Annotated in this window: 93 protein-coding genes and 1 tRNA gene; 48 read left to right on the top strand and 46 right to left on the bottom strand. The window is 74.4% G+C overall.

The genetic code is table 11. The features are described from left to right. Positions 1-216: 216 nt before the first annotated feature. The 3 genes from ACIGW2_RS32775 to ACIGW2_RS32765 form a co-directional block, all read right to left on the bottom strand. A complete protein-coding gene (locus ACIGW2_RS32775; RefSeq protein ID WP_399847690.1) occupies positions 217-390 on the bottom strand; it encodes a CsbD family protein in 174 nt (57 codons plus the stop codon). 95 nt (positions 391-485) lie between these two features. Next, on the bottom strand, positions 486-2216 hold the full coding sequence (locus ACIGW2_RS32770) for a thiamine pyrophosphate-dependent enzyme (protein ID WP_399847687.1): 1731 nt from the start codon (positions 2214-2216) through the stop codon (positions 486-488). Positions 2217-2360: 144 nt separating this feature from the next. After that, entirely contained in the window at positions 2361-3953 is a 1593-nt protein-coding gene (locus ACIGW2_RS32765) for an FMN-binding glutamate synthase family protein (protein ID WP_391652444.1), read from the bottom strand. 117 nt (positions 3954-4070) lie between these two features. On the opposite strand from ACIGW2_RS32765, the gene ACIGW2_RS32760 reads away from it, so the two are divergent. Then, positions 4071-4442, top strand: a complete 372-nt coding sequence (locus ACIGW2_RS32760) for a hypothetical protein (RefSeq protein ID WP_399847685.1) — start codon at positions 4071-4073, stop codon at positions 4440-4442. Between the two features lie 101 nt (positions 4443-4543). Beyond that, on the top strand, positions 4544-4705 hold the full coding sequence (locus ACIGW2_RS32755) for a DUF5670 family protein (RefSeq protein WP_356072822.1): 162 nt from the start codon (positions 4544-4546) through the stop codon (positions 4703-4705). 198 nt (positions 4706-4903) lie between these two features. Here the strand turns inward: ACIGW2_RS32755 and ACIGW2_RS32750 are convergent, their stop codons facing one another. Continuing rightward, a complete protein-coding gene (locus ACIGW2_RS32750) occupies positions 4904-5131 on the bottom strand; it encodes a DUF5133 domain-containing protein (RefSeq protein ID WP_356072819.1) in 228 nt (75 codons plus the stop codon). Between the two features lie 282 nt (positions 5132-5413). On the opposite strand from ACIGW2_RS32750, the gene ACIGW2_RS32745 reads away from it, so the two are divergent. From ACIGW2_RS32745 to ACIGW2_RS32725, 5 genes are all read left to right on the top strand, one after another. Then, positions 5414-9442, top strand: coding sequence for a HAMP domain-containing protein (locus ACIGW2_RS32745; RefSeq protein ID WP_399847681.1), 4029 nt, complete (start codon positions 5414-5416; stop codon positions 9440-9442). Beyond that, positions 9439-9561 carry a hypothetical protein gene (locus tag ACIGW2_RS32740; protein ID WP_391652440.1) on the top strand — a complete coding sequence of 41 codons (123 nt, stop codon included), beginning with the start codon at positions 9439-9441 and terminating at the stop codon, positions 9559-9561. Before ACIGW2_RS32745 ends, ACIGW2_RS32740 begins: the two co-directional genes overlap by 4 nt. After that, positions 9558-12365 (top strand): SpoIIE family protein phosphatase, encoded by a 2808-nt coding sequence (locus ACIGW2_RS32735; RefSeq protein WP_399847678.1) that lies wholly within the window; start codon positions 9558-9560, stop codon positions 12363-12365. Before ACIGW2_RS32740 ends, ACIGW2_RS32735 begins: the two co-directional genes overlap by 4 nt. A gap of 52 nt (positions 12366-12417) precedes the next feature. After that, on the top strand, positions 12418-12786 hold the full coding sequence (locus ACIGW2_RS32730; RefSeq protein ID WP_391652439.1) for an STAS domain-containing protein: 369 nt from the start codon (positions 12418-12420) through the stop codon (positions 12784-12786). Between the two features lie 65 nt (positions 12787-12851). Continuing rightward, positions 12852-14027 carry a PP2C family protein-serine/threonine phosphatase gene (locus ACIGW2_RS32725; protein ID WP_391652438.1) on the top strand — a complete coding sequence of 392 codons (1176 nt, stop codon included), beginning with the start codon at positions 12852-12854 and terminating at the stop codon, positions 14025-14027. 119 nt (positions 14028-14146) lie between these two features. On the opposite strand, the gene ACIGW2_RS32720 is transcribed toward ACIGW2_RS32725, so the two are convergent. Beyond that, entirely contained in the window at positions 14147-14659 is a 513-nt protein-coding gene (locus ACIGW2_RS32720; protein WP_391652437.1) for a MarR family winged helix-turn-helix transcriptional regulator, read from the bottom strand. 107 nt (positions 14660-14766) lie between these two features. Between ACIGW2_RS32720 and ACIGW2_RS32715 the strand changes: the two genes are divergently transcribed. Together ACIGW2_RS32715 and ACIGW2_RS32710 are read left to right on the top strand one after the other, a co-directional pair. Continuing rightward, positions 14767-15978: a PP2C family protein-serine/threonine phosphatase gene (locus tag ACIGW2_RS32715; protein WP_399847674.1), complete on the top strand. Its 1212-nt coding sequence runs from the start codon at positions 14767-14769 to the stop codon at positions 15976-15978. A gap of 111 nt (positions 15979-16089) precedes the next feature. Further along, positions 16090-16575, top strand: coding sequence for an ATP-binding protein (locus ACIGW2_RS32710; protein ID WP_391652435.1), 486 nt, complete (start codon positions 16090-16092; stop codon positions 16573-16575). 73 nt (positions 16576-16648) lie between these two features. Here the strand turns inward: ACIGW2_RS32710 and ACIGW2_RS32705 are convergent, their stop codons facing one another. After that, complete coding sequence (locus ACIGW2_RS32705) at positions 16649-16903, bottom strand: WhiB family transcriptional regulator (RefSeq protein WP_391652434.1); 255 nt, start codon at positions 16901-16903, stop codon at positions 16649-16651. Positions 16904-17213: 310 nt separating this feature from the next. Here ACIGW2_RS32705 and ACIGW2_RS32700 point away from each other — a divergent pair, with 310 nt between their 5' ends. Beyond that, positions 17214-17639, top strand: coding sequence for an SsgA family sporulation/cell division regulator (locus tag ACIGW2_RS32700; protein ID WP_356072793.1), 426 nt, complete (start codon positions 17214-17216; stop codon positions 17637-17639). A gap of 47 nt (positions 17640-17686) precedes the next feature. On the opposite strand, the gene ACIGW2_RS32695 is transcribed toward ACIGW2_RS32700, so the two are convergent. Continuing rightward, a complete protein-coding gene (locus tag ACIGW2_RS32695; RefSeq protein ID WP_391652433.1) occupies positions 17687-18109 on the bottom strand; it encodes an ATP-binding protein in 423 nt (140 codons plus the stop codon). Between the two features lie 184 nt (positions 18110-18293). On the opposite strand from ACIGW2_RS32695, the gene ACIGW2_RS32690 reads away from it, so the two are divergent. Beyond that, a complete protein-coding gene (locus ACIGW2_RS32690) occupies positions 18294-19136 on the top strand; it encodes an RNA polymerase sigma factor SigF (RefSeq protein ID WP_391652481.1) in 843 nt (280 codons plus the stop codon). Positions 19137-19320: 184 nt separating this feature from the next. Here ACIGW2_RS32690 and ACIGW2_RS32685 read toward each other — a convergent pair whose 3' ends face one another. Further along, positions 19321-20175: a hypothetical protein gene (locus ACIGW2_RS32685; RefSeq protein WP_399847673.1), complete on the bottom strand. Its 855-nt coding sequence runs from the start codon at positions 20173-20175 to the stop codon at positions 19321-19323. A 249-nt stretch (positions 20176-20424) separates the two neighbouring features. Between ACIGW2_RS32685 and ACIGW2_RS32680 the strand changes: the two genes are divergently transcribed. Next, a complete protein-coding gene (locus ACIGW2_RS32680) occupies positions 20425-21807 on the top strand; it encodes an FAD-binding oxidoreductase (protein WP_391652431.1) in 1383 nt (460 codons plus the stop codon). A 37-nt stretch (positions 21808-21844) separates the two neighbouring features. After that, on the top strand, positions 21845-22657 hold the full coding sequence (locus ACIGW2_RS32675) for a DUF2182 domain-containing protein (protein ID WP_399847672.1): 813 nt from the start codon (positions 21845-21847) through the stop codon (positions 22655-22657). A gap of 73 nt (positions 22658-22730) precedes the next feature. Here ACIGW2_RS32675 and ACIGW2_RS32670 read toward each other — a convergent pair whose 3' ends face one another. From ACIGW2_RS32670 to ACIGW2_RS32655, 4 genes are all read right to left on the bottom strand, one after another. Then, positions 22731-24476 carry a SulP family inorganic anion transporter gene (locus ACIGW2_RS32670; protein WP_391652429.1) on the bottom strand — a complete coding sequence of 582 codons (1746 nt, stop codon included), beginning with the start codon at positions 24474-24476 and terminating at the stop codon, positions 22731-22733. Between the two features lie 196 nt (positions 24477-24672). Then, entirely contained in the window at positions 24673-25860 is a 1188-nt protein-coding gene (locus ACIGW2_RS32665; RefSeq protein WP_399847670.1) for a PP2C family protein-serine/threonine phosphatase, read from the bottom strand. 105 nt (positions 25861-25965) lie between these two features. Then, on the bottom strand, positions 25966-29019 hold the full coding sequence (locus tag ACIGW2_RS32660; RefSeq protein ID WP_399847668.1) for an ABC transporter substrate-binding protein: 3054 nt from the start codon (positions 29017-29019) through the stop codon (positions 25966-25968). An 86-nt stretch (positions 29020-29105) separates the two neighbouring features. Further along, positions 29106-29777: a class I SAM-dependent methyltransferase gene (locus ACIGW2_RS32655; RefSeq protein WP_399847666.1), complete on the bottom strand. Its 672-nt coding sequence runs from the start codon at positions 29775-29777 to the stop codon at positions 29106-29108. 563 nt (positions 29778-30340) lie between these two features. On the opposite strand from ACIGW2_RS32655, the gene ACIGW2_RS32650 reads away from it, so the two are divergent. The 10 genes from ACIGW2_RS32650 to ACIGW2_RS32605 all read left to right on the top strand — a co-directional run bounded on the left by ACIGW2_RS32650 (position 30341) and on the right by ACIGW2_RS32605 (position 39852). Then, positions 30341-31756, top strand: a complete 1416-nt coding sequence (locus tag ACIGW2_RS32650) for a family 2B encapsulin nanocompartment shell protein (protein ID WP_391652425.1) — start codon at positions 30341-30343, stop codon at positions 31754-31756. 110 nt (positions 31757-31866) lie between these two features. Further along, complete coding sequence (locus tag ACIGW2_RS32645) at positions 31867-33174, top strand: family 2 encapsulin nanocompartment cargo protein terpene cyclase (protein ID WP_399847663.1); 1308 nt, start codon at positions 31867-31869, stop codon at positions 33172-33174. A gap of 21 nt (positions 33175-33195) precedes the next feature. Further along, positions 33196-34086, top strand: coding sequence for a geranyl diphosphate 2-C-methyltransferase (locus ACIGW2_RS32640; protein WP_361577182.1), 891 nt, complete (start codon positions 33196-33198; stop codon positions 34084-34086). A 453-nt stretch (positions 34087-34539) separates the two neighbouring features. After that, positions 34540-36243, top strand: coding sequence for an RNase A-like domain-containing protein (locus ACIGW2_RS32635; protein WP_391652423.1), 1704 nt, complete (start codon positions 34540-34542; stop codon positions 36241-36243). 10 nt (positions 36244-36253) lie between these two features. Continuing rightward, entirely contained in the window at positions 36254-36913 is a 660-nt protein-coding gene (locus ACIGW2_RS32630) for a hypothetical protein (protein ID WP_391652422.1), read from the top strand. 38 nt (positions 36914-36951) lie between these two features. After that, positions 36952-37365 (top strand): WXG100 family type VII secretion target, encoded by a 414-nt coding sequence (locus tag ACIGW2_RS32625; protein WP_391652421.1) that lies wholly within the window; start codon positions 36952-36954, stop codon positions 37363-37365. Positions 37366-37390: 25 nt separating this feature from the next. Continuing rightward, complete coding sequence (locus ACIGW2_RS32620) at positions 37391-37693, top strand: WXG100 family type VII secretion target (RefSeq protein WP_356065570.1); 303 nt, start codon at positions 37391-37393, stop codon at positions 37691-37693. Between the two features lie 73 nt (positions 37694-37766). Continuing rightward, positions 37767-38147 (top strand): RNase A-like domain-containing protein, encoded by a 381-nt coding sequence (locus tag ACIGW2_RS32615; RefSeq protein ID WP_391652480.1) that lies wholly within the window; start codon positions 37767-37769, stop codon positions 38145-38147. Positions 38148-38155: 8 nt separating this feature from the next. Then, complete coding sequence (locus ACIGW2_RS32610; RefSeq protein ID WP_391652420.1) at positions 38156-38794, top strand: contact-dependent growth inhibition system immunity protein; 639 nt, start codon at positions 38156-38158, stop codon at positions 38792-38794. 80 nt (positions 38795-38874) lie between these two features. After that, positions 38875-39852, top strand: a complete 978-nt coding sequence (locus tag ACIGW2_RS32605; protein WP_391652419.1) for a Ku protein — start codon at positions 38875-38877, stop codon at positions 39850-39852. A gap of 457 nt (positions 39853-40309) precedes the next feature. Here the strand turns inward: ACIGW2_RS32605 and ACIGW2_RS32600 are convergent, their stop codons facing one another. The 4 genes from ACIGW2_RS32600 to ACIGW2_RS32585 form a co-directional block, all read right to left on the bottom strand. Further along, positions 40310-40861, bottom strand: a complete 552-nt coding sequence (locus ACIGW2_RS32600) for a hypothetical protein (RefSeq protein ID WP_399847658.1) — start codon at positions 40859-40861, stop codon at positions 40310-40312. A 5-nt stretch (positions 40862-40866) separates the two neighbouring features. Continuing rightward, on the bottom strand, positions 40867-41766 hold the full coding sequence (gene ligD / locus ACIGW2_RS32595) for a non-homologous end-joining DNA ligase (RefSeq protein ID WP_391652417.1): 900 nt from the start codon (positions 41764-41766) through the stop codon (positions 40867-40869). Next, positions 41763-42377 (bottom strand): DNA polymerase ligase N-terminal domain-containing protein, encoded by a 615-nt coding sequence (locus ACIGW2_RS32590; protein WP_391652416.1) that lies wholly within the window; start codon positions 42375-42377, stop codon positions 41763-41765. The genes ligD and ACIGW2_RS32590 overlap by 4 nt, the downstream gene beginning before the upstream one ends. A gap of 107 nt (positions 42378-42484) precedes the next feature. Then, complete coding sequence (locus ACIGW2_RS32585) at positions 42485-45016, bottom strand: ATP-dependent Clp protease ATP-binding subunit (protein ID WP_391652415.1); 2532 nt, start codon at positions 45014-45016, stop codon at positions 42485-42487. A gap of 337 nt (positions 45017-45353) precedes the next feature. On the opposite strand from ACIGW2_RS32585, the gene ACIGW2_RS32580 reads away from it, so the two are divergent. From ACIGW2_RS32580 to ACIGW2_RS32570, 3 genes are read left to right on the top strand one after another with little or no spacing between them, the layout of a single operon-like run. Continuing rightward, entirely contained in the window at positions 45354-46421 is a 1068-nt protein-coding gene (locus ACIGW2_RS32580) for a Dyp-type peroxidase (protein WP_391652414.1), read from the top strand. A gap of 5 nt (positions 46422-46426) precedes the next feature. Beyond that, positions 46427-47251, top strand: a complete 825-nt coding sequence (locus ACIGW2_RS32575; protein ID WP_391652413.1) for a family 1 encapsulin nanocompartment shell protein — start codon at positions 46427-46429, stop codon at positions 47249-47251. 9 nt (positions 47252-47260) lie between these two features. Continuing rightward, complete coding sequence (locus ACIGW2_RS32570) at positions 47261-47893, top strand: DUF1345 domain-containing protein (RefSeq protein ID WP_399847654.1); 633 nt, start codon at positions 47261-47263, stop codon at positions 47891-47893. A gap of 35 nt (positions 47894-47928) precedes the next feature. Here ACIGW2_RS32570 and ACIGW2_RS32565 read toward each other — a convergent pair whose 3' ends face one another. Continuing rightward, entirely contained in the window at positions 47929-48393 is a 465-nt protein-coding gene (locus ACIGW2_RS32565; protein WP_391652411.1) for a GreA/GreB family elongation factor, read from the bottom strand. A gap of 156 nt (positions 48394-48549) precedes the next feature. Continuing rightward, positions 48550-49149 (bottom strand): carboxymuconolactone decarboxylase family protein, encoded by a 600-nt coding sequence (locus ACIGW2_RS32560; RefSeq protein ID WP_391652410.1) that lies wholly within the window; start codon positions 49147-49149, stop codon positions 48550-48552. 142 nt (positions 49150-49291) lie between these two features. Between ACIGW2_RS32560 and ACIGW2_RS32555 the strand changes: the two genes are divergently transcribed. Beyond that, on the top strand, positions 49292-49978 hold the full coding sequence (locus ACIGW2_RS32555) for an HAD family hydrolase (RefSeq protein ID WP_391652479.1): 687 nt from the start codon (positions 49292-49294) through the stop codon (positions 49976-49978). A gap of 72 nt (positions 49979-50050) precedes the next feature. Here ACIGW2_RS32555 and ACIGW2_RS32550 read toward each other — a convergent pair whose 3' ends face one another. The 3 genes from ACIGW2_RS32550 to ACIGW2_RS32540 form a co-directional block, all read right to left on the bottom strand. Then, complete coding sequence (locus ACIGW2_RS32550; protein WP_391652409.1) at positions 50051-51154, bottom strand: trypsin-like serine peptidase; 1104 nt, start codon at positions 51152-51154, stop codon at positions 50051-50053. Between the two features lie 17 nt (positions 51155-51171). Further along, a complete protein-coding gene (locus tag ACIGW2_RS32545; RefSeq protein WP_399847651.1) occupies positions 51172-56541 on the bottom strand; it encodes a trypsin-like peptidase domain-containing protein in 5370 nt (1789 codons plus the stop codon). A 114-nt stretch (positions 56542-56655) separates the two neighbouring features. Next, entirely contained in the window at positions 56656-57516 is an 861-nt protein-coding gene (locus ACIGW2_RS32540; protein WP_399847650.1) for a DNA/RNA non-specific endonuclease, read from the bottom strand. Positions 57517-57622: 106 nt separating this feature from the next. Here ACIGW2_RS32540 and ACIGW2_RS32535 point away from each other — a divergent pair, with 106 nt between their 5' ends. Further along, positions 57623-58432 (top strand): caspase family protein, encoded by an 810-nt coding sequence (locus ACIGW2_RS32535; protein WP_391652406.1) that lies wholly within the window; start codon positions 57623-57625, stop codon positions 58430-58432. Positions 58433-58480: 48 nt separating this feature from the next. Here ACIGW2_RS32535 and ACIGW2_RS32530 read toward each other — a convergent pair whose 3' ends face one another. The 7 genes from ACIGW2_RS32530 to ACIGW2_RS32500 all read right to left on the bottom strand — a co-directional run bounded on the left by ACIGW2_RS32530 (position 58481) and on the right by ACIGW2_RS32500 (position 69082). Beyond that, complete coding sequence (locus ACIGW2_RS32530) at positions 58481-61528, bottom strand: AAA family ATPase (protein WP_399847648.1); 3048 nt, start codon at positions 61526-61528, stop codon at positions 58481-58483. A gap of 241 nt (positions 61529-61769) precedes the next feature. After that, positions 61770-63470 (bottom strand): S8 family serine peptidase, encoded by a 1701-nt coding sequence (locus ACIGW2_RS32525; protein ID WP_391652478.1) that lies wholly within the window; start codon positions 63468-63470, stop codon positions 61770-61772. 582 nt (positions 63471-64052) lie between these two features. After that, positions 64053-64901 carry a GNAT family N-acetyltransferase gene (locus ACIGW2_RS32520; RefSeq protein ID WP_399847646.1) on the bottom strand — a complete coding sequence of 283 codons (849 nt, stop codon included), beginning with the start codon at positions 64899-64901 and terminating at the stop codon, positions 64053-64055. Positions 64902-65039: 138 nt separating this feature from the next. Further along, positions 65040-65933: a hypothetical protein gene (locus ACIGW2_RS32515; protein WP_391652403.1), complete on the bottom strand. Its 894-nt coding sequence runs from the start codon at positions 65931-65933 to the stop codon at positions 65040-65042. Next, entirely contained in the window at positions 65930-66973 is a 1044-nt protein-coding gene (locus tag ACIGW2_RS32510) for an SPFH domain-containing protein (RefSeq protein WP_391652402.1), read from the bottom strand. Before ACIGW2_RS32510 ends, ACIGW2_RS32515 begins: the two co-directional genes overlap by 4 nt. Positions 66974-67067: 94 nt before the next feature. Further along, entirely contained in the window at positions 67068-68195 is a 1128-nt protein-coding gene (locus tag ACIGW2_RS32505) for a hypothetical protein (RefSeq protein WP_391652401.1), read from the bottom strand. Then, positions 68192-69082, bottom strand: coding sequence for a phosphatase PAP2 family protein (locus ACIGW2_RS32500; RefSeq protein WP_391652400.1), 891 nt, complete (start codon positions 69080-69082; stop codon positions 68192-68194). The genes ACIGW2_RS32505 and ACIGW2_RS32500 overlap by 4 nt, the downstream gene beginning before the upstream one ends. A gap of 168 nt (positions 69083-69250) precedes the next feature. Between ACIGW2_RS32500 and ACIGW2_RS32495 the strand changes: the two genes are divergently transcribed. Together ACIGW2_RS32495 and ACIGW2_RS32490 are read left to right on the top strand one after the other, a co-directional pair. Then, on the top strand, positions 69251-69898 hold the full coding sequence (locus tag ACIGW2_RS32495) for a TetR/AcrR family transcriptional regulator C-terminal ligand-binding domain-containing protein (protein WP_391652399.1): 648 nt from the start codon (positions 69251-69253) through the stop codon (positions 69896-69898). 29 nt (positions 69899-69927) lie between these two features. Further along, on the top strand, positions 69928-70314 hold the full coding sequence (locus tag ACIGW2_RS32490) for a DUF488 domain-containing protein (RefSeq protein WP_391652398.1): 387 nt from the start codon (positions 69928-69930) through the stop codon (positions 70312-70314). Here ACIGW2_RS32490 and ACIGW2_RS32485 read toward each other — a convergent pair. Next, a complete protein-coding gene (locus tag ACIGW2_RS32485; protein ID WP_391652397.1) occupies positions 70289-70822 on the bottom strand; it encodes a DUF309 domain-containing protein in 534 nt (177 codons plus the stop codon). The two genes, ACIGW2_RS32490 and ACIGW2_RS32485, sit on opposite strands and share 26 nt — an antisense overlap. 117 nt (positions 70823-70939) lie before the next feature. On the opposite strand from ACIGW2_RS32485, the gene ACIGW2_RS32480 reads away from it, so the two are divergent. Then, positions 70940-71013 (top strand) — tRNA-Pro (locus ACIGW2_RS32480). 213 nt (positions 71014-71226) lie between these two features. Here ACIGW2_RS32480 and ACIGW2_RS32475 read toward each other — a convergent pair. Continuing rightward, entirely contained in the window at positions 71227-71634 is a 408-nt protein-coding gene (locus tag ACIGW2_RS32475; RefSeq protein ID WP_391652396.1) for a DUF4267 domain-containing protein, read from the bottom strand. A gap of 98 nt (positions 71635-71732) precedes the next feature. On the opposite strand from ACIGW2_RS32475, the gene ACIGW2_RS32470 reads away from it, so the two are divergent. Continuing rightward, complete coding sequence (locus tag ACIGW2_RS32470) at positions 71733-72683, top strand: helix-turn-helix domain-containing protein (protein ID WP_391652395.1); 951 nt, start codon at positions 71733-71735, stop codon at positions 72681-72683. A gap of 21 nt (positions 72684-72704) precedes the next feature. Here the strand turns inward: ACIGW2_RS32470 and ACIGW2_RS32465 are convergent, their stop codons facing one another. Further along, on the bottom strand, positions 72705-73676 hold the full coding sequence (locus ACIGW2_RS32465; protein ID WP_391652394.1) for a glycoside hydrolase family 16 protein: 972 nt from the start codon (positions 73674-73676) through the stop codon (positions 72705-72707). Between the two features lie 350 nt (positions 73677-74026). Here ACIGW2_RS32465 and ACIGW2_RS32460 point away from each other — a divergent pair, with 350 nt between their 5' ends. The 3 genes from ACIGW2_RS32460 to ACIGW2_RS32450 are packed head-to-tail and all read left to right on the top strand — an operon-like array spanning position 74027 to position 77752. Beyond that, positions 74027-74263 (top strand): hypothetical protein, encoded by a 237-nt coding sequence (locus ACIGW2_RS32460; RefSeq protein WP_391652393.1) that lies wholly within the window; start codon positions 74027-74029, stop codon positions 74261-74263. A gap of 40 nt (positions 74264-74303) precedes the next feature. Next, complete coding sequence (locus tag ACIGW2_RS32455) at positions 74304-76454, top strand: bifunctional polysaccharide deacetylase/glycosyltransferase family 2 protein (RefSeq protein WP_399847640.1); 2151 nt, start codon at positions 74304-74306, stop codon at positions 76452-76454. Positions 76455-76456: 2 nt separating this feature from the next. Beyond that, entirely contained in the window at positions 76457-77752 is a 1296-nt protein-coding gene (locus ACIGW2_RS32450) for an acyltransferase (RefSeq protein WP_399847638.1), read from the top strand. Positions 77753-77810: 58 nt separating this feature from the next. On the opposite strand, the gene ACIGW2_RS32445 is transcribed toward ACIGW2_RS32450, so the two are convergent. Next, on the bottom strand, positions 77811-79244 hold the full coding sequence (locus ACIGW2_RS32445) for a flotillin family protein (RefSeq protein ID WP_391652390.1): 1434 nt from the start codon (positions 79242-79244) through the stop codon (positions 77811-77813). Positions 79245-79320: 76 nt separating this feature from the next. After that, positions 79321-79827, bottom strand: coding sequence for a hypothetical protein (locus ACIGW2_RS32440; RefSeq protein ID WP_391652389.1), 507 nt, complete (start codon positions 79825-79827; stop codon positions 79321-79323). Positions 79828-80123: 296 nt separating this feature from the next. On the opposite strand from ACIGW2_RS32440, the gene ACIGW2_RS32435 reads away from it, so the two are divergent. The 3 genes from ACIGW2_RS32435 (at position 80124) to ACIGW2_RS32425 (ending at position 82406) form a co-directional block, all read left to right on the top strand. Beyond that, on the top strand, positions 80124-80576 hold the full coding sequence (locus ACIGW2_RS32435; RefSeq protein WP_391652388.1) for a DUF6325 family protein: 453 nt from the start codon (positions 80124-80126) through the stop codon (positions 80574-80576). Between the two features lie 64 nt (positions 80577-80640). Next, positions 80641-80946 carry an SHOCT domain-containing protein gene (locus ACIGW2_RS32430; RefSeq protein ID WP_391652387.1) on the top strand — a complete coding sequence of 102 codons (306 nt, stop codon included), beginning with the start codon at positions 80641-80643 and terminating at the stop codon, positions 80944-80946. 224 nt (positions 80947-81170) lie between these two features. Next, positions 81171-82406, top strand: coding sequence for a PQQ-binding-like beta-propeller repeat protein (locus ACIGW2_RS32425; RefSeq protein WP_391652386.1), 1236 nt, complete (start codon positions 81171-81173; stop codon positions 82404-82406). Positions 82407-82416: 10 nt separating this feature from the next. Here the strand turns inward: ACIGW2_RS32425 and ACIGW2_RS32420 are convergent, their stop codons facing one another. The 6 genes from ACIGW2_RS32420 to ACIGW2_RS32395 all read right to left on the bottom strand — a co-directional run bounded on the left by ACIGW2_RS32420 (position 82417) and on the right by ACIGW2_RS32395 (position 90070). Beyond that, on the bottom strand, positions 82417-82929 hold the full coding sequence (locus ACIGW2_RS32420) for a GNAT family N-acetyltransferase (protein ID WP_399847634.1): 513 nt from the start codon (positions 82927-82929) through the stop codon (positions 82417-82419). Between the two features lie 80 nt (positions 82930-83009). Continuing rightward, positions 83010-85208 (bottom strand): discoidin domain-containing protein, encoded by a 2199-nt coding sequence (locus ACIGW2_RS32415; RefSeq protein WP_399847632.1) that lies wholly within the window; start codon positions 85206-85208, stop codon positions 83010-83012. Between the two features lie 207 nt (positions 85209-85415). After that, positions 85416-86837 carry a GH1 family beta-glucosidase gene (locus ACIGW2_RS32410; RefSeq protein ID WP_399847630.1) on the bottom strand — a complete coding sequence of 474 codons (1422 nt, stop codon included), beginning with the start codon at positions 86835-86837 and terminating at the stop codon, positions 85416-85418. Positions 86838-86863: 26 nt separating this feature from the next. Next, complete coding sequence (locus ACIGW2_RS32405; RefSeq protein ID WP_399847692.1) at positions 86864-87703, bottom strand: carbohydrate ABC transporter permease; 840 nt, start codon at positions 87701-87703, stop codon at positions 86864-86866. Positions 87704-87743: 40 nt separating this feature from the next. Further along, entirely contained in the window at positions 87744-88736 is a 993-nt protein-coding gene (locus ACIGW2_RS32400) for a carbohydrate ABC transporter permease (protein ID WP_399847628.1), read from the bottom strand. A gap of 14 nt (positions 88737-88750) precedes the next feature. After that, complete coding sequence (locus ACIGW2_RS32395; RefSeq protein ID WP_391652381.1) at positions 88751-90070, bottom strand: ABC transporter substrate-binding protein; 1320 nt, start codon at positions 90068-90070, stop codon at positions 88751-88753. Positions 90071-90255: 185 nt separating this feature from the next. Here ACIGW2_RS32395 and ACIGW2_RS32390 point away from each other — a divergent pair, with 185 nt between their 5' ends. Beyond that, a complete protein-coding gene (locus ACIGW2_RS32390) occupies positions 90256-91563 on the top strand; it encodes an ROK family protein (protein WP_399847626.1) in 1308 nt (435 codons plus the stop codon). Between the two features lie 34 nt (positions 91564-91597). Here ACIGW2_RS32390 and ACIGW2_RS32385 read toward each other — a convergent pair whose 3' ends face one another. Then, the gene (locus ACIGW2_RS32385; RefSeq protein WP_399847624.1) at positions 91598-92794 is read right to left on the bottom strand and encodes an alginate lyase family protein; all 1197 of its coding nucleotides are present in this window, start codon (positions 92792-92794) and stop codon (positions 91598-91600) included. A 303-nt stretch (positions 92795-93097) separates the two neighbouring features. Here ACIGW2_RS32385 and ACIGW2_RS32380 point away from each other — a divergent pair, with 303 nt between their 5' ends. From ACIGW2_RS32380 to pntB, 4 genes are all read left to right on the top strand, one after another. Continuing rightward, on the top strand, positions 93098-93829 hold the full coding sequence (locus ACIGW2_RS32380; RefSeq protein ID WP_399847622.1) for a response regulator transcription factor: 732 nt from the start codon (positions 93098-93100) through the stop codon (positions 93827-93829). Further along, positions 93826-94938 carry a sensor histidine kinase gene (locus tag ACIGW2_RS32375; protein WP_399847620.1) on the top strand — a complete coding sequence of 371 codons (1113 nt, stop codon included), beginning with the start codon at positions 93826-93828 and terminating at the stop codon, positions 94936-94938. Before ACIGW2_RS32380 ends, ACIGW2_RS32375 begins: the two co-directional genes overlap by 4 nt. 212 nt (positions 94939-95150) lie before the next feature. Next, the gene (locus ACIGW2_RS32370) at positions 95151-96683 is read left to right on the top strand and encodes a Re/Si-specific NAD(P)(+) transhydrogenase subunit alpha (protein WP_399847619.1); all 1533 of its coding nucleotides are present in this window, start codon (positions 95151-95153) and stop codon (positions 96681-96683) included. A 5-nt stretch (positions 96684-96688) separates the two neighbouring features. Next, positions 96689-98107, top strand: a complete 1419-nt coding sequence (gene pntB / locus ACIGW2_RS32365; RefSeq protein WP_399847618.1) for a Re/Si-specific NAD(P)(+) transhydrogenase subunit beta — start codon at positions 96689-96691, stop codon at positions 98105-98107. Between the two features lie 48 nt (positions 98108-98155). Here pntB and ACIGW2_RS32360 read toward each other — a convergent pair whose 3' ends face one another. Further along, a complete protein-coding gene (locus ACIGW2_RS32360) occupies positions 98156-99604 on the bottom strand; it encodes a purine-cytosine permease family protein (protein ID WP_399847615.1) in 1449 nt (482 codons plus the stop codon). A 205-nt stretch (positions 99605-99809) separates the two neighbouring features. Between ACIGW2_RS32360 and ACIGW2_RS32355 the strand changes: the two genes are divergently transcribed. Then, on the top strand, positions 99810-100256 hold the full coding sequence (locus ACIGW2_RS32355) for a CU044_2847 family protein (RefSeq protein WP_399847614.1): 447 nt from the start codon (positions 99810-99812) through the stop codon (positions 100254-100256). Here the strand turns inward: ACIGW2_RS32355 and ACIGW2_RS32350 are convergent. Beyond that, complete coding sequence (locus ACIGW2_RS32350) at positions 100217-101824, bottom strand: chloride channel protein (protein WP_391652373.1); 1608 nt, start codon at positions 101822-101824, stop codon at positions 100217-100219. The two genes, ACIGW2_RS32355 and ACIGW2_RS32350, sit on opposite strands and share 40 nt — an antisense overlap. Positions 101825-102017: 193 nt before the next feature. Between ACIGW2_RS32350 and fxsA the strand changes: the two genes are divergently transcribed. From fxsA to ACIGW2_RS32335, 3 genes are read left to right on the top strand one after another with little or no spacing between them, the layout of a single operon-like run. Then, on the top strand, positions 102018-102347 hold the full coding sequence (gene fxsA, locus ACIGW2_RS32345; protein ID WP_391652372.1) for an FxSxx-COOH cyclophane-containing RiPP peptide: 330 nt from the start codon (positions 102018-102020) through the stop codon (positions 102345-102347). Between the two features lie 2 nt (positions 102348-102349). Next, a complete protein-coding gene (locus tag ACIGW2_RS32340) occupies positions 102350-103549 on the top strand; it encodes an FxsB family cyclophane-forming radical SAM/SPASM peptide maturase (RefSeq protein ID WP_399847612.1) in 1200 nt (399 codons plus the stop codon). Further along, positions 103546-104838, top strand: coding sequence for an aKG-HExxH-type peptide beta-hydroxylase (locus tag ACIGW2_RS32335; RefSeq protein WP_399847611.1), 1293 nt, complete (start codon positions 103546-103548; stop codon positions 104836-104838). Before ACIGW2_RS32340 ends, ACIGW2_RS32335 begins: the two co-directional genes overlap by 4 nt. A gap of 25 nt (positions 104839-104863) precedes the next feature. Here ACIGW2_RS32335 and fxsT read toward each other — a convergent pair whose 3' ends face one another. Genes fxsT through ACIGW2_RS32315 form a run of 4 tightly spaced genes read right to left on the bottom strand, consistent with a single transcriptional unit; the run spans position 104864 to position 113221 of the window. Further along, a complete protein-coding gene (gene fxsT, locus ACIGW2_RS32330; RefSeq protein ID WP_399847609.1) occupies positions 104864-109444 on the bottom strand; it encodes an FxSxx-COOH system tetratricopeptide repeat protein in 4581 nt (1526 codons plus the stop codon). Continuing rightward, the gene (locus tag ACIGW2_RS32325; protein WP_399847606.1) at positions 109441-110625 is read right to left on the bottom strand and encodes an AAA family ATPase; all 1185 of its coding nucleotides are present in this window, start codon (positions 110623-110625) and stop codon (positions 109441-109443) included. The genes fxsT and ACIGW2_RS32325 overlap by 4 nt, the downstream gene beginning before the upstream one ends. Next, a complete protein-coding gene (locus tag ACIGW2_RS32320; RefSeq protein WP_391652367.1) occupies positions 110622-112154 on the bottom strand; it encodes a hypothetical protein in 1533 nt (510 codons plus the stop codon). Before ACIGW2_RS32320 ends, ACIGW2_RS32325 begins: the two co-directional genes overlap by 4 nt. Further along, positions 112151-113221, bottom strand: a complete 1071-nt coding sequence (locus tag ACIGW2_RS32315) for a trypsin-like peptidase domain-containing protein (RefSeq protein ID WP_399847603.1) — start codon at positions 113219-113221, stop codon at positions 112151-112153. Before ACIGW2_RS32315 ends, ACIGW2_RS32320 begins: the two co-directional genes overlap by 4 nt. Positions 113222-113648: 427 nt before the next feature. On the opposite strand from ACIGW2_RS32315, the gene ACIGW2_RS32310 reads away from it, so the two are divergent. After that, the coding region (locus ACIGW2_RS32310) for a Re/Si-specific NAD(P)(+) transhydrogenase subunit alpha (RefSeq protein WP_399847599.1) at positions 113649-115168 on the top strand (1520 nt) is incomplete at its 3' end.

The raw sequence follows: 115168 nt of genomic DNA, 5'->3' as shown, positions 1-115168 counted from the left end.
GGGGTGGGTCCGGGGCACCCCGGGGTTTTCACCCCTTCGCGGGGGGGGGGGGGGCCCGCCCCGGGGGCCCGGCGGGGGGGGGGGGCCGGGGGGGGGGGGGGCGGGCGGCGGGGGGGGGGGTGGGGGCGGGGGGGGGGGGGGGGCGCCGGGGGGGGGGGGGCCGGGGGGGGGGGGCCCGCCCCTCTCCATGCCGGACGACATCCGTCCTCCGGCGGGTCAGTGCTTGAAGGTGTCCTTCACCTTCTCCTTGGCGCTGCGGGCGTCGCCCTTGGCCTGCTCGGCCCGGCCTTCGGCCTGCAGGCGCTCGTTGCCGGTCGCCCGCCCGGCCGCCTCCTTGGCCTTGCCCTTCGCCCGCTCGCCCATGGACTTCATCTTCTGCTCACCGGACACCAGGAATCACTCCTTCTCCGTGCGATACGTCTGACGACAGGACGCCTCACCGGAATCCGGGAGAGCAAACCCCTGAATATCCGGCGCATCGTCGCTCAACGGGCACCGGAGGGGAGGATCTCCCTGATCTTGGCGAGGGCGAAGCCCCACCCCTGCGACACCGTCGGCCTGCCCGGCACGGCCACCTCCGCCGGGTTCGTCAGCACGTCGAGGAGGACCGGGCCCGGCCGGGCCAGCGCCTCGCGCACGGCCTCGTCCAGGCCGCCCGGCGCGGTGACGCGGACGCCGGTCAGCCCGAGCGCCTCGGCGACGGCGGCGAAGTCGGGGTTGTCGAGTACCGTCCCGAACTCCCGAAGTCCCGCCTGCTCCTGCTCCAGCTTCACCATGCCGAGGCGGCGGTTGTCGAAGACGACGAGCTTCACCGGCAGCCGTTCGGAGCGGATGGTCATCAGGTCGCCGAGCAGCATGCCGAGGCCGCCGTCGCCGCAGAAGGCCACGACCTGCCGGTCCGGGGCCCACAGCTGCGCCCCGATGGCCTGGGGCATGGCGTTGGCCATGGAGCCGAGGTCGTACGAGCCGATCAGCCGGCGGGTGCCGCGCATGCGCACGAACCGCGAGAGCCACACGGTGGCCATGCCGGTGTCCGAGGTGAAGATCGCGTCGTCGGCGGCGTGACGGTCGACGGCGGCCGCCAGGGCCTCGGGGCGGATGTCCGCCTCCCGGTTGTCCAACGCGGCCCGCACCCGTCCCGGCAGCCGCTCGTCGTGGGCGGGGTCGGCGAGGCCGGCCTGGCCCTTCCGCCACTCCGCGTATCGCTCGCGGGCCTCGTCGAGGTGGGAGCGCGACGGGACGGGCGCGAGCAGCGGCAGCAGGGCCCGCAGCGTCGCGCCCACGTCCCCGGCGAGCCCGACGTCCACCGGGACGCGGCGCCCGAGGCGCTCCTCGCGGGTGTCGATCTGCACGACCCGGCAGTCCTGCGGATACCAGTCCCGGTAGGGGAAGTCCGTCCCGAGCATGAGCAGCGTGTCGCAGCCCTCCATGGCGCGGGCCGCCGCCGGATTGCCGATGAGGCCGGTCTGGCCGACCTCGTACGGGTTGTCGACCTCGAAGCCCTCCTTGCCCTTCAGGGTCAGCACCATCGGCGCCGCGAGCAGCTCGGCCGTGCGCAGCACCTCCTCCCGGGCCTCCCGGGCGCCGCGCCCGACCAGGAGGGTGACCCGCGAGCCCCGGCCGATCGCCGCGGCCGCCTCGGCGAGCGCGGGGTCGTCGGGGCGGGTGACGGCCGGGCGCGGCAGCGCGAACCGCGCCGGCCGGTCCTCCTCGACCTCCCGGTCCCCGATGTCGCCGGGAACGGTCAGCACCGCCACGCCCCGCCCGGTCACGGCCGCCCGCACCGCGGTCTCCAGCAGCCGGGGCATCTGGGCGGGCGAGGTCACGGTGGCCCGGTACACGGCCACGTCCCGGAAGAGCAGGTCGTTGTCGACCTCCTGGAAGTAGTCGCCGCCCACCTCCGACAGCGGCACCTGGCCGCAGATCGCCAGGACCGGCGCGCCGCTCTTGGCCGCGTCGTACAGTCCGTTCAGCAGGTGCACCGAGCCGGGCCCCACCGTGCCCATGCACACGGCCAGTTCTCCCGAGAGCTGGGCGCGCGCCCCGGCGGCGAAGGCCGCCGCCTCCTCGTGGCGGAAACCGGTCCAGTCGATGCCCTCGGTGGTCCGGACGGCGTCGGTGAGCGGGTTGAGCGCGTCGCCGACGACGCCGAACACCTGGCCGACGCCGAGCTCCGCGAGCCCGTCGACGATCACCTGCGCGACGGTACGGGTCATGGGGTCTTCCTTCCTCGTAAGTGTCCTGGTGGGCGTCCTGGCGGCAGTCCTCTGGGGGGCGTGTGGGACTTCTCGTCGGGCTCCCGCGGGGGTTCCCGAGGGGTCCTCGCGGGCCCTCGTCGGGTGCTCGTGGGGCCGACCGTCTCACCGGAGGGTGAACCGGTCCGGATGAGCCGCCTTCCAGTCGCCTGCCCAGGTGTCCGGGACCGATGCGGCCGACAGGAGCTGACCCGGCCCGAGCGGTTCGTACAGCTCGGCGTGGGACCGCACGGCGTCCGGTCCGGTGCGGCGCAGCAGCATCCCGGGCCCCAGGTCCCCGGGACCGTCGGCGCCCACGGCGGCCATGAGGGCGAGGGCGCTGCGCACGGTCGCCTCCTGGAAGCGCCGGACCCGCTCCGCCTTGTCCTCGACGTCGAGGGCGCGGGCCCGCCGGCGGTCCTGGGTGGCGACCCCCACGGGACAGGTGTTGGTGTGGCAGCGCTGGGCCTGGATGCAGCCGAGGGCGAACATCATGGCCCGGGCGGAGTTGGTGTAGTCGGCGCCCTGGATCAGGCGTTTGACGACGTCGCCCCCGGTGGCGATCTTGCCGGAGGCGCCGATCCGGATCCGGTCGCGCAGCCCCGTTCCGACCAGGGCCCGGTGCACCGTGGTCAGGCCCTCGGTGAGGGGCAGGCCGACGGTGTCCGCGAACTCCAGCGGGGCGGCGCCCGTGCCGCCCTCCGCCCCGTCGACGACGATGAAGTCGGGCGTGAGGTCCTCCTCCACCATCGCCTTGCAGACGGCGAGGAAGTCGCGGCGCGTGCCCACGCACAGCTTGAAGCCGACCGGCTTTCCGCCGGAGAGCTCCCGCATCCGGCCGAGGAAGCGGACCAGCTCCCGGGGGGTGCGGTAGACCCGGTGGTACGGCGGGGAGATCACCGTGCGGCCCTCGGGGACGCCGCGGACGGCCGCGATCTCCGGGCCGACCTTGGAGCCGGGCAGCACGCCCCCGATGCCGGGCTTCGCGCCCTGGCTGATCTTCAGCAGCACGCAGGCGACCTGGTCGAGCGCGGCCTTCTCGGCGAACAGGCGCGGGTCGAAGCCGCCGTCCTCGGCCCGGCAGCCGAAGTACCCCGTCCCGATCTCCCAGACGAGGTCGCCGCCAGGGGCGAGGTGGTGCTCCGAGATCCCGCCCTCGCCGGTGTCGTGGGCGAAGCCCCCGCGCCGGGCCCCCTCGTTCAGGGCGCGGACCGCCCGGCCCGACAGCGAGCCGAAGCTCATCGCCGACACGTTGAGCAGGGCCATGTCGTAGGGCCGTGCGCAGTCGGGGCCGCCGATCCGGACCCGGGGCGGTTCGTCCGGCACCGGGCGCGGGGCCATGGAGGGGAGCAGGTATTCGGCGCCCGTCCGGTCCAGCTCCAGCTCGGTCCCGAAGGGGTCCTCGGCGTCGGTCCCCTTGGCCCGCTCGTACACGATGGAACGGGTGTCCCGGTCGAAGGGCGCGCCGTCGACGTTCCCCTCGACGAAGTACTGCTGCACCTCGGGGCGGATCGCCTCCATCGCGAACCGCAGGTGCCCGAGGAGCGGATAGTTGCGCAGGATCGAGTGGCGCCGCTGGAGCACGTCGTGAAGCGCGACCGCGGCGAGCAGCAGGGCGGGGCCCGCCGCGCACCACCACCACGGGGAGACCAGGGCGGCCGCGAGGCCGGTGGCGAGCGCGGCGAGGACGGGGCAGACCACGAGCAGTGACGTCACCATGGACGGCCGTCTGTCCCCTTCCGGCGCGGTCACGCCCCGGCGGGGACGGACGGGCCGGTTCCGGCCCGCCCGGGCCGAGCGAGGTTTAGCGCGGGGGAGTCCGGCGAGACGGGGTCCATGAGTGCTTCGGAGAACAGCGCAAGGAACCGCATCCCCCGGACCGGCCCCAGCGCCGTCCCGGACCACCTCGGCGCCAGGCCGGTGGACGACCCCGACGCGGACCCGGGCGACGGGCCGACCCCGCTCGGGCGGCCGCACGTCCGGCCCGTGCCGTTCGCCGACAAGGCCCGCGCGGCCGCGGACGCGGCCCGCGGCGCCGGGAGCGGGCTGTGGTCCGCCGCCCGCGGGCACCGGACCGCGACGGCCGGTGCCGCGGCCGGGACGGCTGCCGCGCTCGCCCTCGCCTACGGGTGGGGGCGCCGGGCCGGGCGCCGGGCCGCGCGTCGCGACCTCGGCCCGCTGGCCCTGTTCTTCGCGCGCCGCGGCTGAGCGGGCGGCGCGACCGTCCACAGGATGCCGGTGCGTGGGCACACGCCCTCCGGCCGTCCCGCCGTCTTCCCTCACCACCGTTCTCTTGGAGGTCGATCCGCATGGTCCCCCTGCTTCTCGTCCTGCTGCTCATCCTGCTCCTGTTCGGCGCCGGCTTCGCCGTCAAGGCGCTCTGGTGGATCGCCGTCATCCTGCTCGTCGTGTGGCTGCTGGGCTTCGTCGCCCGCCCGAAGGGCGGCACGGGCCGCTGGTACCGCTGGTAGGCGGCCCCCGGCGCGCGCCCGTCGGGCCGCCGGTACCGCTGGTAGGCGGCCCCCGGCGCGCGCCCGCCAGCGGCGCGACCGAACCCGGCACCTCCCCGTCAGGAGGTGCCGGGTTCGGCCGTGTGCGCTCAGGCGGTCAGCCCGGAGCCGTCCTCGAACCGCCCTGAAGCCGTCCTCAGACGGTCCTCAGGGCGGTCCTCAGGCGGTCAGCACCGAGTCGTCCTCGGGCCGGGCACCCGGCAGCCGGTGGCGCGCCGCGATCAGCGCCGCGTCCACGTCACGCGTACCGGTGGAGACGCACAGCGTGTAGGCGAGGTCCTCCATGCGCCGCCGTACCTCTTCGGTGCCGTTCTCGGCCTGGAGCACCCGGAGCGTCTCGTACTGCTCGATGAGATTGCGCAGGACCGCGGGGTGGGCCATCAACACGTACTGCTCCCCTCGTCTTCGGGGCGGGGGACCGCCCGGTTCGACGCCCGTGTACCCCGGTCGCCGCGTCGTACGCCCTCCGGTCGCGGGCCGGGAAGGACGGGTTCCGGCCGGATCACCCGGCACCGGCCTCCTCTTGTCGATCACGGAGGGGTAGTGTCGTCATGATTGCCGTACGGCAACGATCGCGGCAGCCGGAGCCGTCCCGGGGGAGCGGACGTCCGGCGCGCGGCGTGGGCCGCACGGTCCGTGTGCGCAAGCTTGCTGGGAACGAGGATGGGCATGTCTGACACGACGACCAAGGGCTCCTCCGGCCCGGAGCACCCCGGACCGGCCCCGTTGGTCGAACCCGGACTCCGGCAGCTGCTGGACGGGCTCACGGCCGTGCGGGACGGGGACTTCGGGACCCGCCTGCCGGACGACGCCGACGGGCTGATGGGCGAGATCTCCCGGGTGTTCAACGGCATGGTCGATCAGCTCTCCCTGTTCACCTCCGAGGTGACGCGGGTGGCGCGCGAGGTCGGCACCGAGGGGACGCTCGGCGGCCAGGCCCGGGTGCCCGGGGTCTCCGGCACCTGGGCCGACCTGACGGACTCGGTCAACGCGATGGCCGGGAACCTCACCACCCAGGTCCGTGACATCGCCCACGTCGCGACGGCCGTGGCCAAGGGCGACCTCTCCCAGAAGATCGACGTGGACGCCCGCGGCGAGATCCTGGAGCTGAAGAACACCATCAACACGATGGTCGACCAGCTCTCGGCCTTCGCCGACGAGGTCACGCGCATGGCCCGTGACGTGGGCACGGAGGGCATCCTCGGCGGACAGGCCGACGTGAAGGGCGTCTCCGGCACCTGGCGCGACCTGACCGACTCCGTCAACTCGATGGCCGGGAACCTCACCGCCCAGGTGCGGGCGATCGCCCACGTCGCCACAGCCGTCGCCGGCGGCGACCTGTCGAAGAAGGTCGACGTGGACGCCCGGGGCGAGATCCTGGAGCTGAAGACGACCATCAACACGATGGTCGACCAGCTCTCCGCCTTCGCCGACGAGGTGACCCGGGTGGCCCGCGAGGTCGGCACCGAGGGCAACCTCGGCGGCCAGGCCACCGTCCGGGGCGCGTCCGGCACCTGGAAGGACCTGACCGACAACGTCAACGTGATGGCCTCCAACCTCACCGGTCAGGTGCGCTCGATCGCCCAGGTCGCCACCGCCGTGGCCCGCGGCGACCTCTCCCGCCGGATCACCGTGGAGGCCAAGGGCGAGGTCGCCGCCCTCGCCGAGACCATCAACACGATGGTGGACACCCTGTCCGCCTTCGCCGACGAGGTGACCCGGGTGGCCCGCGAGGTCGGCACCGAGGGCCGGCTCGGCGGCCAGGCCAGGGTGCCGAACGTGGCCGGCACCTGGAAGGACCTCACCGACAACGTCAACTCCATGGCGAACAACCTGACCGGACAGGTCCGGAACATCGCTCAGGTCACCACCGCCGTCGCCAACGGCGACCTCTCGAAGAAGATCGACGTCGACGCGCGCGGCGAGATCCTGGAGCTCAAGACCACCATCAACACGATGGTCGACCAGCTGTCCGCCTTCGCCGACGAGGTGACCCGGGTGGCCCGTGAGGTCGGCACCGAGGGCCGGCTCGGCGGACAGGCCGAGGTGGAGGGGGTCTCCGGCACCTGGAAGCGGCTGACCGAGAACGTCAACGAACTGGCGGGCAACCTCACCCGCCAGGTCCGCGCCATCGCCGAGGTCGCGAGCGCCGTCGCCGAGGGCGACCTCACCCGCTCCATCACCGTCGAGGCCTCCGGCGAGGTGGCCGAGCTCAAGGACAACATCAACGCCATGGTCGGCTCGCTGCGCGAGACGACGCGGGCCAACCAGGAGCAGGACTGGCTCAAGTCCAGCCTGGCCCGGATGTCCGCGCTGATGCAGGGCCACCGCGACCTGGCCGTCGTCGCCGAACTCGTCATGGACGAGCTGACCCCGCTCGTGTCCGCCCAGTACGGCGCGTTCTACCTCGCCGAGGAGGGCCCCGACGGCGTCGAGCTCGGCCTCGTCGGCTCCTACGGACGCCCCGCCGGCGACCGGGACCGGGTCCGCTTCCGGCTGGGCGAGTCGCTCGTCGGACAGGCGGCCCGCAGCCGCCGCACCATCGCCGCCGAGAACGTCCCCGCCGACTACGCGACGATCTCCTCGGGTCTCGGCAGCACCACCCGGGGCAGCCTGGTGGTGCTGCCGGTCGTCGTCGAGGAGCAGGTCCTCGGCGTCATCGAGCTGATGTCCTTCAGCCCCTTCACCTCCGTGCACCGGGACTTCCTGGAACAGCTCATGGAGACCGTCGGCGTCAACCTGAGCACCATCGTCGCCAACGCCCGCACCGACGAACTCCTCGACGAGTCCCAGCGCCTGGCCGGCGAACTCCGCTCGCGCACCGAGGAGCTCCAGGTGCGGCAGGAGGAACTCCAGCGCTCCAACGCCGAGCTGGAGGAGAAGGCGGCCCTGCTCGCCGCGCAGAACCGCGACATCGAGGCCAAGAACCTCCAGATCGAACAGGCCCGGCAGGAGCTGGAGGACCGCGCCCAGCAGCTCGCGCTGGCCTCCACGTACAAGTCGGAGTTCCTGGCCAACATGAGCCACGAGCTGCGCACCCCGCTCAACAGCCTGCTGATCCTGGCCCAGCTGCTGGCCCAGAACCCGACCCGCAACCTCACGGCCAAGCAGGTCGAGTACGCCGGCATCATCCACTCGGCCGGATCCGACCTGCTCCAGCTGATCAACGACATCCTCGACCTGTCCAAGGTGGAGGCCGGGAAGATGGACCTCAACCCGGAGCGCGTGCCCCTGCGCAGGCTGCTCGACTACGTCGAGGCCACGTTCCGCCCCCTCACCTCGCAGAAGAGCCTCGCCTTCACGGTCTCCACGGCCGCCGGCGTCCCCGTCGACCTCGTCACCGACGACACGCGGCTCCGGCAGGTGCTGCGCAACCTCCTGTCGAACGCCGTCAAGTTCACCGAGCAGGGCAGCGTCGAGCTGCGCATCGAACCGGCCTCGGACGCCGAACTGCCCCTGTCCGTCCACCGCGGCGGCCCCGTCGTCGCCTTCCGCGTCACCGACAGCGGCATCGGCATCGCCCCCGAGAACCTGGAGGCCATCTTCGGTGCCTTCCAGCAGGCCGACGGGACGACGAACCGCAAGTACGGCGGCACCGGCCTGGGCCTCTCCATCAGCCGAGAGATCGCCCATCTGCTCGGCGGCGCCCTCACCGTCACGAGCGTGCCCGGCGAGGGCAGCACCTTCACCCTCTACCTCCCCGTCACCCGTCCCGACTTCACCGAGCGGCCCGCCCCGGCGGCCCCGCCCGCGGACCCCTCCGCCGCGCTCGCCGTCCCGGCACCGGCCCCGGGCGGCGCGCTCGCCCCGGCCGGCGCCTCGGCCGCCCGGCCGACCCGGCGCCTCCTCGTGATCGAGGAGCGCCCCCGCGGGCTCCTCACCGTCGTGGCCGAGAACGCGGTCTCCCAACTCGCGGCCGACGGCGGCCACACGGAACGGTCGGACATCGAACTGATCGCGGTCGTCGGCCCCCAGGAGGCCGCCTCCGCGCTCGCCACCCGGCCGTGCCACTGCGTCGTGCTCGACGTCGACATGGCGGACGGCGACGCCCTGCGTTTCCTGGAGGCCATGGACGGCGACGAGGCGCTGCGCACCGTCCCCGTCCTCGCCCACAACAACCGCCGGCTCCCCGCCGACGAGGAGGGCGCCCTCCAGGACCTCGCCCGCCGCCGCCCGCTGGAGCTCCTCTCCAGCCTCGACGAGCTGCGCGAGCGGATCGCCCTCCACCTGTCCGCGGAGCAGCCCGGCGACGTCGTGCCCCTGGTGCGCGGCGACCACCGGGCCCCCGCGCCCCGGGCCATCGACACCACCCTGCGCGGCAGGACCGTCCTCGCCGTCGACGACGACGCCCGCAACCTCTACGCCCTCAGCGGCATCCTGGAGCTGCACGGCATCACCGTGCTGCACGCCGAGAACGGGCGGAAGGGAATCGAGACGCTCCTGGCGAACCCGTCCGTCGCCCTCGTCCTGATGGACGTGATGATGCCGGAGATGGACGGCTACACGGCGACCGAGCGGATCCGGGAGAGGCCGCAGTACGCGGACCTGCCCGTGATCGCCGTCACCGCGAAGGCCATGCCGGGAGACCGGGAGAAGAGCCTCGCCTCCGGGGCGAGCGACTACGTCACCAAGCCCGTCGACGCCGACGAACTCATCGCCTGCGTGCGCCGCTGGCTCGGCGGAGAGGAGGCCTCGTGACCGCCTCCGCGCGACCCTTCCCCGCCGCCCGCCGGGCCCCCGCCCGCCGGAACGGCGAACCCCTGCCCCGTCCGTACGGCGCCCCCGGCGTCGCCCCGACCGAGGAGTCGCCGACGTGAGTGGCCCCCGCTTCCCGGGCGCGAACCCGTCCGCGCCCCTTCCCGAGGCAGATCCCGCCGCGTCGGCGCCCCCCGGCGCCGACGTCCCCCGCCCCGTCACCGGCCCGCACGCCGGTGACGGTCGGCACTCCGCCGACGGCTCCGGCGCCGTCGAGCGCGTCCACCTCGCCGACGGGACCGACTCCGCCGTCGGCTCTCGCCCCGCCGACGTCCCCCGTCCCGCCACGGGCCCGCACGCCGGTGACGGTCGGCACTCCGCCGACGGCGGTCCGCTCTCCGCCGTCGGCTCTCGCCCCGCCGATGTGCCCCGTCCCGCCACGGGCCCGCACGCCGGTGACGGTCGGTACTCCGCCGACGGCTCCGGCGCCGTCGAGCGCGTCCACCTCGCCGACGGGACCGACTTCGCCGACGGCTCCCGCCCCGCCGACGCTGCACCGGCCGTCGCGGACGACGCGTCCCCCGACGGCCGGCTCGCCGCCACCGTGGAACGGCTGCGCGGCGAGGTGCGCGCCGCGCACGCGGCGGCCGAGGGCCGCGCCCTGATCGAACTCGCCAAGGGGGTCATCGTCGAGCGCCTGGGCTGCGGCCCCGCCCAGGCGGCCCGCCAGCTCGCGGAGCTCGCCGACCGGGCCGGGCTGTCCCGCCTGGAACTGGCCGCGGACCTCATCAACCAGGCGGCCCGGGACCGGATGGCCGAGGCGGCCGACGAGTTCCTCAGGACGGCCGTCGACGCGCCCGCCGCCACCGGCGCCGCCGCCTCGGTCGCCGTGCGGCTGCGCACGGCGGAGAGCGCGGCACTCAGCGCCGGCGACACCCAGGCCGTCGCCGAGTCGCTGCTCCGCCACGCGCTCGAACCCCTGGGCGCCGTCGCCGTGGCGATCTGGACCACCGGTCCGGACACCTCGCTGAGCCTGCGCGGCCACGCCGGCTTCGGCCTCGACGAGGCGGCCCGCTGGCACTACGTGCCGCCGGGGGTGACCACCGCCGCCCGCCAGGCGCTGATCGGGCGCCGCACCGTCCGGTACGCCTCCCTGGCCGCCGCGGGCATCCCCTCGATCGGCCGCGCCCGCCATCCCGACGGCGGCCGTGTCGTCGTCCCCGCCGGCACCGGCGGCCGCATACACGGCGTGCTGGAGATCTGCTGGGCACACCCGCTCGACCACCTGCCGCAGGCCGTGGAGCGTCAGATCGAGGCCCTCGCCGAGCTCTGCGCCCACACCCTGGAGGGGCTGCCCGAGGCGTCCCCCGGCGGCTTCGCCGTGCCCGGCGGCCCGTCCGTACCCGGCGGGGACGGGGCGGCCGCGCTGGCCGAACTCTCGGACGGGCTCTACGATCCCGCCCTCGTCCTCACCCCCCACCTGGACGAGGCGGGCAAGCTCGTCGACTTCCGCATCCGGCACGCCAACGCGCATTTCCAGGACCCCGCGGGGCGGCCCCGCGGCTCCGTCGACGGGGCCCTGCTCCTGGAGGCGTACCCGGCGACGGCGGGCGGCGACGAGCTCTTCGAACGGATCGAGCGGGTCTACGCCACCGGAGAGCCGTTCCGCGCCCGCCGGGTCCGCCTCACCGCCCTCGTGGACCAGGTGCCGCTCGCCTCGCTCGCCGACATCAGCATCAGCCGGCACGGCGCGAGCGTCCTGCTCATCTGGCGCGTCGAGGACGAGTCGGCGCGCCTCGCGAGCCTCCTCCAGCACGCCCAGCGCCTCGGCCGGGTCGGCGCCTTCGAGGAGGACCTCGTCACCGGCGACATCACCTGGCACGGGCAGCTCTACGAACTCTTCGGCCGCAGGACGACGGAGCCGCCGGTCCCGCTGCGCGACCTCGCCGCCTACGCCCACCCCGACGACTTCCGCACCATCCGCCGCTTCCTCCAGACGGTCCTGGACCAGCGGCGGGTGGGCTCCGCCGCCTTCCGCATGCTCCGCCACGACGGCGTCACCCGGCACATCCGGGTGACCGCGGAACCCGCCCCGGGCACCGACGGCGGTCTCCAGGTCGTCCGGGGCGCCTTCCAGGACATCTCGGCGCAGCACTGGACCGAGGTCGCCCTCACGGCCACCCGTGACCGGTTGGCGGCGACGGAGGAGGCCGCCGAGGAGCGCAACCGGCTCACCCTCCAGCTCCAGCACGCCATCATGCCGCCGGCCATGCCGCCGCTCGACGCCCCGGGACTCGACGTCGCCGTGCGCTACCGCCCCGCCGAGTCCGAGTCCCTGGTGGGCGGCGACTGGTACGACGCGGTCGTGCTGCCGTCCAAGAAGGTGCTCCTGTGCGTCGGGGACGTCGCCGGCCACGGCGTGGAGGCGGCCACCGGGATGGTGGTGCTGCGCAACGCGCTGCGCGGCCTTGCCGTCACGGGCGCGGGCCCGGGGCAGCTGCTGTCCTGGCTCAACAGCGTCGCCCACCACCTCACCGCCCAGGTCACGGCCACCGCCGTGTGCGGCGTCTACGACCCGACGAGCCGCACCCTGCGCTGGGCCAGGGCGGGCCACCTCCCGCCGGTGCTGGTCCGCGGCGAGGAGGCGCGCGACCTTCCCCTCCTGCGCGGGCTGCTGCTGGGGGCCCTCGCGGAGGTCGAGTACGAGGAGGCGGAGTTGACGCTCGAACCCGGGGACACGGTGCTGATGTACACCGACGGACTCGTCGAGCGCCGGGACACGGCCGTCCAGGACTCCGTCGCCCAGCTGCTCACCGTCGCCCGGCAGCCGGCCGACAGCCTGGAACGCCGGCTCGACCAGCTGCTGGCGCGCAGCAAGTCGGACACCGACGACGACACCTGCGTGGTCGGCGTCCAGGTGTCCTGACCCGGTCCGCTCGCCCCCGACCGGCTTCACCCCTCCACGGAAAGCAGGGAACATGACCGAACGAGAACCGAATCTGGACGTCGACGTCGAGGTCCGCGACAACCGCACGGCGGTGCTGACCGTGCGGGGCGAGCTGGACATGGAGACGGCCGGCCGGCTGGACGAGCACCTGGCGGAGCAGTTCCGCCAGGGGCGCCGGAGCCTCGTCCTGGACCTGTCCGCCCTCGGCTTCATGGACTCCTCGGGGCTGAACGTCCTGATCAGGGCGGTCAACAGGGCGCGGGAGTCCGGCGGCGACCTGTACCTTGCCGCGCCGACCCCTGCGGTGCGGCGCATCCTGGAGATCACCGGGGTGACGACGACGATCCCGCCGCAGGACTGCGTGGCGGACGCGCTGGCCGCGGCCGGCGGCGCGAGATAGCAGACGGGCGGCCCGGTCCCGTGCGCGGGACCGGGCCACGGAGAAGGACGAGGAAGAGGGAGACCGTGCACGAGATCGCCGAGATCGAGCAGGCGCTCCGCCGGGCGGCCCCGCACCGGCTCGTGGGGGTCGTCGAGGACGCCCTGAGGGAGCACTTCGGCGCGATGTCGGTGGAACTCCGCCTGGCGGACTACGGGTTGCGGACCCTCCAGCTCGTCGGGCAGTCGGCCGGTGCGGACCCGTCCGTCCCGATCCACGACAGCCCCCAGGGGCGCGCCTTCGGCGCCCAGGAGCCCCACGTCGTGCGCGGGCCCGGGGCGCTCCACGTGCACCTGCCCGTCACCGTTCGCGGGGAGCGGCTGGGCGTGCTGACGGCGGAGCTGCCGCCGGGCACCGCCCTCGGGGCGCTGCTTCCGCTGCTCGCCCAGCTCTGCGAGGCGCTCGGCCACGAGATCCTGGTGGCCGAGCGCGACACGGACCTGTACGTCCTGGCCCGGCGCGCGACGCGGCTGACGCTCGCGGCGGAGATGCAGTGGCAGCTGCTGCCGGGCCGTTCCTGCGCCCGTCCCGAGTTCGCCCTCGCGGCCCATCTGGAGCCCGCCTACGCCATCTTCGGCGACAACTACGACTGGTCGGTCTCGGACGGCCGGCTGACCCTGACGGTCACCAACGGCATGGGGGAGGGGATCGAGGCCGCCCTGCTGACGAACCTCGCGATCAACGCGCTCCGCAACGCCCGCCGGGCCGGCCTCCCGCCGGCGGACCAGGCCGCGCTGGCCGACCAGGCCGTGTACGCCCAGTACCGGGGCGAGGCCTTCGTGTCGGTGCTGCTGCTCTGCTTCGACCTGGCCACCGGCGAAGTGGAGGTGGTGGACGCGGGATCGCCGCGTGTGTGGCGGCAGCGGGGGCAGACGGTGGAGTCCCTCGACTTCGAGGCGCAGCTGCCCCTCGGCATGTTCGAGGACACCGTGTACGTGCCCGAGCGGATGGCGGTGCGACCGGGGGACCGGCTGCTGTTCGGCAGCGACGGCGTGTACGCGGCCGTCTCGCCCGCCGGCGAGCGCTACGGGGACCGGGCGCTGGCCCGCGCCCTGCGGGGCACGCGCCTGCTGCCGCCCACCCAGGTCCCGCAGGCGGTCCTGCGGGAGCTCGCCGTCCACCACGGCGGCAGCCCGCTGGAGGACGACGCGCTTGTCGTGTGCCTCGACTGGAACGGCCCCGCGTCAACAGTTGTCGTGTGACAACTGTATCCTTGGGGCAACAGTCGGCGGCGTGCCCGGAAGAACACCGTCAAGGACGACCAGAGGTGGCAATGAGGACATGTGGTGTGCGCCCGGCCCGAGCCGGTCTCGGGCGGGGATCAGGCCGAGCTGACGTCCTTCAGCGGCGGGCGGGTGCGTGACGAGGCGGCCGCTCCGACCCCTTCCACGGCCTCGTGGAACCCGGTCAGCCCGCGCAGCAGCGCCTTGCGGCTCGTCGGCGTCATGGTGCCGATGACCGCGAGCAGGGCCTCCTCGCGGTGGGCCCTGAGGTCCCGCAGGTACGCCTTGCCGTGCACCGTCAGGTGCAGCTCCAGCTGTCGCCGGCTCACCGGGCTGGGCAGCCGCTGCACGAAACCCAGCGCCTCCAGCCGGTCGCACATGCGGCTCACCGAGGGCGGTGCGGAGCCGAGCAGCTCGCCCAGGGTGCGCAGGCTGATGCCCTCCTCGCGGTCCAGGCTGTACAGCACGCGCAGCTGACTCGCCGAGACGGGTGTCGAGGACACCATGTCCCGGCCGCGCTCCCACAGCACCTCCAGCAACTCGATGAGCTCCCGGGCGGCCTCGGCCGTCCGCTGCGGCTCCTGCGGCGACGGGGCGGGGTTGCTGTTCATGCCTGCCGACACTCCTCGGACGTCCGGGGCCGGGAACAGCGGCCTTGCGACGGACCGGTCATCTCCACATCTCTCCAGAAGGCGGTACGGATCCGGTGGACCGATACGTGACAGTGGAAGGCGCACTGCGCGGGGCGGCACCGCACCTCCTCCTGGACTCCCTCCGCACCAGTCTCGCGCACCTGTACGCCGCGACCTGTGCCGACCTGCTGCTCGTCGACTACGGATTCACGGCCCTGCGCCCCGTGGAGCCCGTCCAGGCACCTGCCGGGATGCCGCACGCGCCCGTGGACGCGGGCCCCGCCGGCCGCGTCTTCCGCACCCAGCAACCATATCTTTTCCGTGATGTCGGGCCCACGGCGACCGTTTACCTGCCCGTCACGGTGCGCGGCGACCGGCTCGGTGTCCTGGTCGTCGTCCTGCCCGCGGACCGGTCCGGTCCCCGGACCACCGCGAGCCTCGCCCGGGTCGCCGAGACCCTCGGACACGCCCTGTGCGTCGCCGACCGGCACACCGACCTCTATCGCCGCACCCGCAGGACGCACGCCCTCAGCGTCGCGGGGGAGATGCAGTGGGACACCCTGCCGGGCCGCGCCTGCGCCGCACCGGCCTTCGACCTGCACGCCTTCTGGGAGCCCGCCTACACCTCCGGGGGGCACCTCCTGGAGTGGAGCGCGACCGAGCGGGACCTGCTGGTCGTCGTCGCCGACGGAGCCGGCCCCGGCACCCCCGCCGCCCTGGCGAGCACCCTCGCCCTGACGGCGATCCGCAACGCCCGGCGGGCCGGTCTCGACCTGGTGACCCAGGCCAGCCTCACCGACCAGGCGCTCTACGGGCAGTACCGCGGCGGGCAGTCGCTCTCCGCCCTGCTGCTGCGGCTCGACCTGACCACCGGCGAGGCCGAGGTGGTGGACGCCGGCTCGCCCACGCTGTGGCGCGTCCGCTCCACGGTGACGGAGCGCATCGAACTGGACCGCCAGCTGCCCCTGGGCATGTTCGAGGACACGGTCTACGCCACCCAGCGCCTCCGCCTGCTCCGCGGCGACCGGCTGGTCTTCGTCGCCCACGGCGGCTCGGAGCCCGCGGCCGGCGACCCGCGCGAGGCGCACGACGGCCCGGTCGCCCGCGTCCTCGGCGGTGACGCCCGGCTGACCGGCGCGGACGTTCCCAGGGCCGTCGTACGGGCGTTGCGCGGGGCGCCCCGTGGCGCGCCGGACGCCGTCCTCGTACTCTGTCTCGACTGGCGCGGCCACGAGGCCGGCCCCCCGGACGAGGGGCGGCGCGGACGGTCCGCGCCGGTCCGGCCCGCACGTCCCTGACGCCCGGACGGGCGACGACCGCCACCGTGTGCGGTGTGGGAACCATGAAGAGGGGAAAGGCGGGTACGAGGAGCCCAGCTGCCGGCCCAGGACGAGGGGAGTACGAGCGCCATGACGGACGCGATCACCGCGGAGCGAGCGGTCCCGGAACCGCTCCTGTCCGCCGGTGCCGTCTACGCCGACGGCTCCCGCGGCGGGGCGATCGCCTCCGCCCGCGCCTTCACCGCCGACTTCCTCGCGGGCGCACCGGCCGTGCTGCCCGGACCGGTCGGCGCGGAGCGCGTCGAGCTCGCGCAGCTGGTGGTCAGCGAACTGGTCACCAACGCGATCCGGCACACGACCGGCCCCTGCCGGCTGCTCCTCGAACTGTGCCGCGATGCCCTGGAGATCTCGGTCTTCGACCAGGAGCCCGCCGCTCCGGTGCCCCGCGGGCACGATCCCCGCCGGATCGGCCAGCACGGCGTCGAGATCGTCGTCGCCGTCTGCGAGAGCGTGACCGTGGAGCCCGCTCCGGAGGGGAAACGGGTCCGCGCCCGCCTCTCCCTCCGGCCGGGGCACGCCGGCCCGGCGGACCGGCGGCACCGTCGGACGCGCTGACGCCCGGCACCGCCCCGCCGGGCCGGACACCGCGGCCCCCGGTGCGCACCGGGAGCCGCGGTTCCGGTGCCGGTCACCGGCGGTCATCCGCGCGGCGGGTCCGGTGTGCCAGTGACCGCCGCTCGCCCTCGGTCAGGCCGCCCCACACACCCGACGGCGGGTGCGGTTGCGCCAGGGCCGCGCGCAGGCAGGGTTCACGTACCGGGCAGCGCCGGCAGACCTTCTTGGCCTCCTCCGCCTGGGCGAGGGCCGGCGCTCCGGTCCCCAGCGGGAAGAAGAGATCGGGGTCGACGTCCTGGCAGGCGGCGGCCGCACGCCAGCGTTCCATGTGAGCCTCCTGGAAGGGGAGTCGGGACGGTGTCCCGTTCGCCTGACCGCTCGCCCGTCCGTGAAACCCGGTCGGCACCGCGTCCGGCGATCCGGCCGGCCGCGCGCAGCACGTCGAAACGCCCCGGCCCGGCCGGCCCGGCGTGGCCTCCCGGATCCTCTTCCGGCGTCTGCTGACGGGCCGTCATGGCCTTCACGAAATCACGACATCTTCGATGCGTCCGTCTCGGCGGCACGAGGTGTAACAGCGGCGGGACGGGTCAAGCGGACACCGCACCCGCTCGCTGACAGCCCCTCAGCCGGAGGTCCCCATGCACCAGCACCCCGTCGCGCCGCTCCCCGCACCGCGCGTCCTCACCCGGCCCATGGCCATGGAACTGCTCACCGCCGAAGCGGCGGTCCGGGTCGACACCACCCTCGGATACGACTCCCGCGACCCCCACGCCCTCAGCGTCGCCTTCCACCTCCTCGGCGAGGAGCCCGTGGTGTGGCGCGTCGACCGGGAGATGGTCCTCACCGGTTCGCTCCAGCCCGTCGGCGACGGCGAGATCCGACTCCGGCCCGCCCCGGACGGAGGACTTCTCCTCCGGCTCGGGCCGGCCGGACAGAGCGCCCTCGTCCGGTGCGAACAGGAGGCGCTCGCCCGCTTCGTACGCGACACCTTCGTCCTGGTGCCGCACGGCACGGAGGAGCGCCACATCGACTGGGGGCCGCTGCTCGCGTCCCTGAGGCGCTGACGCGGTGCGCCGCGACGCCCCGGGCGGGGCCCCGCCCCCGGTCCCGCTCAGTCGGCGCGGCCGGGGGCGGCCGGACGGAAGCAGGCCGTGACGGCCTTGCCCCGCGGACAGGCGCGGGTCCGCACGTCGTCCCCGAGCGCGTCGACCAGAAGCAGCCCCCGGCCGCCCGGCGCTTCGTCGTCCGGGCTGCGCCTCCGGGGAACCACCGGCGAGGCGTCGTGCACGGTGACGTGCAGGCACTCCTCGTCCCAGGTGAGGATCAGCTGCGCGTCGCTGTGGGCGTGCACATGGGCGTTGGTGACCAGTTCGGAGACCGTCAGCACGACGGAGTCCGCCGTGTCGGGGGCGGTGCGGTCCCAGCCGAGCACGGCCAGGTGCTCGCGCGTCCAGTCCCGGGCCGCCCTGACGCTGCTGCCCATCGGCAGCGACCGCGCCCAGCCGACGGCCCTGATCGAGGGATGCCGCTCCATGACTCTCCTTCGGACGACCGGTGTGCGGTTTCCGTCTGCCCGCGGACCGGGGAGGGAACCGGGACGACAAAAAACGGGAGTCGGTGGGTGTGGACGTGTGAAGTCCGGGTAGGCGAGCAGCCCCTGGGGCGTCCGCCCCGGTAGGAGACACGCGTGGAAGGGGAGCGGTGTGACGGTCACTGCGATGTCGGACGCGGCGGTCGAGGCGGGCACGGGGGCGCTGCCGCGGATCCCGGACACCTCGGTGGTCGCGCCCCACGACGCCCGGGCCCTGTCGAAGGTCTTCTTCCGGGAGCTCGCCACGCTGGAGGAGGGGACGCACGAGTACCAGTACGCGCGCAACACCCTCATCGAGATGAACATGAGCCTGGTCCGCTACGCCGCCGGGCGGTTCCGACACCGCGCCGACGAGATGGAGGACATCGTCCAGGTCGGCATGATCGGCCTGATCAAGGCGATCGACCGGTTCGAGCTGTCGCGGGAGGTCGAGTTCACCACCTTCGCCGTCCCCTACATCGTCGGCGAGATCAAGCGGTTCTTCCGGGACACCTCCTGGGCGGTGCACGTGCCCCGCCGGCTCCAGGAGGCGCGGGTGGAACTGGCCAGGGCGACCGAGGAACTCAGCAGCCGCCTCGGCCGGATGCCGACGGTCAAGGAACTGGCCGAGCTGATGAGCCTCAGCGAGGAGGAGGTCACCGAGGCCCGGCTGGCCTCCAACGGCTACACCTCCTCGTCGCTGGACGCCGCGCTCGGCGGCGCCGACGAGGACGGCGACGCCTCCCTGGCGGACTTCATCGGCAGCGAGGACCCCGCCATGGCCCTGGTGGAGGACTTCCACTCGCTGGCCCCGCTGATCGCCGACCTCGACGAGCGAGACCGCCGGATCGTCCACCTGCGGTTCGTCGAGGAACTGACCCAGGCCGAGATCGGTCAGCGGCTCGGCTGCTCGCAGATGCACGTCTCGCGACTGCTCGCCCGCACCGTGAAGCGCCTGCGCGAGGGCCTGCTGGGTACCGGCGCCGGCTGATCCGGGCCGCACCGGCGCCCCTGGCCCGACGGTCGGGCACGCTGAGCGGCGACACCGGCACCGGCGCCCGTCATGGCGGCGGTCGGCCTGCTGGTGGCTCCGTGTTCCGCCTCCGGCTGCGTCGGCTCCTTCGCGCACGCCCCGACCCGGGTCCGCCACTCCCAGGGCGGTCGGGGACCTGAGGTCAGTGGTGCGCGTGGTGCCCCTCGTGCGCCGCCGCGGGGGCGCCGGCCCCGGCGTTGACGGTCCGTACCGTGAACTCGGCGGTCCGGACGCCGCCTTCGTGCCGGAAGTCCAGGAAGAGGCGGTACGTGCCGGCCGAGGGCGCGACCGCCATGAAGGCGATCTCGGGCCCGGCCGCGGTGACGCCGTCGCCGGGGTGGCCCTCCGGGTGGACGTGGAGGTAGCCGAGGTCGCCGACCCGCAGCGCCACGAGGTGGCCGTACGCGGCGAGATAGGGCTCCAGGTCGGTGACGGGTCGTCCGTCCCGGCTGACGGTGAGGGTCAGGGCGCTCGCCTCGCCGGGGACGAGGTCGCCGTCGAGGGTGACGGCGTACGCGCCGAGCCGCGCGGTGCGGTCGGCCGCGGGCAGGGGCCGCGGGGCGTACGCGCCGGTGACAGCGACGTCGATCCCGAGCGTCATCGCCCCGTCGTGGGCGGCCGGGTGGATGTCGGCGAAGAACCTCCAGTCGCCCGGCTCCAGGTCCAGTTCGGTGCTCCAGGTGCCCTTCTCGTCCTTGACCGGGTGCACGTGCTGGAACCCGGACGTGTCGCGCCGGACGGCGATGAAGTGCAGCTCCTTCTCGTGCTCCGGGACGAACGCGGTCACCGGCTGCCCGTCGGGGCCGATCACCCGGAAGCGGACCGGCTGCCGGCCGGCGTCGAGGATCGTCGCGTCGAGTTCGAGGGTGTAGCCGTTCTCCGAGACCGAGAGGCCACCGGGCCGGGCGCCGCCGTGGGCGGCGTGCGCGGCGTGGCCTCCGTGGCTGCCGTGGTGCTGGGTGTGGGCGGCGTGGTCGTGGCCGGTGTGGTTCTGCATGGCGGTCTCCCCTGAAAGCGATGTGGGCCGGTGCGGTGCTCGTCCGCGCCGGGCGACGATCAGAACCATATACCCCCCAGGGGTATCCCGACGAGGCCTGATGGGAGAAATCTCGCCGTTGTGCGGGGCCGGTCGCATACTGGCGGCGTACAGCAGGCGGCCGGGGCCCGCGTCGGCAGAGCCGGGCTGTCGGTGGGTCCGGGACCGCGGGCGACGGTCGTCGACGACGGCTCAGCAGGGACCACCGCCATGACCACCACAGAACCCGCTGCGCGGATACCCGGTTTCCAGGGCCAACTGATCGGGCCCGCCGACGCGGAGTACGAGACCTTCCGCCGCTGCTTCAACCGGGACCACGACCAGCATCCGGCCCTGGTCGCCCGCTGCACGAGCCCCGAGGACGTGTGCGGGGCACTGGAATTCGCGCGGGAGAACGGGCTCGGGGTGTCGGTGCGCGGGGGCGGGCACGCCACCGCCGGGTTCGCCTCCTGCGAGGGCGGGCTCGTCGTCGACACCAGCCCCATGAAGCACGTCGAGATCGACGCCGAGGCCCGCACCGGGCGCTTCGGGGCCGGCCTCACCTGGGGCGAACTCGACGCCGCAACTCAGGAGTTCGGGCTCGCCGTGACAGGCGGGCGGGTCTCCGACACCGGCGTCGCAGGACTCACCCTCGGCAGCGGCTCCGGCTGGCTGGAGCGCATGTACGGGCCCACGGCCTGGAACATGCTGTCCGCCCGGGTGGTGACCGCCGACGGACGGATCCTGCGGGCCGACGCCGAGCAGCACCCCGACCTCTTCTGGGGACTGCGGGGCGGCGGCGGCAACTTCGGCGTCGTGACCGAGTTCGGCTTCCGGCTCCACCCGGTCGGACCGCTCGTGTACGCCGGGATGCTGCTCCACCCGCGCGCGGCCGCCGGACCGCTCACCCGCTTCTACCGCGACTTCCTGGAACAGGCACCCGACGAGGTCACCGGCGCCGTCGCACTGATCACCGCGCCGCCCGAGGAGTTCGTGCCCGAAGCGGCCCGCGGCAAGCCGGCCGTCGGCGTGATCGTCGCGTACATCGGCGACCCGGGGCGCGGCGAGGAGGTCCTGAAACCGCTGGTCGAGTGGGGCGAGCCGCTGGTGCGCCGGGTCCAGCCCATGCCGTACACCGCCGTACAGCGGATGCTGGACGACGGCACCCCGACGGGAGTCAGCGAGTACTTCAAGATCGACTACCTGCCGGAACTGCCGGACGAGGCCCTCGACACGGCGATCGCGCAGGCCGAGTCCGTGACCGCGCCCATGACCCAGATCATCTTCTGCCCGCTGGGCGGGGAGATGGACCGCGTGGACGCCGACGCCATGGCGCTGGCCGTCCCGCCGGCGAAGTGGGTGTACTTCTGCCTCGCCGTCTGGTGGGGCAACGAGGGACGAGCACGGCACATCGACTGGGCGCGCGGCTTCCACGCGGCGATGCGCCCGTGGACGACCGGCACCTCGGTGCCCAACTTCATCGGCACCGACGAGGGCGCCCGGCTGCGCGCCTCGTACGGACCGGAGAAGTACGCCCGTCTGGTGGCCCTCAAGGACCGCTACGACCCCGGGAACGTCTTCGCCCTGAACCAGAACATCCTGCCGAGCGGCTGAGCCGGGTCCGGGCCGGCCCGGACGGGAGGAGAGCGCCATGCGGACGGCCGAACGGCGCACCACGGCGGGACGCCCCCTGCGGTCCGGCGAGCTGCTGCCGGTCCGGCAACTGGCCGTCGCCTGGGCCCTGATCGTCCTCATCGCCGCCCTCGCCTGGGTGCTCACCGTCGGCCAGGCCCGCGACATGGGCGTCGAGCCCGGCACCATGGGTCTCGCGCTGCCGCTGTTCCTGCTGCTGTGGCTCGCGATGATGGCGGCGATGATGCTGCCCTCGGTCGCGCCCGTCGCCCTGACCTGGACCCGGGGCATCGCCCGCGGCTCCCGGGGCGCCACCCGGGCGCTGCGCACGGCCGCGTTCCTCTCCGGCTATCTGCTCGCCTGGACGGCCTTCGGACTGCTCGCGTACGGCGGGCTCGCGCTCACCGGCGGCCTGGTCGAGCGGCACCCGGACGCCGCCCGGTGGATCGCCGCGGCCGCCTTCGCGCTGGCAGGGCTCTACCAGCTCGGGCCGCTCAAGGACATCTGCCTGCGCCACTGCCGCAGCCCGATGGCCCAGCTGATGCGCTACGCCGCCTTCCGCCCCCGGCTGCGCGACCTCCGGGTGGGCCTGCACCACGGCGCGTACTGCGTGGGCTGCTGCTGGGCGCTGATGGTCCTGCTGGTCCCGCTCGGGGTCATGAACATCGCCGCGATGGCGGGCGTGGCGGCGCTGATCTTCCTGGAGAAGCTCTGGTCCCGTGGCCCGCTCCTGGCCAGGGTGGCCGGCGTCGCCTTCCTCGTCCTCGCCGTGCTCGCGCTCTTCCAGGACTGGCTCCTCCCGGGCCTGCACGGCTCGATGGCCCCGATGTGAAGGGCCACGACCGGCTCGGTGACCGGCTCGGCGGGTCCGGTGACGGTGACGATCCGGCGGGTGGCGGGCGTGCTCAGCGGGCCGCCTCCTCGCGGACGCGTCCCGGATCGGGGCCGGGTTCCCCGGTCCGTCCGGGGGCCGGCAGCAGCCCGGCGCCGCGCAGATGGGCGCGGGCGCCCGCGATGGCCTCGGGGGTCGTGGCGTACGTGCGGCCCTCGCGCCGCAGCAGGTCGAGCGCGCCGACCGAGTCGAGGGCCTTGCGCTGCTCGGGCCGCACGCCCGAGGTCAGCACGACGATCCCGCGCCGGTCGAGCCTCTCCACGACGTCCTTGAGGACGAGCGCGCCGGTGGCGTCCACCGTGGTCACCCGGGACATCCGCAGGACAACCACGCGGACGTCGGCGACCTCGGCGAGTTCGAGCAGGAAGCGGTGGGCGGCGGCGAAGAACAACGGGCCGTCGATCCGGTAGGCGACGATGTGCAGGGCGAGCAGGGCGCGCTCCTCCGCGCTGTGTTCCCCGGCCAGGTCGGCGGCGAAGTCGACCTCGGCGAGGCGGGCCTGCCGGGCCACGGCGCGCAGCGCGAGGGCACCCGCGACCACCAGGCCGATGATCACCGCGTACACGAGGTCGAGGGCGAGCGTCGCGGCGGCCGTGAGGATCAGCACCACGGCGTCCGAGCGGGTGGCCCGGGCCATCGCGCGCAGCGAGCCGACCTCGACCATGCGGATCGCTGTGGCGATCAGGACGCCCGCGAGCGCGGCGAGCGGGATCCGCGACACCAGCGGCGCGGCGGCGAGGACGATCAGGGCGAGGACGACGGCGTGGGTGAGGGCCGCGAGCCGTGAGGAGGCCCCGGAGCGCACGTTGACGGCGGTACGGGCGATGGCGGCCGTGGCGGGGACGCCACCGAACAGCGGAGCGGCCAGATTCGCGAGCCCCTGTCCGAACAGCTCCCGGTCCGGGTCGTGCCGCCGGCCCACCGTCATGCCGTCGGCGACCGTCGCGGAGAGCAGCGACTCCAGGGCGGCGAGCGCGGCCACCGCCACGGCGGGCGCGAGCAGCGAGCCGAGCGCGGAGACGTCGAGGAAGTCGAGGGAGGGCGCGGGCAGCCCGGCCGGCAGGTCGCCGATGGGGTCCGCGTCGAGGGGGAGGACCTGGGTCGCGAGGGTCGCGGCGGCGACCGCCACGATCGAGAAGGGCACGGTGGGGTGCCGGCGGGCCCCCAGCAGCATGATCAGCGCCACCCCGCCCGCGAGCCCCACGGAGGTCCAGTCCGGCGCCTTCGCGAACTCACGGGCCGCCTGCCAGGTGACCACCAGGACCCGGTCGCCCTCGGGTCTGGGCACGCCGAGCGCGCTCGGGACCTGCTGGAGGCCGATGACCAGCGCGATGCCGAGGGTGAAGCCCTCGACGACGGGGGCCGGGACGTAGCGCATGGACCGCCCGGCCCGGGCCACCGCGAGGACGATCAGGAGCACGCCCGCCATCAGGCCGACGGTCAGCACGCCACCGGGGCCGTATTCGGCCACGATCGGCACGAGGACCACGGTCATGGCGCCGGTCGGGCCGGACACCTGGAGGTCGGAGCCGCCGAACAGCGCGGCCAGCGCGCCGGCGACCACGGCGGTGGCCAGACCCGCCTCAGCGCCGAGGCCGGAGGAGACGCCGAAGCCGAGGGCCAGCGGCAGGGCGACGACGGCGACGGTGAGGCCCGCGAGCAGGTCGCGCCGCGGGGAGCCGAGCATGGCGGCGTAGTCGGCACGGACGGGCAGCAGGGCGCGGACCCGGCGCAGGGCCCCGCCGAGGGCGGTGCTCATCGGGCGGCGGTCCGGGCTTCACGCCCGCGGACCGGGTGACCGGGCGTCCGGAGGAACTGGGCCTCGGCCCGGTACGGCGGCACCGACACGTCTCGGTCTCTCCTCACGCCCCGCGGGGCGGGGTCCGGGGGTGCCCGCGGCTGTCCGCGGGCTGACCGATCCATGATGTAGCGAATTGCAGAATTTCGCAATTCGCTCACATGGAAGGCCGAGTATCGGCGCGGACCGCCAGGACCGTCGTGTCGTCCGCCAGGCCGCCCGCCGCGTGCGTCGCCGCCGCGGTCCGGACGTGGCGGACGAGGGCGTCCGGCGCGGCGAGGGCGGGGTCGGAGCGGAGGGCCCCGGCGAGGTCCTCGTGCAGCGGGTAGGAGGCGCCGTGGGCGTCCCGGGCCTCGGTCACGCCGTCCGAGCAGAGCAGCAGGGTCTCGCCGGACGCGAGGACGAAGCGGGTGGCGGAGGGAGGCGAGTCGGCCAGGGACAGCAGGCCCAGCGGGAGGGCCGGCTCGCCGGTCAGCGGGCGCACGCCGGCGGCGCTCACCGCGAGCGGCGTGAGGTGCCCGCAGTTGACCAGGTCCACGGCGCGGGCGGCGTCCGCCCCGGTGGGCGGGAAGTGGAGGAGCGCGGCGGTCGCGAAGCGCTCGGTCTCGTCGCCGCCGAGCGCCCGCACGTACTCCTGGTGCCGTCGCAGCCGGCCGTCCATGCGCAGGGCGACCCCGGCCAGCTCCCGCTCGTGGGCGGCGGCCTCCCGGAAGCTGCCGACCAGCGCCGCCGCGCAGGCGACCGCGTCGAGGCCCTTGCCCTGGACGTCGCCGAGGACCAGCCGGGTGCCGTGCGCCGACGGCTGGATGTCGTAGAAGTCCCCGCCGACCCGGGCGGCCACGTCCGCCGTCGTGTACGCGGCGGCGTGCTCCAGGCCGCCCCACCCCTGCGGCAGCGGGCGCAGCACCGTCCGCCAGGTGGTGTCGGCGACCTCGCGCGTGCGCGCGGCCCGGCGCACCGCCCGCAGTCGGGCGCAGCACACGGCCACCGCGCCGAGGCCGCTGACCAGGATCAGGGCGAGGCCGGAGGCGGTGCTGTGCAGGGCGACGAACGCCGCCAGCGTGAGCACCGCGTACGCCGCCGTGACCCGGACGCTGCTGAGGAGCGCCGCGAGGCCGGGGACGAGGGTCAGCCAGGCGAGGCACTGCCCGCCGGTCAGGTGCCCGGCCCCGTGCAGGGCCAGGAGCAGGGCCATCAGGACGCCGGGGAGCAGCAGGGCCGCTATGCGGCGCGGCCGCGCGGACCCGGCGGTCCCGGCCGGGGCGTACGGGCCCGCCGGGTCGTACGGGTCGACCGGCGCGGCGAGCACGGCGGGGAGGCGGTGGCGCTCCCAGGAGAGGTTCACCCTTCAACTTCACCTCGCGGACGGGGCGCGGTCGACCGGTCCGAAGTCCCGAACCCACCCGCCGAAAGGCCCCGCCGGCCTTGGGAAACCTGAAGCCCCCGGGCCCTACGAGCCGCCGCCCACGCCCAGCGCCTGGAGGTCGACCATGCCGTAGGCCTGGCTCACGTAGACGTTCGTCAGGCGCGGGTTGCGGTAGTTCAGCGTCTTCTGGGCGACGATCGGCAGGTAGTAGGCGCCGTCCGTGACCTTGTGGTTGATGTCGCGGTAGATCCCGGCGGCCTTCGTGGGGTCGGTCTCGGCCGCCGCCCGGTCGAAGAGGGCGTCGATCGCCGGGTCGTCGACCTGGGCGTAGTCGGTGTTGCCCGAGGGGATCATCGAGCGGCTGTCGGCGAGCGGCTGGAGGAAGCTCGCGCCGTGCGGGTGGTCGGCGCCCCAGCCGGCCAGGAGCAGGCCGTAGCCCCGGTTCCGGACCGTGGCCGGTGAACCCACGGTCTCGTAGAACTTCGAGAGGTCCAGCTTCTCGACCTCGATCGTGATGCCGACCTGCTTGAGGGAGGCGCGCAGCGCCTCGGCGGTGACGATCTGCTGGGTGTGGTTGTCCCGCACCGCCAGCTTGGTGGCGAAACCCTGCGGGCGGCCGCAGGCGCGCAGCTCCTCGCGGGCCTTCTCGGGCTGCGGCTTGCCCGCCGTCAGGCCGAAGGGGTCGTAGGCGTCCGAGCCGGGGATGGTCGGGGGCAGCAGGCTGCCGAGCGGCGCGCCCGCCGTGGGGCCGCCGCGCGCGGTCTGCAGGGCCTTCGGGTCGGCCGCGTAGAACACGGCCTTGCGGCAGTGCGCGTTGTCGAACGGGGCCACCGCCGACACCAGCGCGAGCAGCGGCACGTAACCGGTGGCGGGAGCGTCCGCCGAGGCCTTGAGGGTCCGGTCGCCGAGCACCCGCGCCGCGGCGGCCTGCGACAGCCCGGACTGCTGGGCGTCGAGGTCGGCCGAGCCGGCCAGGAGCTGGGTGGTGAGCGCCTCGGTGTTCTTCGTGAAGGTCAGCTCGATCCGGTCGGGCAGCGCCTTGCGCACCGGGTCGGTGGACTGCTTCCAGCCGGGATTGCGCACCAGGACCAGCTTCTCCTCCGGGGTGTACGAGGAGAACGCGTACGGCCCCGAGGCCACCGGCCTGGTGCCGTAGCGCGCGCCGGTGTCCTTCGCCCGGGGCACCGGCGAGGTGGCGCCCATGGCCAGCAGGTGCGGGAAGCGCGAGTCGGCCTTGGCGAGCCGGAACACCAGGGTGCGGTCGTCGGGCGTCTCGATCGTCGACAGGCCGTTCTTCCCGGGGCTGGTGTCCTTGGCCGGGCCCGGGTACTTCCGCTGCGGGTCCAGGGCGTCGACGAAGTACGTCGGGCCGCCGGGGAGCACCTCCTGGTCGAAGGTGCGCTCGATCGCGTACTTCACGTCCCCGCTCGCGATCGGGCTGCCGTCCTCGTAGGTCAGCCCGGACCGCAACCGCACGGTGTACGTCTTCCCGTCGGGCGACACCTCCGGCTGCGCCTCGGCGAGGTCCGGGACGAGCGAGGTGCCGGCCCGGCCGGGCTTGGTGTCGTAGGTGAGCAGGGTGCGGGCGTAGAGCCGCTGGAAGTTCCACACCCAGCCGTAGTACGCGCGGCCGGTGTCCCAGGAGTCGGCGTCGTAGGTGGCGCGCAGCCGCAGCGTGCCGCCCTTGGCGGTGGAGGGGTTGACCACGCCGGTGACGGCCGCGTCGAAGCCGGTGGGGCCGGGCTTGTCGATGCCGGTGCCCGAACCGCCGTTCTCGCCGGACGCGTTCTTGTCGCCGCCCTGGTCCTTGCCCTGGCTCATCAGGACGGCGGTGGTCACGCCGGCGCCCGTGACGAGCGCCGCCGCGACGGCGATGGCCACGATCCGGCGGGCGCGCGCCGTCCGGGCGCGCGGCGCCGCCGGGGGCCGGTCGGGCGAGGTCGGGTGCGCCGCGGCGGGCGGCCAGGTCGGGGCCGGCCCGCCCGGCTCAGGGGCCAGCTGCGGTACGGGCGCGGGCGCCGGGGCCTGTGCGGGCATCGGCGGCACGGGGCCGGGCAGCGGGGGCGGCGCCGGGACCGGCGTCGCCGGTACGGACGGCTGCGGGGCGGGACCGGGGGCCGGGGCGGGCGCTTCCGGTTCCGGTGCGGGCTCGGGCCGTTTGGCCAGGGCGTCCCGGGGGTCGGGCGCCGACGGCGGGGGCGTCTTGACGGCCCCGGCCGCGGCCCCCGCAGAGCCCCCGGCTCCGGCCTCGGCGGCTCCGTCCGCCGCCTCGGGCCCAGCCGCCGGGCGGGTGAGCGCCGCGGCCACCGGTGCCGGCAGCCAGTCCGTCTCCCGGGGCAGTCCGCCGCCGAGGGTGTGGGTGCCGGTCTCGCCGAGCAACCGGGCGAACTCCGCGAGGAGTTCGGGCACGGTCGGGCGGCGCTCCGGGTCCTTCTCCAGACAGCGGGCCACGAAGTCGGTGCCCTCCGGCAGCCCGCGCAGGTCCGGATCCTCGTACACCGCACGGAAGTTGACGGAGTGCGGCGAGCCGAGGCCGAAGGGGGACTTGCCGGTGCCGGCGAAGGCGAGCACCGCGCCGAGCGAGAACACGTCGCTCGCCGGGCCGATCCGATGTCCCGTCACCTGCTCCGGCGACATGTAGCCGGGGGTGCCGATGACCATGCCGGTCTGGGTGAGGACACTGGACTCGGTGGCCAGCGAGATGCCGAAGTCGATGACGCGGGGGCCGTCGGTGGCGAGCAGCACGTTCGACGGCTTGAGGTCGCGGTGGATCAGGCCCGTGCCGTGGATGGCCTCCAGGGCCTCGACGAGCCCGGCGCCCAGGTGGTGCAGCGAGCGCCGGGGCCAGGCCCCGTGGGCCTGGACCGCCGCGTCGAGCGCCAGGCCCGGCACGTAGGCGGTGGCGAGCCAGGCGGGGGAGCCCTCGGGGTCGGCGTCGACCACGGCCGCGGTGAAGAAGCCGGTCACCCGCCGGGCCGCCTCGACCTCCCGGGCGAACCGCCGCAGGAAGTCGGGGTCCTCGGAGAGTTCGGCGCGCACGACCTTCACGGCGACCATCCGGCCGCTGGTCGACCGGCCGAGGTACACCCGGCCCATGCCGCCCGCGCCGAGCCGCGCGAGGATCCGGTACCGCCCCACCTGCCGCGGATCTGCCGCGCCGAGCGCTTCCAACGTTCCCCCCGGTCGGTGACCCCACCGGCGGGGGTCGTCCGGGGTCGATTACATCAGACCCCGGCGCCCGAACGGGCGGCCGGGCGCCGGGCGTAGCAGAAGAGGTGCTCCTCCGGCATGGCCGAGGGCGCGTCGGGGCGGAACTCCGAGACCGCCCGGTGCAGCACCTCGAGCCCGCAGTCCTCGCGCAGCAGCCGCACGTACTCCTCGGCGGAGAAGCTGGAGACCCGGGCCCGGCGGCCCATCCAGACGATCTCCACGTCCGCCACGTCCGCCGGGACGGTCGCGCTCACCAGGAGTCCGCCCGGCTTCAGCCAGGACGCCATCCGCCGCAGCGCCCCGGCGGCCCCTGCCCGGTCCATCATCAGCAGCGGGAAGAAGGCGCACACCGCGTCGTAGCCGTCCTCGGGTGCCGTGAACTCCCGCACGTCCGCCTGCTCGAAGCGGGCCCCGGGCACCTGGCGGCGGGCCAGCTCCACCATGCCGGCCGACACGTCGATGCCGGTGACCGCGTGCCCGGCGCGGTCCAGGAGCTCGGCCACCGGGCGTCCGGTGCCGCTGCCGACGTCCAGGACCCGGGCGCCCCGGGGCAGCCGGCCGAGCAGCCAGTCGACGGCGGCCAGCTGCTCCGGCAGGTGCCCGAAGGCCTTCTCGTAGCCGATGCCGAGGTCGTCGAACAGCTCGGCGGCCGTCAGCGCCCGCCCCTCGGAACCCGTTGCGCTCATGTCGCTCCCCTCCCGCGGGCCGGCGGCCCGGTGTCCCGGACCGCCTACCCAGCGGGCGCCCGGCGCATGTCGGCGCACGGGCCCCGCCCCCCGCACGCTCGGCACCCTGACGCGCGGGACCCGGGGCGCGCCGGTCCCCGTTCGGCGGGCGTCCGCCCGTCACCCCGGTCTTCGACCGGTCGCGGGCGTGACCGGCCGCCGTCGTGTGGCCGAAACCGCGAGGCCGCGCCGCCGCGGTCCGCTCGTTCGGCGGAGGCGGCCGCGCGCCCCCGTGGCGCCCCACGTGACTCGCTGGCCTGACGGCTTCTCAATGAGCCGTGGCAGCAGCTGAGTTGCGAAGGGGGCGTGCGGATCACGATGCACGCCCCGGCGCGCTCTCCCCGGCTGGCTCGAATGTCGCCATCACCCGGATAAACCCCGTCCGAAACAAGATCACTGGTTCGAGGTAACGGCGCCGTTCCGGCTGGGCGAGCCCCCTCTCGCGACGGTTACTGTTCCCCGGGATCTGGACGGAATCCCAGAGATTGTGTCGGTTTTTCCTCTTTTCAAGGAGCGCTCGTCCCATGACCGTTGAGACCGGCCCGGAGCTGGAGCTGGAGCCGAACCGGCCGCAGTCCAGCCTCAGCACCGCGGCAGCCCGGAACCTCGCCACCACGACCAAGTCCGCCCCGCAGATGCAGGAGATCACCTCCCGGTGGCTGCTGCGCATGCTCCCCTGGGTGGAGACGAAGGGCGGCGCCTACCGGGTGAACCGCCGGCTGAGCTACAGCGTCGGCGACGGCGTCATCGAGTTCGTGCAGGACGGCGCCACCGTCCGGGTCATCCCCCGGGAGCTCGGCGAACTCGCCCTGCTGCGCGGCTTCGACGACGAGGACGTGCTCCGCGCGCTCGCCGACCGCTGCGTCCAGCGCGACTTCCGCGCCGGCGAGGTGCTCGTCGAGCGCGGCGCCCCCGCCGAGCAGATCCACCTCATCGCGCACGGCCGGATCAGCCAGACCTCGGTCGGCAAGTACGGGGACGAGGTCTCCGTCGCGGTCCTCGCCGACGGCGACCGGTTCGGTGAGAACGCCCTCCTGGACGCCGACGCCAGGTGGGACTACACCGCCACGGCCGAGACCCCCGGCACCCTGCTCACCCTCTCCCGCGCCGACTTCGCCGCCGTGCAGGCCCAGTCCGCCTCGCTGGCGAACCACATCCACGAGTTCAGCACGCTGCCCGCGCAGCGGCAGAACAAGCACGGCGAGGCCGAGATCGCCATGTCCGCCGGCCACGTCGGCGAGGCCGAACTCCCCGGCGCCTTCGTGGACTACGAGCTCAACCCGCGCGAGTACGAGCTGTCCGTCGCCCAGACGGTGCTGCGCGTCCACACCCGGGTCGCCGACCTCTACAACGGCCCGATGAACCAGACCGAGGAACAGCTCCGGCTCACGATCGAGGCGCTCCGCGAGCGCCAGGAGCACGAGCTGATCAACAACCGCGAGTTCGGTCTGCTCCACAACGCCGACTTCAAGCAGCGGATCCAGCCCCACTCCGGCGCGCCCACCCCGGACGACCTCGACGAACTGCTGTGCCGCCGGCGCGGCACCAAGTTCCTCTTCGCCCACCCGAAGACCATCGCGGCGATCGGGCGCGAGTTCAACAGCCGCGGCCTCTACCCGGACCACGTCGACGTCGGCGGCCAGTCCGTCCCGGCCTGGCGCGGGGTCCCGATCCTGCCCTGCAACAAGATCCCGATCAGCAAGGAACAGACCAGCTCGATCATCGCCATGCGTACCGGCGAGGACAACCAGGGCGTCATCGGCCTGCGCCAGACCGGTCTGCCGGAGGAGTACGAGCCCGGCCTGTCGGTGCGCTTCATGGGCATCAACGAGCAGGCGATCATCTCCTACCTGGTCACCACCTACTACTCCGCCGCGATCCTCGTCCCCGACGCGCTCGGCGTGCTCGAGAACGTCCAGATCGCCCGCCGCCGCGACTAGTACGGCGTCATCCGCCCCCGGCGCGCGACGTCCGGCAGCCGCCGGACGCCGCGCGCCCGCCCGGCCGCGTCCGTCCGGGCCGGCCCCCTCATCCCAGCAAGGAGCCACGGATGCCCGACACCGGGCTTTCCCCGCTGCCCGGCCCGCCCACCGCCCCGTTCCGGTCCGTGCCGGCCGCCCCGGCGGAGCCGGCCGCACCCGCACCGGCCGCACCGGTCGAACCGCAGGCCGGCCCCGCGCCCGTACCGCCCGCGTCCGCCCTGGAACGCATCCTGCGCGGCCCGAGCGGCCTCGGCACCGCGGCGCTCTCCCTCGCCCGGCGGCCCGCGCGACCGGCCCCCGAGACCCCGGCCGCACCGCAGGCCCCGGACGAGCCGCCCGCACCGGAGCTGCTCGCGGCGCTCGACGCGGCGCCCGCGCCCGCGACCACGGCCACCCAGGGCAACCCCATCCCCGGCCTGTACTTCCACCCCATCGCCGAGCCCGACCCGGCCCGGGTGGCGGAGGTCAGCCGCCGGATCAAGGAATGGGCGGTGGACGAGGTCCAGGCGTACCCCCCGGAGTGGGAGGACCAGTTCGACGGCTTCTCCGTCGGGCGCTACATGGTCGCCTGCCACCCCGACGCGCCCACGGTCGACCACCTCATGGCGGCCACCCGCCTCATGGTCGCCGAGAACGCGGTCGACGACTGCTACTGCGAGGACCACGGCGGCTCGCCGATCGGCCTCGGCAGCCGGCTGCTCCTGGCGCACACCGCGCTCGACCCGCTGCACACCACCACCGAGTACGAGCCGGCCTGGCAGGCCTCGCTGGAGTCGGACGCGCCGCGGCGCGCGTACCGCTCCGCCATGGCGTACTTCACCCAGCTGGCCACGCCGTCCCAGGCGGACCGCTACCGGCACGACATGGCCCGGCTGCACATGGGCTACCTCGCCGAGGCGGCCTGGGCCGAGACCGACCACGTGCCCGAGGTGTGGGAGTACCTGGCGATGCGCCAGTTCAACAACTTCCGCCCCTGTCCCACCATCACCGACACCGTCGGCGGCTACGAACTGCCCGCGGACCTGCACGCCCAGCCCGCCATGCAGCGGGTCATCGCCCTCGCCGGCAACGCCACCACGATCGTCAACGACCTCTACTCCTACACCAAGGAGCTGGACAGCCCGGGGACCCACCTCAACCTGCCCGTGGTCATCGCCGAACGCGAGGGCGTCTCCGCCAAGGAGGGCTACCTGAAGGCCGTCGAGGTCCACAACGACCTCATGCACGCCTTCGAGGCCGAGGCCGCCGCGCTGGCCGCCTCCTGTCCCGTGCCCACCGTGCTGCGCTTCCTGCGCGGCGTGGCCGTGTGGGTCGACGGCAACCACTACTGGCACCAGACCAACACCTACCGCTACAGCCTGCCCGACTTCTGGTAAGCACCCGACTTCCGGAAAGAAATGGATTCCTCTGTGACCACCGAGCTGACCCACACCGACGCCTCCGCGATCATCCCCGGCCCCGCGAACCCGTACCAGGGCGACATCGCCCGCTACTGGAACGCCGAGGCCCGGCCGGTGAACCTGCGCCTCGGTGACGTGGACGGCCTCTACCACCACCACTACGGCATCGGCGACGTCGACCACGCCTCGCTCGGCACCCCCGAGGACAGCGAGTACGAGAAGAAGCTCATCACCGAGCTGCACCGCCTGGAGTCCGCCCAGGCCGAGCTGCTCCTCGACCACCTCGGCCCGATCACCCCCGCCGACACCCTCGTCGACGCCGGCTGCGGCCGCGGCGGTTCGAGCGTCATGGCCCACCAGCGCTTCGGCTGCAAGGTCGAGGGCGTCACGCTCTCCTCCACCCAGGCCGACTTCGGCAACAAGCGCGCCCGCGAGCTGGGCATCGACAGCCACGTGCGCGCCCAGGTCTGCAACATGCTCGACACCCCGTTCGAGAAGGGCAGCATCGCCGCCTCCTGGAACAACGAGTCCAGCATGTACGTCGACCTCGACGACCTGATGGCCGAGCACGCCCGCTTCCTGAAGGTCGGCGGCCGCTACGTCACCATCACCGGCTGCTGGAACCCCAAGTACGGCCAGCCCTCCAAGTGGGTCTCCCAGATCAACGCCCACTTCGAGTGCAACATCCACTCCCGCCGCGAGTACCTGCGCGCCATGGCCGACAACCGTCTGGTCCCGAACGCGGTCATCGACCTCACCGCCGCGACCCTCCCGTACTGGGAGCTGCGCGCCACGTCCTCGCTGGTCACCGGCATCGAGGAGGCCTTCATCGAGTCGTACAAGGACGGCTCGTTCCAGTACCTCCTGATCGCCGCCGACCGCGTCTGATCCGCCGCCCCACCGGCGGAACCGGGGCCGGGCCCGTCCACTGGACGGGTCCGGCCCCTCGGCATGGGCGGTATTCGGCCAACTGCCTAGCCGATCATGGGACTTCGGGCCACCCCGTGTTAGCTTCGCGAACAGACCGACGGAGCCGGGGGGACTCATGGAGCGGGGCACACGCACGTGCGCGCGCAGGCGGGCGACGGACGGGGTGACCCGGTGAGCACGCCGAGCCCGAGCCCCAGCCCGACCGGCACGGCGACACCGGCACCCGGCCCGAGCACGAGTCCGAGCCCGAGCACGACTCCGACGCCCGGGCCGACCGGCACGGCGCCGCCGAGCCCGGCTCCCGGCACGCCGAGCCCGCAGCCGACGCCCTCGCCGAGCCCGAACGCGCCGCCGACCCCGCCCGGCCCCTCGGGCCCGCCGCCCCAGCTGCCCCCGGCGACCCCGCCCGCGGTGACGAACCCGTGGACCGCCCCCGGCGGCTTCGACGTCCAGCCGTTCCACCTCTACCAGGTGGCGGCCGCGCTCGCCGTCGAGCAGCAGTCGTTCCACCGGGCGCTGTCGCAGTTCCTCGACGTCCACGCCGGCTACTCCAAGGTCGGCGGATCGGGCACCGTCACGGCCGAGTTCGCCACCCAGTACGCGGCGGTCCTCGCCCTGCTCATCGAGGTGCACGGCAAGGCCGTGGTCGCCGTCGGCGGTGCCGCCGTCGGCTTCACCACGACCGCCAACAACTTCCGGCAGGCCGACGCGGCCACCCACCCGCTCAACCCGCCCTTCCTGCCGCAGCCGCCGCCCCAGGTGATCACCGCGCCGCCGGCGTACCAGACCCCGCCGCCGTTCGGGGTCCGCGACGGCAACGCCGTCGACGACTTCGCCGACATCTTCGACGACGGCGACCTCCCCGGCTCCCTGATGCGGACCGTGATCGAGCAGGCGCTGCGCACTGGCCGCGCGCTGGAGATCCTGCCGCTCCCGAACTACCTCAGGGTCAACCAGCTCTCCCAGGCCTGGCTGCCGTACCAGACCGGTGTCGGCATCATCCAGGGACAGCTCAGCGCCACCGTCGACGCCATCACGGACAACGCCAACAGCGACTGGCACGGGGCGATGCTGCAGTTCGTGTCGTCCCTGTGGGGCACCACCGCCTGGGGCAAGAACACGGCCGGCTACGAATGGGGGCACAAGCCGCCCACCGGCGCCGGCACCAGCCTGCCGGTCTTCGGCGTCCTCAGCACCACCGCCCAGATGCTGGCGCAGGCCATCCGCTCGTACGCGGAGGCCGCCGAGAAGGTCCGCACCGAGCTGCGCGAGATCCTCTACAAGGCCATCAAGGACGCCCTTGCCGTCCTCGACCTGACCGACCTCGCGCACTTCTGGGAGCGCCTCAAGAAGGCGTGGAAGGGCCTGGGCGCCGCGGTGATGGCCAACATCGACACGGACGCCGTCAACCGGGCCGTCGACACCTACGAGACCTCGCTGCGCGAGCAGATCGAGGTGGTGAAGAAGCTCCTGGAGCCGCTGCGCGAGGCCTCCCGCGCCGTGCCGACCTTCACCGCGCAGGAGGCGCGGGCCGAGGCCTTCGGCGCGCGCTCGCTCTTCGAGTTCGACCGGTCGATCGTCCCGCTGAACGAGCAGTCCCGCGACCCCAACGTGCGGTTCGGCATCGACCTCGCCTCCATGGAGTGGGAGCGCAACGACTTCCAGCCGCCGAACGGGCCGCTGCGGCCCGGACTGGAGGCCCACACCGTCGACAAGCACATCGGGCTCACCCCGGAGCAGCTGATGCACCGGCTGCGCGACCAGGGCGGCGCCGACGCGTCGACCTTCCGCGACCTCCCGTCCGCCCAGCAGTACGTCCAGACCGCGGTGAACGACCCCTCGCGGAAGACGGAGCTGGAGACCTGGATGCGCAACCAGGAGCAGAAGGTCGCCAACGGCACCTTCAACCCCAAGTCCGTCAAGGCCTGGGACTTCCCGGTGCAGGACGCGAACGGCAACCCGGTGGCCGTGGGCACCTCCGTGAGCCAGACCGACTTCGCCAACGCGGGCTACGGGGCCCAGGCCAGGAACGTGCACACGGTCCACGTCGTGCTCGCCTACTCCCCGGAGTCGAAGTCCTTCTACGTGCTCACCGCCTACCCGAAGGCCCCTTAGCATGCGTCAGGTGACCGAACCGACCGACGCCGTCCTGACCAGCGGGGTGCTCGCCCGCCTCGTCGACCTCGCCGCGGCCGCCCGCAACCCGGGGGCGGCCCCGCTGGAAGACGAACTCCAGCGCTTCTCCCGGCTGTTGCGGGACTCGCACGCGATCGCCTGGGTGCTGCCCCTCGACGCCGTGGCCTCGCTCCTCGACGCCGTCGCCGACGAATACGGCACCGAGCGGTTCGCGCACCGGCCCGCCGTCTTCCGCGAGCGGCTCGCCCGCGCAGCCGGCGACGAACCCGCCGACGCCTTCCTGCGGTCCCTCGCCGACCTCGTCCGCGACCCCTGGTTCGGCGACACCCCCGGCTACGACGAACTCCCGCTCTCCCAGTGGGAGGCGCTCGCCCGCTTCGACCTCGTCAACGAGTTCGCCTCGCAGCTGCCCACCGGGGAGTACGACCGCGACCCGGAGGCCGAGGCACGCGAACTGGTCGCCATGGACCACCCGGACTGCCACGGCAGGATCGCCGACCTCGCCGGCCAGCTCCAGCGCGTCCTGTGCATGTTCCGCTCGCCCGCCGCACTCGACGCCGCCTTCGCGCCCGTCATGCCGTCGGTGACGCACGCCCGGCTGCGGCTGCTCCTCGACGCCGTCCACGCCCACTTCGCCGCACAGCACTGACCGCCCCACGCACCGCACCGCCCCCGGGAGCCGCCGCCATGTCCACCCCGCCGAACCTCGACGTCACCGACGAGGACCTGAAGCGCCTCGAGGACGACCTCGACGCCATGCGCCTGCACATCGACGGGCAGGTCCGCCGGATGGACGCCCTCGTCGACCGCGCCGAGGCCCGCTGGCGCAGCGAGGCCGCCACCGCCTACCGCAAGCTGCACCGGCAGGCCGGCGCGGACGCCGTACGGGTCCGGGAGATCCTGGGCGTGCTCGCGAAGGCGGTCCGGATGAGCCGCGACGGCTTCACCCGCCAGGAGCTGGACCTGCTGCGGGAGTTCCGGGCGGAGATCAAGAAGGTCGACGTCGACGCGGAGGTACGGGAGCTGTCCGGCGAGACGCCGGGCGGCGCGGGCGGCCCCGGCGGCGGCCCGGCACCGACCAGCCGGATCAGCGAGCTGTGAACGTCCGCACCACCGAGGGGGAGAGATGAGCGACGACGGGACCATCACCGTCGACCTGGTCGCGCTGCGCGAGATCGCCGGCGACCTGGAGGAGATCCTGCGGCTGCTCAACGAGCGCCTCGCCGCGCTCTACGACCGCACGGTGCCGGTCGTCCTGAATTGGCAGGGCGAGGCCCGCGAGGCCTTCGTCGACGAACTCGACCGCTGGGACCGCCAGATGGAGGACCTGCAGGCCGCGCAGAAGTGGCTGCACGCCATCGTCACCACGGGCCACGCCAACTACTCGGCCGCCGCCCGGGCCACCCTGCGCGGCTGGGGCGGGGCCTGACATGAGCCAGGACCAGACCCCGGACCAGACCCCGGACATGAACGCGGACGACACCCCCGGGGCGGTCCCGGGCATGCCCGCCCCGGACCTGACGAAGCCGCCCGCCGAGGCCGCCGGCCCGGTTCCCGCGCGCGCCGACCGGGCCGCGACCTTCCCGGACCGGGCGACCGCCCAGTGGGTCACCCAGCAGGTGATCGCGCTCAACGAGCAGCAGATCCACCGCTGGCTCGCCCAGTCCACGCGGCAGCGGCTGGTCATCGAGGCCGCCTGGCCCTCCCGGCCCGAGCCGGTGGGCACGCTGCTCACCACCGGCATGGCGCTGGCCGGCCAACAGCCCCTCCCGGTGCGGGCCGCCCGGGTGGTGCTCCGCCGGAACCCGGCCGCACCCGCGGAGAGCGGCGAGCCCGCCCCGTACCCCTTCACCGTCCACTCCGCACTGCCCGTCGAGCTGTAGAGGCCACCGTGTCCCTGAACCCCGCCGAGCACGACCGCAAGTACGGCGAGCTCGACCAGGTCGTCCGCGCCCACCTGGGCCTCGGCCCGCACGCGCCCGAGGCGGTCGAGGGCTATCTGCGGCACACCTGGCGCACCCGGCCCTGGGCGATCGCCGTCGCCGCCGAGCAGCTGCGCACCCTCGCCGAGAACCCGCCCGGGCGGCTGCGGCTCCGGCTCGGCGAGTACTACCGGCTGCCCGACCTCGGGCTGCCGCCGGAGGAGATCCACGACTGGCTGACGGGCCTCGCCGACCGGCTGGACGAGAGCCTGGCGACCGGCCAGGCCCCGCCGCCGGCGCCGCCCGCGACCCCGTGGGAGTGGCGGGCCCGCTTCCCCGAGCTCGCGCAGCTGCTCGGCGGCTGGTTCACCCAGGACATGCCCGCCGAGTTCGGGGACCACGAGTCCGCCCTCGCCGACTACCTGGACGGCACGGACCCGGGGCTCGTCGCCCAGCTCACCGGCGAGCTGCACGACCTGCTGGCCCTCGGCCTCGACGAGGACGGCCTCGCCCTGGCCCTGGTCGCCCTCGGCTCGGAGGTCGCCCCGCCGGCTCCGTACGGCCCGGGGGCGTGGCTCGCGGCGCTCGCGCTGCGGCTGCGCGGCTGACCCCGGCCGTTTCCGGGCCGGGTGGGGCGGGCAACCGCCCCACCGAGGGGGGTCCTACGGCTGGGGCGGTGGTGAGCGAGATGGCCCGACCCGTGTGGACCGGGGTGCTGAGCTTCGGACTGGTGAGCGTGCCGGTGGGGCTCTACACCGCGACCTCCGCGCACACGCTGCGCTTCCACCAGTTGCAGCGCGGCACCTCCGACCGCGTCCGCAACCGGAGGGTGAACGAGCGGACCGGCGAGGAGGTGGGGCTGGACGACATCGTGAAGGGCTTCGACACCGGCGACGAGTACGTCCTCGTGGAGCCCGACGAACTCGACGAGATCGCGCCGGGCCGCTCGCGGTCCCTGGAGATCAGCGGCTTCGTGGACCTGGACGCCATCGACCCGATCTTCTTCGACCGCACCTACTACCTCGGGCCGAAGAACAAGGACTACGCCAAGGTCTACGCCCTCCTGGAGCGGGCGCTCGCCACGACCGAGCGGGCCGGTGTGGCCACCTTCGTGATGCGCGGCCGGGAGTACCTGGTCGCGCTCAAGTCCGAGGAGGGCATCCTCACCCTCCACACGCTGCACTGGGCCGACGAGATCCGGGACCCGCGCGAGGAGATCCCCGACCTGCCCACCGGGCGGACCAAGGCCGGCGCCAAGGAGATGCGGATGGCCGAGCAACTGATCGACACGCTCGCCATGGAGTGGCGGCCCGAGGACTTCCACGACACCTACCGCGACAAGGTCGCCGCGCTGATCGAGGCGAAGAAGTCCGGCGAGACCGTCGAGAAGGCCGAGCCCGCCGCCGAGGCCACCAACGTCATCGACCTCACAGAGGCGCTGCGCGCCAGCGTCGAACGGGCCCGCGGCAAGGACCGCGGCAAGGCTCGCGCGGGCGGAGGCGGTGCCGGAGACGGTGGGAAGAGCGAGCTCAGCGGGCTGAGCAAGGCCGAGCTGTACGAGCGGGCCTCGGCCGCCGGCATCCCCGGGCGCTCCGCCATGAAGCGCGACGAGCTGATCGAGGCCCTGGAGCGGGCGGGGGAGACGGGGGAGAAGCGAGCGGCGTAGCCGCCGCCGGGAGCCCGGGAGCCCGGGAGCCCGGCCCCCGGCCCGCCGGGCCCCAGGGCCTCCAGGGCCCTCAGGACCCAGGGAGCCGAGGGCCCCCGGGGCTTCGGGGGGGCTCAGGGCTGCGAGGGCCTCAGACCCCCAGGCGCCCGGGCTCCCAGGGCCGGGCTCCCAGGGCCCCAGGGCTCGGGGCCCCCAGTGCGCCGACGGCAGTGCGCCGACGGCGCCGAGTGTTCCCGGGCCCGGGCTCCCAGGGGCTCAGGGCTCCAGGGCTCCCATGCCCCCAGGGCTTCGAGGGCTCCCAGGGGCTCAGGACCGCGAGGCCCCAGGCCTCCAGGGGCCCCCGGGCACCAGGGCGCTGAGGGCTCCCGAGGGCTCCGGGGGCTCAGGGCCCCCGGACCCCAGGGCCTCCAAGGCTCCCAGGGGCTCCCAGGCCCCAGGGCTCCCGGCCCCCCGGGGCTCACGGCTCCCAGGGTTTCTCCCAGAGCTTTCTGCCGGGCCTGCCCGGGTGCCGGGGTGACTCGTCCCGGTCGGCAGCAGGCTCGGGTGGGATCCGCCGTTCCTCCGGGTCCGGTGGGTGTCCGGGCTCCGCGCGGCCCTCGGGGCGGCCCGGCTCGGCGGGGAGGCCGCTGGGGGCGGGCTGGCCGGGGACGAGCGGTTCGGTGGGGAGGTGGACGCGCAGGGCGCGCTCGGTGTGCTCGGGGTTCGGGACCGAGACGGCGACCAGTGCGTAGCGGGACTCGGGACCCAGCTCCATCCAGAGGGCCGGTTCCTCCGCCCGTACCGCCACGAAGTCCGTGCCCGCCGGGCCGTGCCGCAGGCCCACGCAGTGGCCCGGCCGCCACCTGCCGCGGGCCGCCTCGCCGCGCAGCACGCGCCACCAGCTCGGCTCGACGCCGAGCCCGCGCAGTGCCGCGACGGGGACCCGGACGGTGCGCCGCCGGGCGGCCAGGGCCTCGCGAAGCCCCAGCCGGACGACGATCCGCGAGCCCTCCACGGTCACCCGGGTCATGGTGCTCACCCGCTTCGGTCCAGGTCGGCGAGCCGGCGCCGGGCCGCCGCGGTCGAGTGCCCGCGCGGCGGGTCCTGCCAGGCCGTGCGGTCGAGCAGCTCGTCGGCGTCCCGCAGGGTCCAGCGGCGGGCGGTCAGACCGGGGTCGTCCAGCTCCGCCCAGTCGAGCGGGGCCGCGACCGGGGCGCCGGGCCGGGCCCGTACGGCATAGGGGGCGACGGCGGTCTGGCCGTAGCCGTTGCGCTGGACGTCCAGGTAGAGGCGCTCGCCGCGGTCCTTCTTGCGCGCCGCGGTGGTCAGTTCGTCCGGGTGCCGGGCGGCGAGCAGGTCGGCGAGCTCGCGGGCGAAGGCCCGTACCTCGTCGAAGGTCTCGCCGCGCCGGAGCGGCACCACCACGTGCAGCCCGCGCGAGCCGGTGGTCATCGCCAGCGAGGGCAGCTCCAGCTCGTCGAGCAGCGCCCGCAGCCGCCCGGCCGCCCGGCGCACCGGCGTGAAGTCCTCGCCCGGCGGGTCGAGGTCGAACACCAGCCGGTCGGGGTGGTCGGGGCGGTCGGCGCGGGACAGCCAGCGGTGCGGGGTGACGCAGGCCTGGCCCGCCAGATAGACGAGGGAGGCGGCGTCGTCGCAGAGCACGTAGGTGACCGTGCCGTCCGCCTTGGGCAGCTCGGCGCGGTCCAGCCAGTCCGGGAAGTGGTCGGGCACGTCCTTCTGCATGAAGCCGGGGTCGTCGATGCCGTCCGGGTGCCGCTCCAGCATCAGCGGACGGCCGCGCAGCTGCGGGACCATGCGCGGGGCGATCCGCCGGTAGTAGCCGGCCAGGTCGTCCTTGGTCAGCCCGTCGTCCGGGAACAGCACCTTGCCCGGCCGGGGCACCTCGACCTCCCGCCGTCCGACCCGGACGCTCATGACGTGCTCCCGGCGACCTGCCGCAGCGTCCGGCCGGTGCGGGCCGACCGCGCGCGGTACGGGTCGGTGCCGCCGCCGTCCGACCGGGCCCGCCGGTCGGCCCGCTTGACCAGCAGCCACGCCTCCCGGCCGGAGCCGTCGCCGCGGATGCGGGTGAGCGCGTAGCCGCCGTGCAGCTTGCGCCCGTCCAGCCAGAAGGAGGCGTGCCCGGCGTCCAGGGCCTCGGCGAAGGGGACCTCGCGGCCGTGCCGGTCCTCGGAGAGGTTCCGGTAGGTGCCCTCGTCCCAGACGATGACCGTGCCGGCCCCGTACTCGCCCGGGGCGATCACGCCCTCGAACTCGCGGTACTCCAGCGGATGGTCCTCGGTCGGCATCGCGAGCCGCTTGTCCTGCGGATCGACCGAGGGGCCCTTGGGCACGGCCCAGGACCGCAGCACCCCGTCCACCTCCAGGCGGAAGTCGAAGTGCATCGCCGTCGCGTCGTGGATCTGCACCACGAACGCCGGCGGGCCGTCCGGGCCGCCGGCCGCGCGGTCCTCGCCGCGCGGCTCGGCGGTCCGGGAGAAGTCCCGGCGGCGGTGGTACTCGTGCAGCGAGCGGGTGGGACTCACGTCCGCCTCCTCACGGCGTGGCTTCGGCCCCCGTCGCCCGGCGGCTACCCCGTCGCGCGGCTCCTACTCCGCCCGCGCGGGCGCCGCGTCCCGCGGCACCCGCCCCGTCACGCGGCGCTCGCGCCCTCCTGCTCTCCCGCCCCGGCACGGATCGTGCAGTGCAGTGCGTCGCCCTGGACGTCGGCGACGATCGTGTCGCCCGGGTTGGCCTCGCCGGACAGCAGGAGGGAGGCGATGCGGTTGTCGAGCTCGGTCTGGATGGTGCGGCGCAGCGGGCGGGCGCCGAACTCGGGCTGGTAGCCGTGGGCCACCAGGAGCTTCTTCGCCGCCTCCGTGACCTCCAGCTTCAGGCCCTGGGCGTGGACGCGGTGCTCGCTGCGGTCGAGGAGGTGCTCCACGATCCGGGTGAGGTCCTGCTCGGTGAGGCTGTGGAAGACGATGATGTCGTCGATCCGGTTGAGGAACTCGGGCAGGAACCGGCCCCGCAGGTCCTCCATCAGCTCGTCCTTCAGCTCGGCCGCGTCGCCCTGGTGGGCGAGGATGCGGTGGGCGCCGATGTTGGACGTCATGATGACGACGCAGTGCCGGAAGTCGACCGTGCGGCCCTGCCCGTCCGTCAGGCGCCCGTCGTCCAGGATCTGCAGCAGGGTGTTGAAGACGTCGGGGTGCGCCTTCTCGACCTCGTCGAAGAGGACCACGCTGTACGGGTTGCGGCGCACCTTCTCGGTGAGCTGGCCGGCCTCCTCGTAGCCCACGTATCCGGGAGGCGCGCCGACCAGCCGGGCGACGGTGTGCTTCTCCTGGAACTCGCTCATGTCGAAGCGGATCATGCGGTTCTCGTCGCCGAAGAGGAGCTCCGCGAGGGTCTTGGCCAGCTCGGTCTTGCCGACGCCGGTGGGGCCGAGGAAGAGGAAGGAGCCGACCGGGCGGTTCGGGTCGCCCATGCCGGCGCGGTTGCGCCGGACCGCCTCGGAGACGGCGGTGACGGCCTCGTCCTGGCCGACGATCCGGGCGTGCATCTCCTCCTCCAGCTTCAGCAGCCGCTCCTTCTCGCTGGTGGTGAGCTGGGCGACCGGGATGCCGGTGCGGCGGGCGACGATGTCGGCGATGTCGGAGGCGGTGACGGAGACGACGCCCTCGCGGCGCTCCTCGATGCCGGCGAGCTCGCCCTCGACCTCGGCGATCTGCTTCTTCAGCTCGGAGGCCCGCTCGAACTCCTCGCCCGCGACGGCCTCGTCCTTCTCCCGGCGCAGCTTGGCGAGCCGGTCCTCGCGGCTGATCACCTCGGTGGAGCGGCCGGCGCTGCGCAGCCGGACCCGGGCGCCCGCCTGGTCCATCAGGTCGATGGCCTTGTCGGGCAGGAAGCGGTCGCTGATGTAGCGGTCGGACAGCTCGGCGGCCGCCGCGAGGGCGCCGTCGGCGAAGCGGACCTGGTGGTGGGCCTCGTAGGCGTCGCGCAGCCCTTCGAGGATCTGGATGGTCTCCTCGACCGTCGGCTCGGGGATCAGGACCGGCTGGAAGCGGCGCTCCAGGGCCGCGTCCTTCTCGACGTGCTTGCGGTACTCGTCGATGGTGGTCGCGCCGACCACGTGCAGCTCGCCGCGGGCCAGGGCCGGCTTGAGCATGTTGCCCGCGTCCATCGAGCCCTCGCCGGTGGCGCCCGCGCCGACCACGGTGTGCAGCTCGTCGATGAAGAGGATGATCTCGCCCTCGGCCTGCTGCACGTCCTCGATGACCTTCTTCAGGCGTTCCTCGAACTGCCCGCGGTACTGCGCGCCGGCCACCATCCCGGAGAGGTCGAGGGAGACGACCCGCTTGTCCTTGAGGGTGTCCGGCACCTCGCCCGCCACGATCCGCTGGGCCAGGCCCTCGACGATCGCGGTCTTGCCGACGCCCGGCTCGCCGATCAGCACGGGGTTGTTCTTCGAGCGGCGGGAGAGGATCTCGACCGTCTGCTCGATCTCGTCGGCCCGTCCGACCACCGGGTCCAGCTTCCCGGCCCGCGCCTCCTCGGTGAGGTCCCGGCCGTACTCGTCCAGGGTGGTGGCCGGCTGCTTCGGCGCCGCCGCCGGCGCGCTCTCCGGCCGGGCGGCCTGCTCGGCGAGCCCGCGCAGCTTCTGCACGTCCAGGTCCTCGGCCCGCAGGAAGCGGGTCGCGCCGGAGTCCGGGTCGCGCAGCAGCGCGCCGAGGATGTGCTCGGGACCGATGTACGAGACGCCCGCCGCCTGCGCGTAGGCGTGCGCGGCGGCGAGGGTGCGCTTGGCGGCCGGGGTGAGCCCCGGCTCGGAGGACGGCTCGCCGGACTCGCGGGGCAGCACCCCGGCGATCTGCTCGCCGAGCTTGTCGGGGTTCACCCCGGCCTCGGTCAGGATCCGGCGGGAGGGCTCCACCTGCGTGGCCGCCCACAGCAGGTGCTCGGTGTCGAGGTCGTCGGTGCCGTCCTCGACGGCCCGCCGCGCCGCCCGGTTGAGCAGCTCGCGGGACGACTCGGTGAGGAGGCGGCCGATCGGCACGCGCTGGACGGCCGGGGGAGAGGAGGCCGGCGACATTCCGAAGAAACGATTCAGCAGGTCGCTGAACGGATCGGAGGAACCGAAGGGATCGGACGAGCCGAAGGGGGAACCGAACGCCATCGACATCTGCTGCTCCTGACGGGTGGGGAGGTCTCTCCCACCACGCGCCCGCCCGGGGCGGGGGTCGTGCCGGGGTGGGGGTCACCCCCCACTCAAACCCGGCTCCGGGGGCCCCGCAAGCGGACCCCGCACGGGCGCGGGCGGGGAGCGGGGCCCGTCGGCCCCGGTCGCCCCGTACGCGCGGACCGGCCTCCGGCCCCGGTTGCCCCGTACGCGTGGACCCGGGTGCGGGGGCGTGGGGGCGTGGATACGCTGACCGCGGTCCGTCCGCCCGGAAAGGGCGGGAATGTTCTGGTACGGGGCGCCCGCGGGGCGCACCGCGCGCCCAGGTCCAGGGAGTCGTGTGAGCACACCGCAGCCCGTCCTCGCCCCTCCGGCGAAGGCCGCCGTCTTCCTGGTGGCCACCGTGAACCCAGGCGGCGAGGCCGCGGTGCGCGACGCCCTCGAAGGGTTCGCCGGACTCGTCCGCTCCGTGTCCTTCCGGGCGCCCGAGGACTTCCTCACCGGCGTCGTCGGGATCGGCGCCACGGTCTGGCCCCGGCTCTTCGACGCGCCCCGGCCCGCCGGACTGCACCCCTTCCGGGAGCTGCGCGGACCGCGCCACCACGCCCCCGCCACCCCCGGCGACCTGCTCCTTCACGTGCGCGCGGCGCGCATGGACCTGTGCTTCGAGCTGACCCGGCTCGTCGTGGCGAGCCTCGGCGACGCCGTCACCGTCGTCGACGAGACGCACGGCTTCCGCTACTTCGACGAGCGCGACCTGCTCGGCTTCGTCGACGGCAGCGAGAACCCGCGCGACCGGGCCGCTGCCGAGGCGGTCCACGTGGGCGACGAGGACCCCGCGTACGAGGGCGGCAGCTACGTCGTCGTGCAGAAGTACACGCACGACATGGACGCCTGGGAGGCGTTGCCCGCCGAGGAGCAGGAGCGGGTCATCGGCCGCACCAAGTACGCCAACGTCGAGCTGCCCGACGACGTCAAGCCCGCCGACTCGCACGTCGCGCTCAACACCCTCGTCGACCCGGACGGCACCGAGCGGCAGATCGTGCGCGACAACATGCCCTTCGGCAGCGTCGGACGCGGCGAGTTCGGCACGTACTTCATCGGCTACGCCCGCACCCCCGAGGTGACCGAGCGGATGCTCGACCGGATGTTCCTCGGCGATCCGCCCGGCACCACCGACCGCATCCTCGACTTCTCCACCGCCGTGACGGGCTGTCTCTTCTTCGTCCCGAGCGCCGACTTCCTCGACGACCTCCCCGACCCGCCACCGGCCGCCACGGCCACCGCCACGGCCACGGTCGCCGAACCCGCCACCGCCCCGGCACCGGCCGAGACCCCGGCACCGGCCGAGACCCCCGCGCCCGTACCGGCCGGCAGCCTCGGCATCGGCAGCCTGAAAGGAGCCTGACCGCCATGACGACTCCCGGCGATCCCGCAGCCGTCACGAACCTGCACCGCGAACTCGCCCCGGTCACCGCCGCGGCCTGGGCGCAGATCGAGGAGGAGGCCCGGCGCACCTTCCGCCGCCATGTCGCGGGCCGCCGCGTGGTCGACGTGCCCGACGCGGGCGGGCCCGGGCTCGCCGCCGTCGGCACCGGTCACCTCGCCCGCATCGACGCGCCCGCCCGCGGTGTCACCGCCCGGCTGCGCGAGGCGAAGCCGCTGGTCGAGCTGCGCGTGCCGTTCACCGTCAGCCGGGCGGCCGTGGACGACGTCGAGCGCGGCGCGAACGACTCCGACTGGCAGCCCGTCAAGGACGCCGCCCGCGCCATGGCCTTCGCCGAGGACCGGGCGGTCTTCGACGGCTACCCGGCGGCCGGCATCGACGGCCTGCGCGAGCGCAGCTCCAACCCGGTGCTCGGGTTGCCCGCCGAGCCCCGCGACTACCCGGACGCCGTCAGCCGCGCCCTCACCGCGCTCCGGCTCGCCGGGGTCGACGGGCCCTACGCGCTGCTGCTCGGCGCCGACGAGTACCGGGCCGTCAGCGAGACCTCCGACCACGGCTACCCGATCGCGGCCCACCTCGCCCGGATGCTGGACGGCCCGCCGATCTGGGCACCCGCCGTCACCGGCGCCTTCGTGCTCTCGCTGCGCGGCGGCGACTTCGCGCTGCGCCTCGGCCAGGACCTGGCCATCGGCTACGCCGCGCACGACGCCGAGAGCATCGAGCTGTACTTCCAGGAGACCCTGACCTTCCTCGCCTACACCGACGAGGCCGTCGTCGTCCTGGAGCACTGAGGCCCGGCCGTGCGTCGATGGATCCCCCAGGCGGCCCTGGTCCGGCTCGGCTGCGCGCTCGCGCTCGGGCTGGTGCTCGGCGTGGCCGTCGGCCTGCTCGCCGGGCCCGCCCTCGGCATCCTCGGCGCCATCGCCGCCGCCGAGACGGCGTTCGTGCTGGCGGGCTGGACCGTCCTGGTGCCGATGGACGCCGAGGAGACCCGGCGCAACGCCCGTCGCGAGGAACTCGACCCGCTGGTCGAGGAGCTCGTGGGCACCTCGGCGGCCACCAGCGCCCTGGTCGCGATCGTGCTGATGCTGGTGGTCGGCGACACCGACACCCGGGCGGCGGCCGCGGTCGCGCTCGCCGGCGTCTTCATGGCCTGGGCCAACCTGCACCTGATGTACGCCACGCGCTACGCCGACCTCTACTACCGCGAGCCCGTCGGCGGGATCGACTTCAACACCCGGGAACGCCCGCGCTACACCGACTTCCTCTACTTCAGCTACAACCTCGGCATGACCTACCAGGTGTCCGACACCGCCGTCGCCGACTCCCGGCTGCGGGTGGTCATCCTGCGCCACTGCCTGCTCTCGTACGTCTTCGGCACCAGCGTCCTCGCCACCACCATCAACCTGGTCACCCAGGCCTTCACCGGCTGAGCCGGGGCGCGGGCCCGGGTGACCGCCGAGGGGGCTCAGGTGCCGATCGAGACCACGACGGCGTGCATCGGACCGCCGGGCGTGCGGTACGTGACGGTCTCCCCGGCCCGCCGGCCGAGCAGGGCCGCGCCGAGCGGGCTGTCCGAGGTGACCAGGGCCGGGTCGTCGGCGTCCGCCAGCTCCCCGACGTGCACGGTCGACTCGCCGCCGTCCTCGAAGCGCACGGTGACGGTGGAGCCCACCCCCACCACGTCGGTGGACGGCGCCCCGGCCGTGCCGGCGCCGCGCAGCCGCTCCTCGATCCGCGCGATGCGCTCGTCGAGCCGGACGACCTCGTCGGCGCGCTGCAACTCGTCCGCCTCGTCGGCCCGGTCGCCGACCGCGTCGTCCTCGCCCTTCAGGGTCGCCGCCGCCGCGGCGCGCTCGGCGCGCAGGTCGGCCAGTTCCTGCCGGAGCACCCGCAGGGCGTCGGCGCTGATCGGCTGGGGACCGTCGGTCATGGCTGCTCCCGTCGGGAGGGGGTGCGGGGTCGTCTCCATTACCGCACCGCCCGACACGCCCGGCAATCCGGCAACCGGCGTTCCGGCGATCCGGCGGTGCGTCCGCCCCACCCCGGCGGCCCGCACCCCGGCGACCGGCACCCCGGCGGCCCGCCGTCACCCCCGGGAGGCCGTCGCCTCCTCCCGCGCCTCTTCCGCGGCGTCCTCCGCACCCTCCGCGCCCTGCGCGCCTTCCCCGCCGTCCTCCGGCTGGATGCCGGCGAGCAGGTTGAAGGCCCCGGTCAGCAGGTTGAGCGTGACCACCCCGACCACCTCCGCGATGATCCGGTCGCTCCAGCCGTGCGCCCGCAGCTCCGCGACGTCCTCGTCGGCCAGCGAGCCCGGCTCCGCGAGGACCCGCAGGGCGACGGCGATCAGGGCCGCCTCGCGGGCGTCGGTCGAGGTGCCCTGGCGGGCCAGCTCGATGTCGGCGTCCGTGAGGCCGGCCGCACGCCCGGCCGCGACGTGCGCCTCGCGGCAGGTGCCGCAGCCGATCCACTCCTGCACGGCGAGGGAGATCTTCTCGCTCAGCGGCCGGGGGATCTTCACCCGCTTCATCGCCCGGGACAGGCTGAGGTAGCCCTCCAGGACGGCCGGCGAGTGCGCCATCGTGGACACCATCTCGCCGGCCGAGCCGTGCCGTTCGACGATGTCGGCGAGCAGCTCGCGCGCCCTGCCGGTCGCCTGCTCGGGCCGCAGCGCGGTCAGTCGTCGCACCTTGCCTCCTCGTTCGTGTCCGCCCGGGTGCGTCGCTCCGTACCCGGGCGGCTTCCGTATACCCGTGGGGGGTATAACGCGCGCGGGGGTACGGGAGTTCCCGGCGACGGCGTTCTACGATCGAGGGGTGATCAAAGGCGTCATGTTCGACTTCTCCGGCACCCTGCTGTGCGTCGAGTCCGTCGCGCACTGGCTGGACGCCGCCCTCACGAAGACCGGGGACCGGCTGTCCGGCGACGAGTTCGCGCACACTGTGGAGCGGCTCACCCGGCACGGCGCGATGCCCGGTGGACCCGGCCCGGAGCGGCTGCCGGACCGGCTGAAGGGGCTCTGGCGGGAGCGCGACCTGGACGCCGAGCGGCACCGCGCCGCCTACACGGCCCTGATCCGCGAGGCCGGCGTCGCCGACCCCGACCTGGTCGACGCCCTCTACGACCGGCACCGGACCCCCGAGGCCTGGCACCCCTACCCCGACACCGCCCGCACGCTGGGCGAACTCAGCCGCGCCGGCGTGTCCGTCGCCGTGGTCAGCAACATCGGCTGGGACCTGCGCCCGGTCTTCCGCGCCCACGGGCTCGACGCCTGGATCGACGTCTACGCCCTCTCCTTCGAGGTCGGCGTCCAGAAGCCGGACCCCGGGATCTTCCGCTTCGCCTGCGAGGGCCTCGGGCTCGCCCCGGCCGAGACCCTGATGGTCGGCGACGACCGGCGGGCCGACGGCGGCGCCGAGGCGCTCGGGGCCCGGGTGCACTTCGTCGACCACCTCCCGGTCGAGCGGCGCCCGCACGGTCTGCTCCCCGTCTTCGGCCTGCTCGGCGGCGCCTCCTGACGACCCCGCCGCGCCGAGGGTCCGGCCGGCGGATCAGGGGCGGACGGACCCGAGCCCGCCTCCCCCGGCCGGTCACACCCAGTTGACCTCCGCCTTCGCCAGCAGCGGATCGTCCTCCAGCTCCCACAGCGGCACCGCCACGTTGCCCGTCCGGTAGCGGCCGCCGTAGTGCAGCCCGAGGACGCGGTGGTCGGTGAGGTCGAAGACCGGCGAGCCGCTGTTGCCGCCCAGCGTCGAGCAGTCGTGGCCCATCACCAGTCCGCCCGGGGTGAACTCGGTCGCCGTCCCCGGCTGGAGCCGCTTCACGTTGTAGACGTCCATGAAGATCCGCCGCATCGACTCCGGCTCGTTGCGCCGCCCGTCCCAGGCCGGGTAGCCGATCACGTACACCGGCCGGCCCGGCACGCTCGCCGGCGCGTCCGCCGCCACCGCGAGCGGCGTCGGCAGCGGCTCCCCGTCCGGCGGGGCGATCCGCAGCAGTGCCAGGTCCACCTCCGGGTGGATGCCGATCACCCCGGTGATCTCGTACGGCAGCGGTCCCGCGGCCGGCACCGGACCGGGCGCCTGCGGCGCGGGCAGCTCCTCGCCCGGGTCGACCCGGGCCGTCATGCCCTGCTGGAAGCTCCAGCCCGCGCCCTCGGCCCGGCTGAACTCGACGGCCACGTGGCGGTTGGTCATCACCGCCTCGGGCCCGACGACGAAGGCCGTGCCGATCCAGTCCAGGCTCGGATGCCCGGTCACCTCCACCCGCCCCACCCGGGCGATCGACTCGCGGATCGCGGCCCGGGAGGCGTCCAGCACCGCCCAGTCGCCCTGCTGCGCCGCGAAGTCCTGCCCCTGCACCAGGATCGCCGGCCGGCCCTCCAGGAGGACGATCGCCTCCACCCCGAAGTACTCGTCCTCGTCGATCTCGTCCGCCCGGTCCGCGGCCAGCTTCTCCAGACCGGCCACCCCCGCCTCCAGGACCCGGGCCCGCTCCTCCTGCGCGAAGCGCCCGACCTCGGCCGCCGGGGCCACCCCCGGCGGCAGCTCCAGCGCGGACTCCGGCACCTCCAGCTCGGCCTCGAGCCGGGCGCGCACCCGGGCCGCGACCGCGCCGAGATCGCCGAAGACCTGCTCGGGACCGGTCGCCACCGGCGATCCGCTGTGCGAGCCGCTGCGTGATCCGTGCACCATCGCCCGTCGCCTCCGCCTCACTCCTCGTCGGGCAGCGCGGCCTGCGCCGCCATGATCTCCGCGTACAACTCCGGCCGGTGCTCCCGCAGATGGGCCAGGATCCGGCTCAGATGGGTGCCGACGTTCACCACCGCCGTGCTGCGGCCCTGGTACTCGACGCCGGTGACCCGGCGGGCCCCGCGGTGCAGCGCCACGACCGTCCAGCGGTCGGTGAACACCGGCGAGCCCGACGAACCGCCCTGGGTGTCGGTGAAGTAGGCGAGGCTGTCCTCGTTCACCTGGTAGACCAGGTTGTTGCGCAGCGCGACCCGCTTCGGCAGCCCCTTCGGGTGCTGGATGATGTTGACCGCCTGCGCGTCGCCCGCCCGGTTCGCGAAGGGCTCCGTCGCCACCCGCAGCACCTGCCGCTCCGGCTGGGCCTCCGTCAGGCGCAGCACCGCGTAGTCCAGTTCGGGGTCCCAGGCGACCAGGGCGGCGGCCGTCGCCTCCTCCGTCTCGGCCTGGTCGGCGCCGTAGTCGAAGCGCGAGCGGGAGTTGCGCACCTGGAGCTGGAGGTCCTCCTCGGCGGCCCGCGCCCGGCCGCCGCCGATGCCGTTGCGGGCGTTCACCACGTGGTGGTTGGTGACCAGCAGCCCCGGCGCGATCAGCCAGCCCGTGCCCACGTGCGGGTACGCGGGGTGCAGCGGCCGGCCCCCTTCGTACGGCGGGACCGTGAGCCGGGCGACCGCGCCGCCCGCGAGGAAGCCCTCGTGCAGGAACTCGAAGGGCACCATGTCGTCCCGGACCACGATCTCCTCCAGCGAGTCCACCGACAGGAACTCCGCCGGGAGTTCGGGCTCGCCCGCCGCGTCCCGCACCACGTGGTCCAGGGCCCGCTGGAAGACCGCGACCGCCGCCGGGTCGGCCGCGAGCCGGATCGCGTTGCGCAGCCACAGTTCCAGCGGCACCTCGCCCTCCATCAGGCGCTCCACCCGGTTCATCGTCCGCAGATCGGACTGCAGTTGCCGGAAGGGCGTCGGCTGCGGCAGCAGCGCCATCCAGAAGTGCTCCTTGACGCCTGCGAACAGGCGCCCGCGCAGCGCCCGGTCGGCGAGCCCCGCCTCCATCGCCGCGTTCTCCACCCCGAGCAGCTGGTCCCCGTCCAGATACGGCTCCCGGCGCCACGCCGCCTCCGCCTGGTCCGGCGGCGGGGTGATCCCCACCAGCTCCGTGCCGCCCGGCACCGGCCCGTAAGCCGCGCCGCCGGCCCGGCCGCCCAGGCCCGAGCCCGCGTCCACGGCCTCGGCCACCCCGAGCAGCAGGTCACCGCTGCGGTCGCTCAGCGTCAGCGCCCGCCAGGCCAGACTGTCCAGCGTGCCGTGCCGGCGGGCCTCGCGCAGCGCCTCCTCGACCCGGTCCGGCGGCATCGGCGCCCCCGGCCCGTCCCACCCGCTCCCCGGTCCCGCCCCCGGCCCCGGCGCCGGGGCCGCGCCGGCGCCCGTCGCGGCCGAATTCAGGATCCGGGCCAGCGGCTCGCGCAGCCGCGGCTCGTCCCGCATCGCCGCCCCGAACCAGCGGGCGAGCGCCGCCACCACCGCCTCGTCGTCCTCCGGCAGTCCCACCAGCCGCAGCGTGCGGGCAAGCGCCGGCGGATCCACCCGGCAGGCCGACACCGCAGCCGCCCGGGCCAGGGCCGGCTGCCGCGCCAGGTCCTCGTCGGGCAGCCCGCGCAGCCGCCGGGCCAGCCGGGCGTCGGTGTCGCCCGGGTCCGCGTCCGCGGCCGCCGCCAGCCGCGAGCGGGCCACCAGGACCCCGATCGACTCGTAGGGGAGCCCCAGCCCCGCCGCCACGCCCTCGGCCTCCTGGAGGTCGCGGTCCGCGTCGGCGAAGTCGCCCGCGTCCTGCGCCAGCCGGGCCGACAGCTGGAGCAGTTCGAGCCGGGTCTCCGCGCAGCCCGCCTCCGCGGCCCGGTCGACCGCCCGCTCCGCCGTCTCGCGGGCGTCCGCCACCCGCCCCGACCGGGCCAGGGTCTCCACGAGCAGCGCGTGCAGCCGGCTGCACGGCGTCCACGGCTGCCGCTCGGCGAGCCGCCGGGCCGCGGCCTCCACGTAGCCCTGGGTCAGCAGGTCCTCGACCTCGCGCGCCGCGATCCGCTCCCAGTCCTCCTGCTCGGCCCCGGCCATCACCTGGTCCGGCACGTGCCCGCCGATCCGGCCCAGCAGGAAGGCCGCGGACCGCGGCGCCATGTCCCGGTCCGCGCCCACCAGGTACGTCTCCACCCCGGAGCGCCAACGCTCCCGCACCGTACGGGGGTTCTCGCCCAGCCGTAGCCGGTGGTAGATCTCCTCGGCCCGGTCGCGCACGGTGTCGCGGGCCGCGTAGTACGCCACCGCCCGGGCGTCCACCGCCCGCATCAGATCCGTACGGGCGCCGTCGGAGAGCCGCAGCATGATGGAGCGCAGATCCGGGCGGTGCCGGATCGCCAGCGGCCCGGCCGACTCCATCAGGTCGAGGCGCGAGGTCAGCAGCCCGAAGAACCGGCCCGCCTCCGCCGTGGACGCCACCTTGACCCCGGCCGGCCCCGCCAGCACCTCCCGCACCAGCTCCGGCGTGATCACCCGCAGCGCCAGGCCCGCCTGCACCAGGGCCCGCACCTCCGGATCGGCGACGTGCTTGAGCAGCCGGTCGTAGAGCGTGCCCTGGATCAGCATCCGGTCCACGCCCGTGTGCAGCCGCCGGCGCGCGGTCAGCCCGTGGAGCAGCTCGCCCAGCGACCCGGTGTCCGCGCCCAGGGACAGCGCGGTGCGCGCCGCCAGCCGCAGGCTCAGCGGATGTCCGCCGACCTGCGCGTACAGACTGCGCGCCACCGCCTCGTCGTCGACCCCCGCCGACCCCAGCAGATCGACCGAGGCCTGCTCGTCCAGCTCCGCCAGCTCCATGGTGCGCGGCGCGACGACCCGTGCCGGGTGGTCGATCGGCGCCCGCCCCGCCACCAGGAACCGCAGCCGCGGGTAGGCCGCCCGCAGCGCCGTCCACACCGCCCACATCCGGGAGATGAGCGGCGAACCGCGGTACTGCGCCTCCTCGAAGGAGTCGAGGACGACGACGAACGGCGGGTCCATCGTCCCCGCCGGCACCGCGACCGCCTTCGCGACCAGCGAGGCCAGCTCGCGCGCCAGGTCCTGTTCGAGGGCGCTGGCCCGGGCGTGGAAGCCGGCCGAGTAGTCGCGCCCGTAGGTGGCGCGGGTCGCGGAGAGCCGCGACAGCTCGTCCAGCCGCCCGCGCTCGCCGCGCTGCGCCCCCGCGGTCCGCCCGCAGCGCTCGGCGAGCGACTCGAAGGCCTCCCGCTGCTCCGGGTACTGCACGCCCAACTGCCGGGCGGCTTCGGCGATGACGGTGGCCGGTTCGTGGATGGACAGCGTCGGGCGCTCGAAGTCGATGCAGGCGAAGGGGAATCCGTCCGGCGCGGCCTCCTCGAGGGCGTCCAGGAGGAACCGGGCCAGCAGGGTGCTCTTGCCGATGCCGCCGATGCCGTGCAGCAGCACCGGCGGCTCGGCCGGCTCGGTGGGCAGCGCCACATAGGCGCGCAGCGCGTCCAGTTCACGGCGGCGGCCGTGGACCGCGTCGCGGACGAGCAGCCTGAGCGGCTGGAGCAGCCGGGCCCGTTCGAGCCGCCGCTGGACGTCCTCGACGGCGGGCAGCAGCCCGGCCGTGCCCGGCACCTCGCCCAGCCACAGCACCGCCTGCAGGAGGTCCGTCAGCCGCTCCACCTCCCCCTCCGCCTCCGGCGGCACGGCCGTCTCGGCCACGGCCTGGGCGACGGTCCGCGAGCGGTCGGGTGCGGCGTCCACCGGGCCGGGCGGGTCCGGGGCCGCGCCCCCGTCCGGCGCCGCTTCCGGGGGGACGCCCGACAGGAGCGCGAGCGCCGCCCGGGACACGCCCGGACCGGGCGGGAGGGCGTCCGCGTTCGCGGCCAGGGCCCTCCGGGCCGCCTCCGGGCCGGCGAGGCCGCGCAGGGCCTCGGCCCGTACCTCCGGACGCAGCGTCCAGCGGACCGAGCGCTGCGGCGCCGCCGAGGCCGTGCAGTCGTCGACGAGTTCCAGCACCGCACGCCCGCCGGGCTCCCGCTCGCCCGGCAGCCGCAGCTCCGCCGGGTCGAAGGACTCCAGCAGACAGGCCGCCTCGCGGTAGGCGCGCCGCAGTCCGGGCAGCGCGGTCACGACCGCGGCGGCGGGGGAGCGGAGCCCGGACCGCAGCCGGGCGAGGTAGTCCTCGCCGGGCCCGAGCGCCTGCCGGATCCGCACCGCCTCCTCGGCCGCCGTGCACACCCGGCGCATCCGGCTGTCCCCGGAACCGGCCGTCTCCGCCGCGCGCAGCACCTCCTGCGCGGCCTCCTCCACCAGTCCGGGCGGCACCGGACCGTCCCGCTCCCCGGCGGCCTCGGCGAGGAACCGCCGGAAGAAGTCCCGCAGGTCCTCCGGGCCGGCCGGGACCGCCGTGTCCCGGCACTCGTTGTTCCTGATGTCGTACGGCAGCGGGTGCAGCGCCGTCGCGTAGCCGAGCAGCACCAGCCGCGGCACGGTCTCCCGGCGCACCGGGGTGTGCTCGTAGATCGCCAGCGCGAGCTTGCCGACGCAGTCGAAGACGTCCGAGTTCGGGTCGAGCGCGTCGCACTCGTCGAGCACCAGCCAGAAGCGGTCCTCGGCGGCCGTCGCACGGCTCACGATCCGGTGCACGGCGTCGTCGATCGAGGGCAGCGGATCGTTGAGGTGCGTCGGGTTCAGCGGGACCCCGTCCGCCTCCGGGCCCGCCACGAACTCCCACAGCCGCGCCACCAGCCGCTCCGCCGTCGAGGTCCGGGACAGGGTGACCCGCACCGGGCGGAAGCCGCGGTGCTGCCCCAGGTGCCGGATCAGCCGGTAGGTGTACGAGCGCCCGCTGTCCGGCTCGCCGTCCACCACCAGGACCGTCTGCTCCGGGTCCGCCACGAAGCGGCGCAGCGTCGCGCGCAGCTCCGCCCGGCCGAGGAAGACCTCGGTGCCGTGCCGCAGCACCACCGCCTCGAAGGGGTCGGCGGCCGAGTGCCGGGCCCGCTCGTCCTCCCGGAGCCGGCCGAGCAGCGCCCGCACCTCCATGCCCCGGCCCTCCGCGTCGGCCGCGTCCAGCCGGTCCAGGGCGTCCAGCCGGGCCAGCGCGTCGAGCAGCTGTCGCTGGTGGGCCACGTCCCGGCGGGCGGCACCGACGATCAGGCGGGCGTTGACGTCCCGGTCCGGGGTGAGCGGCAGGCCCGCCACGAAGTCGGCGGTCAGGGGGGTGCCGAGGAGCCTGGTCCGGGGATCCGGATCGTCGAGGAGGTGGTCCCGCACCCAGCGGGTGACGAGGCCCCACTCCGTCTCGGTGAGCGGCATGAGACACCTGCCCGGGCGTCCCCGCGCCGTTGAGGACGCCTGCTCGCTGCTGTCATCGTCCCGCCGGGCCCGGCCCCTCGCAATCGCTGCGGCGGCCGCCGCCCGCGCCGGGGCTCAGTCGAGCATCGCGATGTCCTCGTACGACTCCAGGCGCCGCCAGCGGTCCTCCGGGCCGCGTGCCGGGGGCATCAGGTCCACGTCCGGGAGCGGGCCCAGCTCCAGCTCGGTGATCTCCGCGATGTCCGAGACCGGCACCTGGTACGTGCGGAACGGGCCCAGCGGCGGCGGCGCGCCCGGGACCGCGCCCGCGAAGGCGCGGTCCGCGTCGCGGCTGAGGTCGGGGCTCTGGTCGAGGACGTAGCCCGTGGCCGCGAGCGCCCCGTCCTGCATGAAGGCCGCCACCTTCCAGAAGCGCAGCGGCACCTGGATGCCCCGGTACGGCGGGTCGGAGTCCTGGAGCACCGGGCCGGTCAGGACCACCAGCTTGCGGTCGAAGGCCGCCGCGTGGTCGAGGAGGTGGTTCTCCAGGCCCTGCCACAGCTGCTTGCCCTGGTTGAACACGTCCGCCTGCGGTGCCGCGTTGGTGAAGTGGAAGGTGTCCGTGTTCGCCAGCCCGGCCACCGCCGCCGGGCCCCACACCGGGTCGAGCCGGCGCACCAGGTGCCCCCGGTCCAGGCTGTTGTTCCGGTAGACCTCCTCGCCCGCCTGCTGCTCGCGCGGCAGCCTCGGGTCGTAGAGCCAGACGTCGTCGCGCGGCAGGTCGTCGACCAGTGCGCCGCCCTCGATGCACACGGCGGTCGACGCGGCGAGCCGGCGGTCGGGCCGGAACACCACGGTGAAGTGGGTGTACGGCAGGATCACCGTCTCCACCGCGGTGCGGGCCGGCAGCGCAAGCGGCACGGCGGGCCCGAGGAAGCCCTCGTCGTAGCCGGCCCGGTCGGCGAACCGGTCGTGCCGGGAGTCGCTGGGGTTCATACGATGTAAGTACCGCGCGGACGAGGCCCGCCCACGGCACCGGACCCGCAGGCCACTCGAACAGACGCCCCCGGTGCCCCCTCCCCGCGCCGTCAGGAGGCATCCCATGCCCACCGGACTCTCCCTGCACGTCGGCCTCAACCAGGTCGACCCCGACCGCTACGGAGGCTGGGACGGAACCCTCCTGGCCTGCGAGAACGACGCCCGCGACATGGCCCGCCTGGCCCGCGCCGCCGGCTTCGCCGAGACCGTCCTGCTCACCCCCGAGGGCACCGTCGAAGGCGTCACCACCGTGCTGCGCGCCGCCGCCGAGCGGCTCGCCGCCGGCGACATCCTGCTCTTCACCTACTCGGGCCACGGCGGCCAGGTGCCCGACGTCACCGGCCCCGACGACGAGCCCGACCGCCGCGACGAGACCCTCGTCCTCCACGACCGCCAGTTCCTCGACGACGAGGTCCACCAGGAGTTCCGGCGCTTCGACGACGGGGTGCGCATCGTCGCCCTCTTCGACTGCTGCCACAGCGGCAGCAGCGTCGAGCTGCCGGGCGGCGACGCGACCCGGGCCCGCTACCTCCCCGAACCGCGACAGATCGAGCTCTACGAACGCGACCGGGTCTTCTACGACGACCTCCAGCGCTCCGTCGCCAAGGCCGCCGCGGCCACTGGCGACGGCCAGGGCCCGCCGGTGATCCTGATCTCCGCCTGCCAGGACAACCAGACCGCCGCCGACGGCCCGGTCAACGGGGCCTTCACCGAGGCGCTCCTGGAGGTCTGGGACGACGGCGTCTTCCACGGCGACTACCGCACCTTCCACCGGGCGATCCAGCGCAGGCTGCCGCCCACCCAGAGCCCCAACCTCCACACGACGGGAGCCCCCGCCCCGGCCTTCCTCGGCCAGCGCCCCTTCACCGTCTGACCGTCCCCCGAGAGGGCCGCCTCCTCCCGGCCTGCGGCCCTCAGCCGGTCACGGCCGGAGCGCCGTGGCCAGCTGGGCGCGCGAGCGCACGTCCAGCTTCTGGTAGATCCGGGTCAGCCGGGCCTCCACCGTCTTCACGCTCAGATACAGCTTCGCCGCCGCCTCCTGGTTGCTGGCCCCCGAGCCCACCAGACGGGCGAGGCGCAGCTCCGCCTCGGTCAGCGAGGCGAGTCCCGGCAGCGCGTCCTCGCCCACCGGGCCCTCGCCGGCAGGACCGGCCGGCGCCTCGCTGGTCAGCGCCAGCCACGGGACCGCGCCCGCCCGCTCGAAGACCGCCGCCGCCGACTGCAGCGCCGCCTGCGCCGCCGACCGGCGCCGCCGCCGGCGCTCCACCCTGGCGAGCGCGATCAGCGCCCGGCCCCGCTCAAGCGGCAGCTCCGCCTCCGCGAACCGGGCCGCCGTGCCCGCGAGCAGCTCCGCCGCCGCGTCCGTACGGCCCTCCGCCGCCAGGCACAGCGCGTACGCCCGGTCGCAGCCCAGCAGCACCGTCGTCCGGCCGAGCCGCTCGCCCACCGGCCGCACCTCGGCGAGCAGCGCCATGGCCTCCTCGACCTCGTCGTGCGCGAGCAGGGCCTCCGCCAGCTCCTCGTGCCAGCGCAGCATCGACGGATCCACGGTGGACTGCGCCCGCTCGTTGGCCTCCACCCGGCGCAGCGTCTCCAGGGCCGCGCCGACGTCCCCGTTGACCAGCTGCACCCGGCCGAGCGCGTACAGGCTCCGGGACAGGAAGACCCGGTCGCCCTCCTCCTCCGAGGCCTGCACGCTGCGCCGGGCGTAGCTGGCCGCCCGGGCGAAGCTGCCGCCCGCGGTCTCGGCCAGCGCCAGCGCGTACCAGGCGGGGCCCGGCGACAGGCCCGCCTCCAGGGTCAGCGCGAGCGACTGCCCGGCGTGCGCGAGTGCCGAGGCGCACGGGCCGATCCGTGACTCGATCTCCGCGAGGGTGCTGAGGAGTTCGATCGCGTCCTCCACGGAGCCGCGCCGCTGCACCAGCGGCAGCAGCGCGCCCAGCTCGGCCCGCGCGTCGAGCAGCCGCCCGTCGAACAGGGCGTGACGGATCGTCAGGATCTGGGCGGCGTTGCGGATCCCGGCCGGTCGCTCGGCCGTCTCCAGGGCCCGCGCCCGCTCCAGCACGGCCTCCGCGTCCGGGGAGCCGAGGGCCCGCTCCATCCGCGCCTGTACGGTCAGGGCCTGGGCCGCCGTCCGGTGGTCGCCCATCGACGTGGCGAGCGCCGCCGACTCCATGGCGGCCGCCCGCGAACGCAGCGGATCGCCGTCCGCGAGCACGTACTTGACGGCCAGCCGGAGCTGGACGGCGGCGCGCAGCGCGGTGTCGTCCTCGGAGTCCTCCATCGCGTGCACGTACATCTCGTCCAGGCCGGTGAGCCCCTGGCCCGCGGTGTCGAGCACGGCGAGCCGGGCCCGCACCCGGTCGGCGGGCGCCGCGTCCCGGGCGAGCAGGTCGGTCGCGGCCCGCATCGCGAGGTCGGCGCGGGCGGCCCGGGCGGCCTCCTCGGCGGCGTCCACCAACCGGGCGATCCGCTGCTGTCCGTGCCGGCCCGGGGTGGACTCGGCGGCGAGCAGGGCGAGTTCGGCGGCGAGCGCGCTGTTGCCGCGCCGCCGGGCGAGGTCGGCCGCCTCGGCGACCTCGGCGGCCAGCTTCTCGTCGGGCGCGTCGGTGGCGAGCGCCCGGTGCCGGACCGCCTCCACCGGATCGTCCACGACCCCGGCCAGGGCCGCGTGTCCGGCGCTGCGCTCGGCCCAGCCGGCGTCGTGCACCAGGGTCGAGGGCAGCAGCCCGGCGGTGAAGACGATCGTGCCGTCCTCGGACAGCGACACCAGGCCGGCCCGCTCGGCCGCCGCGAGGTCGGCCTCCGCGTTCGGCCGCCCGGCCCGCCGCACCAGGGCGGCGTGCGGGCGCAGCGCGAGCGCGGCCAGCAGCAGCGTGGCGCGCACCTCCGCGGGCGCGGCGCCGAGCAGCTGCCGGGCCAGGTCGCGGGCGCGCCCGGAGAGCGTCAGGGCCTCGGCGTGGTGCACCGGGGTGCGGGCGTCGGCCAGCGAGCGGCCGACGGCGAGCGCGAGCCGCGGATTGCCGCCGCTCGCCTTGTGGATGCGGCCGGCCATCCGGGACGGCAGCCGGTGGTGGATGAGCAGCTCGGCGATCTCGTCGGCCTGGAGCGGCGGCACGAGCAGCACGTCCGCCTCCGAGGGCACCCACAGCCGGGTGCCGTGCGGCTCGGTCCCGGCGGCGCCCGGGGCGTCCGGGCCCGGCCCGGGGCCGTAGGCCGCGTAGGCCTCGGGGGTCTCCACCGCGATCACCCGCAGCGCCGGCGGCGCCAGGTGCAGGGCGAAACGCAGCAGGTCGGCGCTGTCGGCGTCGATGTGCTGCACCCCGTCGACCACGAGCAGCGCCGGGCCGCGGGCGGTGAGCGCGCGCAGGATGCCGGCGATGCCGAGGCGCAGCGCGATCGGGTCCCAGCCGCCGTCCTCCGGCGGCGCCTCGCGGCACAGCATGGCCACGGCGGACCGCTGCGGCCCGGGCAGTCCGTCGAAGACCCCGGAGGCGAGGACGCCGATCCCGCCGACCGGCGCGTGCCGGCAGCCGCGCGGCGCGCCGGTGGCGCTTGCGTCACCCGTCTGGTCGCCGGGGACCCGGGGGGCCGGGAGCTCCGCCGTGCGGGCCTCGTGGTCGGCGGGGCCGGCGCCCGGCTCCGTACCGCCACCTCCGGCCTCGTACGGGAGGGTGTGCGGCCCGCCGGGTCCGGCCGGGTCCGGCCAGCTGACGGTGGCGGCGACGGAGGCGACGAGCGCGGCGGCGGCCGCGCCGGGTATGTCGCGGTCGGCGGGGAGGGTGGCGAGCCAGAGCACGGTCTCGCCGCGCGCCTCGGCGCGGGCGGCGGCGGCCACGGCGACCTCGGTCTTGCCGACGCCGGCGGGCCCGGTGAGCAGGGCGCGGCCCCGGGCGAGGAGGGTGCGTTCGAGGCGGCCGAGGATTTCCTCCCGGCCCACCGGCGCAGGCCGGAGCGGCGCTGTCGTCACGTGTCCACCACCCTCCGGAGCTCGGGCCCCTGCCCCGTGGACCCGTTGCGGAGAGAGAATACGGAGCGATGCCCCCGAGTCCAGGCCCCGTGTCCGGCATACGGACAACGGGCTCCGGTCAGCCGCGCGTCCCCAACTGCCGGAAGCGCCCGTGGTTTAGACCACGGGCGCTTCGCTGACCAGCGACGATGCTGGTGTGTGGGGGGTGGTTCCGCACGGTCCGGGGGCCGGACCGGGTGGATCAGAAGGTCAGGCTCCAGGAGTCGATGTAGCCGGTGTCACCCGAGTACACGTCGCGGACCTGGAGCTTCCAGGTGCCGTTCGCGACCTCGCTCGACGCGTCCACGGTGTAGGTGGCGAGGACGTTGTCGGCGCCGTCGGACGAGGAGGACTGCTTCAGGTTGCGCACGGTGCCGTCCGGGGCGACGAGGTCGATCACCAGGTCACCGCGGTAGGTGTGCTTGATGTCCACGTCGACCTTGAGGGCGGCGGGGGCGTTGCCGGTCCGACCGGAGACGGCGATCGAGGAGGACACGGTGGTGTTGTCCGAGATCGTCACGTTGTTCGTGTTCGTGAACACGTTGCCGGTCGGCGGGGTGGTGGTGCCGGTGACCGCGGCCACCGTCTTCGCGGCGTCGGCGATGCCGGTGCCGCAGCCGCCGGAGCAGGTGCCGGGGAGCGGACGGGCGTTGTTCTTGATCGCCGTCTCGATGTCGGCCGGGGTCAGGGTCGACTTGGCGGACTCCAGGAGCGCGGCGAGGCCGGCGATGTGCGGAGCGGCCATCGACGTGCCCTGGTAGGGCTTGTAGGTCTCCGTCGACTGGGTGGTCAGACCCGAGTTCAGCGTCGAGTAGATCGCGTTCTCGGGGGTGGTGACGGTGCCGGGCGTGTCGGTGGCGTTGCGGGTCTCGCCGCCGGGCGCGGCGACGTCCACGACGGTGCCGTAGTTGGAGTAGTACGAGCGGCTGCCCGCGCGGTTGGTGGACGCCACGGTGATGACGTTCGAGCAGTTCGCGGGAGTGAAGCCGGAGGCGTTGGCGTTGCTGTTGCCCGCGGCGACGACGACGGTGGTGCCGCGCGAGACGGCGCCGTTGATCGCGGTCTGGTAGACGCTCGGGCAGGTGGAGCTCGCGCCGCCGAGGCTCAGGTTGATGACCTTGGCCGGGGTCGGGTTGGCCGGGACGCCGGGGACGGAGCCGCCCGACGCCCAGGTGATGGCGTCGGCGATGTCGGCGGACGAGCCGCCGCACTTGCCGAGCACGCGCACCGGCTGGATCTTCGCGTTGTACGCGATGCCCGCGATGCCCTTGCTGTTGTGGGTGACAGCGGCGATGGTGCCGGCCACGTGCGTGCCGTGCCAGGAGGAGTTGGAGGCGGTGGAGCCGGTGCCGCACTCGCCGTCCGTGGCGTTCCAGTCGCCCTCGTCCTTGGCGTCCGCGTCGCGGCCGTTGCCGTCGCGGGCGTCCGCGGCGGTGGAGATGAAGTCGTAACCGGAGACGACGTTCGCCGCGAGGTCGGTGTGGGCGGCGTAGCCGGTGTCGATCACGGCGACGGTGACGCCGGAGCCGGTCGTCGTGTCCCAGGCGGAGGGCACGTTCATGCCGCCGGTGGCCTCGAAGAGGTCCCACTGCTTGGCGTAGTCGGTGTCGTTCGGCGTGATCGCCATCGGGTAGGCGCGGATGTCCGGCTCGACGGCGGCGACCTGCGGGTCGGCCTTGAACGCGGCCATGACCTCGGCGACGTCCTGCTTGCTCGCGTCCCCGCCGAGGTCGACGAGGGCGGCACCACCGGCCAGACGGCGCTCGAACGACAGGCGCTCGCCGGTGCGGGCGGCCTTGTCGGCGGCGTCGCTCTTGGCGGCGGCGTTCGAACCGGCCTCGGCGGCCGAGGACTTGTAGGTGACGATGACCTTCTCGACGGGAGCGCTGGGCAGCCCGGTCATCGCCTGCGAAGCCGGGGCCGGCTTCGGGGAGGGTGCGGCCGGGGCGGCGGCGTACGCCCCGGAGGTGGTGGCAGCGGCACCGAGGATCGCGGCGCTCGCGACCAGCACGGATATGACTCTCCGCCTGGAACCGTTCAAGGTGTGGCCCTTTCGAGTACGACGTAGGGAGCAGTGGCGGCGGCGCGGGAACGCCGGTGCGAAGTGGGGTCGCGGTCCGTCGTTCCCTGGGCGTGGGGGCCCGTGCGCCGCCACCGGCGCGACGGCCCGGGTCAAGGCCGTCCCCGGCGGTCACCACTCACCCGTCTTCATGCACCTGACAGGCGGTGGCGGGGAAAGAAGCTGCCGGTGCGGCAGACAGTAGGGAACGCCGAGGTGAACTGGATACGGGGAAAACCCTTGTCGCCCCTCGGGGGAGGGAGGGGTGCGGCCGGGTGGGGTGCGGGGGAAGGAAACCCAACGGTTGGCGGCCGGGCACAGGGCGCCGACCAGGAGGTTCGGCCGAGCCGTGGGTTCAGGGTGTCACGGTCCCGCCGGGCCGCCCGGCCGCGGCACCCCCGCGGGGCGGCCGGGCGGCTGTCCGGTTCAGCCCAGTTCGAGGGTGGTCACGCCGAACACCCGGTCCTGGGCGATCGGGCGGATCGGGCCCGTGTACATGCGGGCCGTCTCGAAGGTGGGGTCGAGGCCGCGGGAGAGGGCGAGGCGGGCGGCGGCGGGGTTGGCCTCGGGCATGTCGACGGCGACGCGCGGGGAGCCGAAGGCGCGGGCCTCCGCCGCGAGGGCGTCGAGCAGGGCCGACGCGTCGGCCGGGGTGTCCGCGAACAGCGGCCCGATCCGGGCCTCGGACTCGGCCGGCCGCACCACCCCGTACCCGCTGATCCGCCCGTCCGCGAGCCGGACCAGGGCCCGGTGCCCCGGCGTGCTCAGCCAGGGCGCGAGGAACCGCGGCCGGTCGGCCGGATGGCACGCGCCGTCGTACGCGGCGAGCTCGGCCGGATCCACCCGCCCGGCCGGGACCACGTCCAGCACCGGACGCTCGGGCGCCGGGACCTCGCCCACGTAACGGGCCGTCCGGTAGACCGTCGCGAAGCCCGAGCGCCGGTAGTTGTCCTGCTGCGCCGGCACCCCGTCGAGCCCCACCGTGCGGTCGCCCGCGTGCGCGAGCGCGGTCCGCCAGGTCGCCAGGCCGTGACCGAGACCTCGCAGCTCCGGACGTACGAGATAGAAGCCCAGGAAGGCATAGGTGTCGCTGTAGTTGACGACGGAAATGGCCGACACCGGCTCCCCGTCGATCCGCCCGATGAAGAACCCCTCGGGGTCCTGCGCGAAGAACGCCCCGGCGTCCGCCGCACCCGGGTTCCACCCCTCCTCGGCGCACCAGTCGCGCACCAGGGCCCAGTCCTGGAGGGAGGCGCGGGAGACCTCGAGGCTCATGGGGGTCCCTTCGACGGCGACGGGAGAGCGGGGGCGGCGAGCATACTGCGACGGGCGCCACGTCGACGGCGCGGCCGTCGCTTTCCGGCCGCGCCGCGCGAGGCGCCGCCGGCCCCCGGCCCCGTTCCGGCGTCCGCCTCAGCCGACCAGTCGCAGCGCCGTCCCCGCCACCCCCACCCGTACCGCCCGGCCCCACGTCAGCTCCAGGGCGTCCGTCTCCATGCCGTCGCCGAAGGCGACCAACCGGTCCGACTCCACGACCAGACCGAGGCGTTCGCCCGGGCCGAGCAGGCCCTCCACGCGCGTGGTGCCGGTCACCGGGGACGGCCAGGCCTCCCGCACCGTCCAGGCGAGCCGGGCGTCCGTGGCGGCCGGCAGCGGGAGGGCGCTGGAGCGCTGCTGCCACAGCGAGCGCAGCCAGCCGGTGGCACCGGTGCCCGTCCCGACCAGGACGCCCGACGAGGCCTGCGCCTCGGGCGCGGCCGACGGGGCGCTCAGGGTGTAGCGGGCGGTCTGGTGGCCGGGCGGTCCGATGTAGATCTCGTTGAGCGCGAGCAGCCGCTGCCCGTCGTCCGTGACGGCCTCCGCCATGGTCAACAGCTCCGCCCCCGTCCGCGCCGCCGCGGCGGACGGCAGCAGCCGGCGCGCGTCGCGCGCCCGGTGCCGCACCAGGATGCCCGGATTGCGCCCCGGATCCGTGTCGATTCCCACCACCGGCTGCCCGGTCAGGTACTTGGCGACGTTCGCCACCAGGCCGTCCTGCCCGACCACCACGACCACGTCCTCCGGACCGAACAGGAAGCGGTCGAGGTCCGCCCGCTCGACCCGGGCCTGCCGCCAGCGCAGCGGCACCGCCGCGGCGACCTCGGCGAGCGCCCGCCCGTTGCGCTCGTGCCGCTCCCGGACCTCGTCCACCGAGCGCCCCCGCGCGGCCAGTTGGAACGCGGCCTGGCCGTGCGTGCCGTGCCGGGCGAGCAACTCCTCGTACTCCGTGGTGCGGTGGACGAGCACCGCCCGCGGCGCCAGGCTCATGACCGCGCGCCCCCGGCCCCGCCCCGGGTCTCGGCGCTGCCGTCACCGTCGCCACCGAGCCTCGCGAGCAGCCCGGTCAGGACGTCCGGGGACAGCGTGAGGTTCTGGATCCTGGGCAGATGCTCGGCGGCCCGGGTCGCGGCGAGCGCGTGCAGGGTCGCCGGGGCGACCTCGGCGTGCGCCCGCAGCCACGCGGACTGCGCCTCGGCGCGCGCCGCGCCGACCTCCCGCGCCGCCTCCGCCTCGGCCTGCGCGAGCCGCACCGTGCGCGCGGCCTCGGCCCCGGCCCGTACCGCGTCGGCGGCCGCGCCCTCCTCCGCCTCGCGGCGCGCGTTGGTGCCGCGCTGGTCCACGAGCCGTTCCTCCTGTCGGGCCAGTTCGATCTTGCTGGCCAGCTCGTTCTCGGCGATGGCGCGCTCGCGCTCGACGGCGACGGCCCGCCGCTCGTACGTGGCCCGGTCCGCCTCCTGCTGGATCCGCTCGCGCGCCGGGGTGCGCAGCGCGCGCTCCACCTCGGGCTCGGGGCGCAGCGCCACGACCCGCACCGCGACCACCTCGATGCCCGTCTCGGGCAGCCGCGGCTCGGCCGCGAGCCCGGCCGCCATCCGCTCGCGCACCGCGCCGACGCCGTCGACCAGCGCCTCGGAGAGCGGAATCCGGGCGAGCACGGCGAGCGCGTGCTGCTGCGCGGTCTCGGTCAGCAGGGTGCCGATCTGCTCCAGCGGGGTGCCGCGCCAGGTGCCGGTGTCGGGGTCGAGCGAGAAGTCGAGCCGGGTGGCGGCGGCCGCCGGGTCGCCGATCCGGTACGTGACGGTCGACTGCACGCTCACGTCCTGGAAGTCGGCGGTGCGGGCGTGGAACGCCATCGTCAGCTCGCGGTCGTCGACCGGCACCTCGGACAGCGCGGCGGACAGCGAGCGGAACCAGAAGCTCAGACCGGTCCCCTCGTGGACCAGCCGGCCGCCCCGGTGGTGGCGGACGTGCGCGGTGGGCGCGGACCGCAGATGGCGCCAGCCGAGGCGGCGGGTGATGTCGGCCATGGAGAACCTCCCCTTGTCGTCACCATGACGATAGAGAGGTGGTGCCCTTGTCGTCAACCTGACGAAATGGGGGTGCTCCTCCGTGCCGGGGCGGTCAGCACGCGGGCTCCGGCGCGGGTACGGGTGCCGGGACGTCGGCGGTGAGCGCGTCCCGTACGGGGGCGGGGATCGTGTCCCGTACGGAGACGGGCGCGGGCGCGTCCGGGAGCGTGGCCCCGTGGGGGAGGGCCCGCGGCAGACCGAGCGGCTCCAGCGGCTCCTGCTCCGGCTGCCGTTCCCCGTCCGGGGTGTCCGGCAGGGGCGCCGCGTCGACGGCGGAGGTCAGCAGGACCACGCCGCGCGCGGCCACCAGCGAGGCCGCCGCGGCGACCAGCCAGCCCCAGGGGCCGGCCCGGAAGGTCTCCCCGAGCAGGGTCACGCCGATCACCGCGGCGGCGGCCGGGTTGGCGATGTTGACGACGGCGAGCGGGGCGGCGAGGCCGCCGCGGTAGGCCGCCTGCGACAGCAGCAGGCCGCCGACCGCGAAGGCCGCGATCAGAACGGCGAGCAGCGCCGTCTGCCACCACCGGGCCGGGCCGCCCGGCAGGTCGCGGGCGAGGGCCACGGTCAGCGTCTGGGTCAGCGCCGAGCCGACCGCCGAGGCCACCCCGGAGGCGGTCGCGTGCCCGAGCCCGCGCCCCCCGGCCTTCCCGGTCCCGGTCCCGGTCCCGCCGGCGACGCCGCCGGTCCCGTTTCCGCTCGCGGCCCGCCCCCGGGAGGCGAGCAGTCCGATGAGGGCCAGCGTCGCCGCGGTGACGATCAGCGTCTCGCGCAGGTCGAGCGCCTCGTCGGGTGCGACCGGGCCGGTGACCGCCACCAGGCCGACCAGGCCGGCGAGCGTCCACAGCGCACCGCGCCACTCGACCCGGGTGACCCGGCGGTGCGCCCCGTACGCCCCGATCGGCAGCGCCGCGACCAGGGTGAGTGCGCCGAGCGGCTGGACGAGGGTGAGCGGTCCGTAGTGGAGGGCGGCGACGTGCGCGAGCGCGCCGGCGGCGTTCAGGCCGACCGCCCACCACCACTGGGGGCGGCCGAGCAGCCGGCGCAGCGCGCCGCGTCCGCCGGCGGAGGCCGAGGCGAGCCGGGACTGGGCGACGGCGGCGAGGGCGTAGCCGGCCGCCGAGACGAGGGAGAGGAGGACAGCGACGACCGTTCCGGCGGCCCCGCCGGCGACGGCGCTCATCGCGGCGCCCCGGCGGTCGCGGGAGTGGGCCTGGGCGCGGGGGCGTGGGCCGGGGTGCGCGGTGTGGGCGGGGCGGGGGCCTGGGCCGGGGTGTGCGCTGTGGGCGGGGTCGCGCGGGTCTCGTCCCGGGGCGGGCGCCGGCGGCGTACCGGTGCCGGGACGACGAGCAGCGCGAGCCCGAGGAGCGCGGCCGCGACCAGGGCGTCGAACCAGTAGTGGTTGGCGGTGCCGACGATGACGAGCAGGGTGAGCGCCGGGTGCAGCAGCCACAGCCATCGGGCGCGTGCCCTGGTGGCGGCGACGAGCCCGATCGCGACCATCAGGGCCCAGCCGAAGTGCAGTGACGGCATGGCCGCGAACTGGTTCGCCATCGAGTCGGTCTCGGGCGTCGCGCCGTAGACGGAGGGTCCGTACACCCGGGCGGTGTCGATCAGGCCGGTGGCCGCGAGCATCCGGGGCGGCGCGAGCGGCAGCAGCAGGTGCAGGGCGAGCGCGGCGGCGGTGAGCAGGGCGAGGACCCGGCGGGACCAGAGGTAGTGGGCGGGCCGGCGCCAGTAGAGCCAGGCCAGGAAGGCGAGGGTGGCCGGGAAGTGCACGGCGGCGTAGTAGGTGTTCGCGGCCTGGACGAGTCCGTCGCCGTGCAGCAGGAGCCGCTGGACGCCGCCCTCGCCGGGCAGGTGCACGGCGCGCTCCAGGTCCCACACGCGGTCGGCGTTGTGGAAGGCGCGGGTCTCGTGCCCGTTCGCGAAGAGGCGGCCGAACTTGTAGACGAGGAAGAGCGCCGTGACAAGCAGCAGCTCGCGCACCAGCGGCGGTCGCCCGGGGGTAGCCGTCGGCCCCGGTCCTGCAGGACGTGTCTTTCGTATCCCGCGTATCCCGGTAGCCATGGCGCGGCCCCTTTTTCCGTCAATTCGGACAAGCAAACGCAGGAACTGTAGATCCGATTTCATCGAGACGCAAGCGTCTCGATACGTTTGCGTCTCGATTGTGCGCCCCCTACTCTCGGATGTGCGGAAACCCATCCGCTGGGGTACGGGGTCTCCGGGAGGAAACCGATGTCCACGCACGCCGCGACCGCCGCCGCCCGTCGCAGCAAGCTCACCCCCGAACGGGAGGCCGAGCTGTACGAGGCGGTCATCTGCCTGCTGCGCGAGGGCGGCTACGACTCCGTGACCATGGAGGGCGTCGCCGCCCGCACCAAGTGCGGCAAGGCCACCCTCTACCGCCAGTGGGGCACCAAGCCGCGGCTCGTCACCGCCGCGCTCGACAAGGCCCGCTGCACCGTCTTCACCGGCATCGACACCGGCTCCCTCGTCGGCGACCTGCGCGAGGCCGCCCGCATCGCCGCCTCCCGCCGCGAGCGCGACGCCGAACTCATGGAGGCGGTCAGCCAGGCCTACGTGCAGCACCCCGACCTGCGGGCCGCCCTCCGCGAGACCGTCATCGCCCCCGAGATCGCCGCCCTCGACGAGATGCTCGGCCGCGCCGTCGCCCGCGGCGAGCTCGCCGCCGACAACCCCGCCAGGGGCTTCGTCGCCCCCTGCTTCATGGGCATGCTCCGCATCGAGCGCCTCTTCGAGGACCGCTTCGCCGACGCCGCGACCATGCGGACCTTCGTGGACGCGGTGCTGCTGCCGGCCCTCGGCGTGACGCCGGAGCCCGACGACGAGGAGACACCGCCGGACGCCGCGCCCGAGGTGTGAGGCCCCGCCCCGTCCGGCACCCTGAAGCCATGCCCGACGACGCCACGTCCTCCACCACCGCACCCCGGGTCCGGGTCCGCCGCGTCTACGAACCCCCCGAGCCCGACGACGGCCTGCGGGTCCTCGTCGACCGCCTCTGGCCGCGCGGCCTCACCAAGGCCGACGCCCACCTCGACGAATGGCCCAAGGCCCTCACCCCCTCCGACGAACTGCGGCGCTGGTACCACGGACCCGACGGCGACTTCGCGGAGTTCCGGCACCGCTACGAGCAGGAGCTCGCCGCCCCGGACGCCGCCGAGGCCCTCTCCCGGCTGCGCGCCCGCGCCGCCGAGGGGCCGGTCACCCTGCTCACCGCCGCGAAGGACCCGTCGGCCAGTCACACGGCCGTGCTCATGCGGGCCCTCGGCGCGGCCTGAGGTCTCCGCCGCCCAGCCGGGGCGCCTCCGCCACCGGGTCCACCACCCCGTCGGGGCGCGCCCCGACCCGCTCGGCCAGCTCCCGCGCCCACGCGAGGAGCCCGGCGACATCCACCCCGTACGTCTCGACGGCCCCCGCCCCCTCCCGTACGTACGCCTCCACCCGGCCGGCCCCGCGCAGCAGCAGCCGCGCACCGCCCGTCGCGTTCCCCCGCGCCGCGTGCGTCAGCCCCACGGCCAGCTGCGCGAGCCCCTGCCACAGCTCCCGCTCACCCTCCGGCCGCGCCTTCCAGGCGTCCTCGAACACCTCGTGCGCATGGAACGGCATCCCGGCGTCCAGCAACCGCTGCGCCTCCCGCACCGTCCCCTCCGGCGACCGCACGACCCCCTCGGGCTGCCGCGCGACCCCCTCGGCCCCGTACGCCAACGGCCGCCCCAGCCCGTCCCGCGGCCGCCCGCTCCGCGCCCGCCCCGCCGCGTCCCGATCCCTGCCCCGCTCCCTGTCCATCCCCCCATTCTCCGCCGCCGCGCCCCGGTGACCCCCCGTGTGCTGATCCACCCCGTGAAGTGAGGTAATGTTCTCTTGCACGCCGCGCCCGGGACCGACCCCGGGCCCGACGGGCACCGGGACGTGGCGCAGCTTGGTAGCGCACTTGACTGGGGGTCAAGGGGTCGCAGGTTCAAATCCTGTCGTCCCGACTTGTGAAAGTCGGAGGCCGAGGGGCCGTTTCAGAGGGATCTGAAACGGCCCCTCGGTCGTTCTCGGGGGCCGGTCCGGTGTGGCCGGCGCCGGCCACCGGCGAGACGGACTCGGGGACGGCGTGACCGAGCACCGTCAGGGTGCCGTGCCGCGCGGTAGGACGTGCGCACTTCTCCCTTCCTTGACGGGGCCGAGGCGGCCGGGGTGGTGGATCAGACCGCGAAGAGCAGGGCGGCGCTGAGGAGGACCACCGCCGCGGTGGCGAAGTGGATGCCGAACGCGGCGGCCCTGCTGCCGCCGTGGCGCAGGACGATCACGGTGTCGCCCAGCGGCGTGAGGGCCACGGCGAGCAGGAACCGGGCGGCGGCGTGGGCGTCCGCGAAGGCGAGGAGCGCGAGGCCGATGACGCCGGAGGTCAGGTCGCGCAAGCCCTTGATGGTGAGGTGGGCGGCGTCTCCGTCCGGCTTGGCGGGGACGCCGTAGCCTCTCGCCGCCGCCTGCGGAGCGCCGAGGAAGCGGATGCCGATCACCAGGACGAAGAGCACGAGGACGTAGGCGAGCCCGTGGGCGACAGTGGGGAGCGTGTCGTGACTTCCGTGGTCGAAGGCCCGTGGGAGCACGGGCGGTGGAGGGGCGGGAGCGTGTACGGCGTCGATCCTGGGACCCGCGGGCCGTTCGCACGAGTGTCGGAAGGGACACCACCCCTACACTTCGCGACATGACGTTCGTGGCGATGCCGGTGTACGACGGGGCGATGCTCTTCGAAGCGGCCATCGTGCTGGAGATCTTCGGCATGGACCGTCCCCATCTGGCCGATCCCTGGTACGAGTTCGCCGTGTGCGGGCCCCAGGACGCCCGGCTGGGGGGCTGGTTGCGGGTCGGCAGCACGCGCGGGCTCGACGTGCTCGGGCGCGCCGACACGGTGATCGTGCCCTCCTGCGAGGACATCGAGGCCGAACCGCCCGAGGACCTGCTGGACGCGCTCCGGGACGCCCACCGGCGCGGGGCCCGGATCGCCTCGTTGTGCACCGGCTCGTTCGTCCTCGCCGCCGCCGGGCTGCTGGACGGGCGGGAGGCCGCCACGCACTGGCGGCACGCGGCCCGGCTCGCGGAGCGCTATCCGCGCGTACGTGTCAACGCCGACGTCCTGTACACCCACGACGGGCAGATCCTCACCGCCGCGGGCAAGGCCGCCGCCCTGGACCTCAGCCTCCACCTGGTGCGCCTCGACCACGGGGCCGCCGTCGCCAACGCGCTCGCCCGCATCCTGGTGGTGCCGCCGCACCGCGCCGGCGGTCAGGCCCAGTACATCGCCGCGCCCGTGCCGGCCCGGAGCGGTGACGGGTTCGCCGACCTGCAGGACTGGGCCCTCGACCGGCTCCACGAACCCCTGACCGTGCAGGACCTGGCCGCCCGCGCCGGCATGAGCACCCGGCACCTGACGCGCCACTTCCACCGGAGCACGGGTCTCACCCCGCTGCGCTGGCTGCACGCCCAGCGCATCAGGCGCGCGCAGGAACTCCTGGAGACCACCGACACCGCCGTCGAACGGATCGCCGCGCACACCGGCATGGGTACGGCGACCACCCTGCGCCGGCACTTCAGCCGCGCGGTGGGCGTGCCCCCGGACGCGTACCGGCGTACGTTCCGCGGCCAGACGCGTTCATGAGCCGGCCCGGCCCGGCCGTCCTCAGGCCTTCGGGACCGTGTTGACGTAGGCGGTGCCCGTGCCGTGGAACTCGTCCACGGTCTTCTGGAGCTCCGCCGGGGAGACGGCCGCGTCGGCCTTGTAGTAGACCCAGTCGACCTTCATGTCCCAGGTGCGCGGACCGCCGGTGAAGGGGAGGTCGACGAACCAGTTGCTGAAGTGGATGTCCATCGGCTCGCGCGGGACGTAGCGGCCCGAGCTGGTGAACAGCGCCTTGCCGTCCAGGGAGTAGGTCACCTGGCCGTCCACGGCGGTGATCATCAGGGTGTGCCAGCCGCCGAGGCGCCGTTCGAGGGTCTCGTGGATCCGGTCCGGCGGGTCGGCCTTGAACCAGCTCACGGTGTCGAGCCGCGGACCCGTCGAACCCCAGCCGCCGTTCGGCAGGTACTCGAAGTCGAGTTCGCTGTAGTGCTCCGAGGAGTCCGCGGGGGAGATCGGGAAGAAGGTCTGGACGACGTGGTCGCCGTCGCGGCCGCTCGTCGGCTCGTCGCCGAGGTGGACCCGGGCGGCGAAGGTCCCGGTGAAGAAGTTCCGGCTCGTGGTCTGCACCTCGACCTGCGTGGTGCCCCGGGCCGTGCCGTCGGTGGCGGAGCGCAGCCGCAGGACCGTGCCGCCCCGGCCGGGCCCGTCGCCGTTCTGGGCCGTCGGGTCGGAGGGGAAGGCGACGCCCTCCGCGCTCCAGGTGTCCTTGACGCCCGGGCCGCCCCCGCCGGTGCGGATCTCCCAGCCGTGGGCGGCGAGGGAGGGGTCGTCCGCGCCGGTGTAGTCGAAGGTGTCGAACAGGGTTCCCGGCGGGCCGGTGGGCGTCGGCGACGCGTCCGGCGCCCGCCCGGCGGCGTCGGTGCCGCCGCCGGACGCGGGGGCGCCGGAGCACGCGGCGAGCACGCACAGGAGGGCGGGCAGCGTGAGCGCCGTCCACACGCGGCGACGAGGGGTGCGGCGGGGCTGGCTCACGCAGGCTCCTTGGGGGCGTAGGCGTGATGCCGGGGCACGCCCCTTGCGGGCGGCACACGCGGATCACGTGAAGTGAGCCGACATCCTAGCGAATGGTTTCGGCCACCTCGTCGGGTGCGCGCGACCGGGCCGCCAGCGGTGCGGGCGGCCGTCCGTCGACATACCGATCTGGTTACGGAGCTCGATCAGACCGTGCCAAAAGCGGATATCACGCGCCAATCGATCACGGTCATCCGTCACATCGCGCTCTACTCTTCAGCCGTCTACCTTCCTGCGCAAAAAGGCCACACGAGATGCGCCACGTCTCCACATCTTTCGATCGTGGATCGGCATACCTGGCACAGCCCGGCGTGTCCGAATCTAGTCCCCAGGAGCCCGCTCCGGCCCCGGTGTTCGTCGACCAGTCCGGGCAGCGCAGCCGTCGCTTCCGGCGCCTCGGCTGGCCGGTCTCCGTGGCCGGCGCGATCCTGGCCGCCGCCATGGGCAGCAGCCTGATCGGCATGCAGTCGGCCGCGCCGGCGATCGAGGTTCCCCCGGAACCCACCTACGTGCCCACCCGGGGACCCCTGTCCCCCTCCCTGCCCTGACCACGGGCGCGACCCGCACCACCCCTCCCCAGGAGCGCCCTTGTCCCGCCACCAGCGCCGTCGGCAGTCCCTGCTGAGGCCGCGCCGACTGGCCGCGCCGCCGCTGCGCTTCTTCATGCCGCTGTCGCTGCTGGCCTGCCTGCTCGCCCTGCTCGTCCTGCGCGGCCTCGCCACCAACGAGGCGTTCCACGACGACCGGATCGCGACCTCGGTCGACAAGACGACGGTGCCGCGCAACCTGCTCAAGGGCGGCCCGATCATCGACGCGCGCGGCGAGCGCAACGAACGCCCGGTGAGCTACAAGGTCCCCGACCACACCGTGGTCCTGAGCTTCGACGACGGCCCCTCGCCCGAGTGGACCCCGAAGATCCTCGACGTGCTCGCGGCCCACGACATCCACGCCGTCTTCTTCGTGACCGGCGCGATGACCACGCGCCACCCCGAGCTCATCCGGCAGATCGTCGCGGGCGGCCACGAGATCGGTGTGCACACCTTCACCCACCCCGACCTGGCCTACCAGTCCGAGGCCCGGATCAGCTGGGAGCTGGCGCAGACCCAGCTCGCCCTGGCCGGCGTCGCGGGCGTCCACAGCTCGCTGTTCCGCCCGCCGTACTCCTCCGACGCGTCCGCGCTCGACGACTGGAACTACCCGGTCATCAGGTACGTCGGCGCCCGCGGCTACCTCACCGCCTTCATCGACCGCGACACCGACGACTGGAAGCGCCCCGGCGTGGACGCCATCGTCAAGGCGGCCATGCCGCGCAAGCCCGGCGCGGGCGAACTGGTCCTGCTGCACGACGCGGGCGGCGACCGCACCGAGACCCTCGCCGCGCTCGAGCAGATCATCGAGAGGCTGCAGGCCCAGGGATACCGCTTCGCCACCGTCTCCGAGGCGCTCGGCGCCACCGACGCCACCGTGCCGGTGCACGGCTACCCACTGTGGGCGGGCAAGTGCTTCATCTGGGCCAGCCAGGCCGCCGTGCTCACCCTCCCGGTGCTGGTCGCCCTCCTCGCCGTCGTCGGCTTCCTCAACTTCGGCCGGTTCGCGCTGATGCTCATCCTCGCCCCGCTGCACGCCCGGCGCTCCCGGCGGCGCGACGCGTGGGGACCACCCGTCACCGAGCCGGTCACCGTCCTCGTCCCGGCGTACAACGAGCGCGAGTGCATCGCGAACACCCTCCACTCGCTGGCCGCCAGTGACCACCCGATCGAGGTCATCGTCGTCGACGACGGCTCCACCGACGGCACCGCGGACATCGTCGAGGCCCTGGCCCTGCCCTTCGTCCGGCTGATCCGCCAGGTCAACGGCGGCAAGTCCAGCGCGCTCAACACCGGCATCGCCGCCGCCTCGTACGACATCGTCGTGATGATGGACGGCGACACCGTCTTCGAGCCGTCCACCGTGCGCGAGCTGGTCCAGCCCTTCGGCGACCCGCGGATCGGCGCCGTCGCCGGCAACGCCAAGGTCGGCAACCGGGAGAGCCTGATCGGCGCCTGGCAGCACATCGAATACGTCCTCGGCCACAACCTGGACCGCCGGATGTACGACATGCTGGGCGTCATCCCGACCATCCCCGGCGCCGTGGGCGCCTTCCGCAAGGAAGCCCTGCGGCGGGTCGGCGGGATGAGCGACGACACCCTCGCCGAGGACACCGACATCACCATGGCGGTGCTCTGCGACGGCTGGCGGGTCGTCTACGCCGAGCGCGCCCGCGCCTGGACCGAGGCCCCCGCCAGCCTCCCGCAGCTGTGGTCCCAGCGGTACCGCTGGAGCTACGGCAGCATGCAGGCGATGTGGAAGCACCGGCGCGCCGTGACCTCCCGCGGCCCGGCCGGGCGCTTCGGCCGGATCGGCCTCCCGCTCGTCGTGCTCTTCGGCGTGGTCGCCCCGCTGCTCGCCCCGCTCGTCGACATGTTCCTGCTGTACGGCGTGCTGTTCGCCGACGCGCCCATCACCCTCGCCAGCTGGGGCGGCTTCATCCTGCTCCAGGCCCTGCTGTCCTGGTACGCCTTCCGGCTCGACGGCGAGAAGCCGCTGCACCTGATCAGCCTGCCGATCCAGCAGCTGGTCTACCGGCAGCTGATGTACATCGTCCTGCTGCAGTCCACGATCACCGCGCTGACCGGCGGCCGGCTGCGCTGGCAGAAGCTCCGGCGCACCGGCGAGGTCGCCGCACCGGTGGAGGCCTGACCATGACCGCACCCTTCGAGTCCGGCCGCACCCAGGACACCCTCCGGCTGAGGATCCCCGCCGTCGCGCGACCAGAGCTCCGGCGGGATTTCCCGCCGGGGCTCCACGCGGAGCCGGCACCGAAGCCCGAGCCGTCGGCAGCGGCCCCGCGCAAGGGCGGCCGGGACCGCTACCTCGACCTGCTGCGCGCCCTGGCGCTGGTCCGCGTGGTGCTCTACCACAACTTCGGCTGGTTCTGGCTGCCCGTCGTCTTCCCGTCGATGGGCGTGATGTTCGCGCTGGCCGGGTCGCTCATGGCCCGCTCGCTCAGCCGCCCCGCCCTCGGCGTCATCCGGGGCCGGCTGCGGCGGCTGCTGCCGCCGATGTGGCTGTTCGGCGCGGTCATGCTCACCCTGGAGATCGCCGACGGCTGGGGCCCGGACGCCGAGGGGCACCCCGCGTGGTGGTGGGGCAAGATGCTGTTCTGGCTCCTGCCGCTGAGCACCCCGCCGTACGCCGAATCGCTGAACGGCTTCGACCACCTCGTGGGGCAGGGCTGGGCGGTACAGGTCATCGTCCCGCTCTGGTACCTGCGTGCCTACCTCTGGTACGTCCTGCTGTCACCGCTGCTGCTGTGGGCGCTGCGGCGGGCGCCGGCGGTGACGCTGTGCGCGCCGCTCGCGCTGTCGGTCGTCATGAACACTGTCTTCGCGGACCAGGAGTTCGTCTACAGCCGGGTCTGGGAGACCGCCACCGACTTCACCACCTTCGGCGCCTGCTGGATCCTCGGCATGGCCCACCAGGAGGGCCTGCTCAAGAAGATCCCGCAGTACGTGGTGCCGTCCGTGGCGCCACTGATCATGGTGGCCGGCTGGTGGTACCTGCAGACCCGGCCCGTCGACCCGACCGTGCGGACCGACATCGAGAGCTGGCCGATCGCGCAGGCCCTGTGGTCCTTCGGCTTCGTCGCCCTCCTGCTCCACGTCAGTCCCTCCTGGGACCGCTGGCCCCGACCGCTGGAACGCTGGAACGGTCTCATCAGCCTGCTCAACGCCCGCGCCGTCAGCGTCTATCTCTGGCACGAGACCGCCCTGGTGGCCGCCATCCCGCTGATCGACCCCCTCTGGTCCGTCGGCTTCTTCTACGAGCACTTCCAGTGGCTGCTGACCAGCCAGTGGTTCCCGCTGATCGTGGCGATCCCGCTGACCGCGCTGCTCGTGCTGACCTTCGGCTGGATGGAGGACGTGGCCGCGAAGCGCCCGCCGCGCCTCTTCCCGTACCCGCGCCGCGGACGGGGCAGGCGCCGGGCCGGGGCCTGACGCGGACCGTCCGATCCGCCTCGGGCGCCGGCCGCCGTGTGCCGGGCGACGACGCCCGTCAGCCGGTGATCTCGACGGGAGTGCCGTCGGCCGCTGCCGGGGCCGTCGCGGGCGCCGGCTTCGTACCCGCACCGGTGACGCCCTGGAGGAGCGCGGCCAGGTCGACGCCGGTGGTGGAGGAGAGCAGCTCCATGCCCTGGGCGACGTTGTCGGTGACGGTACGGGTCAGCCGGCTCGCGCCGTCCGTGGAGACGACGGTCAGCTTGTCGACGGCCGCGAGCGGTTCCGCGGCCTTGGCGACGACCTGGGGCAGGACCTCGACGAGCATCTGCAGGACGGCGGCGTCCCCGTACTGCCCGAAGGCGTCGGCCTTCTTGAGCATCGCCTCGGCCTCCGCCGAGCCCTTGGCGGCGATGGCGGCGGCCTGGGCCTCGCCCTCGATCCGTACGGCCTCGGCCAGGGCGGCGCGCTGGGCCTTCTCGCCCTCACCGGTCAGCCGGGCGCGCTCGGCCGCCGCCTCGGCCTCCTTGACCAGGGCGATGCGGCGGGCCTCGGCCTCCTGCTCGGCCCGGTAGCGGGCCGCGTCGGCCGGCTTGCGGACCTCGGTGTCCAGCTGACGGTCGGTCAGGGCGGCCTGCCGGGCGGCGACCTTCTCCTGCTCGGTGAGGATGTCCTGCTGACGCGCGGCCTCGGCGAGCGGTCCGGCGGCGTTGGCCTGCGCGGCGGCCTCGTCGGTCTGGGCCTTGATCTCGGCCTGCTTCAGGTAGAGGGTGCGCTGCGCGACGGCGATCTCCTCCTCGGCCTTCAGCCGGGCCTGCTCGGCGGCCCGGCGGGCGACGGCCTCGGCGATGTCGGCCTCCTGCTTGGCCCGCGCGGCCTCCGGCCGGCCGAGGTCCTCCAGGTAGGAGCCCTCGGTGGTGATGTCCTGGATCTGGAAGGCGTCGAGCACGAGCCCCTGCCCGGACAGGCTGGCCTCCGCCTCCTCGGCGACCTGGCCCGCGAAGGCGGCGCGGTCCCGGATGATGTCCTCGACCGACATCCGGCCGACGATGGAGCGCAGCGCGCCGGAGAGCACCTCCTGGGTGAAGCCGACGATGCCGTCCTGCTGCATGAGGAAGCGCTGGGCGGCGGCCCTGATCGAGTCCTCGTTGCCGCCGACCTTGACGATGGCGACGCCGTCGAGGTTCGCCTTCACGCCGCGCAGGGTGACCGCGCCGCGGACCGCGACGGGGATGTGGCGGCTGGACAGGTCGAGGCTGAACTTCTGCTGGACGAACGGCACGACGAAGACGCCCCCGCCGACCACGACCTTCTGCCCGCTGTTGTCGGTGAACACCCGCCCGGTCTGGGGATCGGTGGCCTTCTTGCCGCGCCGGCCGGTGATGATGAACGCCTCGCTGGGGCCCGCCACCTTGTACCGGGTGACGACCACGAGGCCGAGCAGGACGACGAGGACGACGATGCCCACCACGGCGGTGAGGACAGGGCTCATGAAGAAACCCCCTTCGATCGGAGACGAACGTGGATGAACGGAGGGAAGCGCGCGGTCTGCGGTCTGCGGTCTCGGGTCAGCGGTCGACCGGGCGGACGAGGACGGAGGTCGGCGAGAGCACGGCCTCGACCCACACCTCGCTGCCCCGGGCGACGGCCGACACCGAGCGCGCGGCGTACTTCACCGGCTGACCGGCCAGGTGCAGCATCACCTCGCCGTACCCGTCGGCCGGGATCGCCGTCACCACCGCGCCGGTGGACCCGGTGAGGTCCTCGCCCCGTGGCGCGGGCGCGCCGGCGTCGCGCATGAGCACCCGGCTGAACCGCCAGGTCACCCACCCCACGACGCCCCCCACGACGACGCCCGCACCGGTGGCGGCCCCCGCCCCCGTACCGGTGGTGCCGAGCACGATCGCCCCCGTGAACCCGAGGGCCGACACGAACCCGGCGATCACCGGCAACGACAGAATCCCGTCCAGCCCCCCGCCGAGTCCGTCGAGGACCCCCTCCAGCACCCCGTCGAGGACCAGGCTCAGGACGAGCAGCACCAGACCGACGGTGCCGAGACCGAGCAACCAGACCATCCGCAGCACCCCGTCTCGTGCGCCCTTTCCGTCGTCACGCGGATGGTTCCATGCGGGGGCACGCATGTTCATTGCCGGTTTCCGGCAGTCTTCACGCGCTCTTGATGCCGGTCCGGCGACGCTGGCGGCGAGCGTGAGCCGGGCGCGGGGCGTCACCGCCGGTGGGCGGGGCCCTCGTCCACGAAGGTGCGTGCGGGGGCGCCCGGTGTTGGAATGGGAGGCGGCCAGGAGTGCGGCGGGCGGGGGCCGTGGGGCCGCACCGTTCGGAGGCACACAGCCGCCAGCGAGGAGTCGGAATGAGCGTCGACGAATTCTCCGAGATGGGACCCGTCGATTACCTGATCCTGGAGTTCCCGGGCAATCGCATGACCGGAGAAGGCCTCTCCCTTCTGCTCGACCTGGTCGAGCGGCGCATCATCCGCGTCCTCGACCTGTCCTTCGTCCGCAAGGACGAGGACGGCTCGGTCACGGCGCTGGAACTCACCGACCTGGACGGCGACGGGGTACTCGACCTGACCGTGTTCGAGGGAGCCTCGTCGGGCCTGCTCGGCGAGGACGACCTCCGGGAGGCCGCCGGAGTCCTCGAACCCGGCAACTCCGCGGGCGTGCTCGTCTACGAGAACCTGTGGGCCGCCCCGCTGGCGGCCGCCCTGCGCCGCAGCGGGGCGCGCATGGTCGCCAACGGAAGGATCCCGGCCGAGGACCTCCTGGCGACCCTGGAGGCCGTCGAGGCCGGTTCCGCTTCCTGACGCCCCGCGCCCCGCGCCCGGCGCCCGCGCCCGGCGACCCCCGTCCGACGACAAGGAATCCGTCATGCCCGGTCTTCTTCGCGGTGTCGCGCGCACCGCGGTCATCTCCGGTACCGCCACCGCCGTGTCCAACCGCGTCTCGCGACGCCAGGCGGGCCGATGGGCGCGGCAGGACTACGAGCGCGCCGCCGCGGCGCCGCCCCCGCAGGAGTACGCCGCCCCGCCGCCCGCGCCCGAACCCGGACCCCCGGCCGGGGGCTCGATGGACGCCACCATCACGCAGCTGAAGGAGCTCGCCCAGCTCAAGGAGCAAGGGGTGCTCACCGAGGCCGAGTTCGAGGCCCAGAAGAGCCGCATCCTCGGCGGATGACACGAGACCCGCCCCCAGGCAGCCGCTTCGCGCCGTCGGGGGCGGGTTCCGTGTCGTCCCGTTCGCGGAACCGGCGCCCGCGCCCTGCGCACGGGCCCCGGTCACCCGGTGCGCTGGTGCGGGTTCGGCGGTGCGGAGGGACGCCCGCGGAGTGTGGAGGCGGTGATCACCGATCACCTACCCTGTGGGGCATTCGAACGGCTGACCAGGGGTGGGGGCTCGACGTGGTGCGGCGATCGACCGGAGACGACAGCGGTGCGGTACGGCCCGCGGTCCTGGGCTGGGTGACGGCCCTGGTGGCGGTCCTGGGCGCGCTGGTGTGCGTCGCCTGGCTGTTCCTGAGCGACCTCGGCTACTGGCCGGGCTCGGGAATGAAGACCGTCTGGGAAGCCCCGTACGACCGCCACGCCAGCGAAGGGGGCGACCGCGTCCGGCTCGTCGGCGACACCGTCGTGCGCGGCCGGGCCGACGCCGTGACCGGATTCGACGTCAGGTCCGGCGCGAAGCGCTGGGAGTACGTGCCCGGGCGGGCCGACATCTGTGCCACCACCCCGACCGTCGACGACGGGGTGGCCCTGATCGCCTACGGCGATCCGCGCAAGGGCTGCGACACCCTCGCCGCGCTCGATCTGACCCGTGGACGCGAACTCTGGCACACGGCCCGCCCCTCCGCCGACCCGATGGCCGTCGGCGCGGGGCTCGGCGTGTTCCCCGACGAGCGGGCGCGCAGCGTCCGCGCCGTCGCCCTGCGCTCCGGCGCGCCCCGCTGGACGGCCGCCGTCCCGAAGGGTTGCGTGCCGGGCGAGGTCGCCGCCGCCGCGCGCCACGTCCTCGCGGTCGTCGCCTGCGGCGGGGAGCTGAAGCTCGCCGCGTTCGGCCCGGCCGACGGCGAGGAACGGTGGACGGTGCCGCTCGACGCCCGCCGGGGCGTGCCCGCCGGCACCGGTGCCGCCTTCGTGTCGGCCGATCCCGTGGTGGTGCGCATCGGAGGCCCGGACGAGGCCGATGGGTACGCGTACCGTGCCTTCGGCCCTGACGGCCGGCCCCGGGGAGTCGTCGACGCGCCCGGCGGCCACGGCCGCATCACCGGGGCGACCGTCGACGGCGGACGCCTCCTGGCGACCGCCACCGGCGACGGCGGGTCCGGTGGGAGCTGGGACCGGCTCGTCGCCTTCGACCTGGCGAGCGGGAACGAGCTGTGGAACCGGACCGTGGCCGGCAACTGGATGGACACCGCGGGCTGGTCCGCCCGCGACGGCCGGGTCACGGTCCTCACCACCTCGTCGAAGTACGGGGACGAGCTCCACGTGTACGACGCCGCCACCGGGCACGAGCAGGAGACCCGCGCCTTCCGCGACCACCTGGCCCGCGCCGATGAGCTCCTGACGTACGAGGACCTGGTCATCGCCTTCCGCCGGGGCCCGGGCGGGCGCCCCTTCACCGTGTACGCACGCTCCTGAGGCGCCCGGTTCAGGAGGTGAGCTCGTCGGCCAGCAGGTCCATCAGGAGGCCGTCGTGCCAGGTGCCGTCGGAGCCGCGTTCGTACTGGCGCATGATGCCGACGGGGCGGAAGCCGACCTTCTCGTAGGCGCGGATCGCCGCGGTGTTGGCGGCCGCCGGGTCGATGACGAGGCGGTGGTGGCCGAGGGTGTCGACGAGGTGGCGGGCCAGGGTGCGGACGGCGTCGGGGCCGAGGCCGCGGCCGTGGGCGGCGGGGGCGAGGAAGATGTCGATGCCGGCGTGCCGGTAGTCCGGTTCGTCCTCGGCGTACCACTGGATCATGCCGACGATCCGCCCCTCGTGGCGGATCGTCAGGCAGTGGGTACCGGGGTCGTCGAGATCGGCCGTGATCTCGGACACGAGGTCCTCGCCTCCCCGCCACCACGCGCGGACCTCGGGGGTGGCCCGGATCGCGGCCAGCGCGGGGACGTCCTCGACGGTGGTGGGGCGGAGGAGCACGGAAGCGCCCTGCAGCTCGGTCATGGGCAGGAACACTAGTCGGCCCCTCCGGGCGGCGGTGCGGGACGGTGGCCGCCCGGAGGGGGGTTCGGTGCCCGGGGGCGTCAGGGGAAGCTGACGACCGTCGAGGGGATCGTCGAGGTGCCCTGGGTCGGGGCGCCGATGTCGTTGATGACGTGCTCGAACTGCCCGTTGCCGCCGAGCGACACGGTCAGCAGGCCGTGGAACCGCACGCCCGGCTTCACCGGGGCCCTGAAGCCGTGGTCCTGACGGATCGTCGGGTCGACGTTGTAGTAGCAGTAGCTGCCGAGGCCCCAGCCCTCGTGGGTGGTGACGGAGTCGTCGACGCGGTAGGCGGCGTAGCCCTTGGTGGTGCCGTTCTGGATGGCGGCCTGGTTCGGGGCGTCGTACGCCTTCTCGTTCTGGAAGAAGATCGTCCGGCCCCGGTCGCCGTACCACTCGACGTCGTACTTGTTGAAGTGCTCGACGAACAGGCCGGTGGCGAGCACGTCGTCGCCGTTGACCCGGACGCCGTAGTCGGCGCGGTTGGTCTCCCAGCCGACGCCGTCGCCGTGGTCGGCGCGCCAGACCCAGGTGTGGTCGATCAGGGTGTCGTCGTTGTTGACGACGATGCCCGTGGTGGCCTTGCCCGCGCCGGCGCCGCCGACCCGGACGTAGACGTCCTGGACGGTGGTGGGGTCGGCGGAGTGGTCGGCGGAGGCGTTCTGCGGGCCGATCTCCAGCAGGGTCGGCGAGTTGACCGGTCCGGCGTCCACGAGGAAGCCGGCGAGGCGGACGCCGTCGACGTCGGCGACGCGCAGCGCGGTGACGCCGTTGTCGGGGATGATCGTGGCCAGTCCGAGGCCGAGCACGACGGTGCCGGGCCGGTTCACCTCGATGGTCCGGTCGACGTGGTAGATGCCCGGTGTGAACAGCAGGTGCAGGCCCTGGGCGAGCGCCTGGTTGACGGTGGCGGCGGTGGTGCCCGGCCTGACCACGTAGAAGCGGCTCAGCGGGATCGTCTCGCCCTGCGGGGCGCCGCCCGCCCAGGTCGTGCCGCGGGCGTTGACGCGCTTGGCGGGGGAGAAGACCTTGAACTGGTTGTCCTGCCAGATCAGGTACGGCTTCTCGCGGGAGACCGGCGTGGTGTCGAGCGTGGTGTACTTCGGCTCCGGGAAGGACTGCGCGGGCGCGCCCTCGGTGCCGGAGAAGACCTGGTTCCAGACGCTGTTGGACCAGCCGCCGCCGATCGAGCTGTCGCGGGTGTACCACTGCTGCTGCGAGTAGTTGCCCACCTGCCCGTCGATCCGGGAGTCGGCGATGTAGCCGCCGCTGGCCCAGCCGTAGCCGGTGGGGGCGAGGTTGAGCCCGCCCTTGACGTGCATGCGGCGGAAGGAGGAGGCCTGCGACACGGCCCAGCGGTCGGTGCCGTTGACCGGGTTGAGTGCCAGGCCCTCGGCGCCGCGCCAGAAGTTCTGGGTGGCGTTGCCGTTGAACCAGCCCGCGTCGACCGTCACGTCCCCGTTGATCGTGGTGTCGTCGGGGCGCAGGCCGAGGCCGGCGATCTGGGTGTAGAAGCCGATCTGGGCGTTGAGGCCCTGGTAGGTGCCCGGCTTGAACAGGAAGGCGTGCCGGCCGGTGCCGAACTGGGCCGACTCCTGCTGCCGGAACACCTCGTCCAGCCGGGCCTGGATGCCGGGTGTGGACGGGTCGACGACGTGGACGTTCGGTCCGAGGTCGCCGCCGCCCGGCAGGGTGGTGCCGCCGCCGGGGGTGCCGTACACCTGGAACTCCCAGAGCGAGTAGCCCCAGACGGTGCCCCGGGTGAGGCCCTTCATGCGGACGTAGCGGCCGGTGCCGGACAGGGCGACCTCGTCGGTGCCGCCGTCGCCGTCGGTCACGGTGGTGACGGTGCGCCAGTCGCTGCCGTTCTCGGAGGCCTGGATCTCGTAGCTCTTGCCGTAGGCGGTCTCCCAGGTCAGCACGGCGCTGCTGAGCGGGGCGCTCTGGCCGAGGTCGACCTGGAACCACTGGGCGTCGGACCAGTCGCTGGCCCAGCGGGTGCCGGTGAGGTCGCCGTCGACCGCACCGGGAGCGGTGAAGGGGCCCTCGGTGGAGGAGGCGGTGGCCGCCTTGCCCTGGGAGAGCAGGGTGGGCGCGGCGGTGGCCGGCGCCGCGGGGACGACGGCGAGCAGTCCGCCGGCGAGCGCCGCGACGAGCGCGCCGACGGTGGCCCGCCGGGCGGGCCGGAGCGGCCGTGCGGCGGGGTGCCGGCGGGCCGGCGGGGACCAGAGGTGGGGCATGGGGGCTCCTGGGGATGTGTGGGGGAAACACGGGAGTGCGCATGCGTACGTGCTGGTGCTGGTGCTGGTGCTGATGCTGGTGCTGGGGTGACGCCGTTCCGGTGCCCGTCGGACCCGGGCGGACCGGTCCGGCGGACACCACGCGGCCGCCCTGGGGCGGGCCGGCCGCGCCGGGCCCGTACCGGACCCGGCGTCCCTGGGGGCCGGTCAGCGGCCGCGCGTCCGGTGGGCGCGGATGATGTCCGCGTACCGCCGTCCGCTGGCCTTGACCGTCCGGCGCTGGGTGGCGTAGTCGACGTGGACCAGGCCGAAGCGCTTGTCGTAGCCGTAGGCCCACTCGAAGTTGTCGAGCAGGGACCAGGCGTAGTAGCCGGCGAGCGGCGCGCCCTTGCGCAGGGCGCGGGCGCAGGCCGCGAGGTGGTGTTCCAGGTAGCGGGTGCGGTCCGGGTCGTGGACCGTGCCGTCGGGGCCGACGGTGTCGGGGAAGGCCGAGCCGTTCTCGGTGACGTACAGCTCGCGCACCCCGTACTCCTCGGTGAGCCGGAGCAGGAAGGCCTCCAGGCCGTCGGCGTCGACCGGCCAGTCCATGCCGGTGCGCGGCACGTCCGGGAGCCGCACCGAGCGCGCGTACGGGGCCGGGCCCGACGGGTCGTCGGCCACCGTCTCCGGGAAGTAGTAGTTGAGGCCGTGCCAGTCCAGCGGTGCCGCGATCAGCTCCATGTCCCCCGGGCGCTCGGGGAGTTCGACCCCGTACAGCTCGCGCATGTCGACGGGGAAGCCGCGTCCGTACACCGGGTCCAGCCACCAGCGGTTGGTGTGCCCGTCGGCGCGGCGGGCGGCGGCGACGTCCTCGGGGCGGGTGGACGCGGGCGTGACGGTGGAGTGGTTGGTGACCAGGCCGACCCGGGCGCCGGGGGCGGCGGCGCGGACCGCCGCGGTGGCCAGGCCGTGGCCGAGGAGCAGGTGGTACGAGGCGCGGACGGCGGCCGTCAGGTCGGTGAGGCCCGGTGCCATCCGGCCCTCCAGGTGTCCGATCCAGGCGGAGCAGAGCGGCTCGTTGAGGGTGGCCCAGCGGTGGACCCGGTCGCCGAGCCGGCCGGCGACGAGGCCCGCGTAGTCGGCGAGGCGTTCGGCGGTCTCGCGGACGGTCCAGCCGCCGCGGTCCTGGAGGGCCTGGGGGAGGTCCCAGTGGTAGAGGGTGATGTTGGGGGTGATGCCGGCGGCGAGGAGGGCGTCGACCAGCCGGTCGTAGAAGTCGAGTCCGGCGGTGTTGACGGGCCCGTCGCCGCGCGGGACGACCCGGGGCCAGGCGACGGACATCCGGTAGGTGTCGGTGCCCAGCTCCTTCATCAGGGCGATGTCCTCGGGCCAGCGGTGATAGTGGTCGCAGGCCGTGTCGCCGCGGTCGCCGTGGTCGATCGCGCCGGGGACCCGGCAGAAGGTGTCCCAGATGGACGGGCCGCGCCCGTCCTCGGCGACGGCGCCCTCGATCTGGTACGCGGACGTGGCCGTGCCCCAGGCGAAGGACGGCGGGAAGGCGGCGAGGTCGAGGCCGGGGACGGGGCCCGGGTCCGGCTCCGGCTCCGGGCCGGGGGCGGGGCTGAGGTCGGGGTGGAGCGGTGCAGACACGGGAGTCCTTTCGGGCCGGGCGGTCGTCACTTGACCGCGCCCGCGGTGAGGCCGGCGACGAGATAGCGCTGGAGCAGGAGGAACCCGGCGACGACGGGCACGCTCACCACGAGGGAGGCGGCCATCACCTGGTTCCAGTAGACGTCGTTCTGGGTGGCGTAGCCCTGGAGGCCGACGGCCAGGGTGCGGGTGGTGTCGTTGGTCATGACGGAGGCGAAGAGGACCTCGCCCCAGGCGGTCATGAAGGCGTAGACGGCGACGGCCACGATCCCGGGCAGGGCGGCGGGCACGACGACCCGGAAGAGGGCGCCGACCGGGCCGCAGCCGTCGACCTTGGCGGCCTCGTCGAGCTCGCGCGGGATCGAGTCGAAGTACCCGGTCAGCATCCAGATGGAGAAGGGCAGCGAGAAGGTCAGATAGGTGAGGACCAGGCCCTCGCGGGAGCCGAAGAGGGCGAGTCCGGTGGCGTTGCCGATGTTGACGTAGATGAGGAACAGCGGCAGCAGGAAGAGGATGCCGGGGAACATCTGCGTCGACAGGACGGTGACGGTGAAGACCCGCCGGCCCCGGAAGTCGTGGCGGCTGACCGCGTAGGCGGCGAAGATGGCCACCGCCACGGAGCAGACGGTGGCCGCGCCCGCCACGGCCAGGGAGTTCAGGAAGTAGTCGGCGAGCGGGACGGTGTCCCAGATGTCGGCGTACGGGCGGAGCGTGAGCCCGGACGGGATCCACTCGAAGCGTCCCGACACGTCCTCCAGCGGCTTCAGGGAGCTGGAGACCATCACGTACAGCGGCAGCAGCACGAAGCCGGTGAGCAGGGAGAGGAAGATCCGCCGGGTCCACAGGAAGGAGCGGGGCGCGGCCATGGGGGAGCGGGGGGCGGCCCCGGGGGAGCGGAGGGCGGGCTCAGGCATCGGAGGCCTTCCTTCCCCTGCCGGTGAGCAGCAGGTAGACGCCCGTGACGAGGAGCAGGAAGAGCAGGAGCAGCACGGACATCGCCGAACCGGTGCCGAAGTTCCACGTCAGGAAGGACGACTGGTAGATGTGCAGGGAGATGAGGTCGGCCGCTTCGGGCGCGGCCTTGCCGAAGAGCACGAACGGCGTGTTGAAGTCGTTGAAGGTCCACAGGAAGAGGACCAGGACGAGGACCTGGTTGACCTGCCGCAGGGACGGCAGGGTGATGTGGCGGATCTGCTTCCACACGCCGGCGCCGTCGAGTGCGGCGGCCTCGTACATGTCCCGGGGGATGTTCTGCAGGCCGGCCATGACGGTGAGGAAGGCGAAGGGCCAGCCCTTCCACACGGAGACGGTGAGCAGGGCCCAGAAGCTGTTGTCGCCGATGAGCCAGAAGGCGGGGCCGTCGCCGATGCCGAGCTGGTCGTGCAGCACGTGGTTGATCAGGCCGTTGTCCCGCTGGAACATGAAGGCCCAGGTGATGACGGCGGCGTAGACCGGCAGGGCGTACGGGACGAGGAACAGGGTGCGCAGCAGGCCGCGGCCGCGGAACTGCTCCTGGAGCAGGACGGCCGCGGCCGTGCCGAGGAGCCAGCACAGGGCGACGGACGCCAGGGTGAACAGGCAGGTGGTGACGAAGGAGGCCAGCAGGGCCCGGCCGACGGGGGCGTCGACGTTCACGGAGACGCCGTAGTTGTCGAGTCCGGCCCAGGGCGCGGACGACCAGTCCCGGATGAAGAACTGGGTGAGCTCCTTGAAGCTCATCCCGATGCCCATGAGCATCGGCACGAGGTGGACGAGGAGTTCGAGGAGGAGCGCGGGGAGCAGCAGCAGGTACGGCAGGGCGATGCGGCGGCGGCCGGGGCGGCGCCGTGCGGGCGCCGCCCCGGTTCCCGCGGTGCGCACCGCGCGCTCACTCGGCGGAGTGACGGCGGTCTGGGTCATCTGGGTTTCGCCGCCTACTTCTTCGGCATCTGCTGCTGGGCCTTGTCGAGCTTGGCCCGGACGGTCTCGGTGGTGACGGGCCGGCCGGCGGCGGCGTCGGCGAAGAGCTCCTTCACGGCGGTGCCGACGAGGGTCTCGAACTGCGACTCCTCCGGCACCTGCGGCAGGGCGGCGGCGCTGGTGGCGAGGGTCTCGCGGATGACCCTGAGCGTGGGCGTGTCGAAGGCGGGGTCCGCTTGCGCGGCCTTGACCGGCGGGACGGAGCCGTAGGTCTTGTTGAGGAGGACCTGCTCCTCGTCGCTGGTCATGAACTTCACGAACTTCAGGGCGCCGTCGAGGTTCCCGGTGTTCTTGAAGACGGAGATGTTGATGCCGGCGACCATGGAGTTGGTCCGGTCCCCCTGGCCGGGGGTGCCGGAGGGGACGGGGGCGGGGACGACGCCCCACTGGTCGTCGGTCATGCCCTGGGCGGCGAAGGTCTGCTGGGGGGTCTGCCACAGGACCATGCCGGTGCGGTTCCTGGCGAAGTCGGAGAGCGACTGGTTCTGGGCGTACTCGGCGTTGCCGGGGGCGACGATCTTCGCGCCGGCCATCAGGTCGACGTACTGCTTGACGGCGGCGACGGCCCCCTCGGAGGTGAAGTCGGGCTTGCCGTCGGGGGTGAAGAAGTCGGCGCCGTGCTGCTTGCCGAGCACGAAGACCTGGTGGATGTTGTTGGACAGGTTGGCGCCCTCGACGCCGATGCCCCACTTCCCGTCCTTGCTGAGCTTCTTGCCGGCGGCCTCGACCTCCGCCCAGGTGGTCGGCGGCTTCGCGATGCCCGCGTCGGCGAACATCTTCTTGTTGTAGTAGAGCGCGTAGGCCATGGAGTAGAGCGGCACGGCGGCCGGGTCCTGGCCGGGGGCGCCGGTCGCGCCGAGCGCGGAGTCGACGAAGCGCTCCTTGCCGCCGATGGCGGCGAGGTTCTTCTCGTCCCAGGGCAGCAGGGCGCCGGTGGACTGGAGCGAGGCGCTCCAGGTGTTGCCGATGTTGAGGACGTCGGGGCCCTGGCCGGAGGTGGTGGCGGTGAGGATCCGGTTGAGCAGGTCGGACCAGGGGATGACCTCCAGCTTGACCTTGATGCCGGTGCGCTTCTCGAACTTGTCGAGCTCGGGCTGGAGCACCTTCTTGTCGGCCTCCAGGCTGGTGCCCTGGTTGGTGGCCCAGTAGGTGAGCGTCTTCGGCCCGGAGCCGGAGCCGCCGGCGCCGTCGGCGGTGCCGCCGCCGCAGGCGGTGGCGGTGAGGAGGAGGGACAGGGTGACGGCACCGGTGACGGCGGCTCTGCTTGTGCGCATGGCTCCAGGGCCCTTTCGGGGACGACGGGAGGGAGCACCGACACCGTGGGCGGGCCCGGCCGCCGTTCGGTTCGGGCTTAATTTAGGATGTGAGTTAAGCCTCACGGGAAGGGTGCGTCAAGGCCTGGAATACGTCTGGAATACGGGTATGTTGCAGCCAAAGCCTTCAGAGAACGGGAACCCACGTGCACGCGACAAGTGGCCGTACGGTGCGTGACCTGCGGCGCGAGAACCGCACCTCCGTACTGCGCAAGCTGTACTTCGACGGACCGATGAGCCGCCTCATGCTCGGGCCCGCGATCGGCCTGAGCTCGGGCTCCATCAGCAACGTGGTCGCCGAACTCGTCGCCGAGGGCCTCGTCGAGGAGGCCGGCAGCGTCGACTCGGCCGGCGGACGCCCGCAGACCCTGCTCCGGATCAGCCCCGGCAGCGGCTGCATGATCGGCGTGGACGTCGGCGAGACCCGGGTCCGGGTCGAGCTGTTCGACCTCACCCTCACCGAACTCGCCCGCACGGAACGGGCCCTGCCCAGCACCGGACCGCGCACCGCCCGCTACGACGTCGAGCTGGTCGTCGCCCACGTCCGCGACGGCATCGCGGAGGTGGTGCGCGCCGCCGGGGTCGACCCGGACCGGCTCCTCGGCGTCGGGGTCGGCGTCCCCGGCATCGTCGCCCACGCCCCCGAGGACGGCGCCGTCGTGCACGGGCAGACCATCGGCTGGGACGCCGTCCCCTTCGAACGCCTGCTGCGCCGGACCGTCGAGCTGCCCGACACCGTCCCGTACTGGATCGACAACGGTGCCAAGACCCTCGGCCTCGCCGAGATGCGCTTCGGTGCCGGACGCGGCGCCCGCAGCGCCGTCACGGTCCTCTTCGGCTCCGGCGTCGGCGCCTGTGTCGTCACCGACCCCCTCGGGCCCGGCCGCGCCCTCGAATGGGGTCACCTCACCGTCAACGTCCGCGGCCGGCGGTGCCGTTGCGGCGCCCGCGGCTGCCTGGAGGCGTACGCGGGCGCCGAGGCGCTCCTCGCCCGCTGGCGCGAGGCCGGCGGCACCCCGCCGGAGGACGCCGACGAGGAGACCGCGCTGACGGCCCTGCTGGCCGCCGCGGCCCCGGCCGATCCGGACGCGGAGCCCGATGCCGCCGCCCTCGCGGTCCTGGAGGAGACCGCCGAGTACCTCGGCGCGGGCTTCGCCGACCTCGTCAACCTCTTCCAGCCCGAGCGGATCCTCGTCGGCGGCTGGGCCGGCCTCCAGCTCGGCGCCGGCTTCCTCGACCGCGTCACCCGGTACGTGACGGAGTACGCCCTGCGCTACCCGGCGAGCCGCACCACCGTCGGCCTCGGCACCCTGGGCCCGGAGGCGGTCACGGTCGGCGCGGCCCTGCTCCCGCTGGACGACTTCTTCGCGCGGGGCGGCCGGCGCCCCGAGACCGCCCCGAGCGCGCCGGCCCCGGCCTGGCAGACGGCGCTGGCGGACCGGGTCACGCCCTGACGGCCGCGCCGGGGACGGGGGGTCGGCAGCCGGCTCAGGCCGGGTTGTCCCCGTGGGTGAGGGTCTCCCAGGCGACGAAGAGGTTGTTGCTGCCGGCCGGGCGGTTGCGCAGCGTCAGCGCCTCGGTGTTGGTCATGGCGAAGCCCAGGCGGTGGTGCATCGCGTTGTAGCCGACCTCGGTGACCGGGCCGAGCCCGAGGTGCAGGGAACCGCCGCACAGCCAGCTCGGCGGGGCCGTGCCCAGCTCGTACTTCGACTGGAAGCCGAGGGCCTGGCGCAGCCGCTCGCCGACGTCCGTCCCGTACAGGTCCTGGCCCTGGATGCGGCTGGTCTCGGCGGTGTGCGCGATGGCCGCGATGCCGTAGCCGGTGTGGGTGAGGTCGCGGCAGGTCTCCTGGGTGAGGCCGGTGACGAAGGTCGACTGGCCCTGCCAGTAGGCGACGATCTTCTCGCGCGTGTCGAGGTTCTGGCTCGGCACGGTCTTCGGCAGCGTGCCGTCGGACGCGAGGTAGACGTAGGCGGCGGTGCGGGTGCGGAACTTCGCCATGGCCCTGTCGTACGAGGTGCGGTCCTCCAGGAAGACGGAGATGCCGACGGCGGCCTCCATCATCGACAGCTCCCAGTTCCCGTTGGAGTTCGAGCCGTTGATGACCTCTGGCAGGTAGACGTCGCGCAACATGGCGGCGAAGCGGCCGGAGTTGGGCCAGCCGCCGGTGTAGGTGGAGCGGATGATCTCGGCGGCCTTCGGCCAGGAGGAGCCGGCCCAGCCGGTCTGCAGCGGGGCGTTGCTGTTGGTGTGGTCCGTGATGACGGCCGACCAGGCGTCCATCAGCTGGATGGACTTCTGCGCGTAGCGCGCGTCCCGGGTGACGTACCAGGCGAGGGCGGTGGTGTACGCGGCGATCGCGTCCTCGCGCTCGTCGGTGCAGCCGTAGTTGGGGTTGGAGTACGAACCGCACTCCACGACCGCGCGGGGCTTCGGCACGCGGTTCAGGTCGGCGTACCTGCTCGCCATCATCTGGTCGTACACGCCCTTCCAGGGCTGGGCGCCGGCCAGCACCTGGGTGCGGGCGAAGTCCAACTGACCCCGGGAGACGCCGACTCCGGGGTGGGTGAAGACGGCGGGGGCCGACGCGGTCGCCTCGGTCGCCTCGGCGCCGGGGGCCGACGGCCAGACGAGGACGCCGGCGAGGAGGGCGGCGACGGCCGCGAGGAGTCCGGTTCTGCGCATGGGTGGGGGGCCTTCCGTTCGGGCATGTGAACGTCAATTACCGTGCTGAACAGACGTGTTGAGCGGACCGTAGGTCTGGACCAGTTCGCCGTCAAGGGGGTGAGGGTCCGGATGCGGGGGAGTGATCCGTGTCGGATCCCGTTACGGGGCCGGGGCGCGGTGGCCGGTGGCCGGCCGGTCGGCCACGTGGCGGTCCCGCACGCGCCGCCGGACCGCGGCAGACCTTACGAATCGCGGACGCCCCGCCCCCATCCGCCCCCGTGGCCGTGACCGCCCGCGGGAGCGGATGCGAGGCTGTGCCGCATGAGCGAGCACCCCGTCCCCCAGGACACGGCCCGGATCCTGGTGGTGGACGACGACCCCACCGTCGCCGAGGTCGTCACCGGCTATCTGGTACGGGCCGGCTTCACCGTCGAGCACGCGGCCGACGGACCCGACGCCCTGTGCCGGGCCGGCGAGCGGTGGCCCGACCTCGTCGTCCTCGACCTGATGCTGCCCGGCCTGGACGGCCTGGAGGTGTGCCGCCGACTGCGCTCCGCCGGACCCGTACCGGTGATCATGCTGACCGCGCGCGGCGACGAGGAACACCGCATCACCGGGCTCGAAGTGGGCGCCGACGACTACGTCACCAAACCCTTCAGTCCGCGCGAACTCGTCCTGCGCGTCACCTCCGTGCTGCGCCGCAGCCGCGCGACCGCACCCGCCGCGCCCCGCGCCGTCCTGCGCGCCCGGGACCTGACCCTCGACCCCGCGACCCGCCGGGCCACCCGTGGCGGTACGGAACTGCCGCTCACCCTGCGGGAGTTCGACCTCCTCGCGTACTTCATGGAGCACCCGCGCACGGCCCACGGCCGCGAGGACCTGATGCGCCGGGTGTGGGGCTGGGACTTCGGCGACCTCTCCACCGTCACCGTGCACGTCCGCCGGCTGCGCGCCAAGATCGAGGACGACCCCGCCCGGCCCTCGCTCATCCGCACCGTGTGGGGCGTCGGCTACGCCTTCGAGCCGGACCGGACGGAGGACCCCGCAGCGTGAAGGACCTGCTGCTCATCGCCGCCTTCGCCCTCGGCGGAGCCGTCTGCGCCGGACTGGCCGGGGCCGTCGTGCTCCGGCTGGTGCGGCACCGCTCGGTCGCCGTCTCGCTGACGGTCGTCGCCGCCGTGACCGTGACCGCGATGCTCGCCGGGACGCTCGCCGTCGCCCGGGCGATGTTCCTCTCCGCGCACGACCTGTGGGTGGTGACCGTGGTCGCCGCCATGGCGGCCCTCGTGTCCCTGGGCACCGCCCTCGTACTCGGCCGCTGGGTGGTCGCCCGCAGCCGGGCCCTCGCGCGCGCCGCCCGGGACTTCGGCGACGGGGGCCGCTTCTCCGCGCCCGACGGCGCCGCCACCGCCGAACTCGCCGCGCTCACCCGCGAACTGGCCGCCACCAGCGCGAAGCTCGACGCCTCCCGGCGCCGCGAGCGCTCCCTGGAGGACTCCCGCCGGGAGCTCGTCGCCTGGATCTCCCACGACCTGCGCACCCCGCTCGCCGGGCTGCGGGCGATGGCGGAGGCCCTGGAGGACGGGATGGCCGCCGACCCCGCCCGCTACCACCGCCGGATCCGCACCGAGGTCGAGCGCCTCACCGGCATGGTCACCGACCTCTTCGAACTCTCCCGCATCCACGCCGGTGCCCTGACCCTCAGCCCCAGCCGCATGTCCGTGTACGACCTGGTCGACGACGCCCTCAGCGGCGCCGACCCGCTCGCCCGCGAGCACGGGGTGCGCCTGGTCGGGGAGACGGTCGAGGCCGTGCCGGTCGAGGTGGACGGCAAGGAGATGACCCGGGTCCTCGCCAACCTCCTCGTCAACGCCATCCGGCACACCCCCGCCGACGGCACGATCGCGGTCGCCGCCGAACGCCGCGACGGAGCCGTCGTCGTGTCCGTCACGGACGGCTGCGGCGGCATCCCGGACGAGGACCTGCCCCGGGTCTTCGACACCGGCTGGCGCGGCACCGAGGCCCGCACCCCGCCGGCCGGCGCCGGTCTCGGCCTGGCCATCGTCCGCGGCATCGTCGAGGCGCACGCGGGCCGCACCGCGGTGCGCAACGTGCCCGGCGGCTGCCGCTTCGAGGTCACCCTCCCCTCGGCCCCGGGCTGACCCCGGCCGGGCTGACCCGCACCGTACGCGGTCGCCGGGCGGCGGCGGACGGAGCGGAGAGTCCGACGTTACGGGAGAGCGGGCCCCGGGCCCATGTTGCGTACGCCTCACCGGCGGGAGCTGTTCAAGGTGAGCCCCCGGCCTTCAGGCTGTGCGCCGTGCTCGGTGTTCGCGGGCGCGCACTGCCGATCGAGTCGGGACGGAGAACACTCGTGATTGTCGGAGTCCTCAAGGAAGCGCGGGCAGGTGAGCATCGCGTCGCGGCCACGCCGGCCACCGTCGAACCCCTTCGCAAGCTGGGGTACGAGGTGGTCGTCGAGCCGGGCGCGGGTGCCGCGGCCGGCTTCGCGGACAGCGCCTATGAGGCCGCGGGCGCGAGCGTCGGCGACGCGGCCGCCGCTGACGTGGTCCTGGGCGTGAACGCTCCGGAACCGGCGCAGCTGGACCGGGTGCGGCCGGAGGCGACCGTCATCGCGCTGTTCGCGCCGGCCTTCGACCCGGCGATGGTGGAGGAGCTGGGCCGCCGCCCGTTCACCGCCCTGTCGATGGACGCGGTGCCGCGGATCAGCCGGGCGCAGTCGATGGACGTGCTGTCCTCGATGGCGAACATCGCGGGCTACCGGGCGGTGGTGGAGGCCGCGCACGAGTTCGGGCGGTTCTTCACCGGCCAGGTGACGGCGGCCGGCAAGGTGCCGCCCGCGAAGGTGCTGGTGGCGGGCGCGGGCGTGGCCGGTCTGGCGGCGATCGGCACGGCGGGTTCGCTGGGGGCGATCGTACGGGCCACGGATCCGCGTCCGGAGGTGGCCGACCAGGTCCGCTCGCTGGGTGGCGAGTACCTGTCGATCGAGTCCCCTGAGGTGGAGGTCTCCAAGACCGGCTATGCCAAGGAGATGGGCGAGGAGTACAAGGCGCGTGAGGCCGAGCTCTACGCCGCCCAGACGCGCGAGGCCGACATCGTCATCACCACCGCGCTGATCCCCGGACGCCCCGCGCCGGTGCTGATCACCGCCGAGATGGTGGCGAGCATGAAGCCCGGTTCGGTGATCGTGGACATGGCCGCCGCCAACGGCGGCAACGTGGTCGGCACCGTGAAGGGGGAGAAGGTCGTCACCGACAACGGCGTGACGATCATCGGCTACACCGATCTGGCGGGCCGGCTTCCGGCGCAGGCCTCGCAGCTCTACGGCACGAACCTGGTGAACTTGCTGAAGCTGATGACGCCGGGCAAGGACGGGCAGTTGGTTCTGGACTGGGACGACCCGGTGCAGCGCTCGATCACCGTGGTGCGCAAGGGCGAGTCGGCGTGGCCGCCCCCGCAGGTCCAGGTCTCGGCGGCCCCCGCACCGGCGCCCGCGGCGCCCGCGACCGCCACCGAAGCCGCGCCGAAGAAGGCGCCGATGACGACCGGGCGGAAGTTCGGCGGAGTGGCCCTCGGAGCCCTGGCGCTCTTCCTGCTCGCCGCCTTCGCGCCCGCCGCCCTGTTGCCGCACGTCACCGTGTTCGTCCTCGCGATCGTGATCGGCTACTACGTGATCGGCCACGTGCACCACGCCTTGCACACGCCGCTGATGTCGGTGACCAACGCGATCTCCGGAATCATCGTCGTCGGCGCCCTGCTCCAGATCGGCCACACGAGCACGGCGGTGACCGTCCTGTCCTGCGTGGCGATCCTGCTCGCCAGCATCAACGTCTTCGGCGGCTTCGCGGTGACGCGTCGCATGCTCGCCATGTTCAACCGGAGCTGACTGACATGACTGCGACCATCGCCGCCCAGGCGGCCTACCTCGTTGCCGCCCTGCTGTTCATCCTCGCCCTCGCCGGACTGTCCAAGCACGAATCCGCCCGGCTCGGCAACGCCTTCGGCATGCTCGGCATGGGCGTCGCCCTCGTCGCGACGATCGTGCTCGCGGTCGACGGCGACGTCAGCACGGCCGGACTTGGCCTGATGGCCCTGGCGATGCTGGTCGGCGCGCTGATCGGCATCCAGCGGGCCCGTGGGGTCGAGATGACCGGCATGCCCGAACTCATCGCGCTGCTGCACTCGTTCGTCGGCCTCGCCGCCGTCCTCGTCAGCTGGAACGGCTTCCTCAACGTCGAGCACGACCCCGCGGGCCACGAGGCGCGCGCCCTGGACGCGCTCGGCACCCTCGGCATCCACCACGCCGAGGTCTTCATCGGCCTGTTCATCGGCGCCGTGACCTTCACCGGCTCGATCGTGGCCTACCTCAAGCTCTCCGCGAAGATCAGCTCCAAGCCGCTGATGCTGCCCGGCAAGAACGCCCTCAACCTCGGCTCGCTCGGCCTCTTCGTCGCCCTCACCGTGTGGTTCGTGATCACGCCGGAGCTGTGGCTGCTCGTCGTCGTCACCGTCCTGGCGCTGGCCCTCGGCTGGCACCTGGTCGCCTCGATCGGCGGCGGCGACATGCCGGTCGTCGTCTCGATGCTGAACAGCTACTCCGGCTGGGCCGCCGCCGCCTCGGGCTTCCTGCTCGGCAACGACCTGCTGATCGTCACCGGCGCCCTCGTCGGCTCCTCCGGCGCCTACCTCAGCTACATCATGTGCAAGGCCATGAACCGCTCCTTCATCTCCGTCATCGCCGGCGGCTTCGGCATCGAGGCCCCGTCAGGATCGGACGTCGACTACGGCGAGCACCAGGAGATCACCGCCGAGAGCGCCGCCGAACTCCTCGCCTCCGCCCGCTCGGTGGTCATCACCCCCGGCTACGGCATGGCCGTCGCCCAGGCCCAGTACCCGGTCGCCGAGCTCACCTCGAAGCTGCGGGCGAAGGGCGTCGACGTGCGCTTCGGCATCCATCCGGTCGCCGGCCGGCTGCCCGGCCACATGAACGTGCTCCTCGCCGAGGCCAAGGTCCCGTACGACATCGTCCTCGAAATGGACGAGATCAACGAGGACTTCGCCGAGACGGACGTGGTCCTGGTGATCGGCGCCAACGACACGGTCAACCCGGCCGGGGCCGAGGACCCCTCCAGTCCGCTCGCCGGCATGCCGGTCCTCACGGTCTGGGAGGCGGGCAAGGTCATCGTCTTCAAGCGCTCGATGGCCTCCGGCTACGCGGGCGTCCAGAACCCGCTCTTCTTCAAGGACAACACCGCCATGCTCTTCGGCGACGCGAAGGCACGCGTGGAGGACATCGTCGGCGCCCTCTGAGCCGCGGCGCGGTGCGGGCCTCCCCCGGGAGGCCCCCACCGCGCGGTCTCAGCCGACCGGTGAGGCGACGAGGTCGGCGGTGCCGGTCCCGGCCGGGTAGACCGTCTCGGCGGGCGGGTCGGCGGTGCGCCGCACCCACAGCCAGTACACCGCCGCCGTGACGGCGAGGCCGACGATCCAGGAGATGTCGGCGCCGTCGAGCTTCTTGGTGAGGGCTCCGGTGTAGAGCTTGGTGGCCAGGAAGGGGATCTGGACGGCGACGCCGACGACGTAACAGGTCAGCGCCGTGAGGTTCCAGCGCCCGTAGCGGCCCTCGGGGTCGTACAGGGCGGGGATGTCCACGCGCTCGCGCGAGATCAGGTAGTAGTCGACCAGGTTGATCGCGCTCCACGGGGTGAACACCATCAGGATCAGCAGCACGAAGTTCTTGAAGTTGTTCAGGAAGTCGGCACTGGCGGCGAGCGCGATCGCGACCGAGACCGCGGTGAAGCCGATGATGTACGCGGCGCGGGCGGCGGCCGAGATCCGCGAGCGCCCGTCGAAGGCGGTGACCGTCGTGAGGATCGACATGAAACCGCCGTACGCGTTCAGGCAGTTGACGGTCAGCTTGCCGACCACGATCACCAGGTACACCAGCAGGGCGAGGACCGCGGGTCCGGCGAGCTCGCCCAGGAAGCCGACCTGGTCGGTGAGGAAGGCCTTGCCCGCCACGGCCGCGGTGAGCGCCCCGAGCGTCATGGCCCACTGCGAGCCGATCACGGAGCCGGCGAAGGTGGACCAGAAGGTCGCGCGGGTGCTGGTGTCGCGGGGCAGATAGCGCGAGTAGTCGGCGACGTACGGGCCGAAGGTCAGCTGCCAGCCCGCGCCGAGGCCCACCGCCAGCAGGAAGGTCGCCGGGTCGAAGCCCTGGGTCCCGACGTGGGCCCCGACGTCGTACTGGGTGAACACCCGGACGAGGAGGTAGCCGAGGCCGAGCACCCCGACCACGGTGGCCACCCGGCCGGCAGCGTGGATGAGCCGGTAGCCGGTGACGGCGACCACGGCCGTCAGTGCGCCGAAGAGCAGGATGCCGATCCGGGTGCTGTCCAGGTGCAGCAGCTCGGACAGCGCCTGGCCGGCGAGGACGCTGCCGGTCGCGGCGAAGCCCAGGTACATCAGGATCACCAGGACCAGCGGCAGGACCGCGCCGTGCACGCCGAACTGCGCCCGGCTGGAGATCATCTGCGGTACGCCGAGCCGCGGCCCCTGCGCGGAGTGCAGCGCCATCACGATCCCGCCGAGCACGTTGCCGATCAGCAGTGCGGGTATCGCCCACAGGGCGTCGGCCCCGAAGACGACGGACAGGGCGCCGTCGACGATCGCGGTGATCTGCATGTTGGCGCCGAACCACAGCGTGAACTGGCTGCGCGGCGTGCCGTGCCGCTCGGCGTCGGGGATGACCTCGATGGTGCGCCTCTCCATCGCGAGGCGTTCCCCGGGGGTGTGCTGGACGGGCATCGTGGCGACCTCTTCCCTCTTCCCGCGGCGGTTCCCGGGCGTCGCCCGGACGGACCGCAGCCGGCGTCCCGCGCTGCGGTCCGCCGAATCTCGCATAGGAAGCAACAGGCTTCAATACCCTGAATGAAGAATTTCACCGCGGGGCGGTGCGAGCCGCTACGCTGCCGGTCCGTAAGTTCCGTTCCAGGCAAGGGGGTTGAGGGGCATGGCCGAGGAGTTGGCGCGGTTCGCACTCGGCGGCGGAGAGGCCGCCGTCTACGTGGCCTTCGAGGAGGACGATCCGGAGATCGTGCGGGCCCGGGCCCGGGCGCGCTCGGGGGAGGGCGCCGTGGACGTGGCCGCCGGGCGCTTCGAGGAGGGCCTCGACCAGGTGCGCCGGATGGCCGGACGGACGCTGGAGCGCATGGTCGCCCTGCCCCGGCCGCCGTCCACGGTCGAGCTGGAGTTCGGCGTGAAGTTCAACGTGGAGACCGGCGCGGTGATCGCCCGCACCGGGGTCGAGGGCCACCTCAAGGTCAAGGTGGTGTGGGAGCGCGAGGACCGGCGGCGGCCCGCCGAGGAGGAAGAGGACGGCGGCGCGGCGGGCGGCGGGACGCCCGGCGGCGCCGACGCTCAGTCGGACGCGCGGGCCGGCGCGGACGGCGAGGGCTGAGCCATCGGCGGCACGGCCGGCGCGGGCGCGGGCGTCGGAGCGTGCTGCGGCTCCGGGCCGGCTCCCTGAGCCTGGGGCGCGGCCGGTTCCGGGGCCGCCGGCGGCGCGGCGGGCCGTGCCGGCGGGCCCGCCGGACGGACCCCGGCGGGCTCGGGCCCCTCCGCCGGCCGCCGGGCCGGCTGGCTGCGGTAGAGCGTGGTGCGGCCCGTGACCGCCGTCGCGCACAGCACCGCCAGCAGGCCCGGGCCGAGCAGGGACGCGTCCGCCACCATCTCCGTGGCCATCACCAGGACGCCGAGCGGCGCGTTCGCCACCGGCCCCAGACAGGCCGCCATGCCCACCACCACGTACGGCAGCGGCCCCGCCGACGGCAGGTGCAGCAGCTCGCCGAGCCGCCAGGCCAGCGCCCCCGTGCCCGCGCCCACCACCATGCCCGGCCCGAAGATGCCGCCCGAGCCGCCCGAACCCACCGTCAGCGCCGTGCCCGCGATCTTCGCCAGCGGGATGGCGAGCAGCATCAGGACCGGCAGCCCGGCGACCAGCTCCCGATCGGTGAGCGCCTCCATCAGGCCGTACCCCGTGCCCAGCACGCCGGGCACCACCAGGCCGAGCACGCCGACCAGCACGGCCGCCGCCGTCGGCGCGGCGAGCCGGGCGGGCAGCGACCGGACCCGCGCCTCGGTGCGCAGGTGCACCGCGTAGAACGCGCCCGTGTACAGGCGCCCGGCCAGCCCGCACAGCAGCCCGGTCGCCGCGATCAGGACGAAGTCACCCGCGCCCAGGCCCCCGGCGTCCGCACCGTGCCGGCCCAGGACCGGCGCGAAGCCGTAACAGGCACCGAACACCAGCCAGCCCGCACAGGCCGCGATCAGCGCCTTCGGCAGCACCCGGGCGTCCATGTCCTTGCGGTAGAGGAGCTCCGCGCCGAGCAGCGCGCCGCCCAGCGGAGCCTGGAAGATCGCACCGACGCCCGAGGCGAGGCCGATCACCAGGGCCGTACGGGCCTGCCGGCGGGACATGCCGGTGCGCCGGGCGATCACCGAGCCGAACGCCGCCGAGATCTGCGCCGCCGGCCCCTCCGTACCCCCCGAACCGCCGGAGCCGATGGTCAGCGCCGAGGCGACCAGCTTCACCACCGTCACCCGGCCCCGCATCCCCGTCGGGTTCTCGTGCGCGGCGGCGATCGCCGCGTCCGTGCCGTGGCCGCGCGCCTCCGGCGCCAGCCACACCGCGAACGCCGTCGCGAGCAGCGCGCCGCCGGCCGCCACCAGCGGCACCGCCCAGGGACGCTCGGACGGCACCAGGGCGCTCGGGCCGCCCTCCGCGGAGGTGCGGTAGGGGCGGAACCCGGCGACGCCCTCCAGAAGCAGCTCCGAGCACAGGTGGAGCAGCCCGAACAGGGCCACCGCGCCGAGCCCCGCCACCACGCCGATCAGCACGGAGGGCACGATCCAGCGCGCCAGCGGGTCCGACGAGGCGCCGGGTACGGGCAGCAGCCGGGCCGCGGCGGAGGGCAGCGGACGGCCGGACGCGGCACGAGGTCGGTGCGGCTTCCGCTTCCAACTCATCGGATCCCCCTGGTCGTTAGGGCGTTCGCATGACATCCCGTGGCTTCGAGCAGCATTGTGGCCCAGGACGGGGTGGGCCCGCGCCACCGCCGCGCCGTCCCGATCCCGCCGCCGGGGATCGGGCAACTGTTTGACGGGGCCGATGAATGGCCATGACACGGAGAGGGGCACCAGCGTGCGACAGGGGGAGTGCATGAGGGCCGGTCCACTCGAACGAGGTCCGGACGTCGTCCCGGCGGCATGGGAACACCGGGGGGAAGGGGAGAGTCCGGCGGCATGGGACGACCCGGCCGGGCCGGCGGACCTGACGGAGCTCGCGGCTCTGCCCGCCGGGCTGCCCGCGAACCTGCCCGCCGGCCTGCTTCCCGATCTCGCCGGACTGCCGCTGGACGAACTCCTCGACGCGCCCAACCCGGTCCTGGCCCGCGCCGCCCGGCGCGTGCTCGACCGCCTCACGGCCGACGAGGCGCCGCTCGCCGCCTACGACTCGTCCGCCGTGCCCACGGACGACACCCCGGTGTGACCGTGCCCGGACCCTCCCGGCCGCCGCTCCCCTTCCGGGAGTTCCTGGTCAAGGTGCACAGCCGTTGCAACCTCGCCTGCCGCTACTGCTACGTGTACGAGAGCGCCGACCGCGGCTGGCGCGCCCAGCCGGTCCGGATGGCGCCCGCCACCGCCGACCGGCTCGTCCGGCGGATCGCGGAACACGCCCGCGGACACGCCCTCCGCTCCGTGCGGGTCATCCTGCACGGAGGCGAACCCCTGCTCGCAGGACCGGAGTTCCTCGCCCGCTTCGTCCGCGCGCTGCGCGCCGCCCTGCCCGCGACGACCCGGGCCGAGGTCGCCCTGCAGACCAACGGCACCCTCCTCGACGAGCCCTTCCTGCGGCTGTGCCACGCCGAGGACATCCGCGTCGGGATCAGCCTGGACGGCCCGCCCGCCGTCCACGACCGGTACCGCCGCGACCCGGCCGGACGCGGCAGCCACGCCCGGGTCGCCGCCGCCCTCGCCCTGCTCGGCCGCCCCGAGCACCGCCCGGTCTGGGCCGGGCTGCTCACCACCGTCGACCCGACGACCGACCCGCTCACCACCTACGAGCACCTGCTCGGTTACGACCCGCCCGCGCTCACCCTCATCCTGCCGCTCGGCAACTGGACCGCGCCGCCGCCCGGCCGCACCGCCGACCCGGCCCGCACCCCCTACGCCGACTGGCTCGTCCCGGTCTTCGACCGCTGGTACGCCGGCCCCGGACCGACGCCCCGGATCAGCCTCTTCGAGTCCGTGCTCGACCTGCTGCTCGGCGGCGACTCCGCCAGCGAGGTCATCGGCGGCGCGCCCAGCCGGCTCGCCGTCATCGACACCGACGGCGCGCTGACCCTCTCCGACCACCTCAAGACCACCTACGACGGCGCCGACCGCACCGGACTCAGCGTGCACCGCGACCCGTTCGACGCGCTCCTGCGCCACCCCGGCGTCGCCGCCCGGCAGGCCGGCCGGGCCGGACTCTGCGCCACCTGCCTGGCCTGCCCGCTGGTCGCCGTCTGCGGCGGCGGCCACTACCCGCACCGCTACCGCGCCGGATCCGGCGGCGCCGGGCACGCCAACCCGTCCGTGTACTGCCCCGACCTGGCCCGGTTCATCGGCCATGTCGCCCGCACCGTCGCCGGGGACCTCGCTCCCGCCGGACCCGCCCCGGCCGGCCGGGGCGCGGAGCGCGCCGGATGAACCTCCGCCCGCCAGCCTCCGCGCCGGCCTCCCCGTCCGGCCTTCCGGACGCCCGGCAGGGCCCCTGGGGCCCGCTCGCCGCTGGCACCCCCGGTCCCGCCCTGCTCGACGCGCTGCGCACCGCCCGCCGCAACCGCAACCTGCTGCTGCTCCGGGTCGCGCACCGGCACCACCGGGCCGACCCGGACTGGGCGGCGGCGGTCGCGCTGCTCGCCGAGGTGCGCCGCGCCCGGCCCGCGGTGCACGCCGAGCTGTGGGGCGGCCCCGAGGCCGGTGCCTGGCTGGCCCGGCTCGCCGCCGCGGGCCCGCCCGCGGGCGGGGACACCACCGGCCACCTCCCGGCCGACCTCGCGCGGTTCGCCGCCGCCGCGGCCCTCCGCGCCGGGCTGCCCTTCCGCATCCGGGTGCCGGTCGCCCACGGCACCGCCCTGGTCCTGCCCGGGACCGGCGCCGCCGTCTTCGCCGCACCCGGCCCCCGCACCGCCATCGTCCACCGCGACGCGAGCGGAGCCTTCGTCGTACGGGACGGGGCGCCGCCCCTGCCGCTGCGGGCCGCAGGGGCCTCGGGGGTCGCCGGGGTCGCCGGGGTTGCCGGGGGAGCCGGAGACGGCGGGGCCGGCCGCTGGTGGCCCGTGCCGCGACTGCGGCTCGGCCCGCACGCCGCCGTACGGCTCGACACCCTCGACCCGCTCCGCCTCGGCGGCCCCGACCCGCTGCCGCCGCGCCCGATCGCACCGGACGAAGAGACCGCTTGGCGACGGCGACTCCACGCCGCCTGGCGGATTTTGACGGAACGTCACCCGGAGCGGGCGCGCACGATCGCCCAGACGCTGCGCGTGGTGGTGCCGCTCGCCGGGGCGGACGCGAACGGCTGGCGCAGCGCCTCCTTCGCCGACGCCACCGGCCTGGCCGCGCTGTCCCCGGTCGACGACCCGGTCGAACTCGCCGCGGACCTCGTCCACGAGACCCAGCACTCGCTGCTCTACGCCGCCATGGACCTCGCCGCCCTGCTCCACGCGCCGCACGGCGCCCGCGCCGAGGCACCCTGGAGCCCCCGCCCGCGCCCGCCCGCCGCCCTGCTGCACGGCGCCTCCGCCTTCCTCGTCACGGCCGCCTTCTGGCGCACCGAACGGCGGCTCGGCAACCCCGCGGCGGAGCGCCCGTACACCCACTGGCGGCACACCGCGGGCAGCGCGCTCGCCACCCTCGCCGCCCACCAGGAATGGACCACGGAGGAGGGCCGCCGGCTCCTCGGCGCGCTGCGCGCCCTCCTCGCCTCCTGGGACTAGGCCGTTTCTTCCGGCTCAGGCCGGATCAGAGCGGCGGCGGCTCGATGTCGCACTCGGCGCGCCGCCCGGCCTCCGCCGACAGCGTCTCCCAGTGATCCGGCCCCAGCGTGTCCTGGTAGCGCCGCACCACCGAGGCGAGGAGTTCCTCGCCGCGCTCCGGCTCCCCGCAGTGCACCAGGTCGAGCGACAGGTTGCACAGCGCCGCCAGCGTCGCCGGATGCCGGTCCCCGTACCGCTCCTCCAGGATGCCCGCGCACCGCTCGCCCAGCTCCCGGGCCGCCCGGTGCTCGCCCGCCTTCGCCAGGCCCGAGGCCAGGTTCACGTGCGCGAGCAGCGGCCACGGATGGGTCGGGTAGAGGACCCGGTCGAGACCGGGCGCGGTCGCCTGGTCGAGCCGCAGCGCCTGCGGGAACTTGCCCACCGCGCGCAGCGCCGCACCGTGGTTCACCGCCGCCACGAAGGTCAGCGGATGCTCCGGCCCGAGCACCGCGCGATAGCGCTCCACGGCCTGCGCGCCCTGCCGCTCGGCGGCCTCCGGATCGCCCGTCAGACGCAGGTCGTTGGCCAGGTTGGCGAACGCGGCGAGCGAGTCGATGTGCATCGGCCCGAAGATCGCCAGATAGAGGTCGAGGGCCTCCTCGGCCAGCGCCCGCCCGCGCGCGAAGTCGCCCGCCTTCCGGCAGGTCACCGACAGGTTCTTGATCGCCCGCATGGTGTGCGGATGCCGGTCCCCGTACAGCTCGCGGTACTGCGCGACCGTCTGCTCCTGGAGTTCCAGCGCCGCCGCGTACTCCCCGCACTCGCGCAGGTCACGGGCCACGTTGTTGACCGAGAAGAGCGTGGAGTGCGCGGTCGGCCCCAGCACCGAGCGCCGGTCCCGGTGCACCCGCCGGTCCAGCTCCAGCGCCTCCCGGTACCGCCCGTTCACGCGCAGGCTCACCCCGAAGTTGTGCCCGGCCCGCAGCGCGAACGGGTCCTCCGCCCCGTACACGTTCACACTGCGTCGGTACGCGTCCTCGTCCAGCTCCAGGGCGTCCGCCAGGCGGCCCGCCGTCCGCAGGTCGGCGGCGAGCGCGCCGGCCGCGGTGAGCGTGTACTCGTGGTCGTCGCCGACCGTGTCCCGCAGCCGCCGCAGCACCTCCTCGCTCAGCGGCCGCGAGGTGTCGAACTCGGCCAACTGCCAGTGCGCGCTGGCCCGGTAGCGCATCGCCCACAGGGTCTGCAGGTCGTCCGCGCCCAGGAAGGAGCGCCAGTCCGTGCTGATCCGCTCGCCGAGCTGGGCCGCGCCGCGCAGCACGCCGCGCGCCAGGAGATAGGCGATCAGGTGCAGCGCGGTCTCGCGGATGTGCCGGTCCTCGCAGTGCGGAAGGCCGGTCGGCTCCAGGTGCGGCAGGATGTCCGCGTAGTTCTTCCAGTGTTCCGAGCGCTGGGTGTCGCCCGGGTCGTGCGCGGCGATGACCTGGTGCACCAGGTGCCGCATCTCGCTCTGCTCGGCCTCCGGCAGCTCGTCCTGGAGCACCGCCCGCACCAGCCGGTGCATCTGCACCGTGCCGGCCACGTTGTCGACGGTGAGCAGCGAGAACTGGTTGATGGCCCGGATGGTCCGGCCCCGGGCCAGCGGGTCCCGGGCCAGTCGCATGAGCGGCGGCGGCAGCGGCAGCATCCGGGCGTCGTGCAGGAAGTCGAGGGCGACCGGCTCGGGCCCGAAGAAGGCGAGCAGCCGCAGGAGTTCGAGCGCGCCCGGGGTCTGTGCGGCCAGCGACTTCATCGAGGCCCGCCACACGACGGCGACCGGCAGGGTGATCGAGTCGACGCCCTCGGCCAGGACCTCGGCCCGCCGTCGCTCGATCATCGCGAGGAACTCCGGCACCGCGATGCCGGTCTGCCGCTGGAGCGCCGCGCACTGCTCCAGGGCGAGCGGCAGGTCGCCGAGCAACTCGGCCAGCTGGTCCGCCTGCTCGGGGCTCGCCCACGGCGCCCGGGTGCGCAGGAAGTCCAGGCTCTCGGCGCGGGTGAAGACGTCCACCTTGGTCGCCAGCACCCGGTCCGACCAGCCCGCGTGGCGCGAGGTGATGAGGATGCGCCCGGTGCCCTCGGAGTCGCCGATCAGCGAGGGCAGATAGGGGATGACGTCGCCCGGCTGCCCCGCGTTGTCGAACACGAGCAGCCAGCGGCGGAACGGCGCGCCCTCGGCGAGCGCGGCGAGCACGCGCGCCACGGTGTCGCTCTGCGGGTCGGGCACGAGACCCAGCTCGGGCGCCAGCATGGTGAGCTGGGCCCGGATGACGGCCGGCTGCTCGGCGTCGATCCACCACACCCGGTCGTACTCGTGTCGGTGCAACTGCACGTATTTCAAGGCCAGTTGTGTTTTGCCGACCCCGCCGAGGCCGTGCAGTGCGTGCGGCAGCACGGCCGCCCGGGTGCTCGCCCCCAACTGCCGGTGCAGTTCGCCGAGTTCCGACTCGCGCCCCGCGAAGTGCGGATTGGGCAGGGGTACGGAGCGGGGCGAGCGCGACTGACCGGCCGGAGCCCCTCCGGAGCCCCCGCCCGTCCCGCCGCCGCGGCTCCCGACGCTGATGCCGCGGCCGTTGGTGTCGCCGCTGCCGGAGGCCGGGGCGGGGACGGGGCCGGTGTCGGGCGCGGTCGTGGGCGTGGGAGAGGGCGTGGACGGGGTCTCGGAGCCGGGGGGCGTGGCATCCGCCGCGGTGCCTCCCGCCGGTGGGGCTTCCATGCTGGTGGTGTCCTTTGCGTTCGGGGGCGTGCTGTCGTCGACCCGGGCGGCGTCCGGGACCGGCGCCGGGTCCCGCTCCGCCCTCACCTCTTCCCCGGTGGTGACCGGCCCGAACGGCGGCGCCCCCCGAACCGGGTCCCAAACCGCACCATAGGGTGGACCCAGGGCCCTGAGCGCGGGCCCGGCGGCGTCGAGGAGTTCCCGGTCCAGACGGGTCAGGGTGTCCGCGTCGGGCTCCTCCCGGCTCCCGATCACCGTGCTGAGCAGGTCGGGCCGGGCTCCGACGGCCCGCCCGGCGAGCGCCGAGGTCTCCTGGAGGGTGCGCAGCAGTTCGGTCCGGCCGAGCCCGCGCAGCAGCCCGGAGCGCACCCCGTCCAGGAACTCGAAGACGTACTCCTCGCCGGTCCGTCCCGGCGTGCCGGCGGTGCGTAACGCGAGCAGTCCGCCGAGCAGTATCTCGGCGAAGGGCAGCGGCCCGCCGGAGGAGGTCGGCGCCTGCCGCACCGCCTCCACCACCTCCGGCCGCAGCGGCACCATCGCGAGCCGGGCCGCGAGCCGCCGGGCGGCCGGCGAGGCGTGCTGGAGGAAGCGCCGCACCGCCTGGTCCGGCGGCACCGGCCGGCGTCGCTCCTCCCAGGTGAAGGGCGGCAGGCAGTGGGCGGTGAGCCCCTGCTCGTCCACGAGGAGCGAGGTGGTCTCCGTCCAGGGCAGCGCGCCGCCGGTCACCATCCGGGACCAGCCCGCGAACCAGTCGGGCTCCAGTTCGAGCACGGGCACCGGCAGCGGCAGCGGATCGGCCGGGTCCGCGTCCAGCGGGCGCTCCCACCGCCCGTACCGCAGCAGCTCCAGACGGGAGTTGGGCAGTCCGGGCGCGGCCGCCCGCACCCGCAGCTCCATCGGCACCCCGTCGCACAGGTCCCACAGATGGGTGGGCAACGGCTGGAGCACGGCGACGGGCGCGCGTCTGCCCCAGGTGTGCAGCAGCCGGGGCACCGCCCCGCCGGCCCAGGCGTCGCCCACGCAGTCGCTCATCAGCAGCACGATCCGGCGCCCGTCCGGCCGGAACAGCTCGGCCGGGCTGTGCCCCGGCCCGCCGTCCGCCGGGCGCAGCACCGCGTGCTTGCCGTCCCGGGTGTCCAGCGACCACAGCCGCACGTCCGCGAACGCGCCCTGGAGTCGCAGGAGTTCGGCGAAGGCCCGGGCCACCGGCTGCCACACGGTCATCGACACGCTGCGCTCCACGACGAGCGCCACCTCGAACCAGCGGTCCGGCGGCCGGGTGAGCACCGGCTGCCACCGCCCGGTCTCCGCCGCCCGGACCGCCGTCGCCTCCTCGTCGAGCACCCGCCGCCGGGCCCCGCCCGGCAGCCGCCGGTTGAACGGGCGCAGGGCGCGGGCCAGCGCCCTCGGATCGCGCAGCGCGCCGGGCAGTTCGTCGCCGCGGACCGTGCCCCGGCCGGAGGACAGCGTGTGCGAGACCCGGGGGAGACCGGGCAGCGGGCCGTCGGGGACGGTGGGGGCGGTGGCGCCGGCGCCGTGCGGGACGTCGCCGTCCTCCGCGCCGAGGTCCGGGGTCGCGGCCGGGCCCGCGGTCGCGTCCCGGTCCGGGGCCCGGCTCGTGTCCCCTTCCCGCCCCCGGTCGGAGTCCCGCCCGGAGTCCCGCTCGGAATCCCGGGATCCGGCGGGCGGCGGGCCCGGCGCGTCCGAAGCACCGGCCCCCGCGTCCTCGCCCGGGACCGCCGGGGCCTCGTCCGGGCGCCCACCGGAGCGGACCGGGCCCGGTGGCCCCTCCTCGGACCCGATGACCTGGGCGAGCCAGACCGCCTCCGCCCACTCGCGGGCCGTGGGCCCTGCGGAGCCCTCGGGTCCGGTCATGGTGAGGTGTCCGAGGACAGATTCCGCCACAGGGCGTCGCGCAGCTGCGACCAGGAGGCCTCGTCGGCCTCCGCCGCACCGTTGGTGAGCATGTGCACCGTGTTGAGCAGCTGGTCCACGGCCATGTCGGAACTGTCGCCGCGCCGCTCCACGAACTCCCGCACCAGCGCCCGGGTCCGCTCGTCGAGCGCCCCGCCGAAGTGCGAGGCCACCATCGCGGCGAGACGCTGCCCGTCGGGCGGCGGCATCCGCACCTCCAGGCACCGGCGCCGGAAGGCGGGCGGGAAGTCGCGCTCCCCGTTGCTGGTGATGACGACGACGGGGAACTCGGCGCAGCGCACCCGCCCGCCGGTCACCGTGACCCGGTGGTCGTGGTCGGCGGTCGCCACCTCCACCTTGCGCTGCGACTGGGCGAGCCGCTCCAGTTCGGGGACGCGGTAGGCGCCCTCCTCGAAGATGTGCAGCAGGTCGTTCGGCAGGTCCACGTCGCTCTTGTCCAGCTCGTCCACGAGCAGCACCCGGGGCCGCCGCCAGGGCAGCAGCGCCGTCCCCAGCGGACCCAGGGTCAGATAGCGGCCGATGCCCGGCAGCGGTCCGTCCCCGCCGCCACCGCCGGAGCGGCGCCCCTGCGCCGGGGCGTCCTGGACCCGGCCGATCGCGTCGTAGTCGTACAGGCCGTCCCGCAGCGTCGTACGGCTCACCACCGGCCACCACAGCACCGCGCCGAGGCCCAGCTCGGAGGCGATCTGATGGGCGAGCGTCGACTTGCCGGTGCCGGGCGCGCCGGTCACGAGGAGCGGACGGCGCAGATGGATGGCCGCGTTGACGACGTGCAGCACCTTCGGGCTCAGCGTGCCGCCCCGCCGCCGGCCGAGCCGGCGCCGGGTGTCGTGGTCGTCGGCGGGCACCGGCACGGACAGCGGACCGAGCTCCGACTCCGGCCGGAAACGGCGCCAGGCGGGCGGCGGCGGAAGCTTCGGCAGCACCTCGTCACCGGGGGAGCGGTGCTCACCGGTGTCCCGGAAGACCCACCAGTCGGGCGCCTGCACCGGCCCGGCCCCCGCAGCTGCCCCGAGCGTCACTCCGGCCCCGTCGGAGGCCACGGCCCCGGGGGAAGCACCGGCCTCACCGGAACCCCCGGCTCCGCCGATGCCGTCCGTCGCGCGGTCCACCCCGCTCATGGCAAGCCACCCCCGGTCGACGGATGCCCCAGCGCGGCGTCCGCCCCCTCCAGTCCGTCACGACCGTCCCACACTAGGCTGATGTGGCGATGCAGGTCCAGCACGGAGAAGGCCTCCGCGTCCGGACCCACTTCGCCCCTCAACATCCTTACCCGCTCGGGCAGTTCCATGAGCCTGCCGGCGAGCACTTTTCGGGTCTTGCGCTCCGCCTCCGGATGCTCGCCGACCTCGCGCACCGCCACGATCACCGGAATCCCCATCTCCAGCAGCACGTTGACCGCGTCGCCCTCCAGACCACCGGTGTACGGCGGCGGTTCGAGGAACAGCCAGCCCAACTGCTCGTGGTCGTGCCGCAGCTGCCGCAGCAGCTCCACCGGCCGCAACCGCTCCCCGTACGGCACGACCCGGACCGCCGCCGACTCGAACGCCGTGTCCGGCGCCGTGGTGAGCAGATCGGCACGCGCGTGCAGCCGCGGCCGCCAGTGCGGCTTCGCCCACCGGTCCCGGCTGCGCACCAGGACCGTGTGGTCGGCGCCGATCGGCCGGGCCACCGAGTCCGGCGGCCGGGCCATGATCTGGTCCACCGGAAGCCACAGCAACGGCCTCGGCAGCAGGAACTCCACCAGCATCCCCGCGCTCAGCTCGCCCAGCGCGTGCACACACGACAGATAGCGCCCGGCGACCTCCTCCTCCATCGCAGCCCGCGAGGACAACTGCACCGGCTCGCCGTACGGCCGCGCCCCGTCCGGCCCCGGCGGCACCACCCAGGACCGCACCGTGTAGACGTCCGGAACCGGCGTACGGGCGGTGATCTCCACGAGCAGCCGGTACGGGGCGGCCGGCCGCCCCGCCCGGGCGGCGACCTCCGCGCGCAGATGCGCGAGCCGCTGCGGACTGCGGCAGCCGAGCTGGGCCGCGACCCGCCCGCTCCACGCGTGCAGCCGCGCCCGGAGCGGCCCGTCCTCCCGCACGGCCACGGTCTCCACGAACACCAGCAGCGGATGCGGCTCGTCCTCCCAGCCGTACGGCAGGTCCTCGAACACCGCGAGCAGCGCCGCGACCTCCGAGTGCCGCCCGTCGTGCCCCCGCTCCGGCCCCCAGTCCTCCGGCGCCGTCGGACCGGCCCCGGACTCGTGCAGCACCCGCAGCGCCAGCGCCCGCAGCCGGGGGGCCTGCTCGCTGCACTCGAGCAGCTCGTGCAGGGCCCGCCGGTGGTGCGGCTCCAGCAGGTCGGAGGGGAAAAGCTGCCGGTGCAGCTGCTGCACGGCCTGCCAGGTCGTGGTCTTCCGGTGCCCGCGGGAGAACTCCTCCAGATAGACCGCGAGTCCGCCCGGATGCTCGGCGCAGTACATCAGCTCCTGCGCCAGCGCCTCCAGGGTGCTGCCCTCCGGCGCCCGCAGCTCCGCCCCGCACTCCGCCGCGACCTGCCGCAGCGCCGCCGCCCTCGCCGAGACGGTGTCGGCGGGGGAGCGGCGCAGCCTCGCCATCTCCTGGGCGAGCCGCCAGTACGGATCGTGCGAGCCGCTCATCGCCCGGGCCCGCCGCCGGGAACCGGCGTCCGCAGCCGGGCCACCTCGCGGTCGAAGGCCCGCATCGGCAGCGAGCCCCCCTCGTACCAGCGCAGCGCCGCCGCGAACCGGTCGATGCCGTCCTCGTACTCCAGACACAGACCGAGCACCGCACGGGCGTCGTTCATCAGCACCCCCGTCCGCTCGACGTGGAAGGCGATGTCCTCTCCCGTGTCGCGCAACACCCGCTCGCGGCGGTGCGGATCGGCGAAGCTGCGCACCTTCACCAGGAGCCGCGCGAGGTCGCGCTCGGCGCTCGGCGGCCAGGGCGCGGGCAGGACCTCGTCGGCGGCGGGCGGGAATCCGGGTGGTGCGGCGGGTCCGGGCGGTGCGGCAGGTCCGGGCGGTGCCGGGTGGGCGTCGCCGGCGCGGGGGCCCGGGATCGCGGGGCCGGCGACCGCGTCCGCGAGGTCCGGGCAGTACCGCACGACGACCTCGACCGGGATCATCCAGCCGGTGCGGCGCTCGGCGCGGGTGTCCTCGGCGACCACCAGACCGAGCACGTCACCGGCCGAATCGACCACCCCCGCCCCGCTGTAGCCCCGGCGCAGCCGGTCCCCGGCCTCGCCCGCCGCCTCCAGCTGCATCCACTCCGGACTCAGACCGCCCGAGCCGACAAGGCGGGCCCGCACCCACAGTCCGGCGCGCGCGCCGGCGGCCTGCCCGAAGGCCCGCACGATCCGGTCGCCGGCCGGGCCGCAGGGCCGCAGCACGGCGGGCCCGCAGTCGGCCGGGGCGTCCGCGCGCAGTTCGAGCACGGCGACGTCCGCCCGCTCGTCGTCCGGCGGCGCCCAGCCGCGCGGCGCGACCCCGGCGGGCACCGGCCCGGCGCCGGGCACGAGCGAGCCGGGGAAGTCCACGGACAGCTCGGCCTCCCGGGGATCGCCGTCGTCCGGGCCGAGCGCCGCCTCCACGACGTGCGCGCAGGTCACCACCCGGCCGCCGGCCACCAGCACCCCGGCGCCGACGGGCGCGCCCTGTGCGTCGAGGATCCGTACGCGCCACGACTCCGCGAGCGAATGTCCCACCCCTGTGCCCCCGTTCCCCGCTCCGCGAGCCTCCGCCGCGCGCCCCGCCCGCCGGGGCCGGTCACGGCCGCGGTGAACCAGGTGCTGGAGACGCGCGTGTTACGGCCATGCTAAGCAGCAATACCCGGTCGGCGCCCGGCCAAGTCGGGGAAAGCGGCCGGACCGCGCCGAGGTGGCCGAATGCCGTCGCCGCGACCCGCCCGCCGGGAACCTCCCCGGCCGTGTCCCGGGACGCCCGCCGCGACCACGCCGACCGCTTCGCGGTCTTGCCACCTCCCGTGGGCCGTGTGGAAGCCTCTCGGTGCGCGGTGTGCCCGCCCGCGCACGCCGGTGGTGCCGCATCGGCGTGGCCCTGATCGCGGCGGGCGCACTTCTGGTCGAGTGGGCACAGGCCGATGACGGCGAGAGAAGCGAACGGAGAGCACGCGTGATTGTCGGAGTCCTCAAGGAAGCGCGGGCGGGCGAGAAACGCGTCGCGGCCACGCCGGCCACCGTCGGACCCCTTCGCAAGCTGGGGTACGAGGTGGTCGTCGAGCCCGGCGCGGGTGCCGCGGCGGGTTTTCCCGACAGCGCCTACGAGGCGGCCGGCGCGAGCCTCGGCGACGCCACGGCCGCCGACGTGGTCCTCGGGGTCAACGCCCCGGAACCGGACCGCCTCGACCGGCTCCGGGACGGCACCACGGTCATCGCGCTGTTCGCGCCGGCCTTCGACCCGGCGATGGTGGAGGAGCTGGGCCGCCGCCCGTTCACGGCCCTGTCGATGGACGCGGTGCCGCGGATCAGCCGGGCGCAGTCGATGGACGTGCTGTCCTCGATGGCGAACATCGCGGGGTATCGGGCGGTGGTGGAGGCGGCGCACGAGTTCGGGCGGTTCTTCACCGGTCAGGTGACGGCGGCCGGCAAGGTGCCGCCGGCGAAGGTGCTGGTGGCGGGGGCCGGTGTCGCGGGGCTGTCCGCGATCGGCATGGCGGGTTCGCTGGGGGCGATCGTACGGGCGACCGATCCGCGTCCGGAGGTGGCCGACCAGGTGCGGTCCCTCGGGGGTGAGTATCTGTCGATCGAGTCGCCTGAGGTGGAGGTCTCGAAGACGGGTTACGCGAAGGAGATGGGCGAGGAGTACAAGGCGCGTGAGGCCGAGCTGTACGCCGCGCAGACGCGCGAGGCGGACATCGTGATCACCACGGCGCTGATCCCGGGGCGTCCGGCGCCGGTGCTGATCACGGCGGAGATGGTGGCGGGCATGAAGCCGGGTTCGGTGATCGTGGACATGGCGGCTGCGAACGGCGGCAACGTGGTCGGCACGGTGAAGGGGGAGAAGGTCGTCACGGAGAACGGTGTGACGATCATCGGCTACACGGATCTGGCGGGGCGGCTTCCGGCGCAGGCCTCGCAGCTCTACGGCACCAATCTGGTCAATCTGCTGAAGCTGATGACGCCGGGCAAGGACGGGCAGTTGGTTCTGGACTGGGACGACCCGGTGCAGCGCTCGATCACCGTCGTCCGGGAGGGCGCGGTGGCCTGGCCGCCCCCGCCCGTCGAGGTCTCCGCCGCACCCAGGACCCCGGCGGCGGCCGACGGGGCCGGGGCCGTGGGCGCGCGCTCGGCACCCGTCTCACCCGTGAAGCGGCCCCCGTCCCCGGCCCGCCGGTTCGGCGTGGTCTCGGTCGCGGCCCTGGCGCTCTTCCTGCTCGCCGCCTTCGCGCCCGCCGCCCTGTTGCCGCACGTCACGGTCTTCGTCCTCGCGATCGTGATCGGCTACTACGTGATCGGGCACGTCCACCACGCCCTGCACACGCCGCTGATGTCGGTGACCAACGCGATCTCCGGAATCATCGTCGTCGGCGCCCTGCTCCAGATCGGCCACACGAGCACGGCGGTGACCGTCCTGTCCTGCGTGGCGATCCTGCTCGCCAGCATCAACGTCTTCGGCGGCTTCGCGGTGACGCG

Origin of the sequence: Streptomyces sp. NPDC053541 (genome assembly GCF_044544705.1) — a bacterium.
GTDB lineage: Bacteria > Actinomycetota > Actinomycetes > Streptomycetales > Streptomycetaceae > Streptomyces.
This window is presented reverse-complemented; position numbering and strand designations above follow the sequence as displayed.

Excerpts from the sequence above, each read along its gene's own strand:
- ACIGW2_RS32705 (WP_391652434.1), bottom strand. The coding sequence starts at position 16,903 with ATGGAACGCTGGCGTGCGGCCGCCGCCTGCCAGGACGTCGACCCCGAT.
- ACIGW2_RS32555 (WP_391652479.1), top strand. The coding sequence starts at position 49,292 with ATGTTCGACTTCTCCGGCACCCTGCTGTGCGTCGAGTCCGTCGCGCAC.
- ACIGW2_RS32605 (WP_391652419.1), top strand. The coding sequence starts at position 38,875 with ATGGCCCGACCCGTGTGGACCGGGGTGCTGAGCTTCGGACTGGTGAGC.
- ACIGW2_RS32430 (WP_391652387.1), top strand. The coding sequence starts at position 80,641 with ATGCCCGGTCTTCTTCGCGGTGTCGCGCGCACCGCGGTCATCTCCGGT.
- ACIGW2_RS32670 (WP_391652429.1), bottom strand. The coding sequence starts at position 24,476 with ATGAGCACCGCCCTCGGCGGGGCCCTGCGCCGGGTCCGCGCCCTGCTG.
- ACIGW2_RS32770 (WP_399847687.1), bottom strand. The coding sequence starts at position 2,216 with ATGACCCGTACCGTCGCGCAGGTGATCGTCGACGGGCTCGCGGAGCTC.
- ACIGW2_RS32620 (WP_356065570.1), top strand. The coding sequence starts at position 37,391 with ATGAGCGACGACGGGACCATCACCGTCGACCTGGTCGCGCTGCGCGAG.
- ACIGW2_RS32640 (WP_361577182.1), top strand. The coding sequence starts at position 33,196 with ATGGATTCCTCTGTGACCACCGAGCTGACCCACACCGACGCCTCCGCG.
- ACIGW2_RS32695 (WP_391652433.1), bottom strand. The coding sequence starts at position 18,109 with ATGGAGCGGCATCCCTCGATCAGGGCCGTCGGCTGGGCGCGGTCGCTG.
- ACIGW2_RS32765 (WP_391652444.1), bottom strand. The coding sequence starts at position 3,953 with ATGGTGACGTCACTGCTCGTGGTCTGCCCCGTCCTCGCCGCGCTCGCC.
- ACIGW2_RS32485 (WP_391652397.1), bottom strand. The coding sequence starts at position 70,822 with ATGGACAGGGAGCGGGGCAGGGATCGGGACGCGGCGGGGCGGGCGCGG.
- ACIGW2_RS32575 (WP_391652413.1), top strand. The coding sequence starts at position 46,427 with ATGACGACTCCCGGCGATCCCGCAGCCGTCACGAACCTGCACCGCGAA.
- ACIGW2_RS32540 (WP_399847650.1), bottom strand. The coding sequence starts at position 57,516 with ATGAACCCCAGCGACTCCCGGCACGACCGGTTCGCCGACCGGGCCGGC.
- ACIGW2_RS32440 (WP_391652389.1), bottom strand. The coding sequence starts at position 79,827 with ATGGTCTGGTTGCTCGGTCTCGGCACCGTCGGTCTGGTGCTGCTCGTC.
- ACIGW2_RS32535 (WP_391652406.1), top strand. The coding sequence starts at position 57,623 with ATGCCCACCGGACTCTCCCTGCACGTCGGCCTCAACCAGGTCGACCCC.
- ACIGW2_RS32545 (WP_399847651.1), bottom strand. The coding sequence starts at position 56,541 with ATGCCGCTCACCGAGACGGAGTGGGGCCTCGTCACCCGCTGGGTGCGG.
- ACIGW2_RS32520 (WP_399847646.1), bottom strand. The coding sequence starts at position 64,901 with ATGAGCCTCGAGGTCTCCCGCGCCTCCCTCCAGGACTGGGCCCTGGTG.
- ACIGW2_RS32415 (WP_399847632.1), bottom strand. The coding sequence starts at position 85,208 with ATGCCCCACCTCTGGTCCCCGCCGGCCCGCCGGCACCCCGCCGCACGG.
- ACIGW2_RS32710 (WP_391652435.1), top strand. The coding sequence starts at position 16,090 with ATGACGGACGCGATCACCGCGGAGCGAGCGGTCCCGGAACCGCTCCTG.
- ACIGW2_RS32335 (WP_399847611.1), top strand. The coding sequence starts at position 103,546 with ATGAACCTCCGCCCGCCAGCCTCCGCGCCGGCCTCCCCGTCCGGCCTT.
- ACIGW2_RS32730 (WP_391652439.1), top strand. The coding sequence starts at position 12,418 with ATGACCGAACGAGAACCGAATCTGGACGTCGACGTCGAGGTCCGCGAC.
- pntB (WP_399847618.1), top strand. The coding sequence starts at position 96,689 with ATGACTGCGACCATCGCCGCCCAGGCGGCCTACCTCGTTGCCGCCCTG.
- ACIGW2_RS32325 (WP_399847606.1), bottom strand. The coding sequence starts at position 110,625 with ATGAGCGGGGTGGACCGCGCGACGGACGGCATCGGCGGAGCCGGGGGT.
- ACIGW2_RS32525 (WP_391652478.1), bottom strand. The coding sequence starts at position 63,470 with ATGACCGGGCTGCCCAGCGCTCCCGTCGAGAAGGTCATCGTCACCTAC.
- ACIGW2_RS32685 (WP_399847673.1), bottom strand. The coding sequence starts at position 20,175 with ATGCAGAACCACACCGGCCACGACCACGCCGCCCACACCCAGCACCAC.
- fxsA (WP_391652372.1), top strand. The coding sequence starts at position 102,018 with ATGAGGGCCGGTCCACTCGAACGAGGTCCGGACGTCGTCCCGGCGGCA.
- ACIGW2_RS32760 (WP_399847685.1), top strand. The coding sequence starts at position 4,071 with ATGAGTGCTTCGGAGAACAGCGCAAGGAACCGCATCCCCCGGACCGGC.
- ACIGW2_RS32615 (WP_391652480.1), top strand. The coding sequence starts at position 37,767 with ATGCCCGCCCCGGACCTGACGAAGCCGCCCGCCGAGGCCGCCGGCCCG.
- ACIGW2_RS32385 (WP_399847624.1), bottom strand. The coding sequence starts at position 92,794 with ATGCGCAGAACCGGACTCCTCGCGGCCGTCGCCGCCCTCCTCGCCGGC.
- ACIGW2_RS32515 (WP_391652403.1), bottom strand. The coding sequence starts at position 65,933 with ATGAGCCTGGCGCCGCGGGCGGTGCTCGTCCACCGCACCACGGAGTAC.
- ACIGW2_RS32450 (WP_399847638.1), top strand. The coding sequence starts at position 76,457 with ATGACCGCACCCTTCGAGTCCGGCCGCACCCAGGACACCCTCCGGCTG.
- ACIGW2_RS32600 (WP_399847658.1), bottom strand. The coding sequence starts at position 40,861 with ATGACCCGGGTGACCGTGGAGGGCTCGCGGATCGTCGTCCGGCTGGGG.
- ACIGW2_RS32680 (WP_391652431.1), top strand. The coding sequence starts at position 20,425 with ATGACCACCACAGAACCCGCTGCGCGGATACCCGGTTTCCAGGGCCAA.
- fxsT (WP_399847609.1), bottom strand. The coding sequence starts at position 109,444 with ATGACCGGACCCGAGGGCTCCGCAGGGCCCACGGCCCGCGAGTGGGCG.
- ACIGW2_RS32755 (WP_356072822.1), top strand. The coding sequence starts at position 4,544 with ATGGTCCCCCTGCTTCTCGTCCTGCTGCTCATCCTGCTCCTGTTCGGC.
- ACIGW2_RS32360 (WP_399847615.1), bottom strand. The coding sequence starts at position 99,604 with ATGCCCGTCCAGCACACCCCCGGGGAACGCCTCGCGATGGAGAGGCGC.
- ACIGW2_RS32395 (WP_391652381.1), bottom strand. The coding sequence starts at position 90,070 with ATGCGCACAAGCAGAGCCGCCGTCACCGGTGCCGTCACCCTGTCCCTC.
- ACIGW2_RS32350 (WP_391652373.1), bottom strand. The coding sequence starts at position 101,824 with ATGAGTTGGAAGCGGAAGCCGCACCGACCTCGTGCCGCGTCCGGCCGT.
- ACIGW2_RS32490 (WP_391652398.1), top strand. The coding sequence starts at position 69,928 with ATGCCCGACGACGCCACGTCCTCCACCACCGCACCCCGGGTCCGGGTC.
- ACIGW2_RS32420 (WP_399847634.1), bottom strand. The coding sequence starts at position 82,929 with ATGACCGAGCTGCAGGGCGCTTCCGTGCTCCTCCGCCCCACCACCGTC.
- ACIGW2_RS32510 (WP_391652402.1), bottom strand. The coding sequence starts at position 66,973 with ATGGCCGACATCACCCGCCGCCTCGGCTGGCGCCATCTGCGGTCCGCG.
- ACIGW2_RS32690 (WP_391652481.1), top strand. The coding sequence starts at position 18,294 with ATGTCGGACGCGGCGGTCGAGGCGGGCACGGGGGCGCTGCCGCGGATC.
- ACIGW2_RS32550 (WP_391652409.1), bottom strand. The coding sequence starts at position 51,154 with ATGGTGCACGGATCACGCAGCGGCTCGCACAGCGGATCGCCGGTGGCG.
- ACIGW2_RS32625 (WP_391652421.1), top strand. The coding sequence starts at position 36,952 with ATGTCCACCCCGCCGAACCTCGACGTCACCGACGAGGACCTGAAGCGC.
- ligD (WP_391652417.1), bottom strand. The coding sequence starts at position 41,766 with ATGAGCGTCCGGGTCGGACGGCGGGAGGTCGAGGTGCCCCGGCCGGGC.
- ACIGW2_RS32720 (WP_391652437.1), bottom strand. The coding sequence starts at position 14,659 with ATGAACAGCAACCCCGCCCCGTCGCCGCAGGAGCCGCAGCGGACGGCC.
- ACIGW2_RS32505 (WP_391652401.1), bottom strand. The coding sequence starts at position 68,195 with ATGAGCGCCGTCGCCGGCGGGGCCGCCGGAACGGTCGTCGCTGTCCTC.
- ACIGW2_RS32355 (WP_399847614.1), top strand. The coding sequence starts at position 99,810 with ATGGCCGAGGAGTTGGCGCGGTTCGCACTCGGCGGCGGAGAGGCCGCC.
- ACIGW2_RS32445 (WP_391652390.1), bottom strand. The coding sequence starts at position 79,244 with ATGAGCCCTGTCCTCACCGCCGTGGTGGGCATCGTCGTCCTCGTCGTC.
- ACIGW2_RS32495 (WP_391652399.1), top strand. The coding sequence starts at position 69,251 with ATGTCCACGCACGCCGCGACCGCCGCCGCCCGTCGCAGCAAGCTCACC.
- ACIGW2_RS32645 (WP_399847663.1), top strand. The coding sequence starts at position 31,867 with ATGCCCGACACCGGGCTTTCCCCGCTGCCCGGCCCGCCCACCGCCCCG.
- ACIGW2_RS32700 (WP_356072793.1), top strand. The coding sequence starts at position 17,214 with ATGCACCAGCACCCCGTCGCGCCGCTCCCCGCACCGCGCGTCCTCACC.
- ACIGW2_RS32650 (WP_391652425.1), top strand. The coding sequence starts at position 30,341 with ATGACCGTTGAGACCGGCCCGGAGCTGGAGCTGGAGCCGAACCGGCCG.
- ACIGW2_RS32585 (WP_391652415.1), bottom strand. The coding sequence starts at position 45,016 with ATGTCGATGGCGTTCGGTTCCCCCTTCGGCTCGTCCGATCCCTTCGGT.
- ACIGW2_RS32655 (WP_399847666.1), bottom strand. The coding sequence starts at position 29,777 with ATGAGCGCAACGGGTTCCGAGGGGCGGGCGCTGACGGCCGCCGAGCTG.
- ACIGW2_RS32675 (WP_399847672.1), top strand. The coding sequence starts at position 21,845 with ATGCGGACGGCCGAACGGCGCACCACGGCGGGACGCCCCCTGCGGTCC.
- ACIGW2_RS32435 (WP_391652388.1), top strand. The coding sequence starts at position 80,124 with ATGAGCGTCGACGAATTCTCCGAGATGGGACCCGTCGATTACCTGATC.
- ACIGW2_RS32500 (WP_391652400.1), bottom strand. The coding sequence starts at position 69,082 with ATGGCTACCGGGATACGCGGGATACGAAAGACACGTCCTGCAGGACCG.
- ACIGW2_RS32470 (WP_391652395.1), top strand. The coding sequence starts at position 71,733 with ATGACGTTCGTGGCGATGCCGGTGTACGACGGGGCGATGCTCTTCGAA.
- ACIGW2_RS32320 (WP_391652367.1), bottom strand. The coding sequence starts at position 112,154 with ATGAGCGGCTCGCACGATCCGTACTGGCGGCTCGCCCAGGAGATGGCG.
- ACIGW2_RS32565 (WP_391652411.1), bottom strand. The coding sequence starts at position 48,393 with ATGACCGACGGTCCCCAGCCGATCAGCGCCGACGCCCTGCGGGTGCTC.
- ACIGW2_RS32745 (WP_399847681.1), top strand. The coding sequence starts at position 5,414 with ATGTCTGACACGACGACCAAGGGCTCCTCCGGCCCGGAGCACCCCGGA.
- ACIGW2_RS32380 (WP_399847622.1), top strand. The coding sequence starts at position 93,098 with ATGAGCGAGCACCCCGTCCCCCAGGACACGGCCCGGATCCTGGTGGTG.
- ACIGW2_RS32405 (WP_399847692.1), bottom strand. The coding sequence starts at position 87,703 with ATGGCCGCGCCCCGCTCCTTCCTGTGGACCCGGCGGATCTTCCTCTCC.
- ACIGW2_RS32400 (WP_399847628.1), bottom strand. The coding sequence starts at position 88,736 with ATGACCCAGACCGCCGTCACTCCGCCGAGTGAGCGCGCGGTGCGCACC.